General features: G+C 63.2%; 105 protein-coding genes and 5 pseudogenes (2 of these 110 only partly in view). 60 read left to right on the top strand and 50 right to left on the bottom strand.

The annotated features are described in order from the left end of the window. From NKG60_RS04365 to NKG60_RS04355, 3 genes are all read left to right on the top strand, one after another. Positions 1-1,367, top strand: the 3' portion of a protein-coding gene (locus tag NKG60_RS04365; protein ID WP_352865950.1) for a heparinase II/III family protein. The gene continues 562 nt to the left of window position 1, outside the view; 1,367 of the gene's 1,929 nt are visible here — the last part of the coding sequence; its start codon lies off the left edge, out of view; the stop codon is at positions 1,365-1,367. Positions 1,368-1,603: 236 nt separating this feature from the next. Then, complete coding sequence (locus tag NKG60_RS04360; protein WP_352865948.1) at positions 1,604-2,599, top strand: sterol desaturase family protein; 996 nt, start codon at positions 1,604-1,606, stop codon at positions 2,597-2,599. Next, positions 2,596-3,765, top strand: coding sequence for a GNAT family N-acetyltransferase (locus NKG60_RS04355; protein WP_352661902.1), 1,170 nt, complete (start codon positions 2,596-2,598; stop codon positions 3,763-3,765). The genes NKG60_RS04360 and NKG60_RS04355 overlap by 4 nt, the downstream gene beginning before the upstream one ends. Positions 3,766-3,784: 19 nt before the next feature. On the opposite strand, the gene NKG60_RS04350 is transcribed toward NKG60_RS04355, so the two are convergent. From NKG60_RS04350 to NKG60_RS04330, 5 genes are all read right to left on the bottom strand, one after another. Beyond that, a complete protein-coding gene (locus tag NKG60_RS04350) occupies positions 3,785-4,096 on the bottom strand; it encodes a UBP-type zinc finger domain-containing protein (protein ID WP_352661899.1) in 312 nt (103 codons plus the stop codon). Beyond that, positions 4,093-5,784 carry an FAD-dependent oxidoreductase gene (locus NKG60_RS04345; RefSeq protein WP_352974190.1) on the bottom strand — a complete coding sequence of 564 codons (1,692 nt, stop codon included), beginning with the start codon at positions 5,782-5,784 and terminating at the stop codon, positions 4,093-4,095. Before NKG60_RS04345 ends, NKG60_RS04350 begins: the two co-directional genes overlap by 4 nt. 361 nt (positions 5,785-6,145) lie before the next feature. After that, the gene (locus tag NKG60_RS04340; RefSeq protein WP_352661893.1) at positions 6,146-7,072 is read right to left on the bottom strand and encodes an NADP-dependent oxidoreductase; all 927 of its coding nucleotides are present in this window, start codon (positions 7,070-7,072) and stop codon (positions 6,146-6,148) included. Positions 7,073-7,186: 114 nt separating this feature from the next. Then, a complete protein-coding gene (locus NKG60_RS04335) occupies positions 7,187-7,624 on the bottom strand; it encodes a CBS domain-containing protein (RefSeq protein ID WP_352662389.1) in 438 nt (145 codons plus the stop codon). A gap of 507 nt (positions 7,625-8,131) precedes the next feature. Continuing rightward, positions 8,132-9,007, bottom strand: coding sequence for an AraC family ligand binding domain-containing protein (locus NKG60_RS04330; protein ID WP_502912294.1), 876 nt, complete (start codon positions 9,005-9,007; stop codon positions 8,132-8,134). A 200-nt stretch (positions 9,008-9,207) separates the two neighbouring features. Between NKG60_RS04330 and NKG60_RS04325 the strand changes: the two genes are divergently transcribed. From NKG60_RS04325 to NKG60_RS04290, 8 genes are all read left to right on the top strand, one after another. Next, positions 9,208-10,674, top strand: coding sequence for an alpha-glucosidase/alpha-galactosidase (locus tag NKG60_RS04325; RefSeq protein WP_352865944.1), 1,467 nt, complete (start codon positions 9,208-9,210; stop codon positions 10,672-10,674). Between the two features lie 118 nt (positions 10,675-10,792). Continuing rightward, a complete protein-coding gene (locus tag NKG60_RS04320) occupies positions 10,793-12,877 on the top strand; it encodes an ABC transporter substrate-binding protein (RefSeq protein ID WP_352974187.1) in 2,085 nt (694 codons plus the stop codon). A 105-nt stretch (positions 12,878-12,982) separates the two neighbouring features. Then, a complete protein-coding gene (locus tag NKG60_RS04315) occupies positions 12,983-13,990 on the top strand; it encodes an ABC transporter permease (protein WP_352661884.1) in 1,008 nt (335 codons plus the stop codon). A gap of 1 nt (position 13,991) precedes the next feature. Continuing rightward, positions 13,992-15,125 carry an ABC transporter permease gene (locus tag NKG60_RS04310; RefSeq protein ID WP_352974186.1) on the top strand — a complete coding sequence of 378 codons (1,134 nt, stop codon included), beginning with the start codon at positions 13,992-13,994 and terminating at the stop codon, positions 15,123-15,125. Positions 15,126-15,135: 10 nt separating this feature from the next. After that, positions 15,136-16,803 carry an ABC transporter ATP-binding protein gene (locus NKG60_RS04305; protein ID WP_352662383.1) on the top strand — a complete coding sequence of 556 codons (1,668 nt, stop codon included), beginning with the start codon at positions 15,136-15,138 and terminating at the stop codon, positions 16,801-16,803. A 21-nt stretch (positions 16,804-16,824) separates the two neighbouring features. Then, positions 16,825-18,195, top strand: coding sequence for an alpha-glucosidase/alpha-galactosidase (locus NKG60_RS04300; protein WP_352661878.1), 1,371 nt, complete (start codon positions 16,825-16,827; stop codon positions 18,193-18,195). A 262-nt stretch (positions 18,196-18,457) separates the two neighbouring features. Beyond that, positions 18,458-19,699 (top strand): acyl-CoA dehydrogenase family protein, encoded by a 1,242-nt coding sequence (locus tag NKG60_RS04295; protein ID WP_352662380.1) that lies wholly within the window; start codon positions 18,458-18,460, stop codon positions 19,697-19,699. A gap of 7 nt (positions 19,700-19,706) precedes the next feature. Next, positions 19,707-20,723, top strand: coding sequence for a phosphotransferase family protein (locus NKG60_RS04290; RefSeq protein ID WP_352662377.1), 1,017 nt, complete (start codon positions 19,707-19,709; stop codon positions 20,721-20,723). 43 nt (positions 20,724-20,766) lie between these two features. Here the strand turns inward: NKG60_RS04290 and ftsZ are convergent, their stop codons facing one another. Then, positions 20,767-21,774 carry a cell division protein FtsZ gene (gene ftsZ / locus NKG60_RS04285; RefSeq protein ID WP_352489868.1) on the bottom strand — a complete coding sequence of 336 codons (1,008 nt, stop codon included), beginning with the start codon at positions 21,772-21,774 and terminating at the stop codon, positions 20,767-20,769. A gap of 221 nt (positions 21,775-21,995) precedes the next feature. Continuing rightward, positions 21,996-23,114 carry an NAD(P)/FAD-dependent oxidoreductase gene (locus NKG60_RS04280; RefSeq protein ID WP_352865938.1) on the bottom strand — a complete coding sequence of 373 codons (1,119 nt, stop codon included), beginning with the start codon at positions 23,112-23,114 and terminating at the stop codon, positions 21,996-21,998. Between the two features lie 166 nt (positions 23,115-23,280). Here NKG60_RS04280 and NKG60_RS04275 point away from each other — a divergent pair, with 166 nt between their 5' ends. Next, positions 23,281-24,657 (top strand): aspartate aminotransferase family protein, encoded by a 1,377-nt coding sequence (locus tag NKG60_RS04275; RefSeq protein WP_352974184.1) that lies wholly within the window; start codon positions 23,281-23,283, stop codon positions 24,655-24,657. 5 nt (positions 24,658-24,662) lie between these two features. On the opposite strand, the gene NKG60_RS04270 is transcribed toward NKG60_RS04275, so the two are convergent. The 4 genes from NKG60_RS04270 to NKG60_RS04255 form a co-directional block, all read right to left on the bottom strand. Beyond that, positions 24,663-25,763, bottom strand: coding sequence for an alcohol dehydrogenase family protein (locus tag NKG60_RS04270; RefSeq protein ID WP_352865933.1), 1,101 nt, complete (start codon positions 25,761-25,763; stop codon positions 24,663-24,665). Positions 25,764-25,772: 9 nt separating this feature from the next. Continuing rightward, positions 25,773-27,152 carry an aspartate aminotransferase family protein gene (locus NKG60_RS04265; protein WP_352865931.1) on the bottom strand — a complete coding sequence of 460 codons (1,380 nt, stop codon included), beginning with the start codon at positions 27,150-27,152 and terminating at the stop codon, positions 25,773-25,775. 35 nt (positions 27,153-27,187) lie between these two features. Further along, a complete protein-coding gene (locus NKG60_RS04260; protein WP_352865929.1) occupies positions 27,188-28,681 on the bottom strand; it encodes an NAD-dependent succinate-semialdehyde dehydrogenase in 1,494 nt (497 codons plus the stop codon). A 127-nt stretch (positions 28,682-28,808) separates the two neighbouring features. Beyond that, positions 28,809-29,300, bottom strand: a complete 492-nt coding sequence (locus NKG60_RS04255; RefSeq protein WP_352467670.1) for an Lrp/AsnC family transcriptional regulator — start codon at positions 29,298-29,300, stop codon at positions 28,809-28,811. Positions 29,301-29,382: 82 nt separating this feature from the next. On the opposite strand from NKG60_RS04255, the gene ehuR reads away from it, so the two are divergent. The 10 genes from ehuR to doeB all read left to right on the top strand — a co-directional run bounded on the left by ehuR (position 29,383) and on the right by doeB (position 39,108). After that, the gene (gene ehuR, locus NKG60_RS04250; RefSeq protein WP_352661859.1) at positions 29,383-30,768 is read left to right on the top strand and encodes a MocR-like ectoine utilization transcription factor EhuR; all 1,386 of its coding nucleotides are present in this window, start codon (positions 29,383-29,385) and stop codon (positions 30,766-30,768) included. 122 nt (positions 30,769-30,890) lie between these two features. Beyond that, complete coding sequence (gene ehuA / locus NKG60_RS04245; protein ID WP_352974182.1) at positions 30,891-31,676, top strand: ectoine/hydroxyectoine ABC transporter ATP-binding protein EhuA; 786 nt, start codon at positions 30,891-30,893, stop codon at positions 31,674-31,676. A gap of 65 nt (positions 31,677-31,741) precedes the next feature. Continuing rightward, complete coding sequence (gene ehuB / locus NKG60_RS04240) at positions 31,742-32,593, top strand: ectoine/hydroxyectoine ABC transporter substrate-binding protein EhuB (RefSeq protein ID WP_352587308.1); 852 nt, start codon at positions 31,742-31,744, stop codon at positions 32,591-32,593. A 193-nt stretch (positions 32,594-32,786) separates the two neighbouring features. Continuing rightward, the gene (gene ehuC, locus NKG60_RS04235; RefSeq protein WP_023720654.1) at positions 32,787-33,446 is read left to right on the top strand and encodes an ectoine/hydroxyectoine ABC transporter permease subunit EhuC; all 660 of its coding nucleotides are present in this window, start codon (positions 32,787-32,789) and stop codon (positions 33,444-33,446) included. Between the two features lie 16 nt (positions 33,447-33,462). Beyond that, positions 33,463-34,122 (top strand): ectoine/hydroxyectoine ABC transporter permease subunit EhuD, encoded by a 660-nt coding sequence (gene ehuD / locus NKG60_RS04230; protein WP_352974180.1) that lies wholly within the window; start codon positions 33,463-33,465, stop codon positions 34,120-34,122. Next, positions 34,119-34,892, top strand: coding sequence for an ectoine utilization protein EutA (gene eutA / locus NKG60_RS04225; RefSeq protein ID WP_352974179.1), 774 nt, complete (start codon positions 34,119-34,121; stop codon positions 34,890-34,892). The genes ehuD and eutA overlap by 4 nt, the downstream gene beginning before the upstream one ends. 10 nt (positions 34,893-34,902) lie before the next feature. Continuing rightward, complete coding sequence (gene eutB, locus NKG60_RS04220) at positions 34,903-35,895, top strand: hydroxyectoine utilization dehydratase EutB (protein ID WP_352974178.1); 993 nt, start codon at positions 34,903-34,905, stop codon at positions 35,893-35,895. After that, positions 35,892-36,884: a cyclodeaminase gene (locus NKG60_RS04215; protein ID WP_352974176.1), complete on the top strand. Its 993-nt coding sequence runs from the start codon at positions 35,892-35,894 to the stop codon at positions 36,882-36,884. The genes eutB and NKG60_RS04215 overlap by 4 nt, the downstream gene beginning before the upstream one ends. A gap of 38 nt (positions 36,885-36,922) precedes the next feature. Beyond that, on the top strand, positions 36,923-38,101 hold the full coding sequence (gene doeA, locus NKG60_RS04210; protein ID WP_352974175.1) for an ectoine hydrolase DoeA: 1,179 nt from the start codon (positions 36,923-36,925) through the stop codon (positions 38,099-38,101). Positions 38,102-38,106: 5 nt separating this feature from the next. Continuing rightward, positions 38,107-39,108: a N(2)-acetyl-L-2,4-diaminobutanoate deacetylase DoeB gene (gene doeB, locus NKG60_RS04205; RefSeq protein WP_352974173.1), complete on the top strand. Its 1,002-nt coding sequence runs from the start codon at positions 38,107-38,109 to the stop codon at positions 39,106-39,108. A gap of 3 nt (positions 39,109-39,111) precedes the next feature. Here the strand turns inward: doeB and NKG60_RS04200 are convergent, their stop codons facing one another. Next, complete coding sequence (locus NKG60_RS04200; protein ID WP_352974282.1) at positions 39,112-39,771, bottom strand: GntR family transcriptional regulator; 660 nt, start codon at positions 39,769-39,771, stop codon at positions 39,112-39,114. Positions 39,772-40,093: 322 nt separating this feature from the next. Here NKG60_RS04200 and NKG60_RS04195 point away from each other — a divergent pair, with 322 nt between their 5' ends. From NKG60_RS04195 to NKG60_RS04150, 10 genes are all read left to right on the top strand, one after another. Continuing rightward, positions 40,094-41,221, top strand: coding sequence for a BMP family ABC transporter substrate-binding protein (locus NKG60_RS04195; RefSeq protein ID WP_352974172.1), 1,128 nt, complete (start codon positions 40,094-40,096; stop codon positions 41,219-41,221). A 20-nt stretch (positions 41,222-41,241) separates the two neighbouring features. Next, positions 41,242-42,366 (top strand): ABC transporter permease, encoded by a 1,125-nt coding sequence (locus tag NKG60_RS04190; protein WP_352974171.1) that lies wholly within the window; start codon positions 41,242-41,244, stop codon positions 42,364-42,366. Continuing rightward, entirely contained in the window at positions 42,366-43,292 is a 927-nt protein-coding gene (locus tag NKG60_RS04185) for an ABC transporter permease (protein WP_352974169.1), read from the top strand. The genes NKG60_RS04190 and NKG60_RS04185 overlap by 1 nt, the downstream gene beginning before the upstream one ends. A 14-nt stretch (positions 43,293-43,306) precedes the next feature. Then, the gene (gene biuH / locus NKG60_RS04180) at positions 43,307-44,008 is read left to right on the top strand and encodes a biuret amidohydrolase (protein WP_352661824.1); all 702 of its coding nucleotides are present in this window, start codon (positions 43,307-43,309) and stop codon (positions 44,006-44,008) included. 10 nt (positions 44,009-44,018) lie between these two features. Next, entirely contained in the window at positions 44,019-45,551 is a 1,533-nt protein-coding gene (locus tag NKG60_RS04175) for an ABC transporter ATP-binding protein (protein WP_352974167.1), read from the top strand. Beyond that, complete coding sequence (locus NKG60_RS04170) at positions 45,551-46,219, top strand: cysteine hydrolase family protein (protein ID WP_352974165.1); 669 nt, start codon at positions 45,551-45,553, stop codon at positions 46,217-46,219. Before NKG60_RS04175 ends, NKG60_RS04170 begins: the two co-directional genes overlap by 1 nt. Further along, positions 46,212-46,562 (top strand): cupin domain-containing protein, encoded by a 351-nt coding sequence (locus tag NKG60_RS04165; RefSeq protein ID WP_352974164.1) that lies wholly within the window; start codon positions 46,212-46,214, stop codon positions 46,560-46,562. Before NKG60_RS04170 ends, NKG60_RS04165 begins: the two co-directional genes overlap by 8 nt. Next, positions 46,559-48,364 carry an allophanate hydrolase gene (atzF, locus tag NKG60_RS04160; RefSeq protein WP_352974162.1) on the top strand — a complete coding sequence of 602 codons (1,806 nt, stop codon included), beginning with the start codon at positions 46,559-46,561 and terminating at the stop codon, positions 48,362-48,364. Before NKG60_RS04165 ends, atzF begins: the two co-directional genes overlap by 4 nt. A 149-nt stretch (positions 48,365-48,513) precedes the next feature. Next, positions 48,514-48,660, top strand: a complete 147-nt coding sequence (locus NKG60_RS04155) for a hypothetical protein (RefSeq protein WP_352974160.1) — start codon at positions 48,514-48,516, stop codon at positions 48,658-48,660. A 101-nt stretch (positions 48,661-48,761) separates the two neighbouring features. Beyond that, positions 48,762-49,163 (top strand): hypothetical protein, encoded by a 402-nt coding sequence (locus NKG60_RS04150; protein WP_352467690.1) that lies wholly within the window; start codon positions 48,762-48,764, stop codon positions 49,161-49,163. 129 nt (positions 49,164-49,292) lie between these two features. On the opposite strand, the pseudogene NKG60_RS04145 reads toward NKG60_RS04150, so the two are convergent. From NKG60_RS04145 to cueR, 3 genes and pseudogenes are all read right to left on the bottom strand, one after another. Then, positions 49,293-49,388, bottom strand: a pseudogene (locus tag NKG60_RS04145) (phytochelatin synthase family protein); the annotation flags it as partial. 66 nt (positions 49,389-49,454) lie between these two features. Next, complete coding sequence (locus NKG60_RS04140; protein ID WP_352974158.1) at positions 49,455-50,009, bottom strand: cytochrome c; 555 nt, start codon at positions 50,007-50,009, stop codon at positions 49,455-49,457. Next, positions 50,006-50,404, bottom strand: coding sequence for a Cu(I)-responsive transcriptional regulator (gene cueR / locus NKG60_RS04135; protein WP_352974157.1), 399 nt, complete (start codon positions 50,402-50,404; stop codon positions 50,006-50,008). Before cueR ends, NKG60_RS04140 begins: the two co-directional genes overlap by 4 nt. A 42-nt stretch (positions 50,405-50,446) precedes the next feature. On the opposite strand from cueR, the gene NKG60_RS04130 reads away from it, so the two are divergent. The 3 genes from NKG60_RS04130 to NKG60_RS04120 are packed head-to-tail and all read left to right on the top strand — an operon-like array spanning position 50,447 to position 53,660. Further along, positions 50,447-51,733, top strand: a complete 1,287-nt coding sequence (locus tag NKG60_RS04130) for a type III polyketide synthase (RefSeq protein WP_352974155.1) — start codon at positions 50,447-50,449, stop codon at positions 51,731-51,733. Next, positions 51,730-52,443 (top strand): methyltransferase domain-containing protein, encoded by a 714-nt coding sequence (locus NKG60_RS04125; protein WP_352974154.1) that lies wholly within the window; start codon positions 51,730-51,732, stop codon positions 52,441-52,443. The genes NKG60_RS04130 and NKG60_RS04125 overlap by 4 nt, the downstream gene beginning before the upstream one ends. After that, entirely contained in the window at positions 52,440-53,660 is a 1,221-nt protein-coding gene (locus NKG60_RS04120) for an NAD(P)/FAD-dependent oxidoreductase (protein WP_352974152.1), read from the top strand. Before NKG60_RS04125 ends, NKG60_RS04120 begins: the two co-directional genes overlap by 4 nt. A gap of 404 nt (positions 53,661-54,064) precedes the next feature. On the opposite strand, the gene NKG60_RS04115 is transcribed toward NKG60_RS04120, so the two are convergent. The 7 genes from NKG60_RS04115 to NKG60_RS04085 form a co-directional block, all read right to left on the bottom strand. Next, positions 54,065-54,631 (bottom strand): hypothetical protein, encoded by a 567-nt coding sequence (locus NKG60_RS04115; protein ID WP_352974151.1) that lies wholly within the window; start codon positions 54,629-54,631, stop codon positions 54,065-54,067. Then, positions 54,628-55,407: a DsbA family protein gene (locus tag NKG60_RS04110; protein ID WP_352974150.1), complete on the bottom strand. Its 780-nt coding sequence runs from the start codon at positions 55,405-55,407 to the stop codon at positions 54,628-54,630. The genes NKG60_RS04115 and NKG60_RS04110 overlap by 4 nt, the downstream gene beginning before the upstream one ends. A gap of 51 nt (positions 55,408-55,458) precedes the next feature. Next, entirely contained in the window at positions 55,459-56,142 is a 684-nt protein-coding gene (locus NKG60_RS04105) for an SCO family protein (RefSeq protein WP_502912293.1), read from the bottom strand. Between the two features lie 67 nt (positions 56,143-56,209). Then, positions 56,210-56,740 (bottom strand): TlpA family protein disulfide reductase, encoded by a 531-nt coding sequence (locus NKG60_RS04100; protein WP_352974148.1) that lies wholly within the window; start codon positions 56,738-56,740, stop codon positions 56,210-56,212. Between the two features lie 7 nt (positions 56,741-56,747). Continuing rightward, on the bottom strand, positions 56,748-57,188 hold the full coding sequence (locus NKG60_RS04095) for a DUF411 domain-containing protein (RefSeq protein ID WP_352974147.1): 441 nt from the start codon (positions 57,186-57,188) through the stop codon (positions 56,748-56,750). A 29-nt stretch (positions 57,189-57,217) separates the two neighbouring features. Further along, on the bottom strand, positions 57,218-58,648 hold the full coding sequence (locus NKG60_RS04090; RefSeq protein WP_352974146.1) for a multicopper oxidase family protein: 1,431 nt from the start codon (positions 58,646-58,648) through the stop codon (positions 57,218-57,220). A 130-nt stretch (positions 58,649-58,778) separates the two neighbouring features. After that, positions 58,779-59,186 (bottom strand): hypothetical protein, encoded by a 408-nt coding sequence (locus NKG60_RS04085; RefSeq protein WP_352974145.1) that lies wholly within the window; start codon positions 59,184-59,186, stop codon positions 58,779-58,781. Between the two features lie 113 nt (positions 59,187-59,299). Here NKG60_RS04085 and NKG60_RS04080 point away from each other — a divergent pair, with 113 nt between their 5' ends. Continuing rightward, on the top strand, positions 59,300-59,896 hold the full coding sequence (locus tag NKG60_RS04080; protein ID WP_352974144.1) for a cation efflux transmembrane domain-containing protein: 597 nt from the start codon (positions 59,300-59,302) through the stop codon (positions 59,894-59,896). A 127-nt stretch (positions 59,897-60,023) separates the two neighbouring features. Next, on the top strand, positions 60,024-61,463 hold the full coding sequence (locus tag NKG60_RS04075; protein ID WP_352974142.1) for an FAD-binding oxidoreductase: 1,440 nt from the start codon (positions 60,024-60,026) through the stop codon (positions 61,461-61,463). Positions 61,464-61,530: 67 nt separating this feature from the next. Here the strand turns inward: NKG60_RS04075 and NKG60_RS04070 are convergent, their stop codons facing one another. Further along, entirely contained in the window at positions 61,531-61,953 is a 423-nt protein-coding gene (locus tag NKG60_RS04070; protein ID WP_352661771.1) for a hypothetical protein, read from the bottom strand. Positions 61,954-62,140: 187 nt separating this feature from the next. Here NKG60_RS04070 and NKG60_RS04065 point away from each other — a divergent pair, with 187 nt between their 5' ends. The 4 genes from NKG60_RS04065 to NKG60_RS04050 all read left to right on the top strand — a co-directional run bounded on the left by NKG60_RS04065 (position 62,141) and on the right by NKG60_RS04050 (position 67,177). Continuing rightward, on the top strand, positions 62,141-62,953 hold the full coding sequence (locus tag NKG60_RS04065) for a class I SAM-dependent methyltransferase (RefSeq protein ID WP_352974141.1): 813 nt from the start codon (positions 62,141-62,143) through the stop codon (positions 62,951-62,953). Between the two features lie 568 nt (positions 62,954-63,521). Beyond that, on the top strand, positions 63,522-65,051 hold the full coding sequence (locus NKG60_RS04060; protein WP_352974140.1) for a tlde1 domain-containing protein: 1,530 nt from the start codon (positions 63,522-63,524) through the stop codon (positions 65,049-65,051). Between the two features lie 204 nt (positions 65,052-65,255). Further along, positions 65,256-66,041 (top strand): ThuA domain-containing protein, encoded by a 786-nt coding sequence (locus NKG60_RS04055; RefSeq protein ID WP_352661762.1) that lies wholly within the window; start codon positions 65,256-65,258, stop codon positions 66,039-66,041. A 77-nt stretch (positions 66,042-66,118) separates the two neighbouring features. Further along, positions 66,119-67,177, top strand: a complete 1,059-nt coding sequence (locus NKG60_RS04050; protein ID WP_352661759.1) for a Gfo/Idh/MocA family protein — start codon at positions 66,119-66,121, stop codon at positions 67,175-67,177. A 119-nt stretch (positions 67,178-67,296) separates the two neighbouring features. On the opposite strand, the gene NKG60_RS04045 is transcribed toward NKG60_RS04050, so the two are convergent. After that, a complete protein-coding gene (locus NKG60_RS04045) occupies positions 67,297-67,992 on the bottom strand; it encodes a TetR/AcrR family transcriptional regulator (RefSeq protein ID WP_352661756.1) in 696 nt (231 codons plus the stop codon). A gap of 195 nt (positions 67,993-68,187) precedes the next feature. Between NKG60_RS04045 and NKG60_RS04040 the strand changes: the two are divergent. Together NKG60_RS04040 and NKG60_RS04035 are read left to right on the top strand one after the other, a co-directional pair. Further along, positions 68,188-68,674 (top strand): annotated as a pseudogene (locus NKG60_RS04040) (RidA family protein). A 409-nt stretch (positions 68,675-69,083) separates the two neighbouring features. Next, on the top strand, positions 69,084-69,515 hold the full coding sequence (locus NKG60_RS04035; protein WP_352661750.1) for a DUF6841 family protein: 432 nt from the start codon (positions 69,084-69,086) through the stop codon (positions 69,513-69,515). 23 nt (positions 69,516-69,538) lie between these two features. On the opposite strand, the pseudogene NKG60_RS04030 reads toward NKG60_RS04035, so the two are convergent. Further along, a pseudogene (locus tag NKG60_RS04030) lies at positions 69,539-69,720 on the bottom strand (polar amino acid ABC transporter ATP-binding protein); the annotation flags it as partial. On the opposite strand from NKG60_RS04030, the pseudogene NKG60_RS04025 reads away from it, so the two are divergent. Beyond that, positions 69,709-69,924, top strand: a pseudogene (locus NKG60_RS04025) (Gfo/Idh/MocA family protein); the annotation flags it as partial. The pseudogenes NKG60_RS04030 and NKG60_RS04025 sit on opposite strands and share 12 nt — an antisense overlap. Before the next feature lie 303 nt (positions 69,925-70,227). Further along, positions 70,228-70,650: a hypothetical protein gene (locus tag NKG60_RS04020; RefSeq protein ID WP_352475654.1), complete on the top strand. Its 423-nt coding sequence runs from the start codon at positions 70,228-70,230 to the stop codon at positions 70,648-70,650. A 143-nt stretch (positions 70,651-70,793) separates the two neighbouring features. Here NKG60_RS04020 and NKG60_RS04015 read toward each other — a convergent pair whose 3' ends face one another. The 11 genes from NKG60_RS04015 to NKG60_RS03965 form a co-directional block, all read right to left on the bottom strand. Then, the gene (locus NKG60_RS04015; RefSeq protein ID WP_352661744.1) at positions 70,794-71,537 is read right to left on the bottom strand and encodes an amino acid ABC transporter ATP-binding protein; all 744 of its coding nucleotides are present in this window, start codon (positions 71,535-71,537) and stop codon (positions 70,794-70,796) included. A 25-nt stretch (positions 71,538-71,562) separates the two neighbouring features. Continuing rightward, positions 71,563-72,237, bottom strand: coding sequence for an amino acid ABC transporter permease (locus NKG60_RS04010; protein WP_352974138.1), 675 nt, complete (start codon positions 72,235-72,237; stop codon positions 71,563-71,565). Then, positions 72,234-72,905: an amino acid ABC transporter permease gene (locus tag NKG60_RS04005; protein WP_352974136.1), complete on the bottom strand. Its 672-nt coding sequence runs from the start codon at positions 72,903-72,905 to the stop codon at positions 72,234-72,236. Before NKG60_RS04005 ends, NKG60_RS04010 begins: the two co-directional genes overlap by 4 nt. Positions 72,906-73,010: 105 nt before the next feature. Further along, complete coding sequence (locus tag NKG60_RS04000) at positions 73,011-73,799, bottom strand: ABC transporter substrate-binding protein (RefSeq protein WP_352661735.1); 789 nt, start codon at positions 73,797-73,799, stop codon at positions 73,011-73,013. Positions 73,800-73,910: 111 nt separating this feature from the next. Further along, positions 73,911-75,074: a saccharopine dehydrogenase family protein gene (locus NKG60_RS03995; RefSeq protein ID WP_352661732.1), complete on the bottom strand. Its 1,164-nt coding sequence runs from the start codon at positions 75,072-75,074 to the stop codon at positions 73,911-73,913. After that, positions 75,071-75,574 (bottom strand): Lrp/AsnC family transcriptional regulator, encoded by a 504-nt coding sequence (locus NKG60_RS03990; protein ID WP_352661729.1) that lies wholly within the window; start codon positions 75,572-75,574, stop codon positions 75,071-75,073. The genes NKG60_RS03995 and NKG60_RS03990 overlap by 4 nt, the downstream gene beginning before the upstream one ends. A gap of 317 nt (positions 75,575-75,891) precedes the next feature. Beyond that, complete coding sequence (locus NKG60_RS03985) at positions 75,892-76,935, bottom strand: acyltransferase family protein (RefSeq protein ID WP_352661726.1); 1,044 nt, start codon at positions 76,933-76,935, stop codon at positions 75,892-75,894. Positions 76,936-77,150: 215 nt separating this feature from the next. Next, a complete protein-coding gene (locus NKG60_RS03980) occupies positions 77,151-77,876 on the bottom strand; it encodes a 3-keto-5-aminohexanoate cleavage protein (protein WP_352661723.1) in 726 nt (241 codons plus the stop codon). A gap of 177 nt (positions 77,877-78,053) precedes the next feature. Beyond that, entirely contained in the window at positions 78,054-79,175 is a 1,122-nt protein-coding gene (locus NKG60_RS03975; RefSeq protein ID WP_352974133.1) for a tetratricopeptide repeat protein, read from the bottom strand. After that, on the bottom strand, positions 79,150-79,737 hold the full coding sequence (locus NKG60_RS03970) for a tetratricopeptide repeat protein (RefSeq protein ID WP_352974131.1): 588 nt from the start codon (positions 79,735-79,737) through the stop codon (positions 79,150-79,152). Before NKG60_RS03970 ends, NKG60_RS03975 begins: the two co-directional genes overlap by 26 nt. Before the next feature lie 126 nt (positions 79,738-79,863). Continuing rightward, positions 79,864-81,957 (bottom strand): tetratricopeptide repeat protein, encoded by a 2,094-nt coding sequence (locus tag NKG60_RS03965; protein WP_352661717.1) that lies wholly within the window; start codon positions 81,955-81,957, stop codon positions 79,864-79,866. Between the two features lie 235 nt (positions 81,958-82,192). Here NKG60_RS03965 and NKG60_RS03960 point away from each other — a divergent pair, with 235 nt between their 5' ends. Beyond that, positions 82,193-82,936, top strand: coding sequence for a 2OG-Fe(II) oxygenase (locus tag NKG60_RS03960; RefSeq protein WP_352661714.1), 744 nt, complete (start codon positions 82,193-82,195; stop codon positions 82,934-82,936). A 30-nt stretch (positions 82,937-82,966) separates the two neighbouring features. On the opposite strand, the gene NKG60_RS03955 is transcribed toward NKG60_RS03960, so the two are convergent. Beyond that, positions 82,967-84,316, bottom strand: a complete 1,350-nt coding sequence (locus NKG60_RS03955) for a sigma-54-dependent transcriptional regulator (protein ID WP_352661711.1) — start codon at positions 84,314-84,316, stop codon at positions 82,967-82,969. 6 nt (positions 84,317-84,322) lie between these two features. Continuing rightward, entirely contained in the window at positions 84,323-86,182 is a 1,860-nt protein-coding gene (locus tag NKG60_RS03950) for a sensor histidine kinase (protein ID WP_352974129.1), read from the bottom strand. 236 nt (positions 86,183-86,418) lie between these two features. Between NKG60_RS03950 and NKG60_RS03945 the strand changes: the two genes are divergently transcribed. Both NKG60_RS03945 and NKG60_RS03940 read left to right on the top strand, forming a co-directional pair. Then, positions 86,419-87,750: a dicarboxylate/amino acid:cation symporter gene (locus NKG60_RS03945; RefSeq protein ID WP_352974127.1), complete on the top strand. Its 1,332-nt coding sequence runs from the start codon at positions 86,419-86,421 to the stop codon at positions 87,748-87,750. A 467-nt stretch (positions 87,751-88,217) separates the two neighbouring features. Next, positions 88,218-89,285, top strand: a complete 1,068-nt coding sequence (locus NKG60_RS03940) for a glycosyltransferase family 2 protein (protein ID WP_352661702.1) — start codon at positions 88,218-88,220, stop codon at positions 89,283-89,285. 6 nt (positions 89,286-89,291) lie between these two features. On the opposite strand, the gene NKG60_RS03935 is transcribed toward NKG60_RS03940, so the two are convergent. From NKG60_RS03935 to NKG60_RS03910, 6 genes are all read right to left on the bottom strand, one after another. Then, positions 89,292-89,579 carry a DUF982 domain-containing protein gene (locus tag NKG60_RS03935; RefSeq protein ID WP_352649646.1) on the bottom strand — a complete coding sequence of 96 codons (288 nt, stop codon included), beginning with the start codon at positions 89,577-89,579 and terminating at the stop codon, positions 89,292-89,294. 89 nt (positions 89,580-89,668) lie between these two features. Then, entirely contained in the window at positions 89,669-90,475 is an 807-nt protein-coding gene (locus NKG60_RS03930; RefSeq protein WP_352661699.1) for an ABC transporter permease, read from the bottom strand. A gap of 4 nt (positions 90,476-90,479) precedes the next feature. Continuing rightward, the gene (locus tag NKG60_RS03925; protein ID WP_031194462.1) at positions 90,480-91,313 is read right to left on the bottom strand and encodes an ABC transporter permease; all 834 of its coding nucleotides are present in this window, start codon (positions 91,311-91,313) and stop codon (positions 90,480-90,482) included. A gap of 17 nt (positions 91,314-91,330) precedes the next feature. Further along, complete coding sequence (locus NKG60_RS03920) at positions 91,331-92,446, bottom strand: ABC transporter substrate-binding protein (RefSeq protein ID WP_352661696.1); 1,116 nt, start codon at positions 92,444-92,446, stop codon at positions 91,331-91,333. Positions 92,447-92,513: 67 nt separating this feature from the next. Continuing rightward, on the bottom strand, positions 92,514-93,608 hold the full coding sequence (locus tag NKG60_RS03915) for an ABC transporter ATP-binding protein (protein ID WP_352974124.1): 1,095 nt from the start codon (positions 93,606-93,608) through the stop codon (positions 92,514-92,516). Positions 93,609-93,732: 124 nt separating this feature from the next. Further along, positions 93,733-94,620: a LysR substrate-binding domain-containing protein gene (locus tag NKG60_RS03910; RefSeq protein WP_352661690.1), complete on the bottom strand. Its 888-nt coding sequence runs from the start codon at positions 94,618-94,620 to the stop codon at positions 93,733-93,735. Between the two features lie 75 nt (positions 94,621-94,695). Between NKG60_RS03910 and NKG60_RS03905 the strand changes: the two genes are divergently transcribed. Continuing rightward, complete coding sequence (locus NKG60_RS03905; RefSeq protein WP_352662372.1) at positions 94,696-96,288, top strand: zinc-binding metallopeptidase family protein; 1,593 nt, start codon at positions 94,696-94,698, stop codon at positions 96,286-96,288. 34 nt (positions 96,289-96,322) lie between these two features. Further along, positions 96,323-97,255, top strand: a complete 933-nt coding sequence (locus NKG60_RS03900; protein WP_352974122.1) for a dimethylarginine dimethylaminohydrolase family protein — start codon at positions 96,323-96,325, stop codon at positions 97,253-97,255. An 80-nt stretch (positions 97,256-97,335) separates the two neighbouring features. Here NKG60_RS03900 and NKG60_RS03895 read toward each other — a convergent pair whose 3' ends face one another. After that, complete coding sequence (locus NKG60_RS03895) at positions 97,336-98,343, bottom strand: ornithine cyclodeaminase family protein (RefSeq protein ID WP_352661684.1); 1,008 nt, start codon at positions 98,341-98,343, stop codon at positions 97,336-97,338. 158 nt (positions 98,344-98,501) lie between these two features. Between NKG60_RS03895 and NKG60_RS03890 the strand changes: the two genes are divergently transcribed. Continuing rightward, on the top strand, positions 98,502-98,963 hold the full coding sequence (locus NKG60_RS03890) for an Lrp/AsnC family transcriptional regulator (RefSeq protein WP_023720584.1): 462 nt from the start codon (positions 98,502-98,504) through the stop codon (positions 98,961-98,963). Positions 98,964-99,069: 106 nt separating this feature from the next. Here the strand turns inward: NKG60_RS03890 and NKG60_RS03885 are convergent, their stop codons facing one another. Next, positions 99,070-99,453 carry a YybH family protein gene (locus NKG60_RS03885; RefSeq protein ID WP_352868059.1) on the bottom strand — a complete coding sequence of 128 codons (384 nt, stop codon included), beginning with the start codon at positions 99,451-99,453 and terminating at the stop codon, positions 99,070-99,072. Between the two features lie 151 nt (positions 99,454-99,604). Then, a complete protein-coding gene (locus NKG60_RS03880; RefSeq protein WP_352661678.1) occupies positions 99,605-100,354 on the bottom strand; it encodes an SDR family NAD(P)-dependent oxidoreductase in 750 nt (249 codons plus the stop codon). 95 nt (positions 100,355-100,449) lie between these two features. Here NKG60_RS03880 and NKG60_RS03875 point away from each other — a divergent pair. After that, a pseudogene (locus tag NKG60_RS03875) lies at positions 100,450-101,341 on the top strand (LysR family transcriptional regulator). 74 nt (positions 101,342-101,415) lie between these two features. Here NKG60_RS03875 and NKG60_RS03870 read toward each other — a convergent pair. After that, a complete protein-coding gene (locus NKG60_RS03870; RefSeq protein WP_352661672.1) occupies positions 101,416-101,838 on the bottom strand; it encodes a VOC family protein in 423 nt (140 codons plus the stop codon). Positions 101,839-102,055: 217 nt separating this feature from the next. Here NKG60_RS03870 and NKG60_RS03865 point away from each other — a divergent pair, with 217 nt between their 5' ends. Further along, positions 102,056-103,258, top strand: a complete 1,203-nt coding sequence (locus NKG60_RS03865) for an MFS transporter (RefSeq protein ID WP_352451471.1) — start codon at positions 102,056-102,058, stop codon at positions 103,256-103,258. Positions 103,259-103,378: 120 nt separating this feature from the next. On the opposite strand, the gene NKG60_RS03860 is transcribed toward NKG60_RS03865, so the two are convergent. Continuing rightward, positions 103,379-104,281 carry a sigma-70 family RNA polymerase sigma factor gene (locus tag NKG60_RS03860; RefSeq protein WP_352868063.1) on the bottom strand — a complete coding sequence of 301 codons (903 nt, stop codon included), beginning with the start codon at positions 104,279-104,281 and terminating at the stop codon, positions 103,379-103,381. A 205-nt stretch (positions 104,282-104,486) separates the two neighbouring features. Here NKG60_RS03860 and NKG60_RS03855 point away from each other — a divergent pair, with 205 nt between their 5' ends. The 7 genes from NKG60_RS03855 to NKG60_RS03825 all read left to right on the top strand — a co-directional run bounded on the left by NKG60_RS03855 (position 104,487) and on the right by NKG60_RS03825 (position 113,534). Next, positions 104,487-105,893, top strand: a complete 1,407-nt coding sequence (locus tag NKG60_RS03855) for an MFS transporter (RefSeq protein ID WP_352868065.1) — start codon at positions 104,487-104,489, stop codon at positions 105,891-105,893. Between the two features lie 394 nt (positions 105,894-106,287). Then, entirely contained in the window at positions 106,288-107,484 is a 1,197-nt protein-coding gene (locus NKG60_RS03850; protein WP_352661663.1) for an acyltransferase family protein, read from the top strand. A gap of 2 nt (positions 107,485-107,486) precedes the next feature. Beyond that, positions 107,487-108,590, top strand: coding sequence for a glycosyltransferase family 2 protein (locus NKG60_RS03845; protein ID WP_352661660.1), 1,104 nt, complete (start codon positions 107,487-107,489; stop codon positions 108,588-108,590). A gap of 6 nt (positions 108,591-108,596) precedes the next feature. Further along, the gene (locus tag NKG60_RS03840; RefSeq protein ID WP_502903353.1) at positions 108,597-109,625 is read left to right on the top strand and encodes a glycosyltransferase family 2 protein; all 1,029 of its coding nucleotides are present in this window, start codon (positions 108,597-108,599) and stop codon (positions 109,623-109,625) included. Between the two features lie 9 nt (positions 109,626-109,634). After that, positions 109,635-111,431, top strand: a complete 1,797-nt coding sequence (locus NKG60_RS03835) for an ABC transporter ATP-binding protein (RefSeq protein WP_502903352.1) — start codon at positions 109,635-109,637, stop codon at positions 111,429-111,431. Between the two features lie 1,072 nt (positions 111,432-112,503). Continuing rightward, the gene (locus NKG60_RS03830; protein ID WP_352661657.1) at positions 112,504-112,725 is read left to right on the top strand and encodes a hypothetical protein; all 222 of its coding nucleotides are present in this window, start codon (positions 112,504-112,506) and stop codon (positions 112,723-112,725) included. A gap of 110 nt (positions 112,726-112,835) precedes the next feature. Beyond that, positions 112,836-113,534 (top strand): SOS response-associated peptidase, encoded by a 699-nt coding sequence (locus NKG60_RS03825; protein WP_352974119.1) that lies wholly within the window; start codon positions 112,836-112,838, stop codon positions 113,532-113,534. Here the strand turns inward: NKG60_RS03825 and NKG60_RS03820 are convergent. Continuing rightward, positions 113,497-113,617: the 3' portion of a hypothetical protein gene (locus tag NKG60_RS03820; protein ID WP_352974117.1), read on the bottom strand. 116 nt of this gene lie beyond the right edge of the window; only the last 121 of its 237 coding nucleotides appear in the window; its start codon lies off the right edge, out of view; its stop codon occupies positions 113,497-113,499. The two genes, NKG60_RS03825 and NKG60_RS03820, sit on opposite strands and share 38 nt — an antisense overlap.

Here is a 113,617-nt window from a genome sequence, read left to right as displayed (position 1 = left end):
TAGCGCTGCGAGCCATCAGCCTGATCATCACCCTGGACCTTATCGGTGACCGGCTTGACCCGGCGACGCTGCGGAAAGCTGGTGAGATACTCGCGGCAAGCTCCTATTGGCTGCCGCGGTTTCCGTCGCGATATTCCTCCGCCAACAACCATCTTGTCGCAGAGTTGGCTGGCGAATATCTGGTTGGCCTGGCGCTCGGGGCCGAATCCGAAATTGCCCGCAGCGCCCTTTTGAATGAGACGCACAAGCAGATTCTTGCCGACGGCGCCGGTGCCGAGCAAACGCCGACCTATGCAGCTTTCAGCGCCGAACTCATCTTGCTGTGCGCCGCCGCGGCACGCCAGGCGGGAATGCCGTTTCCCTCGGCCGTCGAAGCGCGTCTGGGCGCCTTCGCCAATTTCGTCGGCTGGCTGCCACAGAAAGCCGCCCGCTTCGGCGACGACGATGAGGGCCATGTGCTGAAGCTGGGCGACGAGCCGAACTATATCCGATCGGTCGCGGCCGCCATCCACGGCTTACTGGGGACGCCGGGCAACGCGCCGGAGCCCGACGATTTTCGTTCGCTTTTCTTTGGTGCGCCGTCGGGCCCGACGCCCGCGGCGCATGGCTTGCAGACGTTCACGCAAGGCGGGCTCTCCGTCTGGCGCGGAGCAATGAATGGCCGCAATATCGAACTGACGTTCGACCATGGACCGCTCGGCTATCTCTCGATAGCGGCCCACGGCCATGCCGACGCGCTGTCGCTCACCCTGTGCATCGACGGTGAGCCGGTGCTGGTCGATCCCGGCACCTGGCTCTACGGTTCGGGAGGCGCATGGCGCGACTGGTTCCGCTCCACACCGGCGCACAACACGCTGAACATCGAGGGCAAGAGCCAAAGCACCATCGCTGGAAGTTTCAACTGGTCGCACAAGGCAGTCGCAGCGCTGGTGGAGAGCAAGCCGGGGACGCACTGGAGGCTGAGCGCCCGGCATGACGGCTATAGAAGCCGCTTCGGCGTCGTGCATCAGCGCACCTTGGCACGCCAGACCGATGGCATCCTCATCACCGACCAACTGCTCGGCGGCAGGCGCCAGTCCGAGATCGTCTTCCAACTGGCCGCCGGCCTCCATGCCGACCGGCACGAAAACACGGTCACGGTGTTGCGCGACGACGAGGCGCTGTTGGCCATCCGCTTTCCCGATGCTGCGCTCGATATCGGCGCCGGCGGTGACATGCCAGGGCAAGGCGGTTGGGTTTCACTGCGTTTTGGCACCAGGCAGCAAGCCGAACGCCTCGCCTGGCACGGCGAAGTGGGCGAAGCCGGGATCAATATCCATCTTGCCCCAATTCATCAGCCGCAATGGCAAAAACCGTCGCCAACGTAGAGTTGCCGGGCGAGTTCCAGCCGTATTCGACATTAATTACGTTTGGACATTTAGCGGTTTCGTTACCGTTGATCTGCTAGTCTCGCACCATCCAGCCTGCTTTGCCCGCTGCGTCCGCAACAGCCACTGGTTGCAGGCGGCGTAGCGGGTTTGGCGGGATTTTGTGCTTTGCTATTCGCCAGATCGCCTTCTTGCGACCCCAGACTGCCTTCTTACGACCAGGAGCCGCTGCAACGATGTTTCCCGAATTTGCCCGAGCGATTGTGGAAAAGCTTTCGAACGTCAATCTGACCACGCTCGGCCTGCTTCTCCTCACCGCTCTGGGCAGCGCGGTGATCGCCTACTGGCGAACTGCCGAACATAAGTCCCTCAGGGACTTTTTCGACTTCGCCTTCCCACAGGAAGTCATCCTGCACCCGTCGGCGCGAGCCGACGCCCTGTTCTGGATCACGAAACGGGCGATAATGCCTTTCCTGCTTATTCCTGCCGGCGTCACCTTCGTCGTCGCGGTGGGCTATGGCACACGCGAGGCAATTGGCTGGTTCCTTAACATCCACGCGCCGCTTCTAGGCGGCCCGGCGGGACCAGTGACGATCGTCATCTTCACCGCAACCATGTTGGTCGCCTATGATATTTCATACTACCTCTACCACGTCGCCCAGCACCGTTTCCCGTTCCTGTGGGAATTGCACAAGGTACATCATTCGGCCGAAGTGATGGTGGGGATCACCAAGGACCGGGTTCATCCGCTGGACGATCTGATGAACCGTATGTGGGATGGCGTCATCCCGGGCATCTGCTTCGGTATCTGGAGCCTGATCGCACTCGATCCGGTAGAGGTCGCTATCTTCGGCATCAACGTCTACGTCATCCGCAACATCCTGATGATGGACTTTGTTCGCCATACGCATCTCAAAATATCGTTCGGCCCGTTGAACAACATCATCCTGTGTCCGCACTGGCACCAGGTGCATCACAGCATCGACCCGCGTCACTACGATAAGAATTTCGGCCTGCTTTTTTCGTTCTGGGATCGTCTGTTCGGAACGCAATTTGTCCCGGAGCCGGATGAAGACCTGAAATTTGGCCTGGTCGATCGCGATGTGCGCGATTACCAGTCGCTCTTTGGGCTCTACATCCTGCCGCTCAAGAAGATGGCAAGGCATGTCATGCGACTGTTTCACAGACGGCCCAATGTGGTCGCGCAGCCACAGGACAGTTCTCCTTCATGAACACCGCTGTTTCCATCGACGTCCTAGGCGCGGAGCGCCTGGAAATCGTCCGTTCGGCGGATCGCCTGGCTGCGGTCGAAGCCGCTTGGATGGAGCTTTGGCATCGTACCGACGGGCTGATCTTTCAAAGCCATCCCTGGATTTCGGCATGGTGGAGTACCGTACAACGCCGTGACCAGCGCGCGTTGCGGATCGGCCTGGTCTGGAAGGGCGAGAGACTCGTCGCTGTCGTTCCGCTGGCGATCGGCAGGCGCAGGGGGCTGCGGTTTCTCGAATGGGCGGCCGGCAGCTATACCGACTATGGGGATATTCTCGTCGCTCCGGAATGCTCGTTGTCGGCGCTGCAGGAGCTATGGACCCAACTCTGCGATGCAGGTGGCTTCGATCTGGCCTTGATCAGTCGTCTCTCGCCGGATGCGGCGGCCCGCAAAATTTTCACGCCGGGAGCTTCCGCCGGCATCAGGCTCCGTCACTTTCACCGAACGGAAGTCAGCTATCGCGTTGCCGGACAATGGGAAAGCGGAGCGGCATGGTTGGCGGACCAGTCGAAAAAGACGCGCCAGAACTATCGGCGCGGCATCAAAGCGCTGGAAGAAACCGGAGAGGTGAGATTTCGCCTGCTTGCGCCCGACGAGCCGCTGCAACCGGTACTGGAACGCCTCGCGGCCTTGAAGCGGAAATGGCTGACCGAGCGCATGCGTGAGTCAGACCTCTTCGAAGAGGGCGTGCCGGTACTCGCCGCGCTCGTCGATGCGCTGGCGCGCGCCGGCGTGCTGCATATCTTCGTCCTCGAATGCAATGGCGTGATGGTCGCTGTGTCGATCAACTTCGTTCAGCACGACGTGATGATGGCCTTCGTGACGACGTTCGATCCGGATTTCGGCCGGGCGTCGCCGGGTGTGATCCTGTTGATGGATTACGTGAAGTGGTCAATCGATCACGGCTTGAGCACTGTCGATTTCCTCTGTGGCGCAGAGTCGTTCAAACACAAATTCTCGACGCAGGCGGTTACGCTGGAATCCGTCATCGGGACGCGCACGGCACAGGGTGTGCTTGCATCTCTTGCCGATCGTGTCCTTCAGACCGTCAGGCACATGCGCGAGCGTTCATCGGCAGCACCAGAGGGACGTGGTACGCCCACTCAAGCCGAAGCAGCCTTGGATTAGCGGCCCGCTCGCAAAAAGCTCAAATGAAGCCCGGTATCGGACCGTTTTGCGGCGTGGTGCGGTCGCCGAGGTCGAGGAAGATCTCGTCGATGTAGCACCACCCCCAGCCTTCCGGCGGATCGTAGCCTTCGATGACAGGATGGCCGGTTGCCCGAAAATGCTTGGTGGCATGGCGGTTGGGCGAGTCGTCGCAGCAGCCGACATGGCCGCATGTGCGGCAGAGCCGCAGATGCACCCACTGCGAACCGCTCTTCAGGCATTCCTCGCAACCGAGCGCGCTCGGGGTCACGTCGCGAATATCCCCGACGTGCCTGCATTCGTCTGCCATCATACGCTCCTGATCAGTTGTGGCGCCACGGCGAGACTGCCGTTTCGCGCGAGATATGCATGCAGCGCCGCAACCACCTGGGCGCCTTCACCGACAGCAGCCGCGACGCGCTTGATCGAGCCCGAGCGCACGTCGCCGATCGCGAACACCCCGCCGCGGTTCGTCTCCAGCGCACCACGTTCCTGGCCAATATCCGGACCCGTGCGAACGAAGCCCTTCGCGTCCAACGCCACGCCGCATTGCGCCAGCCAATCGGTGTTGGGGTCGGCACCGATGAACAGGAAGAGGTGGCGGATTGGACGCGAAGTCTCGGTGTCGCGGTTGCGCCAGCGCACTTTGCCAAGATTGCCGTCGTCGCCTTCCAGCGCCGTGATCTGCGTCTCAGCCAGCACTTCGATGTTCGGCTGTGCCCTGACGCGCTCCACCAGATAACGCGACATGCTCGTATCCAGGCTGCTGCCGCGCGCCAGCAGCCATACCTTCTTCACATGCGCCGCCAGGTAGACGGCAGCCTGGCCAGCCGAATTGCCGGCGCCGACCAGGGCCACATCTTGTCCGGCGCAAAGCCGCGCTTCGATCGGCGAAGCCCAGTAATGCACGGAGGTTCCCTCGAATTGCGCCAGGTTTGCCATGTCAAGCCGGCGATAGCGCGCTCCGCTGGCGATCACCACCGACCGTGCCCGCACGGTCTCCCCGCTGCCGACAGCGAGCGTGTAATGGGCGCCGGACGTGTCGCTTGCACTGCCCAGCAGCTTCGCCTCGTCCGGTATCACCATCTCGACGCCGAATTTCTGCGCCTGATTGTAGGCGCGCGCCATCAGCGCCATCCCCGAAATGCCGGTCGGGAAACCGAGATAGTTCTCGATGCGCGAGGAGGCGCCCGCCTGTCCGCCAAAGGCACGGCAATCGAGCACGATCGTCGACAACCCTTCGGAAGCCGCATAGACGGCCGCCGCAAGGCCGGCCGGTCCGGCGCCGACAATGGCTACGTCGTACAGCTTGCTGGAGTCGATCGGCCTGGTGAGGCCGATGCAGCGGGCAAGCTCGTTCTCTCCGGGATTGAGCAGCAGCTTGCCGTTCGGACAGAGCACGATCGGCAAATGGTGGATATCGACATGGAAGCGTTCGATCAGCGTCCTGGCGCAGGGATCGGCAGCCGAATCGAGAACCCGGTGCGGCTGACCGCTGCGGGCCAGAAAACCTTGCAGCCGCAACACGTCGCCGCTGTCGACCGGTCCGACAATGATCGGTCCGGCTGTGCCGCTCTCGAGCAGGCCGACACGGCGCAGGATCAGCGCCCGCATGATGCGCTCGCCGAGGTTTGCTTCCTGTACCATCAGGTCCCGCAGCCTTTGTGAGGGGATGACGAGCGCCTCGACCGGCTCGATCGCCTCCACATCCACTAGTGAGGGCCGGGCTGAAAGCTGCGCCAACTCGCCGACGAAATTGCCCGCACCATGCGTGACGATTGTTTCGCGCCGGCCGAAGCTGCCGCCCTGGATAATATCCACCTTGCCGGACAGGACCACGATCAGACCGGGTGCCAGCTCGCCGGCTTTGACGATCCGTTCGCCTGTGGCATAGGACACGGCTTCGCCGAAACGGCCCATGCGGTCCAGGTCCGCCTCAGCCAGCGCTGGAAACATCTGATCGTGACGGGCAATGGAGATCGGACTAGCGGATTGAGACATGGTTCGAACCTATCGCCGGTGTCCGACGGTTTGAAGGGGTTTTTTGCGGCTTGCGGCCGGTAGAAACCTAGCCCGCCTGTCGGCAAACGCTGTGCCCTGCGCTTCGCAGTTAACTGACGGCGGCGCGTGCGACGATGTCGTCGCGACGTGCCTCACAATCCGTTGCATCTCCTTGATTTGTTTGATTTGCGCATCCCGGCAAACCCGGCGCATGCTGCTTCAGCCGGCACCCGTGTAAGCCGGCCAGGCCCGGCGCGCCGTCCTGTGTCAAACTCTCGGCCGCCGGGCTTCTGGGCTGCAGAAAACGGCCTGTGTCCGAGCACTCCGCAAACTGGCCTGCGGCCTGTTGTTCGGCGAGTGCTCAGGCGGCTACCTGAAGCACGATCTTGCCGCGCGTGTGCTGCTTTTCGAGCCGTTCCTCGGCCTTGGCGACTTCCTCGAGAGGATAGATTGCCTGCACGAACGGCCTGACCTTCCCGGCGTCGATGAGGCGGCTGATTTCGGCAAGCTGCGCCGCGTTCGGCTTGGTCAAATAGGAAACGCCGCGAGCCCGATGCAGGCGGGCCTTCTCCGCTGATGGTTCGGAAAGCGTTGAGACGAGCGTCCCGCCAGGCTTGAGCACGTCCCACGAGCGGTCCTGTGTTTCACCCCCTACCAGGTCGAAGACGAGGTCGACGTCCTCGACAACTTCCTCGAAGCGCTGGTTCTTGTAATCGACCGCCTGGTCGGCGCCAAGCGCGCGGACGAAATTGAAATCCTGCGCGGAAACGGTCGTCGCGACGAAGGCGCCCGCGGCCTTTGCAAACTGCACCGCCAGATGACCGACGCCGCCGGCGCCGCCATGGATGAGGACCCGGTGCCCGGATTTGAGGCCGCCGTGATCGAACAGGCCTTGCCACGCGGTAAGGCCCGCAAGCGGCACGGCGGCCGCTTCTGTGTGGCTTAAGCGTTGCGGCTTCGCCGCCGCCTCCGTTGCCTTGACGACGACATATTCGGCGTTGCCGCCGCGGTCGTTGCCGAGCATGGCATATAGCGGATCGCCCTTCTTCAGCGTATGGGCCCGCGTGCCGCACAGTTCCACCACGCCGGATACGTCGCGGCCGAGCGTGACGGGCAGATCCGCGCCCGAAGATCCCTCGCGAACCTTGTAGTCGACGGGATTGACGCTTGCCGCGTAGACCTTGAGCGTGACCTCGTCGTCATGCGGCTGAGGCAACGGAACCGCATCCAGCGAAAGAACCTCCGGTCCGCCAAAATCGTGGATACGGACGGCCTTCATAGTAATCATGGCTCGCTCCTCGTCGGGTTGCAGTCCAGTTTGCCTCTGAACAGTTTCGCCGGCAGGCCGGCGTCTATCCAGCCGGCGGTTCGGTCGTAGCAAAGGCCGGCCGGGGTTGCGCGGTCAGTGTATCGTTTGCGAATGCTCGCCGCCGGGTTGCGAGATGCCGCTTAGCGCTTCACCTGCTGTCGCCGTCTCGCTGTTGGTGGCGAGGTCGCCCAGCGAAACGATGCCGACGAGGCGCTTGTCGCGGTTTAGCACCGGCAACCGGCGCACTTTCAGGTCAGCCATGTTGCGCAGAACATCCTCCGCGTCTTCGTCTTCGAAGCAATACCTGACCTCGGTGCTCATCACTTCCCGTACCTTGGCGTCAGGTGTCTTGCCTTGGGCGACGCCACGGATTGCGATGTCGCGATCGGTTACCATGCCGACAAGCCGGTCGTTCTCGCCCACCGGCATCGCGCCGGCGTCGAGGCGCCCCATCATTTCTGCCGCATCGCGCAGGGTTTGCTGCGGATTGGCGATCTCGACGTCCTTTGTCATGCAGTTGCCAACTTTCATTTTGACCTCCGCTGGTTGCAGGCCCGCCGCCGAATTCCGTGATGGAAGGGTGAATGAGCGCCAGCGCAAAACGTTCCATGGCAGGACCCGTTTCGAGCGCTTCGCCGGAATCACCCTTGCCATCTTCCACCCGACCGCCCCTTCAGGCGGTCGGCCCGGGAAAGGTCGGTTCCGAAGGAATTTCGGAAGGCGTGCCAGGAGGAACTCCGATCGGCTCCTGGTCCGGCGTTGGAATTGGATCCGGCGAGGGAGGGGGTACGCCTGGAGGTTCTCCCGGCGGCGTCTCCGGCGGGGCAGGCGGCCGGGCCGGCTCAGGATTGGGATTGTCCGGCAGTGGATTCGGGTTGTTCGGATCGGGATTGTTCATCGATCACTCCCCTGACATCTGTGACTGATCTCCGCCAAGACTGGGTTGCCGCAGCGGCGATCAAGGCTCTCTTGTGCTAAACCAAGGGGGAGCAAAAGCGTTCCCGCACCCGATGCCAAGCGCGGTGCCAATCCATCGGGCTATCGGGCGGTTCCCAGGCTGGCATACATTCCGTTAGTGCGGAACTGCGTCGGGTTGATGCCGTAGAGGCGGCGGAAGACCTTCGAAAAATAATTGGCATCCTCGAAGCCGCACATGATGGCGACTTCCTTGACCGGCAGGAAATCGGCCTTCGTCAGCAACTTCGCCGCGCGCTGCAGTCGCTGCTGCAGCACGAATTCGGCGGGCGGAAGTCCCTCGCTCTCGGCGAAGCAGCGCGAGAAATGCGCGCGGCTCAGGCCGCTGATCTCGGCGAGATCGGCAACGCGGAGCGGCCTGTCGAGATTGGCCTTGATGTGATCGATGACCGGCTGCATGGCGCTCTTGTCGTCGGTGACGGCATGCGAGCCGAAGACATCGTCGTAGAGCGCCATGGCTGCTTCATAGGCGACGGCCGAGGCGGCTCCCGGCGAGACCGCGCCCGTGATCAGGCGCACGCTGCAATCGGCGAGATGATCGATCGTCGAGGGCTGCAGCCGCAGTACCGGACCGACGGCAGCAAGGATCGACTTGTGGATGCGCAGTGCCTCCTCGCCGTTCATCGATATCCAGAAGAACTCCCAGCGCTCGCCCCTGGCCAGCCAGTAACGGTGGTTGTGCGGCACGAGAACCAGCAAAGTGTCGCCCTTTTGCAGGCGGTAGTTCCGGTTCTCGTAGCGCAATCGACCGGTGCCGCTGATCGTATGCTGGAGCACGGTAAATGGCGTCTGGCCGCGCTTGCGCCCATCCCAGTCGTAGGCCTCGTTCTCGCGCACTTCATAGCCGGTGCTTGTCGGCATGGTGTGTAGGCGCTGGCGCCCGCGCGGCAGCGATACCGTCCTGCCCGCCGGGCCGATGTCGATCAAGTTCCGCAGCACAAAATTACCCCTAAAAGCATAATCCTTCTCTGGTCGCGTGCCGAATAAGGCGCATAATCCCTCGAGAAAAGCAAAAGAAACCGCGGTCAAAGAGCGGATGGGAGGAAGTGCCGGATTCCAGCCTGCATAGCGTGGCAGGCGGGCCAGGCTTCTTTTCGCCGCCTTTGCCCTAGCGTTTGATCAGGTCGAGGTGAGGACTGATGAGTTTCAAGATCGCTATCATCGGTGCGGGAAGCGTCGGGTTCACCAAGAAGCTCTTCACCGACATTTTGTGCGTTCCTGAATTCAGGGATGTCGAATTCGCATTGACCGATCTCAGCGAGCGCAACCTCCAGATGATCAAGTCGATCCTCGACAGGGTCGTCGAATTCAACAGGCTGCCGACCAAGGTTACGGCAACGACCGACCGCCGTGCTGCCCTCGAGGGTGCCCGCTACATCATCAGCTGCGTTCGCGTCGGCGGTCTCGAAGCCTATGCGGACGACATCCGCATTCCGTTGAAGTATGGCATCGACCAGTGCGTCGGCGACACGATCTGCGCCGGCGGCATCCTCTATGGCCAGCGCAACATTCCGGTGATCCTCGATTTCTGCAAGGATATCCTCGAAGTCGCCGAGCCTGGGGCGAAATTCCTGAACTACGCCAATCCGATGGCCATGAACACCTGGGCGGCGATCGAATATGGCAGGGTCGATACCGTCGGCCTCTGCCACGGCGTCCAGCATGGCGCCGACCAGATCGCCGAAGTGCTCGGCGCCAAGTCGCGCACCGAGCTCGACTACGTCTGCTCCGGCATCAATCACCAGACCTGGTTCATCGACCTGCGTCTCAACGGCCGCAAGATCGGCAAGGACGAGCTGGTTGCCGCCTTCGAGGCGCATCCGGTCTATTCGCAGCAGGAAAAGCTGCGCATCGACGTCCTGAAGCGCTTCGGCGTCTATTCGACTGAAAGCAACGGCCACCTTTCCGAATACCTGCCCTGGTATCGCAAGCGGCCGGACGAAATCACCCGCTGGATCGACATGTCCGACTGGATCCACGGCGAGACCGGCGGCTACCTTCGTTATTCGACCGAAACACGCAACTGGTTCGAAACCGAGTTCCCGCAATTTCTGGAATCCGCCGCCAGGCCGATCGATCCCGCCAAGCGCTCCAACGAGCATGCCAGCCATATTCTCGAGGCGCTGGAGACGAACCGCGTTTATCGCGGCCATTTCAACGTCAAGAACAACGGCATCATCACCAACCTGCCACAGGACGCCATCATCGAGTCGCCCGGCTTCGTCGATCGCTTCGGCATCAACATGGCGGCCGGCATCACGCTGCCGGAGGCCTGCGCTGCCACCTGCATTTCCTCGATCAACGTCCAGCGCATGTCGGTTCATGCTGCAATCTCCGGCGATATCGACCTGCTTAAGCTCGCGGTCCTGCACGACCCGCTGGTCGGCGCGGTTTCGACGCCGGAAGAGGTTTGGCAAATGGTGGACGAGATGGTCGTCGCCCAGGCCCGCTGGCTGCCTCAATATGCCGATGCGGTGCCGGCCGCGAAGGAACGGCTTTCGAAATCCAGGGTCAAGACCCGCGAATGGGCGGGTGCGGCGCGGCGCGACGTGCGTTCGATCGAGGAACTACGTGCGGAAAAAACGGCTCTCAAGCAGGCCGTCTGAATTTCGCCAGGACGGATCGCGGCGAGCTTTCGGGAGGATTTTCCGCACCCGTCTGTACATTGTTCGAGGAGAGATGGAGCAGCGTCAACGCGCTCCTGAACAACAGGGAGGAGAGACGATGAGGAATTTTCGAAACATTGGCATTCTCGCCGGGCTGGCGCTTAGCGTCTCGGCCTCGGCGCTGAACGCGTATGCATCCGAGCCGACCGTGCCGCCGGTGCCCGCGCAATTTCCCGCCGAGGGAAAGATCAAATACGTCGCGCGCGACTCGATCCTGGAGTTCAAGGCACTTCCGGAATACCACGAGCCCGATTGGGTTACCGACAAATACGTCAAGGCAGGCAAGCTGCCGCCCGTCAAGGACCGGCTGCCGAAGGAGCCGCTGGTCTTCAAGACCGGCAACATGCCGGACGGCATCGGCGTCTACGGCGATACGATGCGCCATGTCATCGGCGGCCGACCGGAGGGCTGGAACTACGGCGCGGGCCAGACGCAAGGCTGGGGCGGTATCGACATCGGCCTTTCCGAATGCCTGACGCGCACCGCACCGCTTTTCCAGGTCGAGGCCAAGGACACGGAGCCGCTGCCTAACCTCGCCAAGAGCTGGGACTGGTCGAAGGACGGCCACACGCTGACGATGCATCTGGTCGAGGGCGCGAAATGGTCTGACGGCGTTCCGTTCAACGCCGACGATGTGATGTTCTACTGGGACGACGAGGTGATCGACCCTAATGTCTCGCCGCTGAACGGCGCGACGCAGGAGACCTTCGGCGTCGGCACGACGTTGAAGAAAATCGACGACTACACCGTCGAGTGGACCTTCAAGGACGCCTTTCCGAAGCAATATCTCTACGCCATGGCTTACGGCACCTTTTGCCCCGGCCCGTCGCATATCCTCAAGCCGCAGCATCCGAAATATTCGACGAACACCTACGAGCAGTTCAAGAACGCCTTCCCGCCGGAATATATGAACATGCCGGTGATGGGTGCCTGGGTGCCGGTGGCATACCGCCCCGACGACATCATCGTCCTGCGGCGCAATCCGTACTATTGGAAGGTCGACGGGAAGGGCAACCAGCTGCCGTATCTCAATGAACTGCACTACAAATTGTCGACCTGGGCCGATCGCGACGTTCAGGCGGTCTCCGGGGCGGGCGACTTCTCCAATCTGGAGCAGCCGGAGAACTTCGTCGCCTCGCTGAAGCGCGCGGCGCAAAAGGACGCACCGGCACGGCTTGCCTTCGGCCCGCGGTTGATCGGCTATAATCTGCGCATGAATTTCTCGGCCAATGGCTGGGGCAACCCCGACGAGCGCGGACAGGCGATACGCGAGCTGAACCGCAACCCGGATTTCCGCAAGGGCGTCACCATGGCGCTCGACCGCAAGGCGCTCGGCGACTCGCTGGTCAAGGGTCCGTTCACTGCCATCTATCCAGGCGGCTTCTCCTCGGGCACGAGCTTCTACGACCGGAAGTCGACGGTCTACTACCCCTTCGATCTCGAAGGCGCCAAGGCGGAACTCGCCAAGGCAGGCCTGAAGGACACGGACGGCGACGGCTTCGTCAATTTTCCTGCCGGCACCGCCGGCGGCAAGAATGTCGAGATCGTGATGCTGGTCAACAACGACTACACCACCGACAAGAGCCTCGCGGAGGGCGTCGTCGGTCAGATGGAGAAGTTAGGTATTCGCGTTGTCCTGAACGGGTTGAACGGTACCCAGCGCGATCAGGCCAATTACTCCGGTCGCTTCGACTGGCTGATAAGGCGCAACGAAACAGAGCTCACCTCGGTCGTGCAGAACACCGAGCAACTGGCGCCGGTCGGCCCACGCACTAGCTGGAACCACCGCGCTCCGGAAAACGGCCAGGTCGATCTGATGCCGTTCGAGAAGGACCTTGTCGACATCGTCAACAAGTTTGTTTCCTCGTCAGACAATGACCAGCGCGCCAGCCTGATGAAACAGTTCCAGAAGATCTCGACCGAGCACGTCTACAATGTCGGTCTGACCGAATATCCCGGCGCGCTGATCATCAACAAGCGCTTTTCGAACATTCCGCAGGGCACGCCGATCTTCATGTTCAACTGGGCCGAGGATTCGATCGTCCGCGAGCGGGTCTTTGTCGCTGCCGACAAGCAGCAGAAATATGAACTGTTTCCCGAGCAGCTTCCCGGAAAGCCCGGCGACAAGGGTCCGACGAACTGAGTTTCCTCCCCTGACTTGAAAATTCCCGGCCGCGCTGCTGGCGCGGCCGGGACAAAGCCAGCGGTGAGGCATAACTGAGAACCTGAGCGAGGAGAAAAACGGTCGATGCTGCGATTTCTGCTTATGCGCATAGCATCCGCAATACCGGTTCTCGCCATTTTGAGCGTGGTTACCTTCGCGATCATCCAGGCACCGCCGGGTAACTATGCCGATTACATTCGCTTGCAGCTTATCAACCAGGGTGGAGCCTCCTTTGCCGAGGCCGACGCCCAGGCGAAGGCTTACAGCGTGGAGCATGGCCTCGATAAGCCGGTTCCGCTCCAATACCTGAACTGGATCGCCGGCATCGTCACCCGCGGCGATTTCGGCCACAGCCTGTATTACAACAAGCCCGTCGCCGACGTGGTAGGCGAGCGGCTGCCGCGCACGCTGCTGCTTGCGCTTGTCTGCCACCTGTTGGCTTCGGTGCTGGGCATCGGCTTTGGTATCTGGGCGGCGACCCGGCAGTACAGCTGGATCGACAGTACGCTATCAGCGATTTCCTTTCTCGGAATGACGGTACCGCGCTTCCTGATGGCGCTGATCATCGTCTATCTGCTGGTCTTCCAGTTCAACGTCTCCGAGATCGGCAGCTTCTTTTCGCCGCAATTTGGGGGGGCGCCGTGGTCCTGGGCGAAGTTCGTCGATCTCGTCCGGCATGTCTGGCCGGTTGTCGCAATCGCCACCTTCGGCGGGCTCGCCTACAACATGCGGGTGATGCGCGGCAATCTGCTCGACACGCTGAACGCGCAATATGTCGAAACCGCTCGCGCCAAGGGCCTCAGCGGCGGTGCGGTGGTCATGCGTCATGCCGTGCCCAATGCGCTGCATCCGCTGGTCATGTATCAGGGTGTGGTGCTGCCTTATATGCTGACCGGCGAGATTGAGACCGCGATCATCTTTGCCCTGCCGACCGTCGGCCCGGCGATCGTTGGCTCGATGGCGGTCGGCGACGTCTATGTCACGGCGACCTTCATGATGGTGCTGTCGGCAACGCTGATCGTCGGCAACATCATCGCCGACATGCTGCTCGTCATGCTCGACCCGCGTGTACGCCAATATGCAGGGTCCTGAGATGCTTGCGTTCGAGCCCTCGCTGCCGCCACTTGCCGAGGAATCGGCCAAGATCAAGCCGCGCGGCAATGAGAGCTACATCGCACTCGTCTGGCGCCGCCTGAAACGGTCCTGGACCGGCATGGCCGGGCTCATCCTGGTCGCGTTTCTGGTGCTGCTGGCGGTCTTTGCCGACTTCTTCGCACCGATGGATCCCAAGGTGACCGATGTCGGCTTTGCCCCGCCGCAGATGATGAGCTTCCATGACAAGGACGGCAACTTCGTCTTCCAGCCACGCGTCTATGCCCTGACGGATTCGGAAGACCTCGACCCGGTTACCTTCCAACCCGTCGTCGGACCGGACTACGACCATCCGCGGCTGCTCGGCTTCTTCGTCAAGGGAGCGGAGTACAGACTGCTCGGCCTGCTTCCCGCGAACCGGCACTTCTTCGGCTCGACCGACGGCCAGTCGGTCCACTTCCTTGGCACCGACAAATTCGGCCGCGATGTGCTGGCGCGTGCGATCTATGGTTCGCGCATCTCGTTGATGATCGCATTGACCGTGGTCTTCATCGTCACCGTGATCGGCACGACGGTCGGCATGGTGTCGGGCTATTTCGGCGGCACATTCGATGTCTGGGTCCAGCGCTTCGTCGAACTGGTGCTCGCATTTCCGCAATTGCCGCTTTATCTGGCGCTGACCTCGCTGGTTCCGGTGACGGCGCCGACGAATGTCTTCCTGGCCTTCGTAATCGTTGTCATGTCGGCACTCGGCTGGGCGCAGATGTCGCGCGAAGTGCGCGGCAAGACCTTGGCACTGGCGCGGATCGACTACGTTCGTGCGGCGATGGCGGTCGGCGCCACAGATGGCCGCATCATCATGCAACACATTTTTCCAAATGTGATGAGCCACGTGATCGTTGCGGTCACGTTGGCAATCCCCAGCGTGGTCCTGCTCGAATCCTTCCTCGGTTTTCTCGGCTTCGCAGTGAAGCCGCCGCTGATCTCCTGGGGCCTGATGCTGCAGGACACCGCGACCTATTCGGTCATCGGCACCTATCCCTGGATCCTCTCACCGGTCGGCTTCGTGCTTGTCACCGTCTTCGCGTTCAACGCGCTTGGCGATGGACTTCGCGATGCGGTCGATCCTTATTGAGCGTGACATGATGCAACACGCGCTCGTCAAATCCTTCGCACCGCCTGTCCGGCTCGACCATGACGGCCGTTCGGAAAACCCGGTCATCGATGCCCGCAACATTGCCGTCGATTTCAAGGTCGAGCACGGCATGGTCGAAGCCGTCAAGGACATCTCCTTCCAGCTCTATCGCGGCGAGACGATCGCCATTGTCGGCGAATCCGGATCGGGCAAGTCGGTGACGGCGCGCACCGTCATGGGGCTGTTGTCGAAGCGCGCGGTCGTGTCGCCGAAATCGACCGTCGAATACAATGGGGCGAACATCCTGAAATTTTCCGAGCGTGCGCGGCGCAAACTGCGGGGCGACCGCATCTCGATGATCTTTCAGGAGCCGATGAGTTCGCTCAACCCGATCTACACGATCGGCAGCCAGATCGTCGAGGCGATACGGGTGCATCGCAAGATGAGCCGCAGGCAGGCCGAAGCAAGAGCGCTCGAGCTGCTGCAACAGGTGCAGATTCCTGAACCCAAGGCGCGGCTGAAGCAATACCCGCACCAGCTTTCCGGCGGTCAGCGCCAGCGTGTGATGATCGCCATGGCGCTGGCCAACGATCCCGATGTGCTGATCGCCGACGAGCCGACGACGGCGCTCGACGTTACGGTTCAGGCGCAGATCCTCAATCTCATCCGCAACCTGCAGAAGAAACTGCGCATGGCGGTGATCCTGATCACGCACGACCTGACCGTGGTGCGGCAGTTCTCCGACTATGTCTACGTCATGCAGCATGGCGAGATGCGCGAGCACAATGTGACGGAGAAGCTGTTTGCCGATCCGCAGCATCCCTACACCTGTCATCTGCTTGCCTCCGAGCCGCGCGGCCAGGCCAATCCGTTGCCGGAAGGCGCCGACGTCATTCTTGAAGCTAGGAATGTGCGCGTCTCTTTCATGCTGCGGCATGGCACGTTCATGAGGCCGGACCTGCGCGAACTCGTCGCCGTCGACAGCCTCAGCCTGACCCTTCGGCGGCACGAGACGCTGGGTCTCGTTGGCGAATCCGGATCGGGCAAGACTACCTTCGGCGAGGCGTTGCTCAGGCTCAACACCACGGACAGCGGCGAGATCTATTTCGATGGCCAGCCGATCCATGGCTGTTCGCGCGCGCAAATGCGGCCGTTGCGGTCGCGCATGCAGGTCGTCTTCCAGGATCCGTTCTCGTCGCTCAACCCGCGCATGACGATCGGCCAAATCATCGAGGAAGGGCTGGTCGTCAACCGCATCGGCGCCACCAGGAACGATCGGATCGAGCGGGTGCGCGAGGCGCTGATCAGCGCCGGCATGCCCGGCGATATCCTGTCGCGCTTCCCGCACGAGTTTTCCGGCGGCCAGCGCCAGCGTATCGCAATTGCCCGCGCCGTCGCGCTCGAACCAGAATTCATCGTACTCGACGAGCCGACATCGGCGCTGGATCTCTCGGTCCAGGCGCAGATCATCGAATTGCTGCGCAAGCTGCAGCGCGAACGGGGCCTGAGCTACATCTTCATCTCGCACGATCTCAAGGTCGTGCGGGCGCTGTGCCATCGCGTCATCGTCATGCAGCACGGCAAGATCGTCGAAGAGGGGCCGGTCGACGAAGTCCTGTCCCATCCCAAAACCGCTTACACCGAACGGCTGGTCAAAGCCGCTTTCGAGGTAGCCTGATTGCTTATGCCGGAGGTCGTTGTGGCAAGAAATCCCAAGGTCGCTTTCATCGGAGCTGGCTCGACGGTGTTCATGAGGAACATCGTCGGCGACATATTGCAGCGTCCGGCTTTATCCGGCTCGACGATCGCGCTGATGGACATCAATCCGCAACGGCTCGAGGAAAGCGCAATCGTCGTCGGCAAGCTGATCTCGACGCTTGGCGTCAAGGCCAAAGCCGAAACCTATTCGGACCAGCGCAAGGCGCTGGCGGGCGCCGATTTCGTCGTCGTCGCCTTCCAGATCGGCGGCTACGAGCCCTGCACGGTGACCGATTTCGAAGTTCCGAAGAAATACGGGCTGCGCCAGACCATCGCCGATACGCTCGGTGTCGGCGGCATCATGCGAGGCTTGAGAACCGTGCCGCATCTCTGGAAGATCTGCGAGGACATGCTCGCCGTCTGCCCGCAGGCGATCATGCTGCAATATGTCAACCCGATGGCGATCAACACCTGGGCCATCGCGGAGAAATATCCCGATATCAAGCAGGTCGGCCTCTGCCATTCGGTGCAAGGCACGGCGATGGAACTGGCGCATGATCTCGACATTCCCTACGAGGAGATTCGCTACCGCTCGGCCGGCATCAACCACATGGCCTTCTACCTGAAGTTCGAGCATCGCCAGCCGGACGGCTCCTACCGCAACCTCTATCCGGATCTGCTGCGCGCCTACAGCGAAGGGCGGGCGCCGAAGCCGGGGTGGAACCCGCGCTGCCCAAACAGAGTGCGCTACGAGATGCTGAAGCGCCTCGGTTACTTCGTCACCGAGAGCTCCGAACATTTCGCGGAATACACGCCCTATTTCATCAAGGACGGGCGCGAAGATCTGATCGAGAAATTTGGTATCCCGCTCGACGAATACCCGAAGCGCTGCATCGAGCAGATCGAACGCTGGAAGGGGCAAGCGGAAGCCTATCGCTCGGCTGACAAGATCGAAGTGGAGCAGTCGAAGGAATATGCGTCCTCGATCATGAACTCGGTCTGGACCGGCGAGCCGTCGGTGATCTACGGCAACGTCCGCAACAATGGCTGCATCACGTCATTGCCATATAATTGCGCGGCCGAGGTACCATGCCTCGTCGACGCCTCCGGCATTCAACCCACGTTCATCGGCGACCTGCCGGTGCAGCTCACCGCGCTGATCCGCACCAATATCAACGTCCAGGAGCTGACGGTCCAGGCGCTGATGACCGAGAACCGCGAGCACATCTATCACGCGGCGATGATGGACCCGCATACGGCGGCTGAGCTCGACCTCGACCAGATATGGTCGCTGGTCGATGATTTGCTGGTTGCGCATGGCGATTGGCTGCCGGCCTGGGCGCGTGGAGCGCGCAGCGTTCGGGCGGCCTGAGCATAGGAATGGCGTCCCCTTCGGGCCTGGGCCAGTGCGCTCTCCCACCTTCAATCCGAAGAAGTGGCCGGGTCAAAATCCGTAGGAACGACCGGGATCGGTAGCACGCCCGCAGGCATCGATTCATATCGATCCGGGCGGCTTTGCACTGCGAAATGAGGGCCCGGCGCACTGCTGTTGCTCCCAGTCAACGACGGCAGTTACACTACCGGCGCGACCATCTGAGCCGATGGCGGCATCTCGTTTCATCCTTGTGAGCGCCATGAATTTCGACATTTCCGTCCGCACCGAGGCCTTCCGCAGCCGGATCGCCGACTTCGTCGAGCGCGAGATCCTGCCGCTCGAGGCAGACAAGGCTTGTTATGACGGCCATGGCAATATTGCGCTGCCGCTGCTCGAAACGCTGCGGGGCAAGGCGAAAGCAGCCGGCCTGTGGTGCCTGCAGCTGAAACCCGAGACCGGCGGGGCCGGCCTTTCCAAGGTGGATATGGCCGTCTGCTATGAAGAGATGAACCGCTCGATCTTCGGTCCGGTCGTATTCAATTCCGCGGCCCCCGATGACGGCAACATGATGGTGCTGGAACGGCTGGGGACGCCGGAGCAGAAACAAAGATGGCTGAAGCCGATCGTCGAGGGAAAGGTGCGCTCGGCTTTTGCAATGACGGAACCGCATCCGGGGGGCGGCTCCGACCCATCGATGATCTCGACCAGAGCCGAACGGCGCGGCGACAGATACGTCGTCAAAGGCCGCAAATGGTTCATCACCGGGGCGCAAGAGGCGAGCCATTTCATTCTCATAGCGCGCACTTCGGACAATCCGCGTCACGGCCTTTCGGCCTTGCTGTTCCACAAGGACCAGCCGGGTTGGCGGATCCTGCGGCGCATCGAGATCATGGGACCGGAAGAACATGGCGGCCATTGCGAGCTGGAATTCGACGGCCTTGAAGTCCCGGTCGAGGACGTGCTTGCCGGTGAAGGCAGCGGCCTTATGGTTACACAGGTCCGGCTCGGTCCGGCGCGGCTCACCCATTGCATGCGCTGGCTCGGTCTTGCCAAGCGCTGCATCGAAATCGCGCGCGCCTATGCCGCCGAGCGCAGCGGTTTCGGGCAGCTTTTGGCCGGCCGCGAGAGTATCCAGCTGATGCTCGGCGACCTTTCCATGCGCATCGAGATCGGGCGGCTGCTGGTGATGAAGGCGGCCTGGGAACTCGACCGCGGCGGCTTTGCCCGCAAGGAGGTCTCCATGGCCAAGATCCAGGTCGCCAACGTGCTGCATGACGCCGCCGACGTGGCGATCCAGATCAACGGCGCCCGCGGCTATTCGAAAGACACTGTACTCGAATGGATCTACCGCTACGCCCGCCAGGCTCGCCTGGTCGACGGCGCCGACGAGGTCCACAAGATGGTGCTCAACCGCTTTCTCAACGAGGAAGGTACAGGCTTCTGGCGCTGGCATGTCGAAGCCGGCACGCAAGACGAAACAGGTGGCGGCGGGAACCGCTGAGCCGGCAATGAGGATGGATTTCGATCCAGTACGCCTGGAGGATTTTCTGAGAGCGCATTTTGGCGATGGCCAGATGTCGCTTGAGCGGATCGTCGGCGGCCAATCCAATCCGACCTATTTCGTCGACTATGGCGGCCGCCGCATGGTGCTGCGCAAGAAACCCCCGGGACCGATCCTGCGCGGCGCCCATGCCGTCGATCGCGAGTACCGGGTGATCGAGGCGCTAGCGTCGACAAAGGTGCCGGTGCCGCGGCCGGTGCTCTTTCACGACGGCGACGAGCCGCTCGGCACGCCGTTCTATCTGATGCAGCGGCTCGGCGGCCGGGTGTTCCACGACGGCTCGTTGCCGGGACTGGCGCGGGACGAGCGGCGCGGCATTTATTTCGGCATGGCCGAGGCGCTGGCGAAGTTGCACGCCGTCCTGCCGGAAGAGGTCGGGCTCGGCGATTATGGCCGTCCCGGAAATTACTTTGAACGACAGATCGCGCGCTGGACCAGACAGTTGCGGGAATCGCCGAGCGAACGCATTGCCGCGCTCGAAGCCGTCGCCGAATGGCTGCCGCGACATCTTCCGCCGGATGACGGCCACGTCTCGATCGCGCATGGCGATTTCCGTCTCGGCAATCTGATCTTCCATCCCGAGCGGCCCGAGGTGATCGGCATACTCGATTGGGAGTTATCGACCCTCGGCCATCCGCTTGCCGATCTCGGTTTTTGTTCGATGCCCTGGCATTCCTCATCAGACGAATATGGCGGCATCCTCGGCCTTGATCAGGCAGCGCTCGGGATTCCGACACAACGCGAATTCCTCGATCATTACTTCGCCCACGCCGTGCCGACGGCGCCGCTGCAGCGGTTCCATCTGGCGTTTGCCATGTTCCGCTTTGCGGTGATCTTCGTCGGCATCGCCGACCGCGTGCTTGCCGGCAGCGCGGTTGCGGCCGATGCGGCGGATGTGGCACCGCTGGCCGGCCGTTTCGCTGTACGTGCCATGGAAGTCATCGACGGCGCGCGGCCCTGGTGACGCGAGGCTGGCAGCCGGCTGAGCGAGTTGCAGCGATACGCGTTCAGTTCATGCGAACTTCCGGTTCCGCCAGCAGGGGAATCTCCAGGCCACGCCGCAAACCGGTCGCCACGACCGACACCCTGAATTTTCCGGCGAGTGCCTTGTCGAAGATGGCGCCGACGATGATGTCGGCATCGTTGTCGACCTCCTCGCGGATGCGGGTAGCGGCTTCGTCGACCTCGAACAGCGTCATGTCCATGCCGCCCGATATCGAGACAAGGACGCCCTTGGCGCCCATCATCGAAGCTTCATCTAGCAGCGGGTTGGCGATTGCCGCTTCCGCCGCCTTCTTGGCGCGGCCTTCTCCGGCTGCCTCGCCGGTCCCCATCATGGCGCGGCCCATGTCGCGCATCACCGACTTTACATCGGCGAAGTCGAGATTGATCAGGCCTTCCTTCACGATCAGATCGGTAATGCAGCCGACGCCCGCATAGAGGACCCGATCGGCCATGGCGAAGGCGTCGGCGAACGTGGTTCTGGCGTCGGCGATTCTGAACAGGTTCTGGTTGGGGATGACGATGACAGTATCGGCGCTTTCGCGCAGGCGCTCGATGCCCTCATCGGCAGCGTACATGCGGCGCCTGCCTTCGAAGACAAATGGCTTGGTAACGACGGCGACGGTCAGTATTCCGGCTGCCCGCGCCGCCTGCGCTATAACAGGCGCGGCACCGGTGCCGGTTCCGCCTCCCATGCCGGCGGTCACGAAGCACATATGCGTTCCAGCAAGGTGATCCATGATCTCGTCGATGGATTCCACGGCCGCGGCACGGCCGACCTCGGGCAGGGACCCGGCGCCCAGACCTTCGGTGATATGAGCGCCCAACTGGATCAGCCTCGTTGCCTTCGACATGGCAAGGGCCTGGGCATCGGTGTTGGCGACGATGAATTCCGCGCCCTGCAGGCCTTCGGCGATCATGTTGTTGACGGCGTTGCCGCCACCGCCGCCGACCCCGACGACGGTGATCTTGGGCCTCATTTCCGAGATTACCGGCCTCGCCGCGGTGTTCATTGCCGTTCTCCCTGGATACGCCGAGTGGTCGCTGGAAGCTTGTCCCGGGCGCACTGCGAAAACTTTGAACCGGGCAGTGCGAATCAGGACAGCCCAGAATGCAGGGAATCAGAGCGCGGAGCGGGCTGCAAGTGCGCGATGTGCCTCATAGGCGACTTGTGTCTGAAAGTTCACGCAATGCGCCCTGATACAATGCAGATCGTGGCGCGGGGCGCCGCACGCTACAACTTCGGCGCGAGGCGCCGCGCGACATGGTCGGCAATCGCCAGGCAGGAGGTCAGACCGGGGCTTTCGATGCCGAACAGGTTGACCAGGCTATCCACGCCGTGCACCGCCACGTCCTGGATGACGAAGTCGGCATTGGCCTCACCGGGACCGGACAGTTTTGGCCGGATGCCACTGTAAGCGGGCTGCAGGCTGCCATCGGTCAGGTCCGGCCAGTATTTGCGGATCTCGCTGTAGAAGCGCTCGCCACGAGCTGGGTCGACGCGATAGTCGAGTTGATCGGTCCATTCGACGTCCGGCCCGAAGCGGGTGACGCCGTCGAGATCGAGCGTTAGATGAACACCGAGCCCGCCGGGTTCGGGCACCGGATAGACCAATCGCGAGAAGGGCGTCTGGCCGACCACCGAAAAATAATTGCCCTTGGCATAATGGAGCTTTGGCACGAATTGCTGATTGAGCCCTTCAAGCGAACCGGCAAGTGCTGCAGCGCCAAGCCCGGCGGCATTGACGAAGCGCGGAGTGGCGATCTCGAAGTGCTCGCCGCCGGCAGCGTCCACCGTCTCGAGCACGACGCGGCCCGCTTCGATGCGGCCGGAGACGACGCGGGTGTTGAGGCTGAGTGCCGCCCCGTGCGCCTCGGCATCAGCCAGCAAGGCAAGCATCAGGGCATGGCTGTCGATGATCCCGGTGGCGGGTGACAGCAACGCCGCCGTACACTTGAGGCTGGGCTCCAGCGCATGCGCCTCGGCTTCGCGCAACGGCACCAGGTCGCCGGCGCCGCAAGTGCGTGCATTGGCGCGGATTGAGGCGAGCACCGGCTCCTGTTCGGCACTTGTGGCAACGATGAGCTTGCCGCAGCGCGAATGCGGGATCGCCCGCTCCTCGCAATAGCGATAGAGTCTTTCCCGGCCGGCCACGCAGAACCGGGCCTTCAGCGATCCAACCGGATAATGGAGGCCGGCATGGATGACCTCGGAATTGCGCGAACTTGTCCCGGTGCCGATAGCGCTCTCGGCTTCCAGGACCAGCGTATCGATGCCGCGCTGCGCCATCTCTCGCGCGATCGCCAGGCCAACAACGCCGGCGCCGGCGACAATACAGTCGACGTGGTCCACGGTCAGGTCAAGCCGAAGTTCTTCATGCGTCCATCCATCCGCTGGCCCTGTCGAAAGCGCTTGACACTATACCGTTCGAGAAAGATGCATCAAACGGCATAATGCACGGGGACCTGCCGAGCCGAACCGGCGGCAGGACTGTTCCGCGTGCAGCACAGGAGCCGTCATGGACGCACGACCGAATTCTCCCGAAGCCCGCGACATAAGCTTTCACATGCATGGCTATACGAATGCGCGCAAGCATCAGGAGTCGGGGCCGCTCATTATCGAGAAGGGCGACGGCATCTATGTCGAGGACCTTGCTGGCAACCGCTATATCGAGGCGATGGCCGGGCTTTGGAGCGTCGCGGTCGGTTTTTCGGAGAAGCGGCTGGTCGATGCGGCAGTACGGCAAATGTCGAAGCTGCCTTACTATCACGACTTCGGCTCCAAATCGCATTCGCCGCTGATCGATCTCGCCGAGAGACTGGTGCAGATGGCGCCGGTGCCGATGAGCAAGGCGTATTTCACCAATTCCGGCTCCGAGGCGAACGATACGGCCATGAAGATGATCTGGTACAGGTCGAATGCGCTCGGCCAGCCGGCGCGCAAGAAGATCATCAGCCGCAAGAAGGGCTATCACGGCGTCACCATCGCCTCGGCGAGCCTGACCGGCCTGCCCAACAACCACATCTCCTTCGATCTGCCGATCGCCAATGTGCTGCACACCTCGACGCCGCACCATTGGCGCGAGGCGCTGCCGGGTGAAAGCGAAGAGCAGTTTTCGAGCCGGCTCGCCGACGAGCTGGAAAAGCTGATCCTCGCCGAAGGACCGGGAACGATCGCCGCCTTCTTCGGCGAACCGATCATGGGTGCCGGCGGCGTCATCGTTCCGCCGGCCGGCTACTGGGAGAAGATACAGGCGGTGCTGTCGAGATACGACATCCTGCTCGTCGCCGACGAGGTGATCTGCGGCTTTGGCCGAACAGGTGAGATGTTCGGCTCGCAGGCCTTCGGTATCAGGCCCGACATCATGGTGCTGTCAAAGCAGATCTCTTCCTCCTATTTGCCGATCTCGGCCCTGCTGATCAACGAGAAGGTCTTCGAGCCGATCGCCGACGAAAGCAATCGTATCGGCACCTTCGGCCACGGCTTTACCGGCGGCGGCCATCCTGTTGCGGCAGCGGTCGCGCTCGAGAACCTGAAGCTGATCGAGGAGCGCGATCTCGTCGGCAATGCGCGCACGGTCGGTGCGCATATGCAGAAGCGGCTGCGCACGCTCGCTTCGCACCCGCTTGTCGGCGAGGTGCGCGGCATCGGCCTGATCGCGGCGGTCGAACTGGTCGGCGACAAGCCAAACAAGGCGCCGTGGGGCACGGTCGGGGCGCTGGGCGGGCTCGTCAACGGGTTCATGCAGCAGAACGGCGTCATCTCGCGCAATATGGGCGATGCGCTGGCTTTCTGCCCGCCGCTGATTATCACCGAGCCGCAGGTCGACCAGGTGATCGACGCGTTTCAACGGTCGCTCGAGGCTGCCGTCAAGCAGGTCCGATCGCCAAGCTGATCGCGCTATTTAGCGACCCCGACCGCGTCCGGCACGACGACCAGCTTGCCGACGAAGTCCTTGGCCATGAAATCGGCCTGGGCGCGATGGAAATCGGACAGCTTGTAGACGCCGCCGACCAGCGGCCGGATCTTCTTCTCCTCGATGTAGCGCACGATGCGGCGGAAGTCCGCCCGCGTGCCCTGGCTTGAGCCATGCAGTTGCAGCTGTTTCAGATACATGGTGCGCAGATCCAGCTGCACGACCGGGCCGGCAATTGCACCAGCCGTGGTGTAGCGGCCTTCCGGCCTCAAGATCCGCAGGAGGTCGTTGAAGATCGCGCCGCCGACCAGATCGGCCACCACGTCGATCGGCTGGCCCTCGGTCGCAGCGCTGACGGCGGCCGGCAGATCGGCAACGCCACGGGTGATCACCGCCTCGGCGCCGATATCACGCACCGCCTGTTCCTTGCCCTTGCCGGCAATGGCATAGGGAATGGCGCCGCGTGCCCGCGCCAGCTGCACGATGCCTGAGCCGACGCCGCCCGAGGCGCCGGTGACCAGCACACGCTCGCCGGCTTTCAATGCGGCGCGTTCCAACATCTGCTCGCCGGTGAGATAGGCGCAGCAGAATGTGGCAAGTTCGACGTCGGTCAGGTCGGTGCTGACGACATGGGCATTCTCGGCCGGCACGGCCTGGTATTCGGCATAGCCGCCGTCGCGGCCGTGGCCCATATAGTCGATGTCGGCCAATGAATCGTCGTCACGATTGTAGATGGAGAAATCGACCATCACCCGTTCGCCGATGCGGGCCGGCGACACGCCGTCGCCGACGGCGACGATGTTGCCGACCGTGTCGGTGCCCTGGATACGCGGGAAGGTCAGTGTGTTGCCTTGCCGCCGCCATGTCGACACGGCGGCTGCATCCTCCTCAGTGCCGTAGGCGCCCTGGCGCACCCAGACATCGGTGTTGTTCATCCCGCAAGCGGTGACCTTGACCAGCACTTCGCCCGGGGCGGGCGAGGGTACTTTGACGTCGGTGCGATAGACGAGCTTTTCCGGCCCACCGTGCCCGATCAACTGCACGGCGGCCATGGTGGCGGGGATGGTCTTGGTCATGGCATTCATGTCGGTTCTTCAGACGTTGGCAAACACGCTCTTCACCGCATCGGCCGTCTTGGAGACGACGATGTCGGCCTCTTCCCGCGTCAGGCAGAGCGGCGGCGCGAAACCGAGAATGTCGCCCTGCGGCATGGCGCGGCCGATGACGCCGCTTGCCGCAAGTGCGGTCGCGATCTGCGGCCCGATCTTTTGCGAGGCGTCGAAGAACACGCGGTCGTCCCGGTCGGCGACGAACTCGATTGCCGCCAGCATGCCATCGCCGCGCACCTCGCCGACGTGTTTGTGGCCGCCGACGGCCTTCGTCAGCTCGGCGCGGAAATAGGCGCCGGTCTCGCCGGCGTTCCTGACCAGATCCATCTCGTCTATCAGTTCCAGGTTGGCGACGCCGGCGGCCACGCAGATCGGATGCGCCGAATAGGTCCAGCCATGGCCGAGCGAGCCAAGCTTGTCGGAGCCTTGGACGAGCACCTGCCAGACCTTGTCGGAGACGATGACGCCGGAGAGCGGCGCATATGCCGAGGTCAGGCCCTTGGCGATGGTGATCAGGTCGGGCTTGATGCCGTAGTGGTCGGAGCCGAACATGGTACCCAATCGGCCGAAGCCGGTGACGACCTCGTCGGCGACCAGCAGCACGTCGTACTTCTTCAGCACCGCCTGGATCTTCTCCCAGTAGCCGGCCGGCGGCGGCACGATGCCGCCGGTGCCGAGGATCGGCTCGCCGATGAAAGCGGCGACCGTTTCCGGCCCTTCGGCGAGGATCATCTCCTCGAGCTTGTCGGCGCAGTATTGCGAAAATTGCTCTTCGCTCAGCGAGCGGTCGGCGCGGCGGAAATAGTAGGGCGCCTCGGTGTGCAGGACAGGCGCACGCGGCAGGTCGAAGGCGTTGTGGAACAGGTCGAGGCCGGTCAGCGATCCGGTCATGATCCCGGAGCCGTGATAACCGCGCCAGCGCGAGATGATCTTCTTCTTCTCGGGCCGGCCGAGCACGTTGTTGTAGTACCAGATCAGCTTGATATTGGTTTCGTTGGCGTCGGAACCGGAGAGCCCGAAATAGACCCTCGACATGCCTTGCGGCGCGCGGTCGATGATCATCTTGGAGAGCGTGATCGACGCCTCGGTGCCGTGGCCGACATAGGCGTGGTAATAGGCGAGGTTCTTGGCCTGCGCGGCGATGGCGTCGGCGATCTTCTGGCGGCCATAACCGACATTGACGCAATAGAGCCCGGCGAAGGCATCGATGCTCTTGCGCCCGTTGTTGTCCCAGATGGTGACGCCTTCGCCGCCGGCGATCACACGCGTCGGGCTCTCGCCACGCGCATGCGTTCCCATATGGGTCGAGGGATGGAAGAAGTGATCGCGATCCCAGGCGGCGAGTTCGTTTGACTGGTCGAGCATTTTTCTACTCCTGAGGAAAATGTGTCGGGCGCGGCTTACGCAACGTCGAGGCAGAGATATTTGAGATCGGTAAAGGCTTCGAGCCCATGACGCGAGCCCTCGCGGCCAATGCCGGACTGCTTGACGCCGCCGAACGGGACCGGCGCGCCGGTGATCTTGACGCGGTTGATGGCGACCATGCCATAGTCGAGCGCCCGGCCCATGCGCAATTGCCTACCGCCATTCTCAGTCACGACATAGGCGACGAGGCCGTATTCGGTGGCATTGGCGCGGGCGGCGACTTCGTCTTCGCTGTCGAAGGGCGTCACGGCGGCGACCGGACCGAAGGTCTCCTCGCGCATGATCAGGGCGTCGTCGTCAACATCGGCTAGCAGGGTCGGCTGGTAAAACAGCGGCCCGGCCAGATGACGCTTGCCGCCGGTCAGGCAACGCGCGCCTTTGGCGAGCGCATCGGCCACCTGCTCCTCGACCTTCTTGACAGCGCGTTCGTGCATCAAGGGTCCGATTTCGGTGTCGTCAGCGAGGCCATTGCCGGCCCGCAATGCCTCGACGCGTCTGGCGAAAGCAGCGCAGAACCGATCGTATAGCGGACGCTGGACATAGATGCGGTTGGCGGCGAGGCAGTCCTGGCCGGAGGTCGCGAATTTGGCGTCGACCGCAATGGCCACAGCCTTGTCGAGATCTGCGTCGGCGAAGACGATCAGCGGCGCATGACCGCCGAGTTCCATCACCAGACGCTTCATCGTCGGCGCACTCTGCGCGGCGATCAACCTGCCGATCTCGGTCGAGCCGGTGAAGCTCATGGCGCGGACGCGCGGATCTTCGCACATCCGCCCAACGATGGTCGAAGCCTTGCCGGTGAGGACGTTGAACACGCCTGCCGGCACGCCGGCGCGCTCGCCGAGCTCGGCCAGCGCCAGTGCGGACAGCGGCGTTTCCGAGGAAGGATGCGCGACAATGGTGCAACCGGCGGCAAGCGCGGCAGCCGCCTTGCGGGTCAGCATCGCCGCAGGAAAATTCCACGGCGTGACGACGCCGACGACGCCGAGCGGCTCGCGCCGCACCATCATCTCGGCGTTTGGCAGATGACTGGTGACGCATTCGGCGTTGAGGCGTTTTGCCTCCTCGGCATACCACTCGACAAAAGAGGCTGCGTAGTCGATCTCGCCGAGCGACTCCTTCAGCGGCTTGCCTTGTTCGAGCGTCATCAGCAGGGCCAGGTCATTTTTGGCGGCGCCGATCAGATCGAACCATTTGCGCAAGATTTTCGAACGTTCCTGCGGCAGCAATGCGCGCCAGGCAGGAAAGGCGCGCGATGCCGCATCGATCGCCAATGTCGTCTGCCGGGCATCGAGGGCAGCAACAAAAGCGACGGTGGATCCGGTGGCCGGATCGGTCACCTCGAAACTCTCCGCGGTCTCGCTCGCCGTCCAGTGGCCAGCGACATAGGCGAGTTCGCGCAGCAGCCGCCGGTCGGCAAGGCGATCAAGCGCTTCATGGCGGTGCGAGCGGGCAAAATGTGCGGACATCATCGGGCTCCCGGTTCGGGTGATGCTGCAAGACTATCTCTGCCGCGCAAACAGAGAGGCTGTTTGCGTGCCTGCACGTAGAGAGAATGTCTCTATTGCCCTGCCCAGCCAGACGATCTCTCCGGTATCAGGAAGATGCCGGCAACAGATCCGCCACCGGCAGCACACTCTCTTCCTTCACCGTCTTGGTGACGATGTAGGTGAAATAGCGGTCGATGCCGATCTCGCGTTCGAGCAGAGTGTCGACCAGCCGCTGATAGGCGTCGATGTCGCGCGCCATCACCTTCAGCAGGTAATCGACGCCGCCGCCGACAGACCAGCATGCGACGATCTCGCGGATGTCGCGGATGACGCGCTCGAAACGGTCGAAATCGGCCTGGCGGTGGCTGGCAAGCGTCACCTCCATCAGCACGGTGGCAACCGGCGCGATGGCGCGCATGGCGATCCTGGCATGGTAGCCCGAGACGATGCCGGCCTTTTCCAGCTTGCGCAGCCGCATCCAGCACGGCGTCGGCGACAGGCCGACTTTCTCGGCCAGCGCCAGCTTGGTGATGCGCCCGTCGCGCTGGATGGCGTCGAGGATTTTGAGATCGATCGGATCGAGTTTCGCTGCAGCCATGATCGTCCACTTCCAGTGCCGGACACCATGACGGCGCATTATTTCGATTGTCAATTGCACTGATTTCGATCTCTAATAAGTCATGACATTTTGGCGACCAGATCCCGCTCTTATCCGGCGGCCGGCCTACCAATCGCTCGCCGACCAGTTCGCGCGCGCCATCCATGACGGGCGCCTGGCCAATGGCGCTCGTTTGCCGACGCACCGGCAGCTCGCCGACGATCTGAAACTTTCCGTGCAGACGGTCAGCCGCGCCTATGAGGAGCTGATCCGCCGCGGGCTGGTGTCCGGCGAGGTCGGCCGCGGCAGCTTCGTGCAGACACAGGGCCGCGAGCCGGAGCCGCCCTATCTGCCGGAGCGGCTGGGCGAGGTCATCGACCTCTCCATCCTGAAGCCGGTCTGCGAACCGATGCATCTGGATCGGCTGAGGCAGGCGCTGGGCTGGCTCGCCGAAAACCTGCCGTCGAGTTCGGCACTGTCGTTCAGGCCGAACATGGTGTTCCCGCGCCACCGCGCGGTAGGTGTCGAGTGGCTACGCCTCTGCGGCCTCGACGCGTCGCCGCAGAACATCAGCCTGACCAACGGCGCAACGGCCGGCATGACGGTGGCGCTGATGAGCGTGGCGCCGCCGGGTTCGACCGTCGCCACCGAGGCGATCGGCCACCACACGCTGGTCCCGCTGGCGCGCTATCTCGGCTTCAACCTCGAGGGTTTGCCGATCGACGACAATGGGCTGATCCCGGAAGCCCTCGACGAGGCCTGCCGGCTGTCCGACATCCGCGCCGTGTTCGTACAGCCGTCGGTGATCAACCCGACGGCGACGCTGATGGATGCCGCCCGGCGCGAGCAGATCGCTGCGGTAGCGCGCAGGCACGACATCGCCATTATCGAAAACGACGTCCTCGGCCCGTTGGTCGAGGACCGGCCGCCGCCGGTCGCGGCGTTTGCACCCGAGCGCACGCTCTACGTCACCTCCTTCACCAAGATCGTGGTGCCGGGCCTGCGCATCGGCTATCTCGCGGCGCCCGATCGTTATGTCGCCGCGGTGGCCAACCGCCACCTCGTCTCGAACTGGATGGCGACGCCGCTGGTGGCCGAGATCGCCACCAAATGGGTGACCGACGGCACCGCGATGGAACTCGTGCGATGGCAGCGCGTGGCTTTGCGGCGGCGTCTGGACATCGCCGCCGAGGTGCTCGCCGGAGTGGACTATCGGGCTCATCGCGACGGGCTGCATGTCTGGCTGCAACTGCCGGATGACCGCGGCGAGGAAAGCTTTGTTTCCCAGGCCCGCCTGCAGGGCGTGGCGATCGCTCCCGGCACGTCGTTTCGCATTTCGCAGACGCCTTGGCATCCGGCCGTGCGGATCTCGCTTGGCTCGACCACGGAGGGGGAACTGCGTGCCGGTCTCGGCGTTGTCACCAAGCTGCTGCTCGGCGATCCCGAGCATCTCCTGCTTGCAATCTAAGCGACAAATGGCGGGAAATTGTGCGGAATCCGAAATATTGTCATGATATTATTTTCTTGATTGACATGATTTGCCGCGATCCGCATCGTTAACAGCATCGCTTCTCCAGCACGGGAAATTCATTGTCGGCGCCCATCATCAAGATCGACGGCATTTCGAAAAGCTTCGGCACCTTCAAGGTGCTGGACGGCCTCTCGATGCAGGTCATGCCCGGCGAGAAGCTGGCACTGATCGGCCCGTCGGGTTCCGGCAAAACGACGATCCTGCGCATCCTGATGACGCTAGAGCGTATCGACAGCGGCCACATCCAGGTCGACGGCGAACAGCTGTACCACATGGAGCGCAACGGCCGCCTGCTGACGGCCGATGAACGGCATTTGGCAAAAATGCGCCAGAAGATCGGCATGGTCTTCCAGCTGTTCAATCTGTTTCCGCACAAATGCGTCATCGACAATGTGACGCTCGCACCGATGCTGACCAAAGCAGTGCCGCGGGCCGCCGCCGAGAAGCGGGCGATGGAGCTGCTCGACATGGTCGGCATGGTCGACAAGGCCAAAGCGATGCCGGCGCAGCTTTCCGGCGGACAGAAGCAGCGCGTCGCGATTGCCCGGGCGCTGGCGCTGTCGCCGAAGATCATGCTGTTCGACGAGGTCACCTCGGCGCTCGACCCGGAACTCGTCGACGAGGTGCTCAACGTCATGCGCAAGCTCGCCGCCGAGACCGACATGACCATGCTGCTGGTCACCCACGAGATGGGTTTCGCCCATGACTTCGCCGACCGGGTGCTGTTCTTCGATCGCGGTAGAATAGTCGAGGAGGGCAAGCCCGACGAGATTTTCCGCCATCCCAAACAGGAGCGCACGCAAGGTTTCCTGAAGAAGATCATTGCAGCCGGACATCGGGTCTGACTGCCATGCGAGGCGGCGACGCCTCAAGCAAGCCAAGAAGACAGACAAACAAGGAGTTGGGAACAATGAAGAAATTTGCCATTTTGGCCGGCGTCGCCGGTATTGCGCTGACGGCGGTGCTGGCCGCCTCGACGGCCGGCTCGGCCGATGACAGCAAGCTCGAAGAGCTCAAGGCGCAAGGCTTTGCCCGCGTCGCCATCGCCAACGAGCCGCCCTATACGGCGGTCGCTGCCGACGGCAAGGTTTCGGGTGCGGCGCCTGACGTTGCCCGTGAAATCTTCAAACGCCTTGGCGTCAACGACATCGTCGCCTCGATCTCGGAATATGGTGCCATGATCCCCGGCCTGCAGGCCGGCCGTTTCGACGTCGTCACCGCCGGCCTGTTCATGAAGCCGGAACGTTGTGCTGCGGTCGCCTATTCGGAGCCGGTGCTGTGCGACGCCGAGGCGATGCTGGTGAAGAAGGGCAACCCGAAGGGCTTCAAGAGCTACGAGGACGTCGCCAAGGACACCAGCGCGACGATCGGCGCACCGGGTGGCGGCACCGAGGAAAAGCTGGCGCTCACCGCAGGTGTGCCGCGCGAGCGCGTCATCGTCGTGCCGGACGGCCAGAGCGGCCTGAAGATGCTGCAGGACGGCCGCATCGATGCCTATTCACTGCCCGTGCTGTCGATCAACGACCTGGTCAAGAAAGCCAATGATCCGAACCTCGAAGTCATCGCGCCGGTGGTCGGTGCGCCGGTCTATTGCGACGGCGCGGCCTTCAAGAAGGGCGACGAAGCGCTACGTGATGCCTATGATGTCGAGCTGGCGAAACTGAAGAAGTCCGGCGAGTTCGCCAAGATCATCGAGCCCTACGGCTTCTCGGCGGCGGCGGCGATGTCGACGAGCCGCGACAAGCTCTGCTCGGCGAAGTAGGCGCCTCTTTTGCCTTCCCCCCGTTCACGGGGAGAAGGTGTCACGAAAAGTGACGGATGAGGGGCAGCGCCATACTTTCGTGAGTTCGCGACGCCCCTCATCTGCCTGCCGGCATCTTCTCCCCGTCAACGGGGAGAAGGATCCAAGGCCACCTGCCTCGCACAACCGCAAGCGTTAGGAACTTTCGAATTTCATGACCCAATGGTCCGGCTATTTCGGCCTGATTTTGCAAGGAGCGCTTGTCACCATCGAATTGACGTTGATGGGGTCGGTGCTGGCCTTGATCATGGCCTTTCTTGCCGGGCTGGGGCGGCTGTCGCGGTTTTTCGTGCTACGCGCGCTGGCGACCGCTTATATCGAGTTCTTCCGCGGCACCTCGATTTTCGTGCAGCTGTTCTGGGCCTATTTCGTACTGCCCTTTGCCGGCATTTCGCTGACGCCGCTGCAGGCCGGGGTGCTGGCGCTGGGCCTCAATGTCGGGGCCTATGCAGCGGAAGTGGTGCGTGGCGCCATCAAGTCTATCGGCCGCGAACAATATGAGGCCTGCACCGCGCTCAATCTCGGCCGCTGGCAAGCCATGCGCCATATCATCCTACCGCAGGCGCTTCTGGTGATGCTGCCTACCTTCGGCAACAACGCCATCGAGCTGCTCAAGGCCACCGCCGTCGTTTCGCTGATCTCGCTCGCCGACCTGACCTTCCAGGCGCAGGTGGTGCGCTCGCAGACCGGCAATACACTGGTGCCGTTCAGCACCATCCTCGTCATCTATTTCGTGCTGGCGCTGCTCATCTCATGGGGCGTGCGGTCGCTGGAACGCCGCATGGCGCGCGGCCTCGACGGGGTGCGCGTATGATGGATCGGGCCTGATAATGGAATGGGATTGGGATTTTGTCCGGCAGATACTGCCGACGCTGATCGAGGGGGTGAAGATCACCATCCTGGCAACGCTGCTCGGCTCGGTGCTGGCGGCCGTCGTTGGACTGGGCATCGCGTTGGCGCGCCGGTCACCGAACAGGTCGTTGTCGCGCACGGTCGGCTTTCTTGCAGAGTTCATCCGTGGCACGCCGCTGTTGGTGCAGCTCTATTTCATCTTCTACGTGCTGCCGGATTTCGGCGTCCTGTTGCCGCCGCTGGTGGCGGGCGTCATCGGTCTCGGGCTGCATTACGGCACTTACACGGCCGAGGTCTACCGCGCCGGCATCGACAATGTGCCGCGCGGCCAGTGGGAAGCGGCCAAGGCCTGCAATCTGAACGCCACGCAGACTTGGACGCACATCATCATTCCGCAGGCAATTCCGCCGATGATCCCGGCGCTTGCCAACTATTTCATCGCCATGTTCAAAGAGACGCCGCTGCTGTCGGCGATCACCGTGCTGGAACTGATGAACCAGGCCAAGAGCGTCGCCAATACCTATTACCGGTATATCGAACCGATCACCTTGGTCGGCGCCTTCTTCCTCGCCATCAGCCTGTTCTCGGTGGTGCTGCTGCGCTGGCTGGAACACCGTTATGGGCGGATCGAACGATGAGCGCTGCACCCGAAATCCGCCTGCATTCGGCCCGGCCGGCGCTCGACGCGCGTCCGCTGGAACAGCGGGTCGGCCTGATCATCCTCGCAACCGACCACACGAGCGAGCCGGATTTTCAGCGTATGGTGGCAAGCGACCGTGTCGGCGTCTATGTCGCGCGTATTCCGTACGCCAATCCGACGACGCCGGAGAATTTGCGCAAGATGCAGCCGTCACTGACGGCGGCCGCGGGCCTGATCCTGCCCGACGAGCCGCTCGATGCGATCTGCTATTCCTGCACCTCGGCTTCCGTCGTGATCGGCGATGCCGAAATCGAGGCGGCGGTGCGGGCCGCGAAGCCCGGCGTGCCGGTGGTCACCCCGCCGATGGCCGCGGTGCGCGGCCTGAAGGCGCTGGGCGCCAGGACGATCAGCATCCTCACTCCCTATACGGTCGAGACCAGCCGGCCGATGGCGGCCTATTTCACCGAGCATGGATTCGAGATCGTCAGCTTCACTTGCCTCGGTTTCGAGGACGACCGCGAGATGGCGCGGATTGCACCGAAATCCTTGGTCGATCTGGCCCGTGACGCGATGGCCGCGCAGGCCGACGCGCTGTTCGTGTCCTGCACTGCGCTGCGGTCGGCGGCGGCAGTTGTCGGCATGGAAGAGGCCATCGGCCGCCCGGTGGTCACCAGCAACCAGGCGACGGCCTGGAATTGCCTGCGGCTCTGCGGAGATGAGATGTCGCGCCCTGAATTCGGCCGTCTGATGACGCTGCCGTTGAACTGATTGATGAGCCATGACCACGTCCAGGATAAGCCTCTCCGATATCCGCGCCGCGCGCGAGCGCATCGCAGGCAAGGTCGAGCGTACGCCGACTGTCCCTTCGCCGAGTCTTTCCCAGCACTTGGGCGCTGCTGTTTATCTCAAGCTCGAACATCGGCAAACCACCGGTGCCTTCAAGCTGCGCGGTGCCTCGAACGCCATCGCCTCGCTGACGCCAGAGGAGAAGGCGCGTGGCGTCGTCGCTGCCTCGACCGGCAACCACGGCCGGGCCCTTGCCTATGCCGCTCAACTGCAAGGTATCCACGCGACGATCTGCATGTCGCGGCTGGTGCCTGAGAACAAGCTCGAGGAGATCCGTCGGCTCGGCGCCGAGATACGCATCGTCGGCAACAGCCAGGACGATGCGCAGCGGGAGGTCGAACGGCTGGTCGCCGAAAACGGGCTGATCATGCTGCCGCCTTTCGACCATCCCGCCATTGTCGCCGGGCAAGGCACGCTCGGGCTGGAGATCATCGAACAGGTTCCGGACGCCGCCTTGGTGCTGGTGCCGCTTTCCGGCGGTGGGCTGGCGGCGGGCGTCGCTGCTGCCGTGAAGGGCGTCAGCCCGGCGACGAAGGTCGTCGGCGTTTCGATGGCGCGCGGTGCGGCGATGAAGGCGAGCCTCGACGCCAGGCATCCGGTGTTGGTCGAGGAACTGCCGACGCTGGCCGACTCGCTTGGCGGCGGCATCGGCCTCGACAACCGGCTGACCTTTTCCATGTGCCGCGACCTGCTCGACGATGTGATCCTGCTCGGCGAGGACGAGATCGCCACCGGCATCCGCCACACCTATGAACAGGAGCGCGAGATCGTCGAAGGCGCCGGCGCGGTCGGCATCGCGGCCGTGCTTGCCGGCAAGGTCAAGGCGAATGGCCCGACGGTGCTCGTTCTGTCCGGCCGCAACATCGATATGACACTGCACCGCAAGATCATCTGCGGCGAAGCAATTGCGGAGAGCGCAGCATGAGCCGTATGACGATCCTCACCGAAGCCGAATTGCGCAAGATCGTGAAGCTCGATCTCGATGCCGTCACCTGCGTCGAGAACGCGTTCCGGGCGCTCGCTACCTTGCCGGTGGCGATGCCGCCGATCCTGCGGCTGGACATTCCAGAGCATCGCGGCGAGGTCGACGTCAAGACCGCCTATGTGCCGGGTATCGATGGTTTTGCGATCAAGATCAGCCCCGGCTTTTTCGATAATCCCAAGCTCGGCCTGCCCAGCGTCAACGGCATGATGGTGCTGCTGTCGTCCAAAACCGGGCTGGTCGAGGCGCTGCTGCTCGACAATGGCTATCTCACCGACATCCGCACGGCCGCCGCCGGCGCGGTCGCCGCCAAACATCTGTCGCGGGCGGACTCTTCCATTGCCGCGATCTTCGGCGCCGGTGTTCAGGCCGGACTGCAGCTCGAGGCGCTGATGCTGGTGCGGCCGATCACCGAGGCTCGCATCTGGGCAAGGGATGCCGCCAAGGCCGAAGCCGCGGCGGACGCATTGTCCGAAAGACTGGGCATCGCCGTTCACGCCGAGCCCGACGCGGCAAAGGCAGCTGCCGATGCCGACATCATCGTCACCACGACACCGTCGACCGAGCCGCTGATCAAGGCCGGCTTCGTCTCCGCCGGCCAGCACATCACCGCGATGGGCTCGGACGCCGAGCACAAGAACGAGATCGCGCCGGCGATCCTGCGCATGGCCGATCTCTACGTCGCCGATAGCGCCAAGCAGACGCGGCGCTTGGGCGAACTGCACCATGCCATCGCGGCGGGCGTGATGGCGGCCGATGCCGAGATCACCGAGCTTGGCCACATCATCGCCGGCGAAAGGCATGGCCGGCGTTCGGACAGCGACATCACCATCGCCGATCTGACCGGCACCGGTGTGCAGGACACGGCAATCGCCACGCTCGCCCGCGACCGTGCGCGTGCGGCCAAGACCGGTACGATTTTCGAAAGCTGATGCTGGCCGCAAGGCCCAACAAACGAGGACCAAGAACAATGCAGCCCAGTTTGAAATTCTCGCGTGGCGAATATGCGGAGCGCCTCGCCAAGACGCGGAAGTCGATGGGGGCCAAGGGCGTCGATCTGTTGATCGTCAGCGATCCGTCCAACATGGCCTGGCTGACCGGCTATGACGGCTGGTCGTTCTATGTGCACCAGGCCGTCATCGTGCCGCCGTCGGGCGAGCCGGTGTGGTACGGCCGCGGCCAGGACGCCAACGGCGCAAAGCGCACCGCCTATCTCGCGCACGACAACATCGTCGGCTATGCCGACAACTACGTGCAGTCGACCGAGCGCCATCCGATGGATTTTCTGTCCAGCGTGCTCTCCGATCGCGGCTGGGGGAAGCTCAGCATCGGTGTCGAGATGGACAATTACTGGTTCTCGGCCGCTGCGTTCGCATCGCTGCAGAAGCACTTGCCCAATGCCCGCTTCGTCGATGCCACTGCACTGGTCAACTGGCAGCGCGCGGTGAAGAGCCCGACCGAAATCGATTACATGCGCAAAGCCGCGCGGATCGTCGAAGCGATGCACCAGCGCATCGTCGACAAGATCGAGGTCGGCATGCGCAAATGCGACCTGGTCGCCGAGATCTACGATGCCGGCACGCGCGGCGTCGACGGCATCGGCGGCGACTATCCGGCGATCGTGCCGCTGCTGCCGTCGGGCGCCGACGCGTCGGCGCCGCATCTGACCTGGGACGACCGGCCGATGAAATCGGGCGAGGGCACCTTCTTCGAGATTGCCGGCTGCTACAACCGCTATCACTGCCCGCTGTCGCGCACCGTCTTCCTCGGCAAACCGACGCAGGAATTCCTCGATGCCGAAAAGGCGACGCTGGAAGGCATGGAGGCGGGACTTGCCGCCGCCAAGCCCGGCAACACATGCGAGGACATCGCCAACGCCTTCTTCGCGGTGCTGAAGCGGTACGGCATCGTCAAGGACAACCGCACCGGTTACCCGATCGGGCTTTCCTATCCGCCTGACTGGGGCGAACGCACGATGAGCCTGCGTCCCGGCGACCGCACCGAGCTCAAGCCCGGTATGACCTTCCATTTCATGACCGGCTTGTGGCTGGAGACGATGGGCTTGGAAATCACCGAATCCATCCTGATCACCGAGACGGGCGTCGAGTGCCTGGCCAATGTGCCGCGCAAGCTGGTGGTGAAGAATTGAGCCCGATGTCCAGCCTTCGTCCATCACCGATCACGCCGAGCGTCGATTTCGAGCGCGACGGCGTGCAGCACGGTTTCTTGCGCCTGCCTTACAGCCGCGACGATTCCGCCTGGGGATCGGTGATGATCCCGATCTGCGTCATCCGCAACGGCAAGGGGCCGAGCGCGTTGCTCACCGGCGGCAATCATGGCGACGAGTACGAGGGGCCGCTGGCGCTCTATGACCTCGCCCGTATGCTCGACCCGAAGCAAGTCAGCGGCACGGTCATCATCGTGCCGGCGATGAACTATCCGGCATTCCGCGCTGGCACGCGCACCTCGCCGATTGACAAGGGCAATCTGAACCGCAGCTTTCCCGGCCGGCCCGACGGCACGGTGACCGAGAAGATCGCCGACTTTTTCCAGCGCGAACTTCTGCCACGCACCGACATCGCGCTCGATTTCCACTCCGGCGGCAAGACGCTCGACTTCGTGCCGTTCTGCGCCGCCCATATCCGGCCCGACAAGGTGCTGGAAGCGAAAGGGTTCGCTGCCGTGGAAGCGTTCTCCGCACCATGGTCGATGAAGATGCTGGAGATCGATGCGGTCGGCATGTTCGACACCGCCGCTGAGGAGATGGGCAAGCTTTTCATCACCACGGAGCTTGGCGGCGGTGGGACTTCGCGCGCGGAAACGGTGCGGATCGCGCGTCGCGGCGTGCTCAACGTGCTGCGCCATGCCGGCATTGTCGCCGGCGCGGTCGAGATGCAGCCGACCCGCTGGCTCGACATGCCGTCGGGCGATTGCTTCTCGTTCGCCGAGGACGACGGGATGATCGAAACCATGATCGATCTCGGCGAGCCGGTGGCAGAAAACCAGGTGCTGGCACGCGTCCATTCCGTAGGCCGCACCGGCGGCGCTCCGCAGGAGATACGGGCCAAAATGTCCGGTCTGTTGGCGGCGCGGCATTTTCCGGGGCTGGTCAGGGCCGGCGACTGCGCTGCCGTGGTCGCCGTGTTGGTCGATTGACGGTTAGGAAACCGATGTCGGGAACGGCTCGGCCTTGCCTTTGGGGCGATCGCCGATGACAAAGACGGCGCTCGCCTCGCTGACGATCGAGACATGATCCTTGGCGGCTGTTCCGGCCGCCGCACTGTCGCCGCGCATGATTGCGGTGACGATGGCGTCATGCTCCTGCCAGGACTGGGCCAGCCGCCCGGGCAGCATGAATTGCGCGCGCCGGAACGGCGCGAGGCGGCCGCGGGTCATGACGGTCAACTCATAAATGTGCTTGCTGTGGGCGCCGCGATAGAGCCGGGTGTGGAACTCGGTGTTGAAAAGCTCATACTCTTCTTCGACCCCGAGCTGCACCAAGCGCGCCGATGCCTGATGCTCGGCCTCCAGCGTGCGGCGCTCGCCGGCCGTCATGCGCTCGGCCGAGAAGCGCGCGCAGATCGCTTCAAGCTCGGCCATGCTCTCGAACATCGAGGCGAGGTGCTCCTGCGTCACCACGGCGACGGTGGCGCCACGGTTCGGCCGTCTTTCGACCAGTCCCATGGCGCTGAGCCGGCTGAGCGCTTCCCTGATCGGCGTACGTGAGACATCGAAGCGGGCGGCGAGCGAGGCCTCGTCGAGCTTTTCGCCTGGGCGCAGGAAACCGGTGACGATCCGGTCGCTGATCGCCCTCACCATCTGATCGACGGTCGTGCCCGACCTGATCAAATTGCGCTTTCCCGACACGTCTCCTCCGTCCAGTCCTCTCGCTAGAGCCGAGAGCCACTCACCGGCCTCGATTCCTCCGCAGCTCTGTATGCCTATGTTTTAGCCTTCATGTCAAATTGACGATTTTGAAGGCAAAAAGTGTATGCAATTGCTCCGGCTTTGTGCAGCCCACATCGGCACACTCATTGATATTGCTGAATAAATCCTGATTCTGAAACTGGCACGCTGATTGCATACACTTCTTTCATTGAGGTGTTAACCGGCCCCAAAGGCCCCACAGAGGGAGCATTCAATGTCCGAGAGATTCATGCTTAGCCGCCGCGACCTGCTCAAGACCTCCGCCGCCGGAGCGGCGCTCGGCCTTGCGTCCGCATCGTTTCCGATCAGCAGGGCCTTCGCCGCGACGGCCACCGTTGGCTTTATCTATGTCGGGCCAAAGGACGATTACGGCTACAACCAGGCGCATGCCGAAGGCGCCGCCACGCTGAAGGGGATCGAAGGCATTTCCGTCGTCGAGGAGGAGAACGTGCCGGAGACGGTCGACGTCCAGAAGACGATGGAATCGATGATCAATCTCGACGGTGCGTCGCTGATCTTCCCGACCTCGTTCGGCTATTTCGATCCGCACATGCTCGCCATGTGCGCGAAATTCCCCGACGTGCAGTTCCGCCATTGCGGTGGCATGTGGAACAAGGACAAGCATCCGATGAATGCCGGTTCCTATTTCGGTCATATCGGCATGGGCCAGTATCTGAACGGCGTCGTCGCCGGCCACACCAGCAAGACCAAGAAGCTTGGCTTCGTCGCGGCAAAGCCGATCCCGCAGGTGCTGCTCAACATCAATTCCTTCCTGCTCGGCGCGCGCTCGGTCGACCCGACAATCACCTGCCAGGTGATCTTCACCGGCGAGTGGTCGCTGGCGGTCAAGGAGGCCGAGGCCACCAACGCGCTGGTCGACCAGGGTGCCGACGTCATCACCTGTCATGTCGACAGCCCCAAGGTGGTGGTCGAGACGGCGGCCGGGCGTGGCGTTTTCGTCTGCGGCTATCATGCCAACCAGAGCCCGCTGGCACCGGAAAAATACCTGACCGGCGCGGAATGGAACTGGGCCAAGGTCTACAAGATGTTCGTCGACGATCTGGTGGGCGGCACGCCGCTGCCCAATTTCACGCGCGGCGGCCTGGCCGACGGCTTCGTCAAGATGAGCCCGCTCGGCCCCGCTGTTGGCGACGCCGCCCGCAAGCAGTTCGACGGCACGCTGGCCGAAATGATGAAAGGCGGATTTTCGGTCATCAAGGGTCCGCTGAAGAGTAACAAGGGCGTCGTCGTCGCGACCGAGGGCCAGGCCTTCGTCGAGACCGCGCTTGAACTCGAAAGCATGGACTACCTGGTCGAGGGCGTCGTCGGTTCGACCGCCTGAACCGGATCGGAGACGGGGCAATGGCAGACACGGTCAGCACTGCGGGCGCACCGGCGCTGTTTGGCGCCAGGAGTTATCCGGCGGCGCTCGAATGGGCGGCGCGGCGGGCGGAAGCCTTCGTCATACCGCTCGCGGCGCTGATCGTCGGCATGGCGCTGTTCAGCGTGTTCATCGCGCTGGTCGGCAAATCGCCGGTGCAACTCTACGAGACGATGTGGCGCGGCGGCTTCGGCTCGTGGTTCTCGATCCAGAACTCGCTGTCGCGAGCAGCACCGCTTTTACTGGCAGCGCTCTGCGTGGCACTGCCGGCACGGCTCGGCCTGGTCGTCATCGGCGGCGAAGGCGCGATCGTGCTGGGCGGCGTTGCCGCCGCCGCCATCGGCGTCGCGGCGAATGGCGCGCCGGCTTTTCTGGTCATCCTGCTGATGGGCGTGGCGGGCGTGGTCGCCGGCGGCATCTGGATCGGTGCCGTCGGCGCACTCCGCCACTACCGCGCCGTCAACGAAACCATCTCCAGCCTGCTGATGGCCTATATCGCCATCGCGTTGATGAACCATCTTGTCGAAGGGCCGCTGCGCGATCCGGCCTCGCTCAACAAACCCTCGACCGAGCCGCTGGTGGATGCCTACCGCATCGGCAACATTCCAGGCATGGACGTGCACTGGGGCCTGGTCGTCGGCATTCTCGCCTGCGTCCTGTCCTGGCTGCTGATCGAAAAGACGCGCTGGGGCTTTGCCGCCCGCATCGCCGGCGGCAATGTCAGGGCGGCCCAGGTGCAAGGGCTTGCCGTCGGGCCGCTGATCGTCGGCTTCACCGGGTTGGCCGGCGGCTTCGCCGGGCTGGCCGGCATGCTGGAGGTCGGCGCCGTGCAAGGCAGCGCCAACGCCTCGCTTGCCGCCGGCTATGGCTATACCGGCATCCTCGTCGCCTTCCTCGCCCGCCACAATCCGCTCGCCATCATTCCGGTCGCTTTCCTGCTCGGCGGCATCGGCGCGTCCGGCGGGCTGATCCAGCGCCGCATGGACCTACCCGACGCCACCGTGCTGGTGCTGCAAGGCATGCTCTTCGTCGTCATCCTGTTCAGCGAAACCTTTTACGGGCGCTTCAAGGTCTTCAATCCAGATCTGTGGAAGAGGGGCTCCTGATGGACGCGACCGAGATCGGCCTGTGGGGCGTGCCGCTCGCCATTCTCGGCGGCGCCATCCGCGTCTCGACGCCCTTCGTCTTCGTCTCGCTGGGCGAAGCGATCACAGAGCGCTCCGGCCGCATCAATCTTGGCCTCGAAGGCACGCTGGTCTTCGGCGCCATGACCGCTTATGCCGTAGCGGTGATGACCGGCTCGCCATGGCTCGGCCTGCTGGCCGCCGCAGGTGCCGGTCTTTGCTTCGGTCTGTTCCACGGCTGGATCTGCAAATTCCGCGGGGTGAACGACATCGCCATCGGTATCGCGCTGATGCTGTTCGGCTCGGGTCTCGCCTTCTTCTTCGGCAAGCCGTTCATCCAGCCCTCGGCGCCAGACCTGCCGGCCATCGCCTTCGGTGGCTGGTCGAACATTCCGCAGGTGCAAGCGGCGCTCAACGTCAACGTGCTGTTCCTGATTGGTGCGGCACTTGCCGTGTTCCTGTGGTGGGCCTTCCGCAACACCCGTGCCGGCCTGATCGTGCGCGTCGTCGGCGACAGCTCCGATGCGGCGCGCGCCATGGGCCTCAATCCCAACACCGTGCGCCTGCTTGCGACAGGCGTCGGCGGCGCGCTCGCCGGCATCGGCGGCGCCTATCTGTCGCTCTATTACCCCGGCAGCTGGACCGAACGCATCTCGTCGGGGCAGGGCCTGATGGCGGTGGCGCTGGTCATCTTCGCGCGCTGGAATCCGCTCGGCTGCTTTGCCGCGGCACTATTGTTCGGCGGCGCGGGCGCGCTTGGCCCGGCGTTGCAATCGGTCGGTGTGACGCAGGGCTATTATCTCTTCTACGCCGCACCTTACATCCTCACGCTCATCATCATGATCGCCACCTCGTCGCCGAGCCGCACGCTTGCCGGCGCGCCGGGCGAGTTGTCGATCACCAAATGACTGGAGTTTTCCCGATGAACGCCAGAGCCGAGATCACCCAGCGCTACATCGATGCCGATCCCTATCCATGGCCCTACAATGGCGAGCTGCGGCCCGACAATACGGCGCTGATCATCATCGACATGCAGACTGATTTCTGCGGGCCGGGCGGCTATGTCGATCATATGGGCTACGATCTTTCGCTGGTGCGGGCGCCGATCGAGCCGATCAAGTCGGTGCTCTCAGCCATGCGGACCAAGGGCTACACCATCATCCACACGCGCGAGGGCCACCGGCCCGATCTCGCCGACCTGCCGGCCAACAAGCGCTGGCGCTCGCGCCGCATTAATGCCGGCATCGGCGACCCCGGACCTTGCGGTCGCATCCTGGTGCGCGGCGAAGCCGGCTGGGACATCATCCCCGACCTCTATCCGGCGGCGGGCGAACCGATCATCGACAAGCCGGGCAAGGGCTCGTTCTGCGCCACCGACCTGGAGCTGATCCTGCACCAGCGCGGCATCGAAAACATCGTGCTGACCGGGATCACCACCGATGTCTGCGTGCACACGACGATGCGCGAGGCCAATGATCGCGGCTTCGAATGCGTGATGCTGGAGGATTGCTGCGGCGCGACCGACTACGGCAACCATCTCGCTGCAATCAAGATGATCAAGATGCAGGGCGGGGTGTTCGGCGCGGTATCGAACTCGGCATCCTTCGTCGCGCAACTGCCGTGAGGACACGACCTTGAGCGGAAGCATCGGCAAGAAAGCCGTCGGCGTCGAGACCATCGGCATGACCATGCGCTTCGGCGCCTTCACCGCGCTGGACGACGTCTCGATCAAGGTGCCGGCGGGATCATTCCATGCGCTGCTCGGCGAAAACGGCGCCGGCAAGTCGACGCTTGTCAAATGCATGATGGGTTTTTACCACCCGACCTCGGGCGACATGCTGATCGATGGCCGCGAGGCCGCGATCGCCAGCCCCAAGGATGCCTCGGCGCTCGGGCTCGGCATGGTCTACCAGCATTTCACGCTCGTCCCGTCGCTGACCGGCGCCGAGAACCTGGTCATTTCGCGCGAGAAGGTGCCCGGCGTCATCGACTGGCGCAAGGAGCGCGCCGCACTTGCGCAATTTATGCAGCGCATGCCGTTCAAGCTGCCGCTCGACGTCAAGGTTGCCGAGCTTGCCGCGGGCGAGAAGCAGAAGCTCGAAATCATCAAGCAGCTCTATCTCGGCCGCAGTTTCCTGGTGCTCGACGAGCCGACTTCGGTGCTCACTCCCGGCGAGGCACAGGAAGTGCTTGGCCTGGTGCGCGACATGACCAGGACCGGCGACCTTACCGTGCTGATGATCTCGCATAAATTCCACGAGGTGACGGCCTTTGCCGACGACATCACTGTGCTGCGCAAGGGCAGGCTGACCGGAACCGGCAAAGTCTCGGAGCTTTCGCACAAGCAGATGGCGGCGATGATGATCGGTGACCAGCCGATTGCAGCACTCGACAGCCGCGCTCCGGTGCCGGCCGGCGCCAGGCAGGTGCTGACGGTAAAATCGCTGAAGGCGCCCGACCGCACCGGCTTGAAAACCATCGACATCGGCGAGCTCGATGTGAAGTCCGGTGAGATCGTCGGCGTCGCCGGCATCTCCGGCAACGGCCAGAAGGAGTTTCTCGAGGTCCTTGCCGGACAGCGGGCGCGCAATGGCGGCGACGTTCTGGTGAAAGGCTCGCCCTATGGCGCCAGCCGCAGCGAGGCGCGCACGCTCAATGTCCGCTTCATTCCGGAGGAGCCGTTGCGCAATGCCTGCGCGCCGAAGATGACGGTGGCGGAAAACATGGCCTTCCGCACCTTCGACCTCAACGAAGCCGGCAAGCCGGTCAGCTGGATCAGGATGAGTGCGATCAGGGACTACGCGGCCCGTCTGGTCGAACAGTTCAAGGTCAAGACGGCATCCCTCGCTTCGCCGATTTCGTCGCTCTCGGGCGGCAATGTGCAGCGCGCGGTGCTGGCGCGGGAACTGACCGGCGAGGTCGATTTGCTCATCGTGTCGAACCCCTGCTTCGGACTCGACTTCTCCGCCGTCGCCGAAATTCGCGCCCGCATCATGAAGGCGCGCAATGCCGGCGCCGCGGTGCTCCTAATGTCGGAGGACCTTGATGAGCTGCTCGAGCTCTCGGACCGCATCTTCGTCATGTCGGACGGCGCGCTGGTCTACGAGACGCCGATCGCGCAGGCGAGCGTGCAGACGATCGGCGAGCACATGGCGGGACATCACTGATGGCGGAGATCGAGGCGCTGCCGTTTCCGTTCGCCTTCAAGCCTGAGGCGATGGCGCTGGTCGTCATCGACATGCAGCGCGATTTCGCTGAACCCGGCGGCTTCGGCGCCAGCCTCGGCAACGACGTCAGCCGGGTGGTGGCGATTGTGCCGACGGTGAAGAGATTGATCGAGGGGTTCCGCACCGCTGGCCTGCCGGTGATCCACACGATGGAGTGCCACAAAGCAGACCTTTCGGATCTGCCGCCGGCCAAGCGCAACCGCGGCAATCCGTCGATCCGGATCGGCGATGTCGGGCCGATGGGTCGCGTGCTGATCGTCGGCGAGCCGGGAACGGCGATCCTCGATGAACTTGCCCCATTGCCCGGCGAAATCGTCATCGAAAAGCCGGGCAAGGGCGCGTTCTATGCCACCAGCTTCGGCGACGACCTGAAGCGGCTCGGCGCACGGCAACTGGTCTTTGCCGGGGTGACGACGGAGGTCTGCGTTCAGACGACGATGCGCGAGGCCAACGACCGCGGCTATGAATGCCTGCTGGCGGAGGATGCCACCGAGAGCTACTTCCCCGCGTTCAAGGCGGCTGCGCTTGCCATGATCAGGGCTCAGGGCGCCATCGTCGGCTGGACGGCGACGACGGACCAGGTGCTCGAGGGGATTGCCAATGCCTAACCTTGCCTTTGCCGGCCTCCTCAATGGTGGCTGGCGCGATCTGGCGTTCGAGCATTTCCGCGATGGCATTGCGGCGCACTGGCTGCTCAAGGGCGGACCGACGGAACCGTCGGTCGCGATCCTGAACTATCGGCCCGGCGCCAGCGTGCCGCGCCATCGCCATGCCGGGCTGGAAACGATCCTTGTGCTGGAAGGCACACAGAGTGACGAGAACGGCGATTTTGCCGCGGGCAGCGTGATCCTGAACCCGGTCGGAACCGAGCATTCGGTATGGACAAAGGATGGCTGCGTCGTGCTCATTCAGTGGAACCTGCCGGTAGTCATTCTGGGCGAGGCCAAATGAGCGACATCCGCTTCGACATAGCGAGCTTGCACGCTGCCTATCAGGCCGGCGTCAGCATCGGCGAGATGATCGATGCGGTCGATGCGCGGCTCGCAGCGGCCGATGACCCCGGCATCTTCATCCATCTGGCGAGCAGGGCGGAGATGCTGGCCGAAGCAGAAAAGCTCGGCCCGTTCGACCCTGTGGCAAAGCCGCTGTGGGGCGTACCGTTCGCGGTCAAGGACAACATCGATGTTGCCGGCATGCCGACCACGGCCGGCTGCGCCGAATATGCCTACCTGCCGGCGAAAGACGCCACAGTCGTCGCGCGGCTCAAGGCCGCCGGCGCACTGGTCGTCGGCAAGACCAATCTCGACCAGTTCGCCACCGGCCTGGTCGGTGTGCGCACGCCCTATCCGATCCCGAGGAATGCGATCGACCCGAAACTGGTGCCGGGCGGCTCTTCATGCGGCTCGGCCGTCGCAACCGCGCGTGGCATCGTCTCGTTCGCGCTCGGCACCGATACTGCCGGTTCGGGGCGCATACCCGCCGGCCTCAACAACATCGTCGGGCTGAAGCCGAGCATCGGCGCGCTATCAGCCGCCGGCGTCGTGCCGGCCTGCCGGACGCTCGATTGCGTCTCGGTCTTCGCGCTCGCCGTCGACGACGCCTACCACGTGTTCGAGGTCGCGGCGGCAAAGGACGGCGCCGATCCCTATTCGCGTGACCTCGGCGTCCAGGGCCTTGCCGCGCGCCCGCCCGTGCTGACTGTTGGCGTGCCTGCCAGGGCCGACTGGATATTCTTCGGCGACCAGGCGATGCGGGCGGGCTTCGAGGCCGCTCTTGCCTCGCTGGAGACGCTGGGCTGCAGGCTGGTCGAAATCCCGTTCGGTGATTTCTACGCCACCGCCAACCTGCTCTACGAAGGCGCCTGGGTAGCCGAGCGTTATGCTGCGATCAAGGACTTCATGGACGCCAACGAGGCCGCCATGCATCCGGTGACGCGGCAGATCATCGGCGGCGCGCGAAAGCTTTCCGCAGCGGACGCCTTCAACGGGCTCTATGCCTTGCAGGCCTACAAGGCCAGGCTCGCGCCGGTCATCGCCTCGGTCGATCTCTTCTGTGTGCCGACCGCGCCGACCCACTACACGGTCGAGGCGGTTCTCGCCGATCCGATCGTCACGAACAGCCGGCTCGGCACCTACACCAACTTCGTCAACCTGCTCGACATGTGCGGCATAGCCGTGCCGGCCGGAATTCGTAGCGACGGTTTGCCGATGAGCGTCACCTTGCTTGCGGCGGCGGGCAAGGACCACCTGACGGCCTCGCTTGCCCGCGACATCCATGCGGCAAGCGGCCTTGCGCTGGGCGCTACCGGCTGGTCGCAGCCGCGTCGCGATGTTTGCGCGAACGTGGATGAAAGCACGATCGAACTGGCCGTGGTCGGCGCGCATCTGTCGGGCATGGCGCTGAACGGCCAGTTGCAGCAGCTCGGCGCGATTTTCGCCCGGGCGGCAAGAACGGCGCCGCTCTACCGGCTTTACGCGCTCGCCGGCCAGTCGGTGCCGCGACCGGGGCTCGAGCGGATCTGCAATGGCAAGGGGACAGCGATCGAGGTCGAAGTCTGGCGGCTGTCGCCGCAAGCCTTCGGCCGCTTCGTCTCCGCGATCCCGCCGCCGCTCGGCATCGGCACGCTTCTGCTTGATGACGGAACTTCGCCGAAAGGCTTCCTCGTTGAAAGTGCCGGCCTTACCGATGCAGAGGAGATTTCGCATTTCGGCGGCTGGCGCAATTTCATGGCGGGTCAGCTGCAGCGGAGCTGACGACAAAGAATGCCCGTCGCATGCGCGGCGAACCGGGAAGCGCTTGGACGGCGGCGGACCAGCTTCGTGTTTGCCGGCCTCGGCCCCTCGCAGATCCGGCGGTTATTCCAAACGAATCTGCGGACAAGCCCGCACCAGTGGAGCGGCTGATGCAGGTGCAATCGCTGCTGGTGCGGAGCAACCGTAAGCTGGCCGAGGTCGCCGAGGCCTGCGGTTTCTGCGACGTCTGTCATTTCGGGCGCGAGTTCAAGCGCTCAGTGGGATATCGCCGGCCGCATGGCGCCGCATCGAGTTAAGCGCCGGGCCGGGACATTAGGTCGACGGCCTAGGTCGTATGATGATAACTGGACTGACTGCTTGCGACCACTCGTCGACCGTCATCCGCCGGAGGCCCCCTTTGGTTCTGTATATACCGTTGTCCTTAGACACGCCGATCAGAAGCAGCGTCAGCGACCTCATCAGCCTTCGCTCTGACGGCAACGCGATTTTGGCGACGTTCATCGTGCCGCACGATAAAACCAAGGCGCTTCGTGTCCACTTTCATGCCAGCTATGTTATGAGAATGTGCGACGAGCACGTCTTGAACCTCGAGGATCTGCCAATAACCCGACAAGGGCTGATTGGGGAGCATTTTCTCTATCAGGTCGAAGGTGCTGACTTTCTACTCCATCAACCCGCGATTAAAGACAGCTATCGGGGAGCGAAACACTTTCGCTGCGTGACTGGATCGACCTGTCTGGACGTCGTCGCAGATGACCCGCCGACTGTGATGTTGGTCTCGCGTGACAGCGCGAACTGATCGCGTCCGTTCAGCTTCGCTCTTAAAGCCGCATTGAGAACGTCCGGTCCCACCACTTTGCCGACATTGGACTTTTATTGTCACGCCCTGGAACGACGCGCGTCCTGTCGCTGTCCCGAACAGTGTTACGATAAGCAGCAAGCCGCGCGTTGTGCCGCCATCGCCATCGATCGTGTCAACGGCTGAGAACAGGCGGTCACGCTCGATCAGCCAAGGCTTGTAGTCCAGCGCCGCACCCGACCAAGCAGCCATCCGGTCCTGCAGCAATATATCTCGCGGATCGGTGGGCTTTCACATGGTCCTTTGCCGGAACTTGGAATGGCAGCTCGAGCAATCCTGCAAGATGAGATGCAGGAGGTGCTCCGCCGGCAATTTAGCGGGATCGGCTTCCGCCGCCGGCCGCTTGCCAAGCAGGCTGCCACCGCCCATTGCCAGGCCGGAACCCATTCTCATATCGTCGGTGATGCGAGGCGGCGCCCGCTCGGCGTCGGAGGCCAGGGCGCTGGCCAACGTCCCGATATGACGAGCCAGTGCTTCGAACTCCGCGCGGGCGGGGTCGATATCCGGCTTGGCGCCTGAAGGCGGACCCAACGTCGCACTGGGGAATTCGGCAATCAGGGCAGGGCCGGTGCGGGCGCGGATTGTCTCGGCCGCCGCCTTGAAAGCCGCGGCGTCGTAGGCCTGCTTGCCGTCGAACATCCCGGCGATCGCCTTTGCCGCCGCGGCCATTTCCTTCATCGAGGCCTGGCGAGCCTCGATGACCGCATCACGGCTCGAATGGGCGGCAGCGAGCACGACAGAGACGCAGGCAAGCGACAGCACCGTTACAGCGGCTGCGAGCCTCACTGGGTCACGCCTTGTCCTGCCAGCTCGTCGATGATCGGGCAATCCGGCCGCTCGTCGCCGTGGCAGTGACTGACCAGATGGTGGAGCAAGCCGCGCAATCCGACCAGTTCGGCGATCTTCCTGTCGATCTCCACCAGCTTGGCGCTCGCGATCGCCTTCACGTCGGCGCTGTCACGTTCCCTGTCCTGGTACAGCGACAGCAGCTGGCGGCATTCGTCGACCGAAAACCCCAGGCTTCGCGAGCGCTGCAGGAAGCGCAGCCGGTGAATATCGGCCGTCGAGTAATCGCGATAGCCATTGTCTGTCCGGGCCGGGTGCAAGAGCCCGATATCCTCGTAGTAACGGATCGTCTTGGCCGGCAGGCCGGATTTCTCGGATGCGACGCCGATGTTCATGGCGGAAATCTCCTTTGTCGGAAGAAATAGACATTCCAGTAGATGGAAGGTCAACCTGATGTGGCGATTTTGGATGCCCGACGCAACCGCCCGCCCGCTCCAACCGTTTGCTGCCAACAGCACATACTGGACCTTCGGGAAGAAATCAGTTTTCGGAAACGTTTATCGAACAGCGCTCAAACTCGGAGCCCACTCCGGGTGCCGATGAGCAAGGACCCTCCGGCGGCACGCTACACCGTGCAGACGTCGAGGAGACAGAACATGCCCGTCAACGCCTATATCAACCGGATCGCGACAGCGGTGCCGGAGCACGAGGTTCATCAATTCTACCTGCGTTTCGCGGCCTCCATGCTCGCGGCCGATCGCCGGAGGCTCTTCGAACGCATGGCCGATCTTGCCGGCATCGAGCACCGCTATTCCTGCTTTGCGCCGGCGTCCAACCCCGAAGGACCGTCCGCCGACCTGGCCGGGACCTTCATCCGCGGCGCGTTTCCCGGAACGGCCATGAGGATGGCGATGTTCGACGATGCCGCACCCGTCCTGGCGCAAAAGGGCATCGACGGATTGCAGCTTGGCGACGACGCTTCCCGCATCACCCATCTTATCGTCACCACCTGCACCGGCTTTTCGGCGCCGGGCATCGATCTCGAGCTGGTTGCGCGCTGCGGGCTGCCGGACAGCGTCGAACGCACAATGATCGGGTTCATGGGTTGCTATGCCGCGATCAACGGCCTCAAATTGGCCCGCCACATCGTCCGCTCCGACCCGCAGGCCAAGGTCCTGCTGGTCAATATCGAACTCTGCACGATGCATCTGCGCGAAACCACCGAGCTGGAAAAACTGCTGTCGTTCTGCCTTTGGGGCGACGGCTGCGCGGCTGCGCTCATTACTGCCGAGCCGGCCGGCATCGAGCTCGATAGCTTTCACTGCCTGGTGGCGAGGGAACGGCGGGACCTGATGCGTTGGAACATTCGCGACCACGGCTTCGAAATGGTTCTTTCCGGCCAGGTGCCGGCAGCGATTCATGAAGCGTTGCGGAGCAACCAGGCCGCCATCCTCGGCGGTCGATCGGCGGAAGACATCGACCTTTGGGCCGTGCACCCGGGGGGGCGTTCGGTGCTCGACGCCGTCGAAAGGGCCCTGAAACTGGAACCCACCGCGCTGGAACCATCGCGTGAGGTCTTGCGCCGGTATGGGAACATATCGTCTGCGACAGTCATGTTCGTGATGAAAGAGATGTTGAAGGCGCCACCCGGCCTGCTCGGCTGCGGCATGTCGTTCGGTCCCGGGCTGACTGCCGAAACCATGCTCTTTCGAACCGTGTCATGAGCGGCCTGGAGCACCGGCAGCTTGCGCCGGAAATCCTCGACGGCCTTGCGGCCGACGATCCGCGAGCGCTGACCGCGCGCCGCGACCTTCGGCGCATCAATATGCTGATGTTTCAGGTGCCGATCATGACGTCGTTGCTCAAGAGGTTTGTGCCAAAGCCGCCACGCCGCATCCTGGAGATCGGCGCCGGCGATGGCTCCTTCATGCTTGCGGTGGCGCGGCGCATGGCCAGGCATTGGCCTGGGGTCGAACTGGCAATGCTCGACCGCGTCGACCTCGTCACCGCGCAATTGCGCGATGATTTTGACAGGCTGGGATGGAAGGCTGAAGGGATCACCGCCGATGTCTTCGACTGGACAGGAAAGTTCGAGGGCGCACGGTTCGACGCCGTCACGGTCAATCTGTTTCTGCACCATCTCGACGATGCGCAGCTCGTGCGCCTGTTTTCGCTGATCAGGCCAATAGCCCCGTTGCTCATCGCGACCGAGCCGCTGCGGGCGAAACTGGCGCTGGCCGCGACCCGTCTTCTGCCGGCAATCGGCGCCAATGACGTCACACAAAACGACGCGGCGCAAAGCGTGCGTGCCGGCTTTCGCGGCGGCGAGCTTTCCGGCCTCTGGCTTGCGGCCAACGGCCAACCGGTCGAGGAACGACGCGCCGGGCTGTTTTCCCACATCTTCGTCGGCGCCGGTGCCAGTGTCGACCCATGACACGATTGTCGACCCATGACGCCATCGTCATCGGCGCCGGCCCGGCGGGCACATCCGTCGCGCTTACGCTGGCCCGGCGCGGATGGGCCGTGGCCATTGTGGAAAAGACCGTATTTCCGCGCCGCAAGGTCTGCGGCGAATATATCTCGGCAAGCAATCTTGCGCTTCTGGACCGGCTGGAGATCGGCGATGCCTGGCGTGCCAATGCCGGCCCCGAAATCCGCCGCGTCGGCATGTTTTCCGGCGAGACCTGCGTCGAGGCGGCAATGCCACGTGCAGGAGCTGGGCCACGTGCAAAAGATGGCTTCGGCCGGGCGCTCGGCCGCGACATTCTCGACTCTCTGCTTCTACAAGCGGCGCGACCTGCGGGTGTCGAAATCTTTCAGCCCTGCCGCGCCGTCGCCATCGAGCGGGATGGCCAGATGCAACGGGTGCGAATTCAGGCCGGGGACGAAACGACCATGTTGCGTGCGCCGGTGATTGTCGCCGCACACGGCTCGTGGGAACCAGGGCCGCTGTCCAGCCAGCTCGGAAAGGCAAATCGCCCGTCTGACCTGCTCGGCTTCAAGGCGCATTTCACCGGGTCGTCGCTCGCGCCGGATTTGATGCCTCTGCTGGCTTTTCCCGGCGGCTATGGCGGCATGGTCTCGGCGGATCACGGCCGGCTGTCGGTGTCGTGCTGCATTCGCCGCGATATGCTCGCGCGGTTGCGCAAGCAACATGGCCCCAAACGCCGGAGCCATGTGCCGGCCGCCGATGCGGTCTTCCGCCATCTCGTGGACTCGTGCCGGGGCGTCAGGGATGCCCTGGAACCGGCGCTTCTCGACGGTCCGTGGCTTGCCGCGGGTCCGATCCGGCCGGGAATTCGCTCGTGCTACGAAGGGGACATCTTCCGCGTCGGCAATGCGGCCGGAGAGTCTCATCCAGTCATCGCCGAGGGCATCTCGATGGCGGTTCAGTCCGGCTGGCTGCTGGCTTGCGAACTCGCATCCGCGCCAAGTGGCCCGGCAGGGCGCGAGGCCGCCGCCAGACGCTATGAAGCGGCCTGGAAAAGACTGTTTTCGACGCGGGTCTACGCCGCCGCGGCTCTTGCCGGAATTGCCCTTCGCCCCGGCAGCGCCACCTTGATGGCGGCGATCGTCCGGAATTTCCCGCAGGCACTGACATTGGGCGCGCAACTGAGCGGCAAGACCAAGCCGGTTCCAGGCTTTGCCTGACGAGGGTGGGGCGTCGTGCTGCGCTGGTTCGCCTTACATGCCACCGCCACAGATGGCAGCGGCTGCCGCTTCTCCTCGGAATTTTGCCATCACATAGTCGTATACCTGAAGGTATCTACGACTTCAGGTTCGCAGGTATTTGACCAGCGCTGCAATCGCGAGCAAGAGCGCGACGAACACCAGGACCCAGACGAGCGCCATGCCGCCCATCATCCATGTACCCATTGGACCATTCATCATTGCAATCACCTTTACGGTCAGTGAAGGCCCGCCTTCGTCGGTAAGCATCGGCGACTGCGAAGGCAATTAGCTCGCCGGGGAATTCGGTCAAGACGACGAGGAAACCCCGATCGGCCACCCTGCCGCCGTGTCCTGCCAACCGGAAGTGTCCTGTCCTTGCCGTCTCACATACCTCCGCCGCAGCCGTCCGAGAGATCCCAGACGTCGACGACCTGCTTGCCGGTGAAACCATGCTCGCGGATCAGGAACTTCGCCAATCCGCCATACACTTTCCAGCGCCAGCATGGGCAGCAGCATGGGCCTTTCTCGTTGGAATTGGCCATTGCATAGTCATAGGCGTGCTGCTCGTCGCCGGAGAGTTTCACATCGTAATAGGGCAGCATCTTCTGTGCGATGCCGGCCGGAATATCGTACGGATCGCTGGGGATCATTGCGATCTCGCGGTACCTGGCCAGGCCGCTCACCTGCTCGGCATAGCGCTTCGTCTCCATAGGGCTGCAGCACGAGCCCGTGATCCGCGACATCGCCGGCATGGTCGCGATCGACTCCGTGAACTTGGCCGAACACGTGCTGTTGCCGTTCTGGCTGAGATATTTAAAACGGCGCACCAGATCGGAATCCTGCGCGGCGAGCGCCAAATCCGGCCTCTTGAGCAAGCCGACAGCCGCAGCGACGCCAAAGGCGCTACCTAGAACAACCGTCCGTCGGGTTGGGTAACATATCCGGCTCATTTGCTTTTCCTCGCTTGCTCGATCAGTTTCTTCATCGTTGCGAGGTCGGTCGCGCCGGCGAAAATCTGCTCGCCAACGACGAAGCTTGGCGTTCCGCTGATCTTCAGCGCCTGGGCGAGTTGCGTATTCCGGTCGATCGACGCCTGGATATCGGGCCGCTGCATGTCGGTCTTCAGTTTAGCCACGTCGAGACCGACGTCGGCAGCGACCTTCAGCACGACCGCTTCGGTCACCCGCGTCTTCACCGCATACAAGGCCTTGTGGAATGCCATGTACTTGCCCTGGCGCATTGCGGCGAGAGCCGCCTTGGAAGCAAATACGGAATCCGTGCTGAGGATCGGGAATTCCTTGTAGACGATCTTGAGCTGCGGATCGTCGGCCATGGCTTGCGCCATGATCGGCGCAACTTGCCGGCAATAGGGGCAGTTATAGTCAAAGAATTCGACCATGGTGACGTCGCCTTCGGCGTTGCCGCCGACCGGGCTCGCCGGGTCCCGGAAGATATCGTCGGCCTTGGCCGCCAGGGCGGCTTTCGCCTCTTTTGCCGCGGCCTCGCGCTGGCGGGCATCGAGGCTCTGCAGCGCCTCCATGACGACCTCGGGATGCGCGAGGATATAATCGTGGACGCGCTGGTCGAACTGGTCCTGGGACATCTCGCCCGCGGCGATCGCCTGACCGTGAAGACCGAGCGCCAGCCAGACCGTCGCGCCGGCCAGGACGAAGGCACGGGCCATTTTGCCGATGGCTCCGCGCAATGGATTGGACTTGTGGATCACAGGGTTCTCCTTCCCTCTGTTTCGCCGGACCGCCGGCGTGTGAATGGTGCGTCAGAACATGCCCTTGATCTTCGCCCACCATCCCGTTTCCGGCTCATGGTGCGGGCGCTCGACATTGTTGGTGAGCGCATTGACGAAGGTGACGAGATTGACCGCAGCGAAATTCAGGCCATGGAAATTCGCCCGCCAGCGGCCCTCCTTGTCGATCACATGGGTGACGGTGCCGTGCATCTGATAACCATCATCCGTCAGCGTGAACTTGTGGCCGAAGGCTTCCGCCAGCTTCCGGGTCGCATCCTCCGACTGGTCCGGGGTCGTGGTCAGGAACAGCCAATTGACGGGATCGAGCCCGTGCGCCTGCCCGTATTTGCCGAGCACATCCGGCGTGTCCCTGGTCGGGTCGGTGGTGATGGTCACAAAGCTGACCAGGCCCTTCATCGGCGTGCCGTTCACCATTTTCTGGACTTCGGCGATCTTCTCGGCATGCAGGGGGCACACATCCGGGCACGATGTGTAGATGAAGTGGAGGACGACCACCTTGCCGCGCAGGTCCGCCGTTCGCACAATACGCCCATCGGCGGTGCGCAGCGTGAAATCAGGCGCCGGCTTGTCGATCGCCTGGAAATATTTCTCGTCGCCCTCAAGCATGGCGTCGATTTCGTCGAGTGAGTGGGCTTGGGCCTGATACGAAAAGCCCGCGGTCAGCGCCGCAATGGCAATTACGCTTAGCAGCAAACACCTCCACTCGTTCAAAGCCGATGCAAGGCAGCGAGCCTTCAACCCGGACATATCTGTTCCTTTCTCACTCGGCAGCGATGCGGCTGCGGATGAAGTCGACCATGTCGGGCGCGTCCCATTCGGCCGGCCCAATCAGCCGGCCGATCTCCTTGCCATCGCGATTGATCAGCAGGGTTGCCGGAAGGCCGACGGTGCCGATGGCAAACATTGCCTTGCCCGAGACATCGATGTTGAGGGCGAGGAGCTTGATGCCGATCTCGGCAAAGAACTTCTTCACAATCTCAGGACCGGCACGGTCCATGGACAGCGCGACGACCTCGAAATCCGGACCGCCGAGTTTGGCCTGCAGACGATCGAGCGTCGGCATCTCCTTGCGGCAGGGCGCGCACCATGTCGCCCAGATGTTGAGCAGCACGACCTTGCCGTGGAAATCCGCAAGCGTTTTCGGCTTGCCATTGCCGTCCTCGAAGCTGATTTCCGGTACGGGGATGGGCGCCTCGTTAACGACGAAGTTCTGCGGTGGCTCGGCGGCTGATGCCGACAGCGAAAATGCCACCAGCAGCATGCCAATCAGGACCATGGCCAGTTTGCTCACAACAGCCTCACTCGGTCGCGTAGACGGTGGGTGCCTTGCCGTCCTTGGTGAAGGCGTAGACGACGAAGGGGCCTTGCTTCTCACCACCCATGCCCGGAGCGCCCGTCGGCATGCCGGCCAGCGTTATGCCGGTGATCGCCGGGCGTTCGGTCAAAAGCTTCTTGACGATCTCGACCGGCACCAGGCCATCGACGACATAGCCGTCGACAATCAGCGTGTGGCAACCTTCGAGGTCAGCCGGGACGCCGGCATCGCTGCTGATCTGAGAGAGATTGTCGACGGGCTTGATATCGACCTTGAAGCCGTTGTGCTCGAGATAGTTGGCGTAGGATTCGCAGCAGCTGCATTGCGGGTTCTTGTACATGACGGCGTTGATCGTGGCGGCGAAGGCAGGCAGCGGCGTTGCGATCAACAGGGACAGTGTGGCCAGGCGGTAGGTCAGTTTCATTGCAGTTCTCCTTGGTTGGATAAAAACTTTCAGGTCACGCGGAACACTGTCATCAGGCCGGCCATCTGGTGATCGGCGACATGGCAGTGCAGCATCCAGTCACCGGGATTGTCGGCAACGAAGGCGCATTCGATCGTGTCCTTGGGGGCGAGCAGCACCGTGTCCTGCCATTGCCGGTGCGGTACCGGCGAGCCGTTGCGCGAAAGCACCGACAGGCTGAAGCCGTGGACGTGCATGGGGTGCCACCAGGCGGTTTCGTTGCGCATGGTGAGACGGCAGGTGGCGCCGCGCGACAGCGTGAACTGCGGCGCCATTCCAGCGTGGCCGTCGCCGGTCATCGACATGCCGTTGATTGCCCAGGCGGCGGCGCCGTTCATGCCGGGCATCGCCATGCCCATCATGCCGCCGACGCCGGCCAGCTTGCCGCCGCCCATCATGCCGCCCTGCAGGACGATTTCATGCCGTTCGGCCTTGGCCAGGTCGGGGGCCGGCAGCGGATTGGCCGGCAAGCGAAGCGGCGCATCGAGAGGATGGTCGCGCAGCGGCGCTCCGGCGTCGTAGGCGAGCGTGGTCAGGGTGTAGGCGAGGCCATCGTAGTAATCGTCGATCACCGCGTGCCGGCTGCCGGGGTCGCCCTGCAGGTCGAGCAGGACATCGACGCGCATGGCAGGCGCCAGCACCAGGCGGCCGCTTTCAGGTTCGTGCGGATCGCAGGGCTGGCCATCGATGGCGATGACAACCGGCCGGTGGCCTTCGAAGCGCAGGGCCATGATGCGGGCGAGCGACGCATTGGCCAGCCGCAGCCGGAGGCGCTCGCCGGTCCGCACCTTCTGGTCCGCCGGGTGCGCGCCGTTGAGCGTCACGAGACGGCCGACGCGGCCGGACATGGCGGCATCCATCGCGCTGCCGAAGCCGGCGGCGATCCGTCCATCGGCCGCAAGCCGCCAGTCCTGCAGCAGCCACAGAATGTCACGGTCGACCGGAACCGGCTCGGCCTCCTCGACGATCAGCGCGCCGGCAAGGCCACGACCGAGCTGAACCAGGCTGTTGGCGTGCGGGTGATACCAGAAGGTGCCGGCATCGGGCGGGGTGAATTCATAAATAAAGTTTTCACCTGGCCTGGTCGGCTTCTGCGTCAGGCCGGGTACTCCGTCCATCGCGTTCGGCAGCCGGATGCCGTGCCAGTGAACCGTGGTGTCTTCGCCAAGTCCGTTCTCGACGACGATGCGAGCGGGCTGCCCCTGGCGCAGGCGCAGTGTCGGGCCTGGGACCGTGCCACCATAGGTCCATACCGGAGTGCGCGGGCCATCGGGGCCGACGAGCCGTGCCTGGCCCGGCGCCACCCTGATCCGGTGTTCGTCGGTAGCCAGTGCAGGGCGGATCGCTGCGGAGGCGGCAATGCTCGCTGCCGCAAACAGGAATTTGCGGCGCGTTATGAACGGACTTGAAACGGAATTCACCCTTGTGACCCCTGCGGTAACCGACGGCGAACGTCGCGACATCGATTGAATTGCTGCCGCGCCCGCTGCGCGGTACACGCAAGCGGGCGATCAGACGCCGTCAATCAACCGCGGAAACGGCAGAACGGCGTCAGACGAGAGTGCTGGGTCTTGGAGGGAATGGCTCGGGCAGCAGACTTCGCCCATGCAGGAACGCGGCGGGAAGCGCGGGCGGCAGCTCCGCCTGCGGCAGTCCCGTTACGGGGAGAGCTTCCGGCAGCACCGCCAGAACCGGTGCGACGCAGGTCGGCGCACATTGCATCGGTTTGTCGTTGTCGGCTGAGCTCTTGAGGCAAGCGCTGCAGTCGCCGCCCTTGGCATCGGCCATCTTGGCCATGTCGGCGCCGGTGGTGCCGGCATCTGAGGCCATCATCATGCGGCTGTCGATCGCCATCCTCGCCGACATGACGGCAGCCTGGGCGGCTGACAGGCTGAACCCGGCGGTCACGACCATCGCGAGCAGCATAGTCAGAAGGTGTTTGGGTGACAGACGTGCCATCTTCGGCCTAGGCTGGCCTCAAATAGCGGTTTTTGCAAGCCCCTGCGAGATCGAGACCGTCGAGGAACGGGGCGGCCAGCAATAACATTAACGGCATCACATCGGGACAGACCATGCAGCAAGCCATTACGTCGGACGGCCTTCGCCGGGTGGTGCTTGTCGTCGCGCTGTTGAACCTCGGTTATTTCGGCATCGAATTCGCCGTGGCGCTGGCGATCGGCTCGGTGTCGCTGTTCGCCGATAGCGTCGATTTTCTGGAAGATGCCTCGGTCAATCTCCTGATACTGCTCGCCATAGGATGGTCGCTGCGTGCCCGCTCGCGGGTCGGCATGGCGCTGGCGCTTATCCTTCTGGTGCCGGGCCTGGCGACGCTGTGGACCGCGTGGGAAAAGTTCAACATGCCGGTGCCGCCGCAGCCAACGGCCCTGACGCTGGCGGGGTTGGGCGCCTTGGCGGTCAACCTGTCATGCGCCTACATGCTGGCGCGCTACCGCCACCACAGCGGCAGTCTTACCAGGGCGGCATTCCTCTCGGCCCGCAACGACGCCGTCGCCAACATCGCGATCATACTGGCCGGGTTGGTGACGGCCTTCCTATGGCGCTCGGCATGGCCGGATCTGATCGTCGGCCTGGGAATCGCGGCACTGAATGCAGATGCGGCGCGCGAGGTCTGGGAGGCCGCTCGGGAAGAGCACCGGGCCATTTCGTAGGTCGCCAATGTAGGCCGTCGTACCCGGCCGCCAGTCCGCCAGAAACTTGCGTGGTTTCTAATATAAGTGCACACTTCCAAAGCGGGCGGAGGGAGAACGGCTCATAAGCAAAATCGGGAGGAAAACCATGGACAGCATGAGCCTCACCACACTGGAGCGCGGCAAGACGACCGTCGATGCCGCGGCTCTAGAGGCGCTTTCGGCGCAATTGCGCGGCACTGTTCTGAGTGAAGGCGACGCCGCCTACGACGAAGCGCGCACCATCTGGAATGCCATGATCGATCGGCGGCCCGGGCTGATCGTGCGCTGCGCCGGCGCCGCCGACGTTATCGCTGCCGTGAATTTTGCCAGGGAAAACAAGCTTCTGCTCGCGGTTCGCGGCGGCGGCCACAACATCGCCGGCAGCGCCGTCTGCGATGGCGGCCTGATGATCGATCTGTCGCCGATGAAGTCGGTGCGGGTCGATCCGGCGACGCGGCGGGCATGGGTGGAACCTGGAGCGACGCTCGCCGATGTGGACAGGGAAACACAGGCGTTTGAACTGGCAGTGCCGACCGGGATCAACTCGACGACCGGCATCTCAGGCCTGACGCTGGGCGGCGGCTTCGGCTGGATCACGCGGAAATTCGGCATGACCATCGACAGTCTTCTCTCCGCCGACGTGGTCACCGCAGACGGCAAGCTTTTGCGCGCCAGCCAGACGGAAAATCCGGACCTGTTCTGGGCGCTGCGCGGTGGCGGCGGCAATTTCGGCGTCGTCACGGCCTTCGAGTTCAAGCTCCATCAGGTCGGTCCACAGGTCCTGTCGGGACTTGTCGTTCATCCTTTTGCCGATGCCGAAAACGTGCTGCGTGAGTACCGGGCGGCGCTTGAAGCGGCGCCCAATGAGTTGACCTGCTGGGTGGTCATGCGGCAGGCGCCGCCGCTGCCGTTCCTGCCGGCGCAATGGCATGGCAAGGAGGTGCTGGTCCTGGCTATGTGCTATTGCGGCGACCTCCGGGAGGGCGAGAAGGCGACGCAAAGGCTTCGCGCCATCGGCACACCGATTGCCGATGTTGTCGGTCCTAACCCGTTCACCGGCTGGGAGCAGGCATTCGATCCGCTGCTGGCGCCAGGCGCTCGAAACTACTGGAAGAGCCATGACTTCACCGAGCTGTCCGACAGCGCGATCGAGGTCGTCACGGCCGCGATACCCCGGCTTCCGGGGCCGGAATGCGAGATATTCTTCGCCCATCTCGGCGGTGCCGCGGGCCGTGTGACAGCGGATGCAACGGCGTTTCCGCAACGCAGCGCGCACTACGTCATGAATGTTCACGCGCGCTGGCGCGAACCGGCAATGGACCGCGCCTGCATCGACTGGGCGCGCGGCATCTATGAAGGCACGAGGCCCTTCGCCGCTGGCACGGTCTACGTCAACTTCATGCCGGACGACGAAGTCGACCGGGTCGCAGCCGCCTATGGCGGAAACCATCAGCGGCTTCTGGAGATCAAGCAGCGCTATGATCCGCTGAACCTGTTCCGCATGAACCAGAATTTGCGTTCCCTGGAGAATTTGCGCGCCGCTTAGGCCAGGGAGATCATCAAAAGGCCCGCGTCTCCGAAGAGGGGCGCGGGCCGGTTTTCGTTGGCATGCGCTAGGCAGGTATCAAGACGGCGATACGGTGGATGCCGACCACCTTGCTGGTGTTGGCTGCCTCGTCGGTCTTGCCCTTGGAGCAGGTATAGACGTCACCTTCCTTGAGCTTGAATTGCTTGTCGGCTTTCTTGATGGTGAATTCACCGGCGGTAATGGTGCACACCATGTCGTTGTCCATTACCATTGCAGGAGCGGCTGCTCCCGGCTGAAAGACGATATCGACAATTGAGATGCTCTTGTAGGCGGGGATATCGGAATTGCCCGTGCCGACCTCAACGAGCCTGACGCCAGGGGCTATCTCCTTGCCTTCCTTCGGGCCGTATTTCTTGACCTTTGCAGCAGCCGCCAGCGTGAACAAAGGCATTACCGCGGCCGCCGTCACGCCGAGCGCGATTGCAGACCTGCGATTTATGGTTTTCATCACATCCTCCCATTGTATTGGCCATGCACCAATGCGCATGGCCGCAATATATTAACACATATGCAGGTAATTGCAGCACGGCGTTCCGTAGCTTCCGGGAGCGAAACGCCTCGCGGTCGAATGCGACCGAATAGCAAACAATTCCATGCTATGCTGGCGAGCCATCAAACGGGCGACGGGGATAGCAATGTTGGAAACGGACAAGGTGTTCGCTGGCTCAATTCCGGAAAACTACGACCGCTATATGGTGCCTTTGATTTTCGAGCCGTTCGCCGCAGATCTTGCACGACGAGCAGCGTCCTTGTCGCCAAGCGCCGTTTTGGAAACCGCCGCGGGCACCGGGGTTGTCACCCGCGCATTGGCGCCAAAACTGTCCCCCGATGCAAGCTATGTCGTAACCGACCTCAACCAGCCGATGCTCGACTACGCCGCTTCGCAGCAAGCTCCCGACGATCGCATCAAATGGCGTCAGGCGGATGCCCTGGCGCTGCCGTTTGAAAATGCGGCCTTTGATCTCGTTTGTTGTCAGTTCGGTGCGATGTTCTTTCCCAACCGCTCATCTGCCTACCGCGAGGCCCGGCGAGTCCTGAAACCCGGAGGACATTTTCTATTCAGCGTATGGGATCGCATCGAAGAGAATGTGTTTGCCGACGATGTGACGAATGCTCTGGCGAGGATTTTTCCGAACGATCCGCCGCGCTTTCTGGCACGCACGCCGCATGGCTACCACGATACGGCACTGATCCGCAGCGAGCTGGAGGACGCAGGTTTTTCCGGTGTGGTGATCGAGACGAGGGCCGAACAAAGCCGTGCGTCCTCGCCGCGCCTTCCGGCCGTTGCTTATTGCCAGGGTACTCTGCTTCGCAACGAAATCGAGGCCAGGCAGGCGGGAAAGCTGGACGCTGCAACCGATTATGCCGCAGCCGCGATTGCAGACAGGCATGGCAGCGGCGAGGTTGCTGCCAAAATTCAGGCTCACATAATCATGGCTGTAGCCTAGGTGTTTGAATATCCCGTTCCAGCCTTCGCGACATTCAGCTGCTATGCGGCAAACATCTTGCCGCTATCCCAAATTCTCAGACGTTAACCGTTCATTCGCCCGCGTGGCAGTCGACAAGTGGCAGTTCGACAAGTGGCCGTTGACCGATAGCCGGGGCTTGATGGCGGCGGCTGCCGGCCGCGCGATTCTGGTAGGCCCGACTTCATTTTGGCAGCCATGGCCGACTCCGCCCAGCAAGGTCTAGTCATTTCGCTTTCTTGACTCGGCCGACAAAAACGGGCAGCAAAGTCATCATTGGAGGGCAGTTTTGCCAACTATGCAGGTTTTGGAGGGCGTTTTTCGGTGTGACCGTCGCCCAATCGGCGGTCGGTAGAGGGATTGGTTAACCAACTTTGTCCATCTTTTGAATCAATCGGCAACAGACGCGAAGTGTGCTGGGGGCACCAGGCGAACTGTGAATGTCACGGCTGCGAAATCCGCTAGCCGGCATCGGCCGATTGAGAGTGGTTGAATGGCGTTTGTAAGTGCGAAAACCCGGGGTGACAGTCCTGCAACTGGATTGACTTCGATGAGGCCCGGCCTGCGCTGGGTCGCGGTTCCGGCCGTCGGCGCAGCCATTGCTTTATGGTCGGTAGCGACCTTGGCCGGCCTCAATTCGATGGCAACCTCGCTCACCGCCGCTTCCAACGGTCTTCCGCAAAGCCTGCTCGCGCCGCGCACCATCGCGCTCGCCGATCCTCGCCGCAGCCTTGCAAAGGCGCAGGCCCCGACGTGGGCCGCGGCAAACGCAGCGCTGTCGGCCCAGCTGCTGCAGCATGAATGCGATGCCAATTGCCTGCGGTCGGCGTCGAACTTCGTTCACCAGGGAAAATCGGCGCGTCTCAAGCGCAATACCGTGCCGCCTGTCGCCGCCGCATCGCGGCATCCAAGCTTCGACGACGTGGTGGCCAAAGCCGCGCTGTCGCCGCAAAAGCTTGCCGCCGCCTTTGCCCGTGCCTCCTCCGGCTCACCCGTCATGCTCGCAAGCCTGCCGGCCGACGCCCGGTTCGCCGAGCCGGTACGCATACCCGACCCGAACGGCCCGGCATCGGTGCGCTTCGGGCCGGAGGTGGCGGAGATCGAACGCTCGTCGCGACTGGCGCTAGCGCTGGCGAATACATTGCCGGAACAGATGATCGACGTGCTTCCGGCAGCCGTCGCGGCAAGCGAGCCCGCGGGTTCGCAAGAGCCGCAAGAACCTGAGGTCCAACTGGCCTCGCTGCCGCCGCAGGACGACATGCCCGACAGCATTCCGCTGCCGACGCTGCGTCCGCGGGCGGACATCGATGAGCCGGCGCCTCGCGCTCAAGCCTTGAAAGACCAGGCGCCGAAAGACCGGGCGCCAAAGGATCAAGCAGCAGAAACGGAGCCGCCCCAGGCATCCAAGGCCCAGGCATCCAAGACCCAGGCATCCAGGGCGAGCAAGGTCCAGACGGCCGACGCTCCGCCGGCCGAAACGCAACCCGGCAGCCTGTCGCCTCGCAATTCGTCACAAGCGGCAGTGCCGGCGGTGTCGGGCAAGCCGGGCAAACGGTCGAAGACGCAGGGCGGCGACATGCTGGCCTATGCCAAGCCCGACATGCCTTCCGGCGGTCTCGGCGGGGCCTTCAGGAACCTGTTCACCACGCCCAACATGGGCAGCGGCGTCGCCGTCTACGACATTTCGGCTAAGACCGTCTATATGCCTGACGGCTCGCGGCTGGAGGCGCATTCGGGACTGGGCGCGATGGTCGACCAGCCGCGCTATGTTCACAAAAAGAATGTCGGTCCAACACCGCCCGACACTTACAATCTGACGCTGCGGGAATCGCGCTTCCACGGCGTCGAGGCACTGCGTCTCACCCCTGCCAGCGGCAGCAACAAATATGGCCGCGACGGCCTGCTCGCCCACACCTACATGCTGCGCGGCGGCCGCGCCGAATCCAATGGTTGCGTCGTCTTCAAGGACTATGCCCGCTTCCTCGCCGCCTACAAGAAGGGCAAGATCAAGCGCCTCGTCGTGGTGCCGCGCCTGTCGAAGCCGTTGACACGCGTCGCCCAAGAGGGCCGCGGCGCGTAGACGGTAGCGGCAGCGACGCAATATGAAAGCCGTTTTGTCGCGATCCTTCGCCCCCCGGCATCGCTGGTTTTGCCGCCCGGACGTTCCCGCCCGCTTTCCAACAGATTGTCAGTAGCCGGCCGCGAAACGGTTTTCATTCCCGGCCGAGGATATTATGACTGACCGGCCGGGGCGGCTCCAGCTTCAAACAATCACGAGGACATCATGACAATACGCGCTGTCGTCTGGGGCGAGAATATCCATGAGCGGACCAATGAGGTGGTCGCGGGCATCTATCCCGAGGGCATGCATGCGACTATTGCCAATGCGCTGAAGCTCGACCCGGAGATTTCGGTATCGTGGGCAACGCTGGAGCAGAAGGAGCATGGGCTGCCGGCCGACCGTCTGGCCGAGACCGATGTCTTGCTGTGGTGGGGACACAAGGACCATGGCGGCGTCGCCGACGAAGTGGTCGAGCGCGTGGCGCGCCGCGTCTGGGAAGGCATGGGGCTGATCGTTCTCCATTCCGGCCATTTCTCGAAGATATTCAAGAAGCTGATGGGCACGCCGTGCACGCTGAAATGGCGCGAGGCGGGCGAGCGCGAGCGGCTTTGGGTGACCAGCGCCAATCACCCGATCGCTGCCGGGATCGGCGAGTATTTCGAGCTCGAGAACGAGGAGATGTATGGCGAGCAGTTCGCCGTGCCGGAGCCGCTGGAAACCGTGTTCATCTCGTGGTTCCAGGGCGGCGAAGTGTTCCGGTCGGGGCTGACCTATCGCCGCGGCGCCGGCAACATCTTCTATTTCAGGCCCGGCCACGAGACCTATCCGACCTATCACGACGCCAATGTCCAGAAGGTGCTGCGCAATGCGGTGAAATGGGCGCACAACCCGCAAGGCGCCAATCCGGCCATCCTCGATGCGCCGAACGTGCCGGTGGAAAAGGCGCTCGAGCCGATCGTCGAGCGTGGCGGAAAGCTGCATTCCGCGGGCGAAGCCGGCTTCCGCTAGGCTACGATCTCGAACCGTTGGTTCGGGAAATCCATGATCGAACAAGAAGATAAAGCCCTGTCCTAAGGATAAGAATCATGCGTCTGTTGATACTCGGTACCGGCTGGATGGCGGAGGAGCACGCCAGGCAGTTCGGCAAGATCGAGGGCGTCGAACTGATCGGCGCCGTCGATCTCGACCGTACGCGCGTCGACAAGTTTTCGGACATCTACGGCATCCGCAACCGCTTCGCGTCGCTGGACGAGGCGCTGGCATGGGGCAAGTTCGACGCGGTGGCGAACGTGACGCCCGATCGCGTCCACCATCCGACCACCATGATGCTGATCGCGGCGGGCAAGCCGGTGCTGTGCGAGAAACCGCTGGCCGAAAATTACCAGCGGGCCAGTGAAATGGCCGATGGCGCCGAGCGGGCCGGCATCATCAACATGGTCAACCTGACCTATCGCAATGTCGCGCCGCTGCAGAGGGCGCGCGCCATGGTGCTGGCCGGCGAGATCGGCACGGTCAGGCATGTCGAGGCGTCCTATCTGCAGAGCTGGCTGGTGTCCAAGTTCTGGGGCGACTGGCGCACCGATCCGAAATGGCTGTGGCGGCTGTCGCGCGGCCACGGCTCCAATGGCGTGCTGGGCGACGTCGGCATCCACATTCTCGATTTCGCCAGCTATGGCGCGGCGCTCGACATCGACCATGTGTTCTGCCGGCTGAGATCCTTCGACAAGGCGCCCGGCAACCGCATCGGCGAGTACGGGCTCGACGCCAATGACAGCTTCACCATGGCGCTGGATTTCAGCAACGGCGCCTTCGGCGTCGTCCATGCCAGCCGCTGGGCAACCGGCCATTTGAACGAACTCCGGCTGCGCATCTACGGCGACAAGGGTGGCATCGAAGTCGTGCACAATCTGACCGGCTCGGAGCTGAAAGCCTGCATCGGTGAAGATGTCGAAAACGCCAAATGGCAGGTTCTCGACGCCGGAACGGTGGCGACCAACTACCAGCGCTTCGTCGATGCAGTCCGCAACGGCGTCCAGGCCGAACCGTCGTTCCGGCATGCTGCCGAATTGCAGAAGGTCCTCGACCTCGCAGTCGTCTCGGATGGGAAGAGGGCCGAATTGAGCACGCACGCGGATGCGCAATAGGCTTGGGTTCCCTCGCCGTCGGACGGGGCAGTCAGGGTCGAAACAAACTGATCCCTTTGAACGACCGAGTTCGAATCTCGGCCGTTCACGGCAGGAAGCGACGCCTGTGAAGGAAGAGTTCATCCTCTTGAAGAGAGGCCATCGAGCAGGAAGCCGAGGCCTTTCCGGAAAGCACCATCCCAATCGTTATCCAACAGCAGACGGGAGCGCTCAATTGTCGGGTAGCGTTCGCTGAGACGCGTATGGCGCTGCTGCGTGGCGGCCCTGCCGTCGTCCGAGAGGTCGAAGTTCGCCCGGCTGATGGTGGCGCCCATCACATAGTTCCACAGCGACCATATCGCGACGTTCAGATCTGCGTCCGCCACACCGGCCCTGGACAAGGTCTTGCTCAGCAGTTCCAGGCGACCGAGGATGTTCGGGCCGAGCGCCCGGCGCGGCAACAGCGATGCCGACCAAGGATGGCGCAGCATGCTGGCGCGCCAGTCTTCGAGCATATGGACGACTTGCCCGCGCCAGTCTCGAGACTCAACCATTTGCGGTCCACGATATTCGAGCACCGAATCGAGCGCCAGATCAAAGACATCCTCCTTGTTGTCGACGTGCCAATATAGGCTCATCACGCCCGAGCCGAGGCGATCGGCCAGCCGACGCATCGTCAATCCGTCGACCCCTTGAGCGTCCAGCAGCTCCACCGCGGTCGCCACGATACGTTCCCGCGACAAAGGCGGTTCACTGCGCGACTCCTGCACGGGCTGGAGCCGCCCGCTTGTCCGTTGAGACCGCGTGCTCCGGGCGCCGCTGCGTTTGGCTGCCATCCGTCTTCCCCGCTGTTCAGGCCATCGATTTTGACCGGCAACGCGATGAATGTCGATCCTGAACGATTGACTCGTACATCGTACCATGCGACTGGCTCGTGCGGTGTACGAGCCGATCGCCGATACCGGTTAATGTTCAATCATGGCGGCCGCGAGGGTTACGTTGCTCGCGGTCCGCAGAGCCAAGAGAAAATCATGCCACGCGCCAAGCGCCTGCTTATCGGAGGGTTAATTGTTATGACCATGGGAGTTTCCACTGCTGCGACGGCGAATGAGAAAGATCTCAAATTGACCATCGTCAATCCACAAACCCTCTACGACCCGTCACCGAATGGCTACAGCACGGCAGTGATCACGCCCCGCGGAGCCCGGGTGGCCTACATCTCCGGCCAGGGCGGCCAGGACAGCACGGGAGCCTTGTCGCCCGACTTCGCTGTCCAGGTTGCGCAGGCCTATGCAAAATTGGCGCACCGCCCTCGATGCGCTCGGTGCGAGGCCGGATCAGGTCGCCAAGCTCACGGTCTTCGTGGTCGATCACAATATGTCTAAGCTCGAGGTGTTGACCAAGAACGTCAAGGAGATGTTCGTCGAGGCACTGCCGGCGCAGACTCTGGTTCCCGTTCCCAAGCTTGCAATCGACCCGATGCTCTTCGAGGTGGAGGCCGTTGTCGTGCTTGACTAGGTGCGCGGCTGTAGCTCCGATCGCCCAAATTGAAATGGGTCGAGCGCGCCTGCGACAGCCGCGCGATCGCCATCACGAGGGGCGAGCAACAGGGCTTCGCCTGTTGCATCGGCGACAAGGGTGGCGTCGAAGTCGTGCACAATCAGGGTCGCACCACGCCTTCGTCATCCCAGGACGGAGCAAGGAGCGGTGCGACGCGGCGCAGACCCTGGGATGACGAAGTCATGATGGCTGAAGGCAAATTACGGATGTCGGAGATTTACGCAGCGTTCCCGCCGCCTGCCGCCTCGCTTCGCTCTTGCTCCGCCCTGGGACGAAGTCATGATGGCTGAGGGTCAATTGCGGATGTCGGAGATCGGCGGAGCGTTTCCTGGTCCCACCCAACATAGCCGCACCTGGAGATGAAATCATGGAGACCAGCGTAAGGAAGCTATTCGAGCGATATGAGCGCTTTTTCAACCAGTCCCTCGGCGGCGACATGGACATGGATGAGGTCGCATCGCTGTATGCCTCGGACTTCATAGCGGCTTCGCCCGCCGGGGTCATGACCGGAAAGAACGATGAGCAACTCAAGCAGGTCATGGCGCAAGGCTATGCGCACTATCGCGCGATAGGGACGAAGGAAACGCGGATACGCAACGTCCGGCTCTCGCCGATAGACGAACATCATTGCGTGGCTCATGTCGCCTGGACGGCAACCTATGCCCGCAAGGATCAATCGAAGGTGGCGATAGATTTTGACGTCCACTACCTCGTGCAGAAGTTGGACGGGGAGCCGAAGGTTTTCGGCTGGATATCGGGCGACGAGCAGGCGCTGTTGAGAAAGCACGGCATCGTCTGAGGTCCGCTTTCTCCTAATGCCCCCTAATGCCGCAGGATCTTGCTCAGAAAAGCGCGGCCGCGGTCGGTCTTCGGGTTGGAGAAGAACTCGTCCGGCGTGCCGCTCTCGACGATGGCGCCGCGTCCATGAACACGACGCGCTGGGCGACCTTGCGGGCAAAGCCCATCTCGTGCGTCACCACCGTCATGGTCATGCCTTCCTCGGCGAAGATGTCGAGAACGCCAAATGGCAGGTTCTGGACGCCGGAACGGTGGCGACCAACTACCAGCGCTTCGTCGATGCAGTCCGCAACGGCGTCCAGGCCGAACCGTCATTCCTGCATGCGGCCGAATTGCAGAAGGTCCTCGATCTCGCCGTCGTCTCGGATGAGAAGCGGGCCGAATTGAGCACCCACGCGGATGCGCAATAGGCTTGGGTTCCTCGCCCCCGCCAAGCGGTGGGAGAGGTGGCCGCAAAAGCGGCCGGAGAGGGGTCTTTGGCAGCGAGGGCCTTCGCAAGAATGAAATGTCTTTGATGTCGGGACAAGGTCGCACGCAATGACATGGTCAGCGCAATTCCCCCTCTCCGTCTCGGCGACCCGAGTGGTTTGTGAAACTCGCTAGCCGCTAGCGAGACTGAACTAACTCGGAAGGTCAGTTGACTCTTCGCCGCAACGGCCCATCGTTGATTGTTGGCCTACCTTTCCGACCAACTTTTGAACAGGGAGGAAACCATGGAAGCCGTCAATCGTAGATCCACAATTGCACTCGGTCTTACACTGGCCGCAACGCCTCTGATCGCTTGGGGGACACCAGCAGCCGCCCAGACTTACGGCCCCGATGAGGGCAAGGAGGTCTCACCCGGCGTCAGAGTTGTAGCGCTTGGTGAGCGCAAGTCGGTCATACCAGCCTATGCAACGGTGAAGCTGCGCGATGTTGTCATTCAGCCCGGAGCGAAGACGACTGACAACATGATGAAGAACGACATGCTCTGCCACATGACTGAGGGAGAACTTTCGGTCGTTCACAACAAACAAAAGTTCACAGTCAAGAAGGGCGATGTTTGGGCCTGCGCTAATGGCGCTACGACAGAAGGCACCCAGAACACGAGCAGTGCGGTCGCGATCATGCGGGTCATCGATTTGATGCCAGCATAAGGGAAGCGGCTGGTGGAAGTGCGGCAATGGCCGCCCTAAGAGGAAGCCCGGCGCGCATCTGTCGTATTAGGGAACGTCCAGCGAAGGGCCGCTTTCCATCCATCTTGGCCATCGACGACAGCCAGCTGAGTTGAGTTTGAACCCTAATGCCGCAGGATCTTGCTCAGGAAGGCGCGGCTGCGGTCCGTCTTCGGGTGCGAGAAGAACTCGTCCGGCGTGCCGCTCTCGACAATGGCGCCGGCGTCCATGAACACGACGCGCTGGGCGACCTTGCGGGCAAAGCCCATCTCGTGCGTCACCACCATCATGGTCATGCCTTCCTCGGCGACCGCGACCATGACGTCGAGCACTTCCGAGATCATCTCTGGATCGAGCGCCGAGGTCGGCTCGTCGAACAGCATGATCTTGGGGCGCATGCCGAGGCAGCGCGCGATCGCCACGCGCTGCTGCTGGCCACCTGACAGCTGCGCGGGATAGGCATTCACCTTGTCGGCGAGGCCGACCTTGGCGAGCAGCTCGCGCCCGGCCTTCTCGGCTTCGGTGCGCGGGATCTTGCGCACGTGGATTGGCGCCAGCGTGACGTTCTCGAGCGCCGTCTTGTGCGGGTAGAGGTTGAACGACTGGAAGACGAAGCCGATCTCGGTGCGCAGCCGCGTCATGTTGGTGGCGGGGTCGCCGAGGCGCTGGCCGTCGACCGTAAGGTCGCCGTCGCGGATCGTCTCCAGCCCATTGATGCAGCGGATCAAGGTGCTCTTGCCCGAGCCGCTCGGCCCGCAGACGACGACCACTTCGCGCGGCTCGACGCTCAACGTGATATCCCTGAGCACATTGAGCTGGCCAAACCATTTGTTGACGCCGCGAAATTCGATCATGCCGGTTTTGGTCATATTGCCGGACCCTTGGGGTTCGATGTCACAACTGCACCTCGTCATGCGCCGCACCCATGCGCTGTTCCAGCCGGCGGGCCAGCATGATCAGGGGATAGCAGACGATGAAATAACCGAGGCCGACGAGGAAGAAGACGAGCAGGCCGTTCGGCACACGCTGCACCACCAGCCAGCCGACGCGCGTGAGGTCGGTGAGCCCGATGGCCGAGACCACCGAGGAATCCTTGATCAGCAGCACATATTGCCCGACCAGCGGCGGCAGCACGATGCGCATCGCCTGCGGCAGCACGACCTGGCGCATGCGCTGCCAGCGCGACAGGCCGGACGCCAACGCCGCCTCTACCTGGCCGGTCGGCACCGAGCGGATGCCGGCGACGACGATCTCGCAGATGAAGCAGGCGGCCAGATTGGTCAGCGCGATGATGCCGGCGGTGAAGGCGTCGAGCTCGATGCCGAGTTCCGGCAGGATGAAGAAGATCAGGAAGATCTGCACCAGGAACGGCGTGCCGCGGATCAGGTCGACCCAGGCACCGATCGCGCCGCTGATCAGCCGGTTGCCGCCGGTGCGCAGAATGCCAAGGCCGAAGCCGAGCAGCGTGCCCAGCACCAGGCTGATCAGCGACAGCACCACGGTCATGCCGAGGCCGCGCAGCGCGAGGGGATAGCTGCCGGCGATGCTTTGCAGCTGCTGCCAGATCATGTCCGTGCCCCCGCCAGGCCGAGCCAGCGCCCGGAGAGCGCCGCCAGTCCCTTCAGCCCGTAATAGAGCAGCAGGTAGAAGGCGGCGATGGTGACAAAACCTTCGGCCGGCATGAAGCGGTCGGAGGCGAGCAACTGTCCGGCGCGCGTCAGCTCGGCGACCGAGATCAGCGACAACAGCGCGGAATCCTTGACCAGCACAATCGCCTGGCCGAGCAACGGAGGGATCGTCACCTTGAACGCCTGCGGCAGGATGACGAGGCGCATGCGCTGGATATAGGTCATGCCCGAGGCGACGCCGGCCTCGACCTGGCCGCGCGGGATCGACAGGATGCCGGCGCGGATGATCTCGGCGACATAGGCGCCGCTGTTCAGCGACAGGGCCAGGATGCCGACGACGAGCTCGGGCAGGACGAAGCCGAGCCGCGGCAGGCCGAAATAGAGGAAATAAAGCTGCGCCAGCAGCGGCGTGGCGCGCACGGCGTCGATATAGGCCTTGGCCGGGACGCGGAACAGCCGGCCGCGCTGCAGGTTCATGGCGGCGAGCACGATGCCGACGGCGAGCGCGCCGGCAAAGGAGAGGACAGACAGCCACACGGTCGTGACGAGGCCCTGCCCGAACAGGGGCAGATATTCGACGATGGTGCGGAAGCTGAAGTTTTCGAGCATGGGTGTGGCGGTGAATGGCGAGTAGGGGAGTAGGGGAGTAGGGGAGTAGGGGAGTAGGGGAAACGGCCATCCCGGACGCGCTTCCCTACTCCCTACTCACTCTCCTCAGTGATCCTTCTTCCAGGCGTCGGAATTGACCCAGTAGTCGAGGTTCTTCTGCAGGCGGCCGTCGAGGCTGACCTGGTCGAGGAACAGGTTCATCCAGGTCAACAGATCCTGCTCGTCATAGCGCGTGGCGAAGGCCAGAGGCTCCTTCGACAGCATGTCCGGCATGATGGTGAAACTGCCGGCCGGGTAAGCGGTCGACTGGCCCTTGACCGCCGAGACGTCGTTGACGCCGCAATCGGCCTGGCCGTTGTTGACGGCGTCGAGCAACAGCGGGCCGCCGCCCTTGTAGCTCTTGATGTCGGCATCGGGGAAGGCGGCCTTGGCTTCCTTCTCGCCGGTGGCGCCAAGCAGCACGGCGATCTTGGTGCCCTTGGCCTTGCAGTCCTCGGTGGACTTGAAGGCGGTCCCAGCCTTGGTGAAGACGGTGCTGCCCGTGTACATGTAAGGCTTGGTGAAGGCGACCTTCATGCCACGCGCCAGCGTCGGTGTCATGTCGGCGACCAGAAGATCGGCCTTGCCCGACAGCAGCGCCGGGATCAGGCCATCCCAGTCGAAGTCGAGGAAGGTGATCTTGACGCCCATTTCCTTGGCCATCAATTCGGCGAGTTCGACCGAACTGCCGGTGCGTTCGCCGGCAGCACCCACCAGCGAGAAGGGCGGTCCTTGCGTCTGCACCGCAACGCGCAGCTCACCGCGCTTGGTGATCTCGTCGAGCGTTCCGGCGCTGGCGGCGGCGGTGAGGCCGGCGAGCGCAAGTCCGGCGATGAAAAGCTTGGCAATCTTCATTTGGGCATTCCTCCTTGTTGTCGTTTGTTGTTCCACTTGTTGTTTCACCCCATCGAGGTGCTTTTTGAGCGGCAGCGCCGTTGCCGGCAGCAACCACCGTTCGAAAATCCTTCAGTCCCAGCTCACCGTTTCGGCAACCTTGATGCCGCGCCTAGCCAGCTCATCGAGGAAGCGGCCATCCGGCACATGCAGCAGCGGGTTGAGCAGGCCGGGCGTAGCGATCTCGCGCCGTGCCAGCATCTGCGCCACGATGCTGGCGGGATAGCCGACGCCGAGGCTCATGCCGAACAGGCCGGAGGCGAGGTCGCGTTCGATGACCAGCTCCGAGGTCACCGTCTTGCGGCGGCCGCGTTCGCTGCCGACAAAGACGTTGCGCATGACGCAAAGGTCCTTTTCGTCGGCGCCATATTGCAGTTGCGGACCGAGCAGCCGGCCGAGGAATTCGCGTGGGCTGACGCCGGTGCCGGGCACCTTGTCCTCGGAGAGGAAGCCGAGCCGCTTCAGCGGCACCCAGAACGCCGACCAGCCGGGCCAGCGCAGCGAATAGCGGCCGGAGCGCTGCAGCCCCTTGGCGGCGGCGAGCATGCCGGCATAATGTGGCGCGTCGCCATTGGGGAAGGCTTCGAGCCTGCCCAGTCCGGCCACCTCGATTTCGTGGATGAAGCGATTGTCGTGCTGGCGGGCGGCCGGCACGTCGACCCGTTTGCCGTCCTCGACCAGCACGCTGTCGCGGTTCTGGCTGATCAGAACCATGTCGAAATTCCAGCTCACCTTGTAGCGCAGCGGCTCGACCGCCGCTTTCGGCTCGGGAATGCCGCCACAGTAGGAATCGATCGCAGTGATGGTGTCGAACTGGCTTGCGGCGCGTGCGTAGAGCACCAGGTCGATGCCGGGGTCGAGCCCGCATTCGGTCACGATCGACACGCCGGCCTTTTCGGCCTCCAGCGCCAGATCGGCGATCGCCTTGCCGTAATTGGTGGTGACCAGCGGCGTGCGCGTCGCGATCGCCGCCTGCACCGCCTCGCGCATCAGCGGTTGCGGCAACAGGTCGATGACCGCATCGACGTCCGTCATCACATCGGCCAATGCCGGACCGATCGCGCCCTGCGGCACGACGAAACGCACCCGGGCAAGGTTGGTCAGGCCGCCAAGCCGTGCAGCGCCGTCGGTTGTAGTGTCGACGCAGACCACTTGCTCGACACCATCGCTGGCAACGAGGTCAGCGATCGCCGCCCGGCCTTGCAGGCCGAGGCCGCCGAGAACCGCGATCTTCATGCCATTTCCTTTCGCGTCTCGTCCGACCAGCAGCCTTCGGGCAGGCTGACCCATTTGTTGCAGGACGCCATGACGACGAAGGTCTCGCTGCGCACGACCTCGCCCGGCTCACCGGCGCCGGGGATCAGCTCGCTGGTGACGCGGTAGAGATCGGCGACATCACCGGCCACGGTCACGTCGACGATGATGTCGAAGCGCCCGGTGACGACGGCGGCCGAGTTCACGAAAGGCAATTCCGAGATACGCTGCGCCAGTTCTCGCGCCCGACCACGCCCTTGCGCATTGATGCCGACGATCGCCGAGATCAGTTCGGGGCGCTCGGTCAGGTTGAGCAGCCCGACGATCTTGAGCAGGTTGCGGTCGAGCAGACTGCGCAGCCGCATGCGCACCGTCGGCACCGAGATCGCCATCTTCTCGGCAAGGCGGTTGACGCCAAGCTGCGCATCCTGCGACAGCAGCTTGACCAGTCGCCGGTCGGTCTGATCGAGATGTTCCCGCAAACGCTCAGGCTTTCATAAAGGGAAAGAAACGATTGGATTTTCTTTCGGATATGAAAATACCTTATGAGAGATTTTTAACAACGGCAAGAGCCATGTCATCCGCCGTGGCTCTGTGCCTGTCGGTAGTTTCGTCGCAGATGCCACATTTTGTTCTTGCTTTGTGCCGGCAGCTATGCTACTAATTTGGGTGTGGTGCCAATTGGCTCCAACGACCCGTCCGCCCGAGGCGGGTTTTTTGTTTCCGGATCTTTTGAAGGTTCAGCGCCGCCGGTTTAAGGTTGGCGGGATAGCGTCGTTCTGCGGGGCGCAGCTGCAACTCATGCCTTCACGTGACGGGCGGAGAGGCTCATCCGCGAAATGGCCAAAACCGGCTTTTCAATAAAACTGTAGCTGGCCAGGGAGACGGCAATGCAGGCGGCGACAATCACCATGCCAGCAAGCCATGGTGATACATTGGCGCTTGCAACGACAGGAGCAGTCGCAAGCAGCACAATAGGATGCGTCAGATAGAGAGAGTAGGAAGCGTCACCCAACCTTGCCAGCACGCGAGGAGCAAAAAGCCGGAAGTAGCTTTCCAGGCTGATGCAACCCGCGACAAGGATCAACGCCGGGATTCCCTGAGCAAGGGTTCGCGGCAAGTTGAAGCCAAGTACCATCACCAGCATGGACACGATGCCGAACACGATTGCCGAGACACCCGGGACGGCAGGCAAACGCGCCAGTCTGCCGACCAGGTGGCCGAGAGCCATGCCGGCAAGGAACTCAAACAGGATTGGCGTGGTATAGAAAAACAGCACAGTGTCGGCGGCGGGTTTGAAGATGATGCGCGCCGCCACGGCGATTGCAAAGACAACGCCGACCGCGGCCATTTGCGTCAACCTGCCAAAACGCATAGTCGCCGCGAACAGAATGTAAAACAGGATTTCCAGATTGAGCGTCCAGCCCACGCCAAGCACCGGTTGGACAAAGCCTGTGACCGTATCGAGATAGGGTATGAAAAGCAGGCTATTGCTGATCTGCTCAAGAGACACTGCACGAGCGGCAAACAACCAAAGTGCGGCGACCATGAGGAAGGTCATGACCCAATAGAACGGAACGACGCGCGTGAACCGCTGCATCAAAAATGCTCGGTGGTCGCGACGTCTGTTCTCCGTCGAGAGAATCATGACAAAACCACTGATGACGAAAAACAGGTCGACGCCACTGTTTAGAACGGGAATACGCAGATCGAGCATGCCCAGTGCGGCCGGAAGATGATAGATAACAACCATGAGGGCTGCTAGCCCGCGCAGGACCTGTATCGATGTATATTGTTGAACCCGACGCGGCGCAGCGTGATCATTCTGTGGAATGATGTTCATCAAAAATGGTCCCCGGTGCGGGAGAGCTTTAACACACGTGATCGTTGGTGTGCTGATTAACTGCTGGTTTAATTAATATATAAAGTTTTAGATAAGTTTTACTGAAATTGGCGCGCGGCCACACTTGGGCTCGCCCGACTTTGTCCTGCCTCGTTGCCAAAAACTTGGCATCTCCCCGTGAAGAGGAGATTGGCCGTCATCAACGCTTCCCCGCGCTAACGGCTGGCCTCGAAGATGGCGACGGCTGCCGCTGTCAGCGCGGCGTTACCGGATGCTACCGTTCCATCAGGAAGCTCCTTGCCGTCTTCCAGTCCGACGCGCGTCGACCAACGGCGTCCCGCCGCCCGGTGCACGAAAGGCCAGACCGTGGCGTCGGCGCCGTGCAGCAGGATTGCCCGGCGCATTCCGGCGCCGTCGAGCACGGCGGCGATATCGTCGCTGATCTCCAGCGCAGCGTCCGGCTCCTGCTCGGAGATTTCGATCAGGATGCGCAGCACGCGTTTGCCATGGTCGAGGCTCACCAGCCGCTCGGCATCGGCGACCGAGGCGAGCCCGGCCTCGATACCAATGCCGCGCTGGCGCAGACGCTCCATGACGGCGGGGGCGGCGTCTTCGCTGAGATTGACCGAGGCGTAGTCGGGCAGTTCGCCCCAGCCGGCGATCGCAGCCAGTGTCCGCTGGTCGTCGTTCTCGATCCAGGCACCGGTCGACACGCCGATCAGCGTCCCCGGGCAGGCGCGGCGGAGCGCCAGCACCGTCCGGTCCATAGCCATCGGAGCCAGGCTTTCGCGACCGTCCAGCCCGCGGGCATGAACATGCAGCTCGGCGGCACCGGCAGCGACGCAGGCCGCGCCGTCACGCGCCATGGCCTCCGCGTCGAGTGGCAGGTTGGGGTGGAAGTCGGCGCTGCGCGCGCCATTGATGCAGGTCTGGACGATCATGGAGGTGGCCCGGTTAAGGTTGCTGCCAGTCTAGCGCGGGCCAGTGAAAACCGGAATCGCGCTGGCGAAGGCTCCTGACATACGGACGCGGCACAGCCTGAATCAGTCTGGCAGAATGCACCTCTATCGTGTTGTTCGGCTTAGTTTTCTTAGCAAACGAACATCCGTCGGGCAGAGTTACGGCGAAACACCCAACTCGCGTAATGCAGCGTTGGCGGCACGGTATTCGATAAAACTCTTTGGACAATGGCTGACGGTATGCCTGTAAAGCCATAGGGCGTGATCGCGGTGCCCTTTGAGCCGGCTGAGTTCCGCGCTATAGAAACTGATCTCGCAAAATTTGCCGTGTTTCCTGGTTGGATCCGAGTCATCGACGTCGTTCAATGTCGCGGTCGGCGTCTTTTCGCCAAGCAGCATTCGAACCACAGGCGCCGGCCACTTCGTCATGTCGAGCTTAGAAGCTGCCTCCCGCAAATGGCCCGCCGCACCGTTGCGTCGTTCAACAATATCCAGCCATATGGCAAAATAGGCGTAGTCGGGCTTGAGCGCGGCCGCCTTTTCAAAGTCAGCCTGCGCCTTGGCCAGCGAGCCAGAATAGAAATAGAGAACACCCCTGTTTGAGTAGCTGTACGGATAGTTCGGATCGAGCAGGATCGCTTGGTCGAAGTCAGCAATGGCTCGACCGTCGCCGGCCTTTGCCATCCAGGCAACGCCGCGGTTGTGGTAAATTCTTGCATTTTTCGGATCGAGACCAATCGCCCGGTCGTATTCGGCGATGGCCTGATCGTAATCACCTCGCTTGTTCCAGAGAAAGCCTCGGTTGCTATAGGCGATGGCAAGTGTTGGGTCGATATCGATTGCGTGGCTGTAGTCCGCGAAGGCGCGAACATCGTTCTCCTTTGCCATCCAGGCCAAGCCCCGATTATTATATGCGAGGGCCTGTTTCGGGTCGAGCTTGATCACCTGGTCGTAGTTGGCGATGGCGCGATCATTGTCTCCCTTGCTAGCCCAGGCGACACCTCGATTGAAGTACGCTTTGGGGTCTTTCGGATCGAGGCTGATCGCCTTGTCGTAGTCGGCGATGGCGTGGTCATTGTCGCTCTTGCCTGACCAGGCCACCCCTCTGTTGTACCAGATGCTCGCATCGTTCGGATCGAGGCTGATCACTTGGTTGTAGTCGGTGATGGCGCCGTCAAAATCGCCGTCCGTCAGCCGGGCGTTGCCGCGCCGGTAGTAGGCATGCGCGTTTTTCGGATCGAGGCCGATCACCTTGTCATAGTCGGCCAGGGCGCGCTGCATCGCCCTTGCTGGTCAACGCATCGGCTCGATCGTTCAGGGACCCGGCGTCGTTCGGGTTGAGCCTGATGGCCTGATCGAAGTCGACTATCGCGCGGTCGTCGTCGCCTTTGCGTGACCAGATCAGCCCGCGATTGTGGTAATTTCTGCCGTCTCCGGGATTGAGGCTGATTGCCCTGTCATAGTCGGCCAAAGCCCGGTCGTTCTCGCCCTTGAAGGTCCAGGCGACGCCGCGGTTGTAGTAAGCATCGCCATATTTCGGGTCCAGGCTGATCGCCTTGTCCAGATCGGCGATGCCCTTGTCGTAGTCGCCCTTGAAGACCCAGCTGATGCCCCGGTTATAGTAGCCGCTGGCGACGGTCGGGGCGATGCCGATGAACGCGCTGTAGTCGGCAATGGCGCGGTCGTAGTCGCCTCGTTCCGTTAAGGTATTGCCGCGCTTGAAATAGGCAATGCCACGGTTTTCGACAGGCTCTGTCGCATCCTCGATCATGCGCGTGCAGGCGGCGATCCGCGTGCTTGCCTCGACCTCGTCGTCGCTGACGCAGTCGCTGCTGGCGGACAAGGCCGGAAGCCCCGTGACAAGCAGGACGATGAGACCAGCCAGCGTGCGCCAGAAAAACCTGTGCCGTTCTCGAACCGGTCCGGTCAATTCGCTCCTCGGGTCATCAAAAACTCTTGGAAATTGTCGTCACGGAACCGCGCCCAACTCGTGCAGAGCGGCCTTGGCCGCAACGTATTCGTAATAGTCCCCAGGGCAATCGCTGGCAGCGACCCGGTAGAGCCGCAAGGCTTCGTCGTCATGGCGTTGCAGCCGATCGAGTTCGGCGATGAACAGGTTCGCCTCGCACGAATTGCCACGCTTCTTGGCCGGGTCGACGTCGTCGGCTGCCGCCAGCACCTCGGCCGGCGTTAGTTCTCCAAGCAGCATGCGAACCGCTGGCGCCGGCCATTTGGTCATGTCGAGCTTTTCAGTCGCTTCCTGCAAGTGGCTCACCGCACCGTTGCGCCGCTCGGTCATCTCCAGCCAGATCGCAAAATAGGCATTGTCGGGCTTGAGCATGGCCGCGTGTTCGAAATCGGCTTGCGCCTTGGCCAGCGCGCTCGAATAGAAGGAGAGAATGCCGCGGCCCAAATAGGCATAGGCATATTTCGGATCGAGGCTGATTGCCCGATCGTAGTCGGCGGTCGCGCGGGCGTAGTCGCCCTTTGCCGACCAGACAACGCCCCGGCCATTGTAAGCACGGGCGTCTTTCGGATCGAGGCTGATCGCCTTGTCGTAGTCGGCAAGGGCGCGGTCATTGTCGCCCTTCTTGTGCCAGATACGGCCTCGGTACCTGAAGGCTTTGGCATGTCCTGGATCGAGCACGATCGCCTGGCTGTAGTCGGCGATGGCGCGGTCATCGTCGCCCTTGTGTGCCCAGGCATTGCCTCTGTTGTCGTAGGCAGTTGGGTCTTTAGGATCGAGCGTGATCGCCTGGCTGAAGTCGGCGATGGCGCCGTCATAGTCGCCCTTGTCAGACCAGACGAGGCCCCGGTTGTACCAGGCATCAACGTTTTTTGGGTCGAGGCTGATTGCCTGCGTGTAGTCGGCGACAGCGCGGTCGTCGTCGCCCTTCTTCTTCCAGGCAATGCCACGGTTGTTGTAAGCGGTGGCGTCCTGGGGATCGAGGCCGATCGCTTGGTCATAATCCGCGATAGCGCGGTCGTAATCGCCCTTGTGTTTCCAGGCAACGCCTCGATTGTTGTAAGCACTAGCGTCCTGAGGATTGAGGCCGATCGCTTGGTCATAATCCGCAATGGCGCGGTCGTAGTCGCCCTTGCGTGCCCAGGCCACGCCTCTGTTGTAGTAGGTGCTGGCCTCTTTCAGACCTAGGCCGATTGCCTGATCGTAGTCGGCAAGGGCGCGATCATTATCGCCCTTGCGTGCCCAAGCGATGCCACGATCTCCATAAGTGTCGGCATGTTTCGGGTCGAGGCTGATCGCACGATCATAATCTACAATGGCGCGGTCATAGTCGCCCTTGCGTGTCCAAGCGATGCCACGATCTCCATAAGTGTCGGCATGTTTCGGCTCGAGGCTGATCGCACGATCATAGTCTGCAATCGCGCGGTCATAGTCGCCTTTTAGTACCCAGACAGCACCACGATTGCTGTAGGCTTTGGCGTCTTCCGCATTCAGACTGATCGCCTGTTCGTAGTCGGCGATGGCTCGGTCGTATTCGCCCTTCTGTTTCCAGGCAACGCCACGGTTGTTATAGGCTCCCGCATTTTTAGGATCGAGGCTGATTGCCTGGTCGTAGTCGGCGACGGCACGATCGTAGTCGCCCTTGTCTGCCCAGGCGTTACCCCGGTTGCTGTGGGCATCGGAATGCTTCGGATCGAGGCTGATGGCCTGATCATAGTCTGTAATGGCGCGGTCGTAGTCGCCCTTGTGCTCCCAGGCGACACCTCGGCTGTTGTACGCCTCGGGGTTTGTCGGGTCGAGGCTGATCACCTGGCCAAAATCGGCGATGGCGCGATCATTTTCGCCCTCTTCGACCATTGTGATGCCTCTGACATAGTAAGCACCAGCAAATGTCGAATCGAGGTCGATAGCCTGGCCCAAATCTGCAATCGCGCGGTCGTAGTCGCCTTGTGACGCCCGTGCCTCGCCGCGCTTGTAGTAGGCAGTCGCGCGGTTGGCCACAGGCTCCGTGGGATCCTCGATCATGCGCGTGCAGGCGGCGATCCGCGTGCTTGCCTCGACCTCGTCATCGCTGACACAGTCGCTGCTGGCGGACAAGGCCGGGAGCGCCGAGACCAGTATCGCGACGAGGCAAACGAGGAATTGCGGGACTGCCCCGTCCCTTTGTCGAACCCGTCCGATCAATTCGCCCCCCATCGCGGCAAGTCCAGCTGCATTGTATTCAACGAAATCCGCGAGACAATCGCTAACGAGCTCACCCTGCAAGAAACGGGTGGTCCGCGCGCGCCGTTTCACCCATCTCAATGACAGAGAAGCCACAGGAGGCGGAGCCATGACAATCCATTCGATAGGCGCGAAAGCGGCGGTCAAATCGGCTGAGGTGCGCGTTGCCGGATATGACTGGCGGACGCTGGCCGATGAACTGAGCGGCTATGGCTGCGCAGTGATGGAAAAGCTGCTGACGCCGCAGGAGTGCCGGCAGATCGCCGGGCTCTATCCGGACGAGAGCCATTTCCGCAGCCATGTCCAGATGGCACGGCATGGTTTCGGCAAGGGCGAGTACCGCTATTTCCGCTATCCCTTGCCCGATCTGATCGGCGGCTTGCGCACCGCGCTCTATCCGCGCCTCGCTGCGGTCGCCAACGACTGGAACGCGCGCATGGGTATCGCGCAGCGCTATCCCGACGAACACGCCGCGTTCCTCAGGCAATGCCACGAGCAGGGCCAGACGCGGCCGACGCCGCTCTTGCTGCAATATGTCCCGGGCGACTTCAACTGCCTGCACCAGGATCTCTACGGCGATCTTGCCTTCCCGCTGCAGGTGGCGATCCTGTTGTCCGAATCGGGCAAGCATTTCACCGGCGGCGAGTTCGTGCTGACCGAGCAGCGTCCGCGCATGCAAAGCCGCGTCGAGGTGGTGCCGCTGCGCCAGGGCGATGCCGTCGCCTTCGCGGTCCACAATCGTCCGGTCCAGGGCACACGAGGCAATTACCGGGTCAATCTCAGGCACGGCGTCAGCCGGCTTCGCTCCGGCATGCGCCACACTGTCGGTATTATCTTCCACGACGCCAAGTAACCGAGCCGCCCGGTCGAGGCCCGGCGGCGGTTACCTGGAAAAATCGCTGCGGACGATGCCGTGGCGCTGGAGCTTGTCGTAGAAGGTCTTGCGCGGAATCCCCAACGCTTCGATCGTGCGCCTGACGTCGCCCTCGTTGCGGCCAAGCGTCTCGCGGATGATGTCGGCCTCGTAGCGCTCCAGCCGCTCCGGTAGCTTCATGGCGGTGTTCGATTGGGTCGGGGCAGGGGCTTCGGCGCCTTCCTCCAATCCAAGCACGAACCGCTCGGCGAAATGCGCCAGTTCGCGCACATTGCCCGGCCAGTCATGGTCGCTGAGATGGCGATGCACCGTCGCCGGCACTGCCGGCACCTGGCGGTGGAAGCGGGCGGCGGCGCGCTCGGCGAAATAGAAGAACAGCAGGGCTACGTCGTCGCGGCGCTCGCGCAGCGGCGGAATCGAGATCGTCACGACGTTGAGCCGGTAGTAGAGGTCCTCACGGAAAGCGCCGCGCTGGCGCGGATCGCCGAGGTCGACCTTGGCGGCGGCGACGACGCGCAGATCCACCGGCCGCACCTCGTTGGTGCCGAGCGGGGTGACCTCGCGCATCTCCAGCACACGCAGCATCTGCACCTGTGTCGAGACCGGCATGCTTTCGATCTCGTCGAGGAACAGCGTGCCGCCGCTGGCATGCTCGATGCGGCCGATCCGTTTCTTCTGCGCGCCGGTGAAGGCGCCGGCCTCATGGCCGAACAACTCGCTCTCGATGACGGTCTCCGGCAGCGTGCCGCAATTCAGCGCGACGAAATTGCCCTTGGCGCGGCGGCTCCAGCGATGCAGAAGGCTTGCCACCACTTCCTTGCCGGAGCCGGTCTCGCCGGTGACCAGTACATCGACGTCGGTGTCGGCGATCTGGCGCAGTGTGCGGCGCAGCCTGTCCATCGCCGGCGTCTGACCGATCAGCGGCAGGCCGTCCTGCGCCTCTCCGGCCGCCTCGCGCAAGGCGCGGTTCTCCATCACCAGGCGGCGCTTTTCAGCCGCGCGGCGCACGCTCTGCACCAGCCGGTCGGCGGCGAAAGGCTTTGTGATGAAGTCGTAGGCGCCGTCCTTGATCGCCTTGACGGCCATGGCGATGTCGCCGTGGCCGGTGATGAGGATGACGGGAATGTCGGCATCCAGCCGTAGGATGCGGTTGAAAAGCTGCAAGCCGTCGATCTGAGGCATGCGGATATCGGACACCACGACGCCGGCAAAACCGGCGTCGAGCCTGGCCAGCGCCTCGGCGGCCACCGCAAAGGCCGAGACCGAGAAGCCGGCAAGCTCCAGCGTCTGCGCGGTGGCCTTGAGGAGATCGCGGTCGTCGTCGATCAGGATCACCGGCGCGGCATTGTCGTTCGTCATGATGGCTTACGCTGCTGTCTGGAGATGAATGGTGAAGCGGGTTCCGCTGTCGTCGCTCGAAACTTCGATACGGCCGCCATAATCGGCGACGATGTCCTTCGAGATGACGAGGCCAAGGCCAAGGCCTTTTTCCTTGGAGGTGTTGAACGGCGTGAACAGCGATTTGAGGATCCCTGGCGGAATGCCGGGTCCGTTATCGGACACGCCGACCGTGACGCCGTCCGCGGTCTCTTCGACCGAAACCTGCACATGAGCGTCGTCGCGGCCGTCGAGCGCCTCCAGTGCGTTCTGGAAGAGGTTGATCAGCACCTGTTCGAGCCGGACCCGATTGCCCATGACCTTGAGGCTCGGCGGCGGCAGGTCGATGGCCAATGCGTCGAGCCGGCCGGCAAAGCGGCTCCTCAACAGCACGACCGCGCCCTCGATGACACCACGCAATTCGACAGGCTCGGCGGCGGTGCGGCCCTTGCGGGCAAATGCCTTCAACTCCTCGGTGATTGAGCCGATACGTTCGGTAAGGGCTGCGATAGCGCCGAGGTTTTCCTCGGCCGGCCCGGTCTGCTTGCGGTCGAGGAAGGTGCGGGCATTGTCGGCATAGGCGCGTATGGTGGCGACCGGCTGGTTGATCTCATGGGCGACACCGGCGGCGACCTGGCCGAGGATGGCGAGGCGGTTGGCCTGGACCAGATCCTGCTGCACGATTTGGAGCTTGGCTTCCGTGCTGCGGTGGTCTGATATCTCGGCCTGCAGCCGGTCGCGGGCGCGGCTCAAATCCTCGGTCCGTTCGACGACGCGGCGTTCGAGCTCGATGCGGGCCGCCTGTTCGGCGGCAATCCGCATCTGCGCCGACTGCCGGCGCCACAACAGATAGGCGGCAAGGCCGAGCAGCGGGACGACGACGCCGAGCGCAAGAAGCCGCATTTCGCGGACGGCGGCGGCGATCGGCCCTTCGACCGGGATGAGATAGTCGAGCCGCCAGGGGGTCGAAGGAACCGGCGTGGAAAGGCTGAGATACTCCGCGTCGCTGCCGCCGGGCGTCACCGCGTGAACAATCGACACATCCGGGCTGAGCGCCTGCGGGTGCATGATCGGCAACGGCACAAGCGGCGCGTCGCCGAACTGTTGGCTGTCGCGAATTGCGGCCTGCTCAGGTGCGGCCAGCGGCGCGGTTGTCATGAAGCGCCAGGACGGCACGCTGGTGATCAGGACGACGCCATTCTCGTCGCTGACATAGGCCGGGCGGTTCGCCTCGCGCCAGTCGGCTTCGAGCTGGTCGAACTCCATCTTGACGACGACGACACCGAGCGGTGCGGCTGCATCGCCGACGCGGCGCGAAATGTAGAGGCCGGGACGCTTGCTGACATTGCCGAGTGCAAAATATTCGGCGGTTCCGGCCTGCATCGCGCCGGAGAAATAATCGCGAAAACGGTAGTCATTGCCGACGAAGCTGATCGGCTCGCGCCAGTTGCTGGAGGCGATCGCCAGTCCGTCGGTGCCGATGACATAGAGTACCGACGCCTTGGTGCCGGAGACCAGCCCCTCGAGCTTGCGGTTCAGCACATCGATTGCCGCGGCATTTTTTTGCGACAGCGCGTCGCGCACTTGCTGGTCTGCGGACAGAAGCAGGGGCAGGGCGCGCGGGCTTTCGAGCACGGCGCGCAGCAGCGCGACCTTCAGATTGGCGTCGGTACGCCCCTGCGCCGCCAGGGTCTCGATCTCGGCGGTGCGGCCGTAAAGGCCGGCGCCATAGAGCGCTGCCGTGACGATCAGCAGGGCGACGGCCGCAAACAGCAGCCAGGCTCGGCGCGCCCGCCTGGCGAGTTGCTCGGGGGTCGAAGACAAGGCACCGGCGGGGCGTTGCAGCATCGCCCATTTGTGCATGAATTCGCACAAAGCACAATTCGACCTATGCGGAGATTCGCACTTGCCCATGCGTCCCGCACTGCAGTCGTTTGCGAATGCTCAACAAAATCAATGATGAAAAGCTCTTCTGCGTATCTGGCACAGCTGTTGCAAACACGAATTCAGCAGTCGCGAGGCTGCTGGTCAAAACAACTGCCCCGGGGAGTCGAGCTTTCGATCGGGGCGCCATGGAGGACGTCATGCAGACAACAATCGCTGCCACCGAGCCGCGCGGCAAAGTACCCTTATACCGGCATCTTTATGTGCAGGTGCTGGCGGCGATCGCCGCCGGCGTGCTGCTCGGCCATTTCTATCCCGAAACCGGCGAGGCGATGAAGCCGTTCGGCGACGCCTTCATCAAACTGGTGAAGATGGTGATCGCGCCGGTGATCTTCCTGACGGTGACGACCGGTATCGCCGGCGTTTCCGACCTGCAGAAGGTCGGCCGCGTCGCCGGCAAGGCGATGATCTATTTCCTGGTGTTCTCGACGCTGGCGCTGGTCGTCGGCCTGGTCGTCTCCAATGTCGTCCAGCCCGGCGCCGGCATGCATATCAATCCGGCGACGCTCGATACCACCAAGGTGGCCGCCTATGCCGAGAAGGCGGACGACACAACCATCGTCGGCTTCCTGATGAACATCATCCCCGACACCATCACCGGCGCCTTCGCACAGGGCGACATCCTACAGGTGCTGTTCTTCTCGGTGCTGTTCGGCGTCGCCCTGGCGCTGGTCGGCGATCGCGGCCGTCCGGTCGTCGATTTCCTGCAGGCGCTGACCACGCCGATCTTCCGCCTGGTCGCCATCCTGATGAAGGCCGCGCCGATCGGCGCGTTTGGCGCCATGGCCTTCACCATCGGCAAATACGGCATCGGCTCGATCGCCAACCTCGCCATGCTGATCGGCACGTTCTACCTGACCGCGCTGCTGTTCGTGCTGGTGGTGCTCGGCGCGGTCGCCCGCTACAATGGCTTCTCGATCCTGGCGCTGATCCGCTATATCAAGGAAGAGCTGCTGCTGGTGCTCGGCACCTCGTCCTCGGAAGCGGCATTGCCGGGTCTCATGGCCAAGATGGAGCGCGCCGGCTGCAACCGCTCGGTGGTCGGCCTGGTCATCCCGACCGGCTATTCCTTCAATCTAGACGGCACCAACATCTATATGACGCTGGCGGCGCTGTTCATCGCGCAGGCGACCGACACGCCGCTCACCTACGGCGACCAGATCCTGCTGCTCGCCGTCGCCATGCTGAGCTCCAAGGGTGCCGCCGGCATCACCGGCGCCGGCTTCATCACCCTGGCGGCGACGCTCTCGGTCGTACCCACCGTACCGGTCGCCGGCATGGCGCTGATCCTCGGCGTCGACCGCTTCATGTCGGAATGCCGGGCGCTGACCAATTTCATCGGCAATGCCGTGGCGACAGTGGTGGTGGCGCGCTGGGAGGGGGAACTCGACCAGACGAAGTTTGCCGCCGCCATGGCCGGCGACTTGCCGGAGGAAGTCGACCTGTCGCTGCCGGGTTTGCAGGCCGCCTGACTGTTTAGGCCACATGACTATAAGCCCGGAGGCGGTTCGCCGGCTCCGGGCAAAAGCACCGGCGGTCGTGGCATGCCGCCTGAAACGCAACCTGAAGTGGCTCTGTTTTCGACGCGGGGCTTGTTCCAGCCGCATTTGAAGGCCAGTATCCGCCATGCCTTCATGGCACCGTCCGCTTCGCTCCCGACCTGATCGCGAGGCGAGACATTTCCGTCGGGCTCGGTTGCATCTCATCCTTGCCGAAATCGTCGGAGCTTTTGCTGCCGCCGACCCCTGACCATGGCAGCAGCCTCGAAGGCAATGGCGGCCGCAGTACGAAGTCGCAAAGCGAAACGTGACCGGTCTCCTCGTGGAAAGCGCAGGCTTTCTCCCAGGGAACTCGTTGCGCGCCAAGAGGGGCGCTTGAAGAGGGGCAGGCCCATGAGCGGGCCTTTGCCGAACCAAAGCAAGATGCGAGGTCAAACGCGATGCAGTCTGTCCAAAACAGGATTCCGGTATCCATCATCATCCCGAACTACAACTATGCGCGGTTCCTCAAACGCAGCATCGACAGCGCCCTCGAGCAGGACTACGCGGATGTTGAAGTCATCGTCGTCGACGATGCATCGCAGGACAATTCCACGACAATCATGGAATCGTATCGCGACGAGATCCTCGCATGCCCGCGAGCGCAAAATGGCGGACACGCGGCGGCGTTTAACACCGGCTTTGCGGCGAGTTCGGGCAAGATCGTCCTGTTCCTCGACGCCGACGATTATCTCTATCCGACCGCCGTCTCCACCATTGTCGACACCTGGGACGAGGCAACCGCCCAGGTGCAGTCCAGACTGCATATCGTCGACGAGGGGCAACGCATCAAGGATGTCTTTCCGCCGCCCGAACTGCCCTTCGACAGTGGCGACGTCATGCCGAAACTTCTGCACAAAGGCCGCTATCAGACCACCGTGACCAGCGGGCTCGCCTTTGACCGTGCAACCCTGGAATCGATCATGCCGATACCGGAGCCGGAGTTCCGCCAGGGCGCCGACGGCTATCTGGCAACGCTGGCGCCGATGTACGGGCATGTCCAATCGATCGACGAATGCCTCGGCGCCTACCGGATCCATGGCGCCAACCATTCGGTCTTCGGTGAAAAGCTCGCCGAGCGGGCACGCTGGCGGGTAACCCACGATTTCCGCCGCATGCAGGCGCTGTCGGACCAGGCCTCCGGGATCGGCCTGACCATCGTGCCCTCGGATGCCGTGCGCCACGATCCGGTCCACCTGGAAGAGCGGCTGGCGTCGCTTTGCGCCGACAGAGACCGACACCCTGTGGCCGACGATTCCCGGCTGGCGCTCGGGGCGGCTGGCGCCGTCGCCAGCCTTGAAATGACCGCGTCACTGCGGCGGCGCGCCATCCTTGCCGCGTGGTTCCTGTCGGTCGGGGTGTTGCCGCGGAAAATGGCGACCGCGGTCCTGTCGTGGAAGCTTGACGCGTCGTCGAGGCCGGCATTTTTGAGCCGCCTGTCCAAGACCATCCGCCATGCGATGGGTTAGTGGCGATCACGGCCCCTGCTGCCGGGATCGACCCTCCGGTTCGACGGCTCGCTCGACCAGGACATGCGCCTCCCGCGCGGCCTCGATGAACGCGTCCCTGGCGGCTTCGGTCCAGCGGTCGTCGCTCATGGCGCGGCGGCATGTGCGCAGTGCCAAGCCGTGTTTGGCGCTGCCGGCGTCGCGCCAATGGGCCTCCAGCAATTCGACAGCCTGCCGTGCGTTGGAAATGTTGCGGATATCTCCCACGATGCCGACCGCAACCGCAACCGGCTTGGAAAACCATCCTTGGTTCATGGCGAAGCCTTCGACGTGTTGAACTACCTATAACGAAAATCGTAGCGCAAGGTTTCATTCGCGCCAGTCACCACGGCGTGAGGCCGCCCTCACTGCGCCTCGCGCAGCCTGACCACGACGCTGCGCGCCACAAGCACCAGCACCGTAATGACGATCAGGATCACCGAGAGTGCGGCGATCGCCGGGTCGATGTTGTCGCGCAGGCCCATCCACATCAAGCGCGGCAGCGTGATGGCGTTGACCGATGTGATGAACAGGGTGACGCCGATCTCTTCCCAGGACAGCACAAAGGAGAGCAGTGCCGCGGTGACGATGCCGAACTTGATGTTGGGCATGATGATGCGGGTGGCGCGTTCCCACACGGTCGCGCCGAGGCCGCGGGCAGCGAGGTCGATGCGGCGGTCGAGTTGGCTGAGCGATACCAGGATCAGCACCGTGGCAAAGGGCACAGTCATCACCGCATGCGCCATGGCGACACCGAGCCAGGTGTCATAGCCGAAGAACGACGAGAACCCCGAAATCGAGGTCAGCAGGAAATAGAGCGTGATTGCCGATACCACCGGCGGCACCACCATCGGCAGCAGCACGAAGCCGACCAATGCTGCCGTGAAGCGCGGCTGGAACATCCAGACGCCGAGGCTGAAGCAGAGTGCCAGCACCGTGGAAAAGGCGCTGCTGACGACGCCGATCCTGATCGAGAGCAGGATCGAATTGATCCAGCGCGGATCCTCGATCAGCGCCCGGTAATGGCGCAGCGACAGTTCGCCGGATGGCATCGCCAGCATGCGGCTCGGCGTCAGCGACACCGGAATGACGGCGAGCAGCGGCAGCAGCAGGAACAGCGCGACCAGGGCGGCGAGGATCAGCGAGATGGGACCGGGGCGGTAGGTCGGCATCGCGCTACACCAGTTGCTTTGGCCTGATATAGCGGAACAGCAGCGCCATCAGCGCGCCGACGAACAGCACCAGCACCACGCTGATCGCAGCACCCAGGCCCCAGTCCGGGCTCTGGAAGATGCGGAGATAGATCAGCTCGGCGATCATCACGCTGCGGCCACCGCCGAGGATCGCCGGCGTGACGAAGAAGCCCAGCGAAAAGACGAAGACGATCAGCGCCGAGCCGATGATGCCGGAGCGGGTCATCGGCACGAACACCGACCAGAAGGTGCGCATGCGGCTGGAGCCGAGGCCGCGCGCCGCCAGCAGCACACGGTCGTCGAGGCTGCGCATCGAAGAGGCCAGCGGAAACACCGCGAAGGGGATGAGGAAATGCGTCATGCCAACGATGACGCCAAACTCGTTGCGCACCAGCGCCAGCGGCTCCGAGATGAAGCCGACCGCCTGCAGCCAGGTGTTGATCAGGCCGCGATTGGACAAAAGCGCCACCCAGCCGAAGGCGCGCGTCAGCACAGAGATCCAGAACGGCACCAGGATGCAGAATTCGGCCACGACACGCTGCACGGGCGTGCCGCGCACCCAGACAACGGTGATGGCGTAGGCGGCGGCAACTGAAACGATCGTCACGATCGCCGCGATGCGCAGCGTGCGGATGAAGACCGACTGCACCAACTGATCCGTGAGCAGCGCATTGTACTGCCCCAGCCCCGGCGTGGGCAGCGTAAAACTCCATTTGACCACGCCAAGGAATGGCCAGGCGTAGGCCAGCACAAGAAAGAGGAGCAGCGGCGCCATCAACAGCGCCGCGCCCATCCTGTCGGAGAGGTATGCTCTCATCCGGTTATCCCGGCTTGTCAGGCGGAGATGATCTTCGTGTATTCGTCGAGTGCCGCCCCGTAGTTCTTGGCGTACCAATCCATGTCGAGCGGGATCTGCTTCTTCATGTTCTCGGGATCGACGGGGTTGATGCGCTTCTTGTCGGCAGGGATCAGCGCGTCGGCGGCCGGATTGGCCGGACCCTGGCCGAGCTTCTCGAACATGATGAGTTCCTTCTCCGGGTCCTGCGTGCTGGCGATGAACTTCATCGCCGCGTCCTTGCCGCCGGGATTGCCTTTGAGCACGGCGAGCGCGCCGGGCGAGATCAGGCCCTGGTCCCAGATGAACTTGATCTTGCCGCCGGAATCCTGCTCGATAAGCGAAGCCCGGGTCGACCAGACGATCGCCATCGAGGCCTCGCCATTGAGCAGCACGCTCTGGCTTTCGGCGCCGCCACCCCAATAGGCGACGACGTTCTCCTTGAAGGCAGCGATCTTGTCATGCGCGCGCTTCAGGTCAAGCGGATAGAGCGAGGCCGGCGCGATGCCGTCGGCAAGCAGTGCCGCTTCCCAGCTCGACACGCCCCATTTGTAGAGCGAGCGCTTGCCGGGGAATTTTGCCACGTCGAAGAAGTCGGCCATGCCGGTCGGTGCCTGGCTGCCGTATTTCTCGGCATCGTAGGCGATGACATAGGAGAAGAAATAGGTCGAGGCTGCGTATTCCCAGCCGAATCCCGGCCGCATCTTCTTCTTGTCGACGATCGAATAATCGATCGGTTCGAGCATGCCTTGCGCGCCAAGCGTGATCGCCGAGAACGGATCGACGTCGACCAGGTCCCAGGTCGGCGCGCCGCTCTTGAACTGCGCCGCGATCGCGCCTTCCGTCGGGCCGGAGCCGTCCATCTTGACGGTGATGCCGGTCTCCTTGGTGAAGGCCTGGCCGTAAGCGGCGTCGTAGGCGGTGATGGCGTCGCCGCCCCAGTTGACCAGCACCAGTTCTTTCGCCGCGGCAGAGGCGCCGGTCGAGCGCAGCAGCATCGGCGTGCCGGCCAGCACCAGCGCTGCCAGCTGCGTGAACTGCCGGCGCGAGATCTCGCCGCGCACTGCCCTGGCGGACAGCGCCTCGATGGAATTTTTCTTGGTTTGGTTTGTCATGTCAGTTCCCCTTTTTTGTCGTTGATATTTCCTGAAAGTCAGCTTGGCGACTTCGCCACGCCGATGGTCATTGTCCTCCGTTCGGAAGGAGGAAGCCTTTCTCCGCCGGCCAGGTCAGCCAGACGGAATTGCCCTTGCTGAGCGCGGAGGCGGCGACCTCGTTCGGCACCGACACCGTCACCTTGGCGCCCTGGCGCGTCGTCAGATCGAGCCGCGTCGCAGCGCCAAGATAGGTCGAGGCAACGGCAGTGGCGGCAATGCCGTTCTCGCCCGCGGCCGCTTCCGGCGCGATCGACATGTATTCGGGCCGGATCGCCAGGATGGCGTCGCCACGGACCTTCTCGGCCTTGCAGCGCATGCTGATCGCGCGGTCTTCGCAGAGGCCGGTCGAGCCATTGTCGGCCGGGCGCACGCCCTTCAGCGGCAGCATGTTGATCTCACCTAGGAACTCGGCGACGAAGCGGTTGTCCGGCCGGTCGTAGACCTCGTCCGGCGCGCCGACCTGCAGCAATTTTCCATGATTGAAGATGGCGACGCGCGACGACAATGCCAGCGCCTCGCTCTGGTCATGGGTGACGAAGACGAAGGTGGTGCCGGTCTCCTGGTGCAGCCGCTTCATCTCGGCCTGCATCTGGCCGCGCAGGCCCTTGTCGAGCGCCGAAAACGGCTCGTCGAGCAAAAGCACACCAGGCTCGAACACCAGCGCCCGCGCCAGCGCGACCCGCTGCTGCTGGCCGCCGGACAATTGCGACGGCAGTTTCTTCTCGTGGCCCTTAAGCCCGACGCGCTCGATCATCTCGCCGACGCGGCGCTTGATCTCAGCCGCCGATTTCTTGCGCACCTTGAGCGGGAAGGCGAGGTTGGCCTCGACGCTCATATGCGGGAACAGCGCGTAGCCCTGGAACACCATGCCGGCGGCGCGCTGCTCGGCCGGCCGCTCGGTGATGTCGACGCCGTCGCTGTAAAGGCGACCGTCGGTCGGCTGAATGAAGCCGGCAAGGATCATCAGGAAGGTAGTCTTGCCGGAACCGGAGGGGCCGAGCAGGGTGAGGAACTCGCCACGGCCGATATCGAGCGTCAGATCGTCCAGCGCACGGAACGAGCCGAAGCTCTTGCCGATCCCGATTGCCTTGATCTCTGCGGCCCGGCCGGGTTGCTGCATCCTGCCCTTTCCTTAGCGTAGGCGAAATCGTAGGCAGGGCGGCGGCTCACCGCAACCGAATAGTTTTCGCCTGATCGGCAAATTTGATTCATCTATGCCCCAATCTTCCCCCTCCGGGGGGAGATTAACGCTGGTTCTCCGACAGCTTCGACCTCAGCCACCGCCCAAACGCTTCCAGCACCGGATGCGCCGCCTTGGCGTGCTCGGAAACCAGAAAATACGAGCGCGGTGAATTGATCGCGATGTCGAAGGGGCGCACCAGCCGGCCTTCGCTCAGTGCCCGGCCGCTGGTCAGCTCGTCGCCCATGGCGATGCCCTGGCCGGCGATCGCCGCCGAAAAGACCAGGTTCATGTCGGAAAAGAAGATGCCGCCTTCCGGGTCGGGGTTCTCGACCTTGGACAGCGCCAGCCAGCGCGCCCAGTCCTCGGTATCGCCGAGATGCAGGAGATTGGCGGGCAGCACGTCTGCCGGCTTGGAGAAGCCGCCGATCTTGTTGAGCAGCGTCGGGCTGCACAGCGGCGTGAACGAGATCTCGCACAACAGCTCGACCGCGCGGTTGGGCCAATTGCCTACGCCGAAGGCGATGAAGGCGTCGGCCTCGGCATTGCTGACGTCGTCGAGGCGGCGCGGCGTCAGGATGCGCAGCGCGACATCGGGATACATCTGCCGGAACTCGCCGATATGGGTGCACAGGAACAGCGAGGCGAAACCCGGCGTACAACTGACGCTGAACGAGCCGCCGACGCCGGTGCCGGCATGGCGCGTCACCGCGTCACCCAACACCGTCAGCGCCTTGCGCACATCGCTGGCATAGCGCTGGCCTCGCGGGGTGAGCGCTACGCCCTTGCCGATGCGCTCGAGCAGGTCGAAGCCGAGATCGCGCTCGAGCAGGCGCAGTTGATGACTTACGGCACTGCGGGTCAGATGCAGTTCGTCGGCGGCGCGCCAGACGCTGCCGTGGCGGGCAAAACTGTCGAGGGCGCGCAGCGCCTGCGTCGAGGGAATTCTCAAGAGGTGAACCGAATTTGCATGAGCCGGGAAAACATATCACTTTTTGGCGGGGCGCTTCACTGCTTTCTTTCCGCCATGGAGAAACCGGTGACCTCGGCGCAAGCGACCGCGCTTGCCTGTCTGGACGACATCCAGCCGTCGCTGTCGGCGTGGACGCGGACCATCTTCGACTTCGGCGAGACCGCCTGGCGCGAATACCAGTCGGCCGCCTGGTATGTCGAGCATCTGAAACACGAAAGGTTTTCGGTCGAGGAGGGCTCGGGCGGCATGCCGACCGCCTTCTGCGCCCACTGGACCAACGGGACCGGCCCGACGATCGGCTTGTATGCCGAATACGACGCGGTGCCGGGCAATTGCCAGGATGCGGCGACGGTGAAGCGACCGCGTCCGGGCCTCGGCGAACAGGCCGGCGGCCACACCGATCCGCATTCCGGGCTCGGCATTGCCAGCTTGGGCGGGCTGCTGGCGACCAAGGCGGCGATGCAGCGCCACGGCATATCAGGCACGCTGCGCTTCACCGGCGAACCGGCGGAGAAGGTGAGGGGATCGAAGCCGATCCATGCCGCCAAGGGCTATTATGATGGGCTGGCGGGCATGGTCTCCTTCCATCCTTTTTACATGCTGCCGCTGTGCAATACGGCGCGCTGGGACACGCATTGCGGTGCGGCCTACGCGATGATCTACCGCTTCATCTGCGACGAGCCGGAACATTGGGCGAGCGCGGCAGGCACCGCAGCACCCATCCCGCAGGCGCATTCGGCGGTCAGGGCGCCCGGCGCCAACGACGCGCTCATGATGATGTATATGGCCTCCAAGGCGCTGCGCGATTCCATGCTGCCGCACCAGGGCGGCTGGTCGATCAGCGAGGCGATCCTGACGGCGGGCCAGGCGACTGCCGACAATCTGCCGGCCGGGCTGGGCGAGATCCAGTACATGATCCGCGCGCCGACGCTGGCGATGGCCGAGCAGGTCACCGCCGTGCTCGACCGCAATGCGGAAGCCGCAGCCAGGATGAGCGGCTGCCGCCATGAGCGGCACTGGGTGTCGAAGTCGCGACCGGGGCTGGCCAATCACGTCATGGCCGGCATTGCCTTCGACGCGCTGGCGGCGGTCGGGCCGCCGCGCTGGGACGAGACGGCCAAGGCGATCGCCCGCGAAATCCAGGTCAATGCCGGCGGCGAGGCGACCGAGGAACCATTCATCTATGAACTGGAGCGGCTGATTGCGCCGCAGGTGGCCGAGGCGCTGCTGCGCCGCGACCTGCCGCCGTCGCAGCTCAATTCCACCTCAGACGACTACACCGACATGTCGTGGCACACGCCGACGGCGCGGTTCTATGTAGCCCGCCCGGCACTGCGCTCGGAGAATGGTCACGCCTATCCGGCCTGGGCGATGAATGCGCTGGGTGGCATTTCTGTCACCATCGACCCGATGGTCACCTGCGCAGCAAAGACGATCGCGCTCGCGGCACTTCGCCTGCTGGAAGACAAGGCCGCCCGCGATGCGGCGATGGACGAATTCGTCGCCCGCACCGGCGGCGGGATCGGCGGCACGAGTTGGATCGCGCCGCTCTGCGACTACGAGCCGCCGATTGGATTTCGCTGGCCGGAATACATCACCACCCCGCGCGGACGGGACTGGTGGATACCAGGCAACCAAGCCGCATGATCAACCAAGCCGCCCCCTTCACGAGGAGAACCCTATGACCGTCCATGACCGCATCGTCGCCGAGCCGTTTTCGCTGCAGCGCCGCAACCCGGCCGGCGGCACCAAGCCGCTGACCGCCTGGGGCTTCGCCAACGAGACCGACGTGCTGACCGACGTGCTGCTCGGCTCGCCGAATTTCCTGCGCCATCTCTCGACCAGCTCGCTGTCGCGAAAACATCTGCGCGAGGCGCCTTGCAACGTCCAGATCGCGCAGGCACAGCACAAGGACCTGGCCGCCGCCTACGAGCATTTCGGCGTCAACATCCACTGGCACGAGCCGACGCCGGAGCTGCCGATGCAGGTCTATTCGCGCGATTCCAGCGTCATGACGCCCTACGGCGCCATCATCACGGCCATGGCCCAGTGGTGGCGGCGCGGCGAGAACTACGCGGCGATCCGCACCTATGAGAAGCTCGGCATCCCGATCTACGACATGGTCACCGCCGGCGCCCTCGAAGGCGGCGACTTCAATGTCATCGAGGATGGCGTGGTGCTGATCGGCTGCGGCGGCGCCCGCACGCAGGAGGAGGGCGCCCGCCAGGTGCAGGCCTGGTTCGACAAGGAGGGCTGGGAGACCCGCATCGCCTTTATCGACGAATATTACGTCCATATCGACCTGATGGTGGTGCCGATCGCTGAAAAACTGACCGCCGTCTGCCTTGCCTGTACGGAGCCGGGCATCGTCGACTGGCTGAAAGGCAAGGGCCACGAGATCATCGACGTGCCGTTCCAGGACACGATGGCGCTCGGCTGCAACTTCATGTCGCTGGGCAAGGACCGGGTGATCGCGCCGACGTCCAGCCAGACGCTGATCGGCCAGCTCAAGGCGCGCGGCTTCGAGGTGGCGGCCATCGATATGAGCGAAATCTCGAAGACCGGGGGCGGCATCCACTGCATGGCGCAGGCGCTGAAGCGCGAGCCGGCCTGAGAGGCCGCCTTTAGTCCGGCCGCTTCCGCGAGGGGGCCATTGTCAGGAAGGTCGATCCCGCCTGGCTCGCGGCAACGCGCCTACAGCTCGATGAGCTTTCCCTTGCGCAGACGCTTGGCGCAACGATAGGCGAGATCGGCGGCGACCATGTCTTCCATCGCAATGCCCATCGCCTTGTAGGTGGTGATTTGTTGATTGGAAACGCGACCCGGCGCGCGGTCGAGCAGCATGGCGCCAAGCTCGGTGCCGAAATCCGGGTCGAAGCCGGCAAGCTCGCAGGAACCGACCGGGGTCGGTTTGAACGCATCCTTGGTTTCGACAAAAAGACTGGACTTGCCGATGAGCTCGATCGGCATTTCACCGCCGGGCGGTGCCACCCCGACCGACGAGACATGCGTGCCCGGCTGGACCCAGCCTGCGTCGATCACCGGCTGGTAGGAGTGGGTCGCCAGGCACACCACGTCGGAACTGCGCACTGCCGCCTCGAGGTCGGCGACCGCCACCACCGACGGATGCAGCCGGGCAAGTGCTGCCGCATCGTCGAAGCTCTTCGAAGCGACCCGAATTTCGGCAAAGTCGCGCACCAGCGGCAACAGATGCAGGTGTTGGTTGGCCTGCACGCCGGCGCCGATCACTGTCGCTATCCTGGCATCCCGGCGGGCAAGGGCGCGCACCGACAGCACGGCGGAGCCGGAGGTTCGCACCGCGGTTATGAAGGTGCCATCCATGATGCAGACCGGCAGGCCGGACAGCGGATCGAACAGGCTGATGGTGGCGAGGTGGCTGGGCAGGTTCTTGGCCAGGTTGGCTTCGAAGACATTGACGACCTTGACGGTCAGGTTCATGCCCTCCATCCAGGCCGGCATGGCGAGGCTGTAGCCGGCTCCGGGGATGTCGAGCTGTGGTCGGGGTGGATTGACGACCTTGCCTTGTGACAGCGCCTTGAAGCCGTCTTCTAGAACATCGAGAAGCTGGCTGAGGTCGATGCACGCCATCACGTCGGCTTCGCTCAGCACCAGGATCTCGGTTGCTCCCTTGCTGATTTCCGCCGCACTCTTGCCGGCTTGGCTGAACGCTTCCCTGGTCATCCTGCACTCCTGTGTTCGTCGAAATCGGCTCACCACATCTGCTTTGAGTGGGTGAGGGAAGCGCAGGCTATTGCGAAGTTTGATGTGATGAAATACGTTGATTTTGGCATCTCTGCGTGAAATCAGCACATAAATCCCTGAGATAGAGTGGATTGTGAATGGACGACCTCGACCAGATAGACCGCAGCCTGCTCCGGCTGCTGCAGGAGGACGGGCGCCGGACGACGCTTGATCTTGCCGGGCGTGTCGGGCTGTCGCCGACCGGAACCAGCCAGCGGGTGAAGCGCCTGTTCCGCGACGGGTTCATCACCGCGGTCAGGGCTATGCTCGATCCGCGCAAGGTCGGCAGGGGAACGCTGGTGTTCATCGAGGTCCGGCTTGACCACACGGCGCCGCATGTCTTTGACCGCTTCGCCGAAGCCGTGGCGAAAGCTCCGGAGGTTCTGGAGTGCCATATGGTGGTTGGCGGTTTCGATTATCTGGTCAAGGCGCGGATCGCTGAAATGGCGGTGTTCCAGGATTTCCTGCAGCGGGTTATTCTGCCTCTGCCCGGCGTGCGCGAAACACACACTTTCGCCTCCATCGCCGATGTCAAGCCGAATGCCCTCTTGCCGGTGTGATCAGATGGAGGAGGGGTATGCTGTTCAGGGCGACCTTGAACGCATCTTCGCCACCTTATCGCTCCCCCTGGCGCGCCTTCCGATGCAGAGATGCCGGAGACCGGCTCTAGCCTTGCAGGGTCAGCAGGTTCGCGTCGCGCGCGAGCCGCCACTCACCATCGGCCTCCTTGCGCAGGAGCGTCAGCGCATATCCCGATCGATGGACCGGCTCGCCATTCGGCGGGGTCGCGGTCATGTCGATGCGGCTGCGGATAAAGGCCCAATTGCCGAGAAGCTGTAGTTCCACGATATCGCTGGTGCCGTCGATATGAACGCCGGCCGTCTCCTGCGCGGCCGCCGCGAAGATCTCCTTGTCGAAGGGTTCCCGGCCGGGAACCATGAAGATCGCATCGTCCGTCATCAAGCTGAGGACAGTCGCGATGTCTCCACGCTTGCTCGCATCCATCCACGTCCCGACCAGCGTTCGGATTGCTTTTTCGTCGTCCGTCATCCGTTATCTCCTTGGCATCTCGCGGTCATCGATAGCGCACGGCGCTCCTCCCTCGCCCCAACATAGGGCTTGGATCGCTCTCGTCATCGATTGCAGTGCGTCGCGCGGCGTGGGCATGGTCCGCGAAACGGCAGGTCCGGGCCCTCGATGCCTATCGCCAGCCGCCCGAGGCGGTGATGCGCTCGCCGGTCAGCCATGACGCCTCGTCGGAAGCGAGGAACACCGCGACGCGGGCGACGTCGTCGGGCAGGCCGAAGCGGCCGAGCGGGGTCATGGCGACGATCTGCTTCTCGAATTCGCTGCCGACGATGCCGATGCGTGCGAGGCCTTCGGTATCGACACCGCCGGGCGCGATGGCGTTGACGCGGATATTGCGGGCGCCGAGCTCCCGCGACATCGACAGCGTGATCGTGTCCACCGCACCCTTGGCGGCGGCGTAGACAAGCGAATTCGGCTGCGGATTGCGGCTGGCGACCGAGCTTATGTTGATGATGCTGCCGCCGCCCGGGCCAAAATGCTTCACTGCTGCTTGCGTGGTCAGAATGATGCCCAACACATTGGTGTCGAACTCACGGTGAAACTCGGCCTCGGTCACCGCTTCCAGCGGCTCGAATGCGAAGACGCCGGCATTGTTGACCAGTATGTCGAGACCGCCAAACTCCGATTTTGCCACTTCGAAAAGACGACACACGTCGGCCGCTTGCGACACGTCGCCTCGGACGGCGAGGGCGCGGCCGCCACGGTCCTCGATCTCGGCGACGATCCGCTCGGCGCCTTCTCGCGACGAGGCGTAGTTGACGATCACCGCGGCGCCGGCCGTGGCAAATCTCTTGGCAATGGCGGCGCCGATACCCTTGGATGCGCCGGTGACGATGGCGACCTTGCCGTTCAGCTTGCTCATCAATCTCTCCTTGTCGACGATGAGCGGTATCTAATGGTGATCAAAAAGCGTATTAGGATGCCTACGCTCCGTTCTTTCGTGCCTGGAATTCCGGAATGACCACCATCCTCGAAAAGACCGCCGGTCTCGTCGCCTTCGTCCGAACCGTCGATGCCGGCTCGTTCCATGCCGCCAGCCGGCTGGTCGGCTCCAGCCCGTCGGCGGTGTCGAAAAGCGTGGCGCGGCTCGAGCGCCGGCTCGGCGTCAGGCTGATCCAGCGCTCGACGCGCCGGCTCGGGCTCACCAGCGAAGGCCTCGCCTACTACGAGCGGGTGGCGCCGCTGCTCAGGGCGCTGGATGATGCCGAGGACATCGTCCAGATGGCCGATACGGCGCGCGGCCTGCTGCGCGTTACGGCGCCGGTCGAACTTGGGCGCGGCCTGATCGCCGCATGGGCGCAGGCGTTCCTTGCGCAGCATGGCGAAGTGAAACTCGAGCTCAGCGTCACCGACCGTCACGCCGACCTGATCCGCGAAGGCTATGATGTTGCCGCGCATGGGGGCGCTGTCGGACACCGGGCTGGTTGCCCGCAAGATCGCCAATCTGCCGATCGTGCTGGTGGCATCGCCAGCCTATGTCGAGCGGCGCGGCCGTCCGGCATCGGTCGAGGACCTACGGGATCATGATTTCGTCCGCCACCAGATGGCAGGCCGGCCTTATCCGGTCACGTTTGCCGATGGCGCGATGATCGTGCCGGATGGCCGGTTAGACACCGACGACGGCGGCGCCATCCGCAATGCGGCACTTGCTGGCGCCGGCATCGCGCATCTGATGCGGTTTGCGGTGCAGGACGATCTCGACGCGGGCCGCCTGGTCCGCATCCTGCCCGAGGTGGCGATGCCGACCATGCCGGTGCACATCGTCCATGCCTACGGGCGGCAGCTGCCGGTCCGGGCGCGGCTGTTCGTCGACTTCCTGGCGGGCCAAATGGCGGCACTGACGCGATAGGGCGGGGCGGAATGGCCTCCGCAGCCGATCCGACGCCGTCGCAAAGCAAGATTCTTGCCCCCATCACCCGATCATCAGAACGTGATCTTCACTGACTCGGCGCTGCGGTTGGCCGGGCCGTGATGGACGGCCTCGATATTGTTGCCGTCGGGATCGAGCAGGAAGGCGGCATAGTAACCGGGGTGATAGTGCTGCCGCTCGCCCGGCGCACCATTGTCGGTGCCGTCGGCCTCAAGCCCGGCCTTGTAGAAGGCATCGACCATCGCACGGTCCTTTGCCTGGAAGGCAAGGTGATGGCGGCCGGTCAGCTTTCCCTGGGCTGCCGGGCTGTCGGGGCTGGAGATGAACAGCTCGTCGGCCCAGAAATAATCATTGCCGGCGCCACCGATCGGTACGCCGAGCACGTTGAGAACCGCCTCGTAAAAGCGCCGGCTGGCCGGAAGATCCCTGACCACCAACTGGATGTGGTCGATGAGACGGCCGCGATGAAGTTCCATGCCCGATAGCTCCTGATCGCCAGGCTGGAAATCTAGCTCAGGACGATGCACGGTCAATGGAATGGAACAATTGAGCGGCGCAATTTCCTGACTGGATAAAAAATGCAACCGGATTGTCGGATTCAAAAGTTGTCCAACGTCCTTCGGACGCAAGCGGCTCGGCGAAGCTCGAAAAGGTCGTGCCGTATCAACGCTTCCGGCATGGGAGAAACTTGAAATGAGCCTTCCCTATCGTTGGGTTATCGTCGCGGCTGGCGCGCTGATGACCTGTGTCGCCCTCGGGGCGATGTTCTCGCTGGCGATCTTCCTCGAACCGATGGCGCTCGACACACAATGGTCGCGCGCCGGCATATCGAGTGCCATGACGCTGAACTTCCTTGTAATGGGTCTCGGCGGCTTCGCCTGGGGCGCCATTTACGACCGCTTCGGCGCCCGCATCGTCGTCATGACCGGCGCCGTGCTGCTCGGCCTGGCGCTGGTCCTGGCCAGCCGCACCGGTTCGCTGCTCGTTTTCCAGTTGGCCTACGGCGTGCTCGTCGGCCTCGCGGCAAGCGCCTTCTTCGCGCCGATGATCGCGCTCACATCCGCCTGGTTCGACACGAACCGCAGCCTCGCCGTCTCGCTGGTCTCGGCCGGCATGGGCGTGGCGCCAATGACCATCTCGCCCTTCGCCCGCTGGCTGATTTCGGCCTACGACTGGCGTACCGCAATGTTCGATATCGGCATAACGGCGTGGGTGCTGCTACTGCCGGCCGCGCTTCTTGTGCGCCAACCGCCCAAGCCCGCTGCCGACGGCGCTGCCCCAAGCGTTGCCGCCGAGGGCGCCGGCATGACGGTTCCGCAGGCGCTGCGCTCGCCTCAATTCATCGTGTTGGGACTGACCTTCTTTGCCTGCTGCGCAGCGCATTCGGGGCCGATCTTCCATATGGTGAGCTATGCCATGCTGTGCGGCATAGCGCCGATGGCGGCGGTCAGCATCTACAGCATCGAGGGCCTGGCAGGGCTAGGTGGCCGGCTGCTTTACGGCGTGCTTGCCGATCGGCTGGGCGTCAAACCGGTGCTGATCACCGGGCTGGCCATACAGGCCGTGGTCATCGCAGCCTATCTGGCGGTCAGCGAGCTTGGTCAATTCTACACGCTCGCTGTCATCTTCGGCGCCACCTATGGCGGCGTCATGCCGCTCTATGCGGTGCTGGCGCGCGAATATTTTGGCCAGCGCATCCTCGGCACGGTGTTCGGTGCCGTAACCATGCTGTCCAGCCTCGGCATGGCTTTCGGCCCGCTCGCCGGCGGCATGGTGTTCGATGCCTATGCCAGCTATTCTTGGCTGTTCATCGGCTCGGCTCTTGTCGGGCTTGGCGCGATGGCGATTGCGATCGCCTTCCCGCCGCTGCCGCGCAGGGAGTTGCAACCGGCTTAAAGCCGGATCGGCGGAAAAGGGCGGCCGCTTGGATGGCAAGCGGCCGCGATCCAAAATAGCTGGTGCGTTCCAAGAAAGCGGGCTGGCCCGTGCTCGGTTCGATATTCTGAAAGAGAGTTGCTATGCTTGCAGGGCCACCACCTCGGCGCCATCAAGCGTGTAGCGCGCATAGCGGAAATCGCGAATTCTCGCCAATCTGTCGCCCGCCCATTCCAGCAGAATAAAGTATCTTGGCCCTCCGGCCGAGTCATCCGGATCGATCACCAGAATGGCTGGGTGCCGATCGACCAGGCCTGGAAGCAGCCGCCAATCGTGGATACCCGCGTAATTGTGGAAGTACCGGCCCACTTTCGTGCGGCCGCTCGCCCGGAGCCGGTTGACGAGGTCAAGCCGCACGTCCTCGGCCAGCATGTCGCGGATCGCATCGAAGTCGCGGGCGTTGAACCGCTCCACGTAGGCTGCCAGACGCGCCCGCTCGGGCTCGGCCAACACCGGCACAGGCCGATCGTCAGGCTCGCCGGCGACTTCGCGCAGGCGCAGACGGCCGCGATGCAGTGCGGCTTTCACCGCCGGAACGCTGCTGTCGATAATGTTGCCAATCTCTTCGATCGTATAGCCGAGCACATCCATGAGGATGACGCTGCTACGCTGCGCTGCGGGCAGGCGCATGAAGGTCCGCAGGCTTGCGGCTGCAGTGTGCCGGCCCTCGGCCGACATGCCGGGGTCAGGTATCGTGTCGATATCCTCGACGGCATGCGCGGCATCAACCCTGGCGCGACGGCGTAGGTGGTCGAGTGCTGCATTGTGCGCGATGCGGAACAGCCAGCCCTCGACATTGGCTATCGGCCCGGTCCCGGGGAACGCCTCGAGCGCCTTGACCGTAGCTTCCTGAACGACATCCTCGGCATCGATCACCGAACCTGTCATGCGGGCGCAATAACGGTGCAGTTTCGGCCGCAATTCGCCGAGCAGCCGGTCAAACGGCTCCCGTCCTTCTGGCGTGCCGATTGCGGATCCGGTCATCGCACAAGGGTCGATTTCATGCGTATCTCCCAGGCAGAGGCGCCCGCCATCGGGCGCAGCGTCCTATAGACGCTCGACGATGGCAAAAGGATTCGGTCGAAAAAACTTTCTTTAGCTGGAATCCTTTGGTGGTGCCTACGCGTCTCTGCATCGTGGGCCCGCGAACCTGGCGGGCCCTCTGTTCAAGCCGGAGGCATCCATAGTCATGAGCAAGCAAAGCGCGGCATCAACGAAGGTCTGGGTTCTCGCCCTCACGTCGATAGGCTCCTTGATGGTCGTTCTCGATGCGATGGTCGTGGCGACCGCATTAAGTACGATGCGGGTCGAACTCGATGCCTCGCTGGAGACGCTGCAATGGACGATGAACGCCTACAATTTGAGTTTTGCCGTCCTGCTCATGACCGGGGCGGCGCTCGGTGACCGGTTCGGCCGACGCCGCATCTTCATCGCCGGATTGGCGCTGTTCGTCGCAGCGTCCGTTGCCTGCGCGCTCGCTGGAAATGCCGGATTGCTGATTGCGGCCCGCGCGGTTCAGGGCGCGGGTGCCGCAATGGTCATGCCGCTGGCAATGGCGCTGCTGAGCGTCGCTTTTCCCCCGGAGGAACGAGGCAAGGCGCTGGGTATCTTCAGCAGCATCACCGGACTGGCCCTGATCATCGGCCCGATGGCGGGCGGTGCAATCTCCGAAGGCCTCTCCTGGCACTGGATCTTCTGGCTCAATGTCCCGGTCGGCATCGTTCTCATCCCGCTGGTGATGCGTCGAATTCCGGAGAGTCACGGGCCGGGCACGGCAATCGATGTCCTTGGCGTCGTGCTGGTCACTGCGGCGGCATTTGGAGTGGTCTGGGGTCTGATGCGCGGCAACATCGTGGGCTGGAGCGGCTCTGAAGTGCTGACGGCGCTGACTGCCGGACTGCTTCTCGCCATCGCATTCGTCCTTTGGCAGTTGCGTACCCGTGAGCCCATGCTGCCTTTGCGGTTCTTTCGGGCGCGCGCATTCTCCTCGGGCGTAGGGGCGAACTTGCTGCTCTGCGCCGCCATGTACGGCCTCGTATTCCTGTTGCCGCAGTTTCTGCAGTTTTCCCAGAGCCGTGGGCCGCTCGGCGCCGGCATGGGATTGCTGCCCTGGACCGCCACGCTTTTCGTGGTCGCACCGATCGCCGGCAGCCTGATCAACCGCGTCGGCGAGCGCTGGCTTGTCGTGGTCGGATTGATCCTGCAGGCAGCCGGAATGGCTTGGCTGGCGCAGATCGCAGCACCTGATCTGCCCTATATCCAGCTAGTCGCGCCGCTGATCATTACCGGTGCCGGCGTGTCGATGGCTATGCCGGCCGCGCAGAACGCGGTCCTCAATGCGGTTGCGCGACCGGAAGTCGGCAAGGCCGCCGGCACGTTCAACACATTCCGTTTTCTGGGCGGCGTGTCCGGGATCGCCATCGCCGGTGCGGTGTTCGCCGGGACCGGAAGCTTCGCGTCCACCGACGCGTTCAGTGATGGCTTCACCTCGGCAATCGACGTCTCCGCTCTGCTCTCGCTCGCCGGCGCGCTCGTCGGAATGGGCCTCCCGGAGCGTCGCACAGTGGCGCTCGCGAACGCGAGCAAGGAGGCGTAACTCGGAGGCGGGCTGGAGGCTCGCGCGCTTGCTCCCGCTGTTGTTGCGCTAACAGCTGCCGCGCCAGCGCAGCAGAAAGGTCGCCGAGCATCGGATCGGTCCGTACGGGCGGCGAACATGTTGCATCGCAGCACCCTGCCGCCGATATCGGCGAGCCAAGGCAGCGCGCGAAAATCGTCAAAAATGGACAATTCGGGCTGTTTCCTGCAGTTTTTTGGCCTTTATTAGCCGCACCTCACGTTCCTGTTTCAAATGTGTCAACTTTTTGTGTTGCGTTGCACAACGGTGGCCCTATTCTGCGTGAGGGGGGCGCTTCCGATTGGAAATGCGCCGTGAACGACGCCGCCATGTTGACCGATTGGCAGTTTCGCCGTCCCGCCGGCATACGCCGCTAATGGGAAACGCGCGCGACACCCAATTGGACGCGCTGAGGGCCATCGCCGTGACGATGGTGCTGTACTCCCATTTCTTTGCGGCGGGCGGGTCCTCGTTCTGTGGCCATATCGGCGTGCGTCTTTTCTTCGTGCTGAGCGGCTTTCTGATCACCCGCCTGCTGCTCGAAGCCAGATCGGCCGCCGAATTCGAAACCGGACCGGCGCTGAAATCCTTCTATGTCAGGCGGGCGCTGCGGATATTCCCGCCCTATTTCGCCGTGCTGGGTTTCGTCTGGCTGGTGGACCTGGAGCAGTCGAGGGGTTCGCTGGTCTGGCATGCGCTCTACCTGTCGAATTTCTGGTACGCAGCGCAGAATGAATGGACGCCGTGGCTGCTCTGCCATTTCTGGAGCCTGAGCATCGAGGAGCAGTTCTACATCGCCTGGCCGCTGATCGTTTTGCTGGCGCCGCGCCGGCGCCTCGAAGCGATCTGCGCCGGCGTCATACTGCTGTCGCTGGCCTATCGCTTTTACTGGCCGATCGCTGGAACGCCCAGCCTGGCGCGCGACCTGCTGCCGCCGGCGTCGATGGACGCGCTGGCGTCCGGTGCGCTGCTTGCCGCCTACCGGTCAAGAGCTGCTGGCTTGCCGCAATGGCTTCGAGTTGGCTGGCCGGGGCTCGCTGCGGCGTTTTTCGTTCTGCAGTGGTTTGCGCCGGCGCCGGCAAATCCGGGGCAGGAATGGGCCCGCTGGCTGCTGTTGCAGATCCTGCCTCTCGTGCCGCTGGTGGTCATCGTTGCAAGCTGTTCGACAGGCGTTGGCGGCTATATCGGAAAGCTTCTCGAACTGCCACCGCTGCTTGGCCTTGGCCGCATCAGCTATGGCGTCTATCTCTACCATCCCATAGTGCTGTCGCTCGCCGTCAAATCGCAGCCTTGGATCCCGCTCAACGTCTCGGAACAAGGGCCGGGACGGTTCCTGGTCGCGGGAGCGGCGACGCTCATGCTGGCCTTGGTCTCGTGGCTGCTTTTCGAGAAGCCGCTCAACAGCCTCAAGCGCCATTTCCCCTATGTTGCTCGAAAAGGCCGCGGCGCCACCCCGGCAGGCATCGACGTGGGCAATGCCGGATGGCTCGCGGCGGGAGCATATCTGGGCAGGCCGCTTGATGGTGGCACTTCACCGTTGCCACGCAAGCTGCAACGAACCGATAGGAGCTGATCATGGCTGCTCCCTTGGTGTCAGTTCTGCTGCCGATCTACAATGCGGGACCTTACCTCGCCGCTGCGCTGGGCAGCATCCTGCGCCAGGATTACGAGCGTGTGGAGGTCATCGCCATTAATGACGGCTCGACGGACAACTCGCTGCAGATCCTGCAGAAATATCGCCAGGCCGACAGCCGCATCTCGATCATCTCACGCGAAAACCGTGGCCTGATCGCAACGCTCAATGAAGGCTTGGCGGTGGCCCGCGGCGATCTGGTCGCCAGGATGGATGCCGACGACATTGCCTATCCCCGGCGCCTGTCGCGGCAGGTCGCGCTATTTAACCAGCAGCCTGACCTTGCGCTGTGCGGTGCAGGCTTCGACACCTTGCTCGGCAACCGCGTCGTCAGGGGTTCGCCCGATCCGATATTCCAGGACAATAGCTTGCGGATATTGTCGATGTTCTTCACGATCTTCATGCACTCCACCGTGGTATACAACAGGAATGTCATAGAAGAAGACGTTCTATATTATGACACGAGCTACAAGCATGCCGAGGATTTCGACCTGTTCAGGCGGCTGACCGACCGCTACCCGGCGGCCATGATCCCCGAAAGCCTGATCGCCTATCGTATCCACGACGACAGCGTGACCAACAGGCACAAGCGCGAAATGCGCAGGACGCATTTGAAGATCGTCGCCGAGAACCTAGAGCGCGAAGGGCTCGCACAAGAGACGCAAGGCCTCCGCGACATCGGTGAGGTCCTGTCGATTGGCACGGTTCGCCGTGCCGCCGAATGGATCCTTGCGCTGGAAGAAAGGATTGCCGCCCTGCCGGCCGAGACGCGGCCGAGCTACCAGGCCGGCACACTGAACCTGTTCTATTTCCTCTATCAGCTGATATCGGGAGAAAGACAGCCGCTGCTGATGCACGAATTCCTGACACGGACGGCGAAATGGAAGCTCATCCGGCGCCGCGAGCAATACGTGTTTCGAACCGGTGCCTTCGCGCCGCGCTTCAGCCTCGCCTCGATGTCGGTCACCAGGCAGGTGGATGCCCTGTCGCGTTATCTGCAATCCGTGCCGGCCGCGGCGGTTTTGCCTTCCCTTGAGTTGAGCTAGCAACGCATGTTCGTCAAATCGCACCAGCTTCAGCAGCGCGGCCACTCGACGGTACCGGCGGCCATGTCGCCGCGGCCGCAGCATGGACCGGCGCCGGCGGTCAGCTTCATCGTCTGTACACGCGACCGCGTCAGCGTGCTCGAGCCTTGCATAAAGTCGATCCAGGCTGCGTGCCGCGCCCATGCTGACTTTGCCGCCGAGCTGGTGGTTGTCGACAATGGCTCGACCGACAGCACGGCCAAACGGCTGGCCAGCATCGCCGAACTTTCGGACATCCCGTTCACGGCTATTCGCGAACCACGACCCGGATTGGCGGCCGCCCGCAATGCCGGGCTCGAGCGCGCGCGGGGCCGCGTGCTGGTCTTCGTCGATGATGATTGCGCGGTCCACAAGGATTATCTGCGCGATCTGCAGCGGCACTATGCGGCCGGCGAACGGGTCATCCGCGGCGGCCGCGTCGAGATTGGAGATGCCCGCGACCTGCCGTTCACCATCAAGCGGTCGCCGGTGCGCGCGCGGCTTACGCCGGATGTCCATCCCGGTGGCTTCGTGCTTGGCTGCAACATGACGATGCACCGCGATGTCGCCGCCCGTATCGGGCGTTTCGACGAACGCTTCGGCGCCGGCGGCCCGCTGCGCTCGGCGGAAGATACGGACTATCTCGTCCGGGCGGTGCTGCTCGGCATTCCGGTCGAATATGTGCCCGACATGACCATCTATCACCATCACGGCCGACGCGACCGCAAAGCCATCGAAAAGCTGCATCGCGACTACAGCATGGGCAATGGCGGGCTTTGCCTGAAACATGTCCGCCATGCGCCGTGGCTGCTTCGGCATTTCTACTGGTCTATGAGGGCGGCCTTGCGCGAACTGAGGAAAGGCCCGCTGTTCGATCGCGAACTCAAGCTGTCGCACTGGCCGATCATCGGCATGAATTTGCTCGGCGCGGCCAAGTTCGCGGTGCTTTTGCTGGCGAAATCGCCAAAGACAACGGAAATGCGACAGGAGCAACAGGCAAATGCCGAGGCGAGGTGATCCGCTATCATGCGAATGATGCCGCCTAGCCTGCCGATGCTGCGCCGTGCGCTCGGGCAAAAGCAGTTGCGGCTGCTTCCCGCCGTGGTGGTGCTCGGGCTGCTCAGCGCCGCGCTCGAAGGTTTTGGTATCGGCCTGATCATCCCGTTGCTGAACATAATCATGGGGCAGGGGCAGACCGGCATGGCCGGCTTTTCCGCCGTCTTCCAGCATGTCGGAGCGAGCCTGAGCGAGCGCGACCGGCTGATCGTCATATCGGTCGCCATCCTCGGCTCGATCGTTCTGAAGAACCTGTTCGCCTACGCCAACACGCTGCTGACCACCTTCATCTACGGCAAGGCCAGTCATTCGATTCGCAGCGCGCTGTCGGAGCAGCTGCTTAGGGTAGGCTACCCGTTCTTTCTGCAGCAAAGCCCTGGACGGCTGCTCAACATCATCTCCAACGAATCCTGGCGGGCGTCGGATGCCATCCAGATCACGCTTGGGGCAATCGTCAACGCATCGGCCGCAATCATCCTCCTGACCTTCCTGCTGCTCCTGTCGTGGCAGATGACGCTGCTGGTCACGCTGGGCCTGGCGCTGGTGCAGGTCGCGCACGCCATGCTGTCGGCCAATCTGAAGGCGCCGAGCCGCAGCGTCGCCTCCCGCAACAGCCAGCTCGCATCGCAGATGCTGCATCTGGTTCATGCCGGGCGGCTGATCCGCATTTTCGGCCAGGAGCAACGCGAGAAGGCGGCCTTCGACCAGGCATCGGATGCGGTGCGCCGGGCGGCGTTCGTGCTTTTGACGCGCCAGGGGGCGTTGCCGCCGCTGACCGAGGTTCTGCACGCCATGCTGTTCCTGGCGGTGGTGATCGGCGCCTGGTTCGCCAATGTCAGCTTCCCGTTGATCGTCGCCTTCGTCATTCTGCTCTACCGGCTGCAGCCCTATATGCGGTCTTTGCAAATGGCCTGGAGCCAGCTGCAGGGCCTGAGCGGATCGCTTGAAGAGGTGACGTGGATGCTGGACCCATCCGGCAAGCCCCAGCCGCCGCAAGGCGACGCGGCGTTCCCCGGGCTCAGCCAAGGCATCAAGTTCGAGGACGTCACCTTTACCTATTCCGGCCCCGATACCGGCGAGGAACAGCGCGCGGTGGTGCTGCATGCGGCGAGTTTCGACCTGCACAGCGGCCGCTCGACCGCGCTGATCGGCCGGTCGGGCGCCGGCAAGACGACGATCGTCAATCTCCTGTGCCGCTTCGTCGAACCGGATAGCGGCAGGATCCTCGTCGATGGATCGCCTCTCGACCGGATCGACCCCAGCCAATGGCGACAGCACATCGCGCTCGCCAGCCAGGAGCTGGAACTGGTCGACGGCACGATTTTCGACAACATCATCTACGGCCAGGACGCGGCCTCGGCCGACGACGCCGAGCGCGCGGCAAAACTGGCCGAAGCGCATGGCTTCATCGAGCAACTGCCGCAAGGCTACAGGACCGTTGTAGGCTACCGCGGCGTCAACCTTTCAGCCGGACAGCGGCAGCGGATCGCGCTGGCCAGGGCCCTGGTGCGCGATCCCGATATCCTCATCCTCGACGAAGCCACCAATGCGGTGGACGGCCTGTCGGAAGCAGCAATCGTCGAGACGCTGAAGTCGCGCGCCGGCCGCCGCACCACCATCGTCATCAGCCATCACCGCAGCACCATCTCGTTCTGCGACGACGTGGTGATCCTGAGCCACGGCCGGGTGAAGAAGCAGGCGCCGTTCGCCGCGCTGGCGACGCTCAGCATGGACGAGCTTTACCAGCACGAGGCGCTGGAAGGCTGAGGGCGACCCCGCTGCGCGCATTCTGGCCGTCGTGCCGGATGCAAGGCCAACCATCTCAGGGGCGAGGAGCCCTCCGCCATGCCTCTCTGCAGGATTTCTGGGATGATGAGTGATCCAGAGCTTACCCGCTTTGCATCTGGAGCGTACGGAACCAAGGGTCCGCCTGCCAAATCCAGCTATGGCAGGCAGACCCTAATCAGCGCATGAAGGGACTGATTCTGCGCCGATCTCTCCTCGAGGAGGTGACGCCATCAACTGAAAACGGCCGCAGTTGTTCCCGACGCCGGCCGTACACGAGACCATTGCGCAGGCAGGTCAGACTTAGGTCCTATAAACGGGCATCGCTGGCTGTGAGTGAACATCGGATCGGCTCGGTGGTAGCGAAACTCGGCCGGAGGTCGACGCAGCCATTGGTTCCGGGGCATGACCGGCTCGGCGCTGATCATGGGCGGCGATCGATCCCCGCACGACTGATGCGGAGGGGCACTTGTCCTGCGGAATACGCATCCACCGGCGCCAAGTGAAGTTGTCCAAGCGGTACGGGCTCAGCGGTCGTCAAGCTGTTGCTAATATGCAGCACAGGCAGTGCTCTATGAACGGCGTCGCTTGGAACCGCTACCTCCGGCCAACCGTTAGTGTCACAGTGACAAACTAAAAAGTGAGGCTGAGGATGGACCCGCTGCAAAACAACACGTTGGAGATCTGGTGTCTTGCGGCCGTTCCGCTGTCGCTGCTCCTTACGGTGCTATTGGCCGGATTTATTCTTTAGCCGAACCCAACGAGGCCGGCTTGCGGACCGGGCCTGGAAGATGAAAATGACGGCCATTAGGCACGCTAGGCGTCGCGGACACCCCCGTGGCGCCAGGCCGTGGCAGGCTTTTCCAACGTTGCCATCATAATCGGCTCTTTCGACCGGTCCGGTCCGCGGCGATTGCTCGCGGCCCGTTGCGAGGGCGAGCATCCGAGCTCGTACGTTTTTTACACAATCTCTGATTGGTGGACTCGCCCGCCGCCATCGACGTTAATTTTGCGTTAGCGACTGGAGGGGGGAGATCGCTAAGGGAGGAAGAAAATGAAAGAAAACTACGATCTGACGATCGACTACGACGACGACGAACCTTACGACAACAAGCCTTACGATCTAGCCACATTCGCAAGGAAGCACGGGCTCAACATTCGAGCCGCCGAGCTTCTTCTTTTCGCCAAAGGCCCGTCTCGAGCGGCCTGCGATGCCGCGGCGAGGGCTTTTCTGGCGGCGGTAGCCGCACAAGCCATGAGACAATCGGCGCGGTAGGTCTCACAAACATTGCTGACACGGCCTGCCGTGTCAGCAACCCAACGGACAGCGCTGGAAATTCCGGGCCGTTTCCAACAAGATGCGTGAGCATCCGGGAACGGCCTGAAATGTGCAATCTTTACAATATCACGACCAGCCAGGAGGCCATCCGCCAGTGGACACGCGCCCTGCGTGACATCCTTGGCAATCTCGAACCCTCCATCGACATCTATCCCAACCAGCCAGGCCCGGTGGTGCGCAACGCGCCGGACGGCGAACGCGAATTGGCCAATCTGCTGTGGGGCATGCCGACGCCACTGGAGCGGGTGAAGGGCAAGGCCGACTACGGCACCACCAACATCCGCAATCCGCAATACGGCCATTGGCAGCAATATCTCGGCATCGAGAACCGCTGCGTGGTGCCCGTCACCAGCTTCGCCGAGCCCAGCCCGACGCCCGGCGACAAGGACCCCGAGACCGGCATCCAGCGCAACTACTGGTTTGCACTCGGCGAGGACCGCCCGCTGTTCTTCTTTGCCGGTCTGTGGACGCATTGGCAGGGCATTCGCAAAGTCAAGGACGGCCCCGGCGATCACCAGGTCTATGGCTTCATGACGACCAGGCCCAACGCGCTGGTCGCGCCGATCCACGAGAAGGCGATGCCGGTGATCCTGACCACGCCGGAAGAAACCGAGACCTGGCTCACCGCGCCGTGGTCGGAGGCGAGGCACCTGCAGCGCACGGCGCCCGATGATGCGCTGGTGATCGTCGACAAGCCGGCGACACAGATCAAGTTTCCGCAGCAGGCGCCGGCGCAAGGTCGATGAACTGCGTCCTCACCGTCGTGTCCTTGCGGCTGCATCGCTTGCACCTGAACCTGATCGCTTCCAGCGGCTTGTTCCAGCCCACC

Source organism: Mesorhizobium sp. M1428 (assembly GCF_040317515.1).
Taxonomy (GTDB): domain Bacteria; phylum Pseudomonadota; class Alphaproteobacteria; order Rhizobiales; family Rhizobiaceae; genus Mesorhizobium.
This window is presented reverse-complemented; position numbering and strand designations above follow the sequence as displayed.

What these genes read in the sequence shown, in the direction of transcription:
- NKG60_RS04360 (WP_352865948.1), top strand. Translation starts at nt 1,604, where the DNA reads ATGTTTCCCGAATTTGCCCGAGCGATTGTGGAAAAGCTTTCGAACGTC.
- NKG60_RS04355 (WP_352661902.1), top strand. Translation starts at nt 2,596, where the DNA reads ATGAACACCGCTGTTTCCATCGACGTCCTAGGCGCGGAGCGCCTGGAA.
- NKG60_RS04350 (WP_352661899.1), bottom strand. Translation starts at nt 4,096, where the DNA reads ATGATGGCAGACGAATGCAGGCACGTCGGGGATATTCGCGACGTGACC.
- NKG60_RS04345 (WP_352974190.1), bottom strand. Translation starts at nt 5,784, where the DNA reads ATGTCTCAATCCGCTAGTCCGATCTCCATTGCCCGTCACGATCAGATG.
- NKG60_RS04340 (WP_352661893.1), bottom strand. Translation starts at nt 7,072, where the DNA reads ATGATTACTATGAAGGCCGTCCGTATCCACGATTTTGGCGGACCGGAG.
- NKG60_RS04335 (WP_352662389.1), bottom strand. Translation starts at nt 7,624, where the DNA reads ATGAAAGTTGGCAACTGCATGACAAAGGACGTCGAGATCGCCAATCCG.
- NKG60_RS04325 (WP_352865944.1), top strand. Translation starts at nt 9,208, where the DNA reads ATGAGTTTCAAGATCGCTATCATCGGTGCGGGAAGCGTCGGGTTCACC.
- NKG60_RS04320 (WP_352974187.1), top strand. Translation starts at nt 10,793, where the DNA reads ATGAGGAATTTTCGAAACATTGGCATTCTCGCCGGGCTGGCGCTTAGC.
- NKG60_RS04315 (WP_352661884.1), top strand. Translation starts at nt 12,983, where the DNA reads ATGCTGCGATTTCTGCTTATGCGCATAGCATCCGCAATACCGGTTCTC.
- NKG60_RS04310 (WP_352974186.1), top strand. Translation starts at nt 13,992, where the DNA reads ATGCTTGCGTTCGAGCCCTCGCTGCCGCCACTTGCCGAGGAATCGGCC.
- NKG60_RS04305 (WP_352662383.1), top strand. Translation starts at nt 15,136, where the DNA reads ATGCAACACGCGCTCGTCAAATCCTTCGCACCGCCTGTCCGGCTCGAC.
- NKG60_RS04295 (WP_352662380.1), top strand. Translation starts at nt 18,458, where the DNA reads ATGAATTTCGACATTTCCGTCCGCACCGAGGCCTTCCGCAGCCGGATC.
- NKG60_RS04290 (WP_352662377.1), top strand. Translation starts at nt 19,707, where the DNA reads ATGAGGATGGATTTCGATCCAGTACGCCTGGAGGATTTTCTGAGAGCG.
- ftsZ (WP_352489868.1), bottom strand. Translation starts at nt 21,774, where the DNA reads ATGAACACCGCGGCGAGGCCGGTAATCTCGGAAATGAGGCCCAAGATC.
- NKG60_RS04275 (WP_352974184.1), top strand. Translation starts at nt 23,281, where the DNA reads ATGGACGCACGACCGAATTCTCCCGAAGCCCGCGACATAAGCTTTCAC.
- NKG60_RS04270 (WP_352865933.1), bottom strand. Translation starts at nt 25,763, where the DNA reads ATGAATGCCATGACCAAGACCATCCCCGCCACCATGGCCGCCGTGCAG.
- NKG60_RS04265 (WP_352865931.1), bottom strand. Translation starts at nt 27,152, where the DNA reads ATGCTCGACCAGTCAAACGAACTCGCCGCCTGGGATCGCGATCACTTC.
- NKG60_RS04260 (WP_352865929.1), bottom strand. Translation starts at nt 28,681, where the DNA reads ATGTCCGCACATTTTGCCCGCTCGCACCGCCATGAAGCGCTTGATCGC.
- NKG60_RS04255 (WP_352467670.1), bottom strand. Translation starts at nt 29,300, where the DNA reads ATGGCTGCAGCGAAACTCGATCCGATCGATCTCAAAATCCTCGACGCC.
- ehuR (WP_352661859.1), top strand. Translation starts at nt 29,383, where the DNA reads ATGACATTTTGGCGACCAGATCCCGCTCTTATCCGGCGGCCGGCCTAC.
- ehuB (WP_352587308.1), top strand. Translation starts at nt 31,742, where the DNA reads ATGAAGAAATTTGCCATTTTGGCCGGCGTCGCCGGTATTGCGCTGACG.
- ehuC (WP_023720654.1), top strand. Translation starts at nt 32,787, where the DNA reads ATGACCCAATGGTCCGGCTATTTCGGCCTGATTTTGCAAGGAGCGCTT.
- ehuD (WP_352974180.1), top strand. Translation starts at nt 33,463, where the DNA reads ATGGAATGGGATTGGGATTTTGTCCGGCAGATACTGCCGACGCTGATC.
- eutA (WP_352974179.1), top strand. Translation starts at nt 34,119, where the DNA reads ATGAGCGCTGCACCCGAAATCCGCCTGCATTCGGCCCGGCCGGCGCTC.
- eutB (WP_352974178.1), top strand. Translation starts at nt 34,903, where the DNA reads ATGACCACGTCCAGGATAAGCCTCTCCGATATCCGCGCCGCGCGCGAG.
- NKG60_RS04215 (WP_352974176.1), top strand. Translation starts at nt 35,892, where the DNA reads ATGAGCCGTATGACGATCCTCACCGAAGCCGAATTGCGCAAGATCGTG.
- doeA (WP_352974175.1), top strand. Translation starts at nt 36,923, where the DNA reads ATGCAGCCCAGTTTGAAATTCTCGCGTGGCGAATATGCGGAGCGCCTC.
- doeB (WP_352974173.1), top strand. Translation starts at nt 38,107, where the DNA reads ATGTCCAGCCTTCGTCCATCACCGATCACGCCGAGCGTCGATTTCGAG.
- NKG60_RS04200 (WP_352974282.1), bottom strand. Translation starts at nt 39,771, where the DNA reads ATGGTGAGGGCGATCAGCGACCGGATCGTCACCGGTTTCCTGCGCCCA.
- NKG60_RS04195 (WP_352974172.1), top strand. Translation starts at nt 40,094, where the DNA reads ATGTCCGAGAGATTCATGCTTAGCCGCCGCGACCTGCTCAAGACCTCC.
- NKG60_RS04190 (WP_352974171.1), top strand. Translation starts at nt 41,242, where the DNA reads ATGGCAGACACGGTCAGCACTGCGGGCGCACCGGCGCTGTTTGGCGCC.
- NKG60_RS04185 (WP_352974169.1), top strand. Translation starts at nt 42,366, where the DNA reads ATGGACGCGACCGAGATCGGCCTGTGGGGCGTGCCGCTCGCCATTCTC.
- biuH (WP_352661824.1), top strand. Translation starts at nt 43,307, where the DNA reads ATGAACGCCAGAGCCGAGATCACCCAGCGCTACATCGATGCCGATCCC.
- NKG60_RS04170 (WP_352974165.1), top strand. Translation starts at nt 45,551, where the DNA reads ATGGCGGAGATCGAGGCGCTGCCGTTTCCGTTCGCCTTCAAGCCTGAG.
- NKG60_RS04165 (WP_352974164.1), top strand. Translation starts at nt 46,212, where the DNA reads ATGCCTAACCTTGCCTTTGCCGGCCTCCTCAATGGTGGCTGGCGCGAT.
- atzF (WP_352974162.1), top strand. Translation starts at nt 46,559, where the DNA reads ATGAGCGACATCCGCTTCGACATAGCGAGCTTGCACGCTGCCTATCAG.
- NKG60_RS04155 (WP_352974160.1), top strand. Translation starts at nt 48,514, where the DNA reads ATGCAGGTGCAATCGCTGCTGGTGCGGAGCAACCGTAAGCTGGCCGAG.
- cueR (WP_352974157.1), bottom strand. Translation starts at nt 50,404, where the DNA reads ATGAACATCGGCGTCGCATCCGAGAAATCCGGCCTGCCGGCCAAGACG.
- NKG60_RS04130 (WP_352974155.1), top strand. Translation starts at nt 50,447, where the DNA reads ATGGAAGGTCAACCTGATGTGGCGATTTTGGATGCCCGACGCAACCGC.
- NKG60_RS04125 (WP_352974154.1), top strand. Translation starts at nt 51,730, where the DNA reads ATGAGCGGCCTGGAGCACCGGCAGCTTGCGCCGGAAATCCTCGACGGC.
- NKG60_RS04120 (WP_352974152.1), top strand. Translation starts at nt 52,440, where the DNA reads ATGACACGATTGTCGACCCATGACGCCATCGTCATCGGCGCCGGCCCG.
- NKG60_RS04115 (WP_352974151.1), bottom strand. Translation starts at nt 54,631, where the DNA reads ATGAGCCGGATATGTTACCCAACCCGACGGACGGTTGTTCTAGGTAGC.
- NKG60_RS04095 (WP_352974147.1), bottom strand. Translation starts at nt 57,188, where the DNA reads ATGAAACTGACCTACCGCCTGGCCACACTGTCCCTGTTGATCGCAACG.
- NKG60_RS04085 (WP_352974145.1), bottom strand. Translation starts at nt 59,186, where the DNA reads ATGGCACGTCTGTCACCCAAACACCTTCTGACTATGCTGCTCGCGATG.
- NKG60_RS04080 (WP_352974144.1), top strand. Translation starts at nt 59,300, where the DNA reads ATGCAGCAAGCCATTACGTCGGACGGCCTTCGCCGGGTGGTGCTTGTC.
- NKG60_RS04075 (WP_352974142.1), top strand. Translation starts at nt 60,024, where the DNA reads ATGGACAGCATGAGCCTCACCACACTGGAGCGCGGCAAGACGACCGTC.
- NKG60_RS04070 (WP_352661771.1), bottom strand. Translation starts at nt 61,953, where the DNA reads ATGAAAACCATAAATCGCAGGTCTGCAATCGCGCTCGGCGTGACGGCG.
- NKG60_RS04065 (WP_352974141.1), top strand. Translation starts at nt 62,141, where the DNA reads ATGTTGGAAACGGACAAGGTGTTCGCTGGCTCAATTCCGGAAAACTAC.
- NKG60_RS04060 (WP_352974140.1), top strand. Translation starts at nt 63,522, where the DNA reads ATGAGGCCCGGCCTGCGCTGGGTCGCGGTTCCGGCCGTCGGCGCAGCC.
- NKG60_RS04055 (WP_352661762.1), top strand. Translation starts at nt 65,256, where the DNA reads ATGACAATACGCGCTGTCGTCTGGGGCGAGAATATCCATGAGCGGACC.
- NKG60_RS04050 (WP_352661759.1), top strand. Translation starts at nt 66,119, where the DNA reads ATGCGTCTGTTGATACTCGGTACCGGCTGGATGGCGGAGGAGCACGCC.
- NKG60_RS04045 (WP_352661756.1), bottom strand. Translation starts at nt 67,992, where the DNA reads ATGGCAGCCAAACGCAGCGGCGCCCGGAGCACGCGGTCTCAACGGACA.
- NKG60_RS04035 (WP_352661750.1), top strand. Translation starts at nt 69,084, where the DNA reads ATGGAGACCAGCGTAAGGAAGCTATTCGAGCGATATGAGCGCTTTTTC.
- NKG60_RS04020 (WP_352475654.1), top strand. Translation starts at nt 70,228, where the DNA reads ATGGAAGCCGTCAATCGTAGATCCACAATTGCACTCGGTCTTACACTG.
- NKG60_RS04015 (WP_352661744.1), bottom strand. Translation starts at nt 71,537, where the DNA reads ATGACCAAAACCGGCATGATCGAATTTCGCGGCGTCAACAAATGGTTT.
- NKG60_RS04010 (WP_352974138.1), bottom strand. Translation starts at nt 72,237, where the DNA reads ATGATCTGGCAGCAGCTGCAAAGCATCGCCGGCAGCTATCCCCTCGCG.
- NKG60_RS04005 (WP_352974136.1), bottom strand. Translation starts at nt 72,905, where the DNA reads ATGCTCGAAAACTTCAGCTTCCGCACCATCGTCGAATATCTGCCCCTG.
- NKG60_RS04000 (WP_352661735.1), bottom strand. Translation starts at nt 73,799, where the DNA reads ATGAAGATTGCCAAGCTTTTCATCGCCGGACTTGCGCTCGCCGGCCTC.
- NKG60_RS03995 (WP_352661732.1), bottom strand. Translation starts at nt 75,074, where the DNA reads ATGAAGATCGCGGTTCTCGGCGGCCTCGGCCTGCAAGGCCGGGCGGCG.
- NKG60_RS03985 (WP_352661726.1), bottom strand. Translation starts at nt 76,935, where the DNA reads ATGAACATCATTCCACAGAATGATCACGCTGCGCCGCGTCGGGTTCAA.
- NKG60_RS03980 (WP_352661723.1), bottom strand. Translation starts at nt 77,876, where the DNA reads ATGATCGTCCAGACCTGCATCAATGGCGCGCGCAGCGCCGACTTCCAC.
- NKG60_RS03975 (WP_352974133.1), bottom strand. Translation starts at nt 79,175, where the DNA reads ATGCAGCGCGCCCTGGCCGACTATGACAAGGTGATCGGCCTCGATCCG.
- NKG60_RS03960 (WP_352661714.1), top strand. Translation starts at nt 82,193, where the DNA reads ATGACAATCCATTCGATAGGCGCGAAAGCGGCGGTCAAATCGGCTGAG.
- NKG60_RS03955 (WP_352661711.1), bottom strand. Translation starts at nt 84,316, where the DNA reads ATGACGAACGACAATGCCGCGCCGGTGATCCTGATCGACGACGACCGC.
- NKG60_RS03950 (WP_352974129.1), bottom strand. Translation starts at nt 86,182, where the DNA reads ATGCTGCAACGCCCCGCCGGTGCCTTGTCTTCGACCCCCGAGCAACTC.
- NKG60_RS03945 (WP_352974127.1), top strand. Translation starts at nt 86,419, where the DNA reads ATGCAGACAACAATCGCTGCCACCGAGCCGCGCGGCAAAGTACCCTTA.
- NKG60_RS03940 (WP_352661702.1), top strand. Translation starts at nt 88,218, where the DNA reads ATGCAGTCTGTCCAAAACAGGATTCCGGTATCCATCATCATCCCGAAC.
- NKG60_RS03935 (WP_352649646.1), bottom strand. Translation starts at nt 89,579, where the DNA reads ATGAACCAAGGATGGTTTTCCAAGCCGGTTGCGGTTGCGGTCGGCATC.
- NKG60_RS03930 (WP_352661699.1), bottom strand. Translation starts at nt 90,475, where the DNA reads ATGCCGACCTACCGCCCCGGTCCCATCTCGCTGATCCTCGCCGCCCTG.
- NKG60_RS03925 (WP_031194462.1), bottom strand. Translation starts at nt 91,313, where the DNA reads ATGAGAGCATACCTCTCCGACAGGATGGGCGCGGCGCTGTTGATGGCG.
- NKG60_RS03920 (WP_352661696.1), bottom strand. Translation starts at nt 92,446, where the DNA reads ATGACAAACCAAACCAAGAAAAATTCCATCGAGGCGCTGTCCGCCAGG.
- NKG60_RS03915 (WP_352974124.1), bottom strand. Translation starts at nt 93,608, where the DNA reads ATGCAGCAACCCGGCCGGGCCGCAGAGATCAAGGCAATCGGGATCGGC.
- NKG60_RS03905 (WP_352662372.1), top strand. Translation starts at nt 94,696, where the DNA reads ATGGAGAAACCGGTGACCTCGGCGCAAGCGACCGCGCTTGCCTGTCTG.
- NKG60_RS03900 (WP_352974122.1), top strand. Translation starts at nt 96,323, where the DNA reads ATGACCGTCCATGACCGCATCGTCGCCGAGCCGTTTTCGCTGCAGCGC.
- NKG60_RS03895 (WP_352661684.1), bottom strand. Translation starts at nt 98,343, where the DNA reads ATGACCAGGGAAGCGTTCAGCCAAGCCGGCAAGAGTGCGGCGGAAATC.
- NKG60_RS03890 (WP_023720584.1), top strand. Translation starts at nt 98,502, where the DNA reads ATGGACGACCTCGACCAGATAGACCGCAGCCTGCTCCGGCTGCTGCAG.
- NKG60_RS03885 (WP_352868059.1), bottom strand. Translation starts at nt 99,453, where the DNA reads ATGACGGACGACGAAAAAGCAATCCGAACGCTGGTCGGGACGTGGATG.
- NKG60_RS03880 (WP_352661678.1), bottom strand. Translation starts at nt 100,354, where the DNA reads ATGAGCAAGCTGAACGGCAAGGTCGCCATCGTCACCGGCGCATCCAAG.
- NKG60_RS03870 (WP_352661672.1), bottom strand. Translation starts at nt 101,838, where the DNA reads ATGGAACTTCATCGCGGCCGTCTCATCGACCACATCCAGTTGGTGGTC.
- NKG60_RS03865 (WP_352451471.1), top strand. Translation starts at nt 102,056, where the DNA reads ATGAGCCTTCCCTATCGTTGGGTTATCGTCGCGGCTGGCGCGCTGATG.
- NKG60_RS03860 (WP_352868063.1), bottom strand. Translation starts at nt 104,281, where the DNA reads ATGACCGGATCCGCAATCGGCACGCCAGAAGGACGGGAGCCGTTTGAC.
- NKG60_RS03855 (WP_352868065.1), top strand. Translation starts at nt 104,487, where the DNA reads ATGAGCAAGCAAAGCGCGGCATCAACGAAGGTCTGGGTTCTCGCCCTC.
- NKG60_RS03850 (WP_352661663.1), top strand. Translation starts at nt 106,288, where the DNA reads ATGGGAAACGCGCGCGACACCCAATTGGACGCGCTGAGGGCCATCGCC.
- NKG60_RS03845 (WP_352661660.1), top strand. Translation starts at nt 107,487, where the DNA reads ATGGCTGCTCCCTTGGTGTCAGTTCTGCTGCCGATCTACAATGCGGGA.
- NKG60_RS03840 (WP_502903353.1), top strand. Translation starts at nt 108,597, where the DNA reads ATGTTCGTCAAATCGCACCAGCTTCAGCAGCGCGGCCACTCGACGGTA.
- NKG60_RS03835 (WP_502903352.1), top strand. Translation starts at nt 109,635, where the DNA reads ATGCGAATGATGCCGCCTAGCCTGCCGATGCTGCGCCGTGCGCTCGGG.
- NKG60_RS03830 (WP_352661657.1), top strand. Translation starts at nt 112,504, where the DNA reads ATGAAAGAAAACTACGATCTGACGATCGACTACGACGACGACGAACCT.
- NKG60_RS03825 (WP_352974119.1), top strand. Translation starts at nt 112,836, where the DNA reads ATGTGCAATCTTTACAATATCACGACCAGCCAGGAGGCCATCCGCCAG.